The following is a 114,435-nucleotide window of genomic DNA, read 5'->3' on the forward strand; positions in this document are numbered from 1 at the left end:
GACCTGATGGGCCGGCAACAGGCCGATGGTGTGCAGCAGCGCCGCCAGGACCCGCACCGCGTAGGAGCCGCGGGAGAAACCGAAGAGGAAGATCTGGTCGCCGTCCCTGTAGTTCTCCATCAGGAAGCGGTAGGCATTGAGCACGTTGCGCTTGATGCCCCAGCCGAACATCAGCCCGGCGATGCGCGACGGCACCTTCTGCCATTCGAACAGGGTTTCGCTGAGCCCGAAGGTGCCCACGCCCTGGTCGTAATAGGCCAGCAGCGTTTCGCTGTCCTTGGGTAGCGAGCGAAACAGCCGGACCACGTTGGTCGGTTCGTCACTGAAACGGTTGTTGGTGCCATCGATGCAGACAATCAGCTGGCGCGCCTTGATCCTTGTGTTGTCCACGACCTGGTTCCCTCGAGAGTCGTCAAGTGAGGTTCCCGCGCGGCCAGTCGGCCAGGCGAGGACCGGTGCCACCCTACGTCCGTGTCATGACAACTGCTGCGGTAAAGCGTGAAGGGCTCTCCAAGGCATAGCAGCATTAACGGTGCCCGGCCATAAAGCCCCGGGCAATAAATGTCCGGACCATGAAAACCCCTCCGCAAGGAGGGGCCGGGCGCCGACGAGCCGTGCCTGGGCGCTAGAACCTGCCGCCCAACGGATACTCGATCGCCAGCCGCAGCTGGTCGGCATCCAGTTCGGCCTGGGCCTTGTTGCCGCGGTGCACGGCGTGGCGCAGGGTGACGGCGAGGTTTTTCGCCGGGCCGGACTGCACCACGTACTTGGCCTGCAGGTCGCGTTCCCAGTGCTTGCCGCCTTCGCCGTAGCCCAGCCAGGCGTAGCCGCCGCGCGGGTCCATATGGCTGCCGTCGATGCCGCTGCCGCGCACGTACAGGGCGCTGAAGGTCAGGCCGGGCACGCTGTAGCCGGCCATGTTGAGGTCGTAGCGGGCTTGCCAGGAGGCTTCCTCAGGGGCGTTGAAGTCCGACAGGGCCACGGCGTTACTGAGCAGGATCGCGCCACGGGTGACGTAGTCGTAAGGCGTGTCGCCGTCGACCTTCTGGTAACCCAGGCCAAAACTGTGGGCGCCGCGCTTGTAGGTCGACATCAGGCTCCAGGTGGTGTTGTCGATGCGCCCCGACAAGGCCTTGCCGGTGTCCTGGGTGCGGTACAGGTTGAAGTCGAACGTCAGGTCCTGGCCCGGGCTCAACGGCAGGTTGTAGAGCGCGCCGAGGTACTGCTGGCGCCAGGTGTCTTCGTACAGGGCGCTGAACAGGCTGGCGTTGAGGCCCTTGATTGCAGTATTGCGCACACCGATCAGGTCGAAGCTGTCGCCCTGCTGGCCATTGGAGTAATTGACCACGAACCCCTGGTCGTGGCTGGTGGCGTTGCGGTCGGTGCTTTCGTTGAAGTGGCCGCCGTACAGGGTGGTGTCGCTCAGCTCGCGGCTGGTGAGGAACCAGCCGGTGGCGGTCTCGGGCAGCAGGCGGCTGTCGGAGGAACCGAACACCGGGGTCTTGACCCGCTGCTCGCCGTAGCGCAGTTCGGTGGAGGAAAAACGCAGCTTGGCCACCGCGCCGCCGCGACTGAACTCGTCCTTGGGGTGGCCGTCGTTGTCCACCCCCAGCAACCGCGCCTTGCCGGCCCGGCCACCGCCGCTGTCGAGTTTCCAGCCGGAATACACATGGGCGTCCAGGCCGAAGCCGAGCGTGCCCCGGGTAAAGCCGGAGCTGTAGTCGGCCATCAGGCCGTAGGCCCACTCCTCGGCCAGGTCGCTGCGTTCGGCGCGGGGTTTGTAGGCGTTGCGCGCGCCGTTGCTCAAGGAGCCGTGCCGATAGTCGCGACGGTCGTAGAGGCTGCGGTTGAACAGGCTCCACTGGCTGTCTTCGATAAAGCCCTTGGCATTGTCCTGCTCCGCGGCCAGCGCGAGCAGGCTCTGGCCTCCCCAATGCCAAAAAAATGCCAACAGCAGGGTGTGTCGGGTCAAGGTCTTCACTGTGGAACTCCCGAAAATCGATAAATGACAGGCGATAGGAAGCAGTGCGCCGCTATACGGGCGCACCACCGGGATCCCACTCAGAGGTATTTGAGGATCGCGATATCGCGGCGACGCTGCTTGAGGCCGGCGAACCAGCGCGTCGGGAAGAACAGCAGCACGCCGAGGATCAAGCTCCACAGCCAGACGCCGGACAGGTTGTCGAAGCCGTAGTAAGTGCCCTGGTTGGCGCCCCAGATGGCCACGGCCACCAGGTACATGGCCTTGAGCACGTACAGGTGCAGCAGGTAGAAGAACATCGGCGCGCCGCCGTAGATCGCCAGTTGCGCGGTCGACCAGCGTTCCTGGACCTTCTCGAAGTACGCCAGGAGGATCAGCCCCAGGCCCAGGGTGGGCATCAGGAACATCAGCGACGGTGGGTACTTCCTGGCGCTCATGAAGCTCATGAAGGTGCGCAGCGCATCGCCGGTCTGCACCCAGGGTTTCTCGCCGTAGACGTTCAGGTAGCGGATGAACACGAAGGCCACCAGCAGGCCGACACCGACCTTGAGCAGCCGCGAAATGCGCGCCGCCGGCTGCACGTCCTTGCCGAACCACGGGCCGATGGCCCAACCCAGCAGGATCACGCCGATCCATGGCAGCACCGGGTAGGTGGTGCGGGCCCGGGTGAACTCGGTGATGTCGATGAACACCCGCTGGTGCAGGATCGACCAGGGCACGAAGAACGGCGACTCGGGGCCCACCACCACGTCATCCAGCAGGTTGTGCCCGGCGACGATGGCCACCCCCAGCACGATCAGCCAGCTGCGTTTGAAGTGCAGCAGGCCGGCCAGCACGATCATGCAGATGCCGATGCACCAGATCACCTGCAGCCACAGGGTCTTGGGCGGGAACTCGGCGTTCCAGGCAAAACACACGAAGGTCAGTTCGAGGAACACCAGGAACAGGCCGCGCTTGAGCAGGAACACCGAGGTTTCCCCGAGGCTGTGTTTCTGGCTGTAGAGCCAGGCCGACAGGCCGGTGAGGAAAATGAACACCGGCGCGCAGATCTCGCTGAGCATGCGGGTGAAGTACAGGTCCGGGGTCACGCTCAGGGCGTCGATCGGGTCGGTGACCTGGCGATGCAGGAGGAAGGTCTCGCGCACGTGGTCCACCAGCATGCACAGCATGACGAAACCACGCAGGGCGTCGATCGCCAGCATCCGCGTATTGGCCTTGGCCACGCTGCCCGCCAGCGCAGGGGACGCAACGCCCGCCTGCCCTGCCAATCCAGTAGAAAGAGTCATATCAGTCACTCATGTTGAAGGTCGTTGAACCTGGGCAAAAACCCTGTCGCCGACTCGGCACAGGGGGTCGGGACACGGGGTCAGGATTGCTTTTTCAAGCGCGCGACTTCCGAGGCCGGCAACGTTGAAGGCGCCCGTGGCAACGGCGGCTTGCCCTGTGGCTGGTGGAACGACAGCGTGGAACTGAAGCTCTTGAGGTCGTAGGCCTCGGCCTGGTTGTCCGGGCCCTGGCGGGTACCCGGGGTGCGGTCCTTGTATTCGGTGGCCACCACGTAGGTGCCCCGCCACGGCAGCGCGAAGCTGACCTTGCCGTCCTTGTCGCTGGTCTGGGTGAAGACTTCGCCCGAGCCGGTTTCCAGGATCACGTCCTGGGCGGCCAGCGGCTTGAGTTCGTAGAACACCTGGAACTGCACCTGGCCCGCGGCGGCCACGCCGGTGGGGACGATGTCCAGCGCCAGTTCCGGCTGGCGCGCGCGCAGGTCGCCGACCCAGCGGGTGGCGGGCGTCCAGTAGGTCTTGAGGGTCTTGCCGCCTTCGTGCAGGTCGAAGATCGGATACTGCGTGTCCTGCGCCAGCAGGCTTTCGTCGGCCTTGGGCTGGTGACCGACGCTGAACGACTGGCGTTGCAGGCTCAGCCCCAGGGCAGGATTCGCCGCCGACCAGCCCTTGAGCTGGCGGAAGCGGTCGAGGCCGCCGGGGGTCACTTCCAGCATGTTCTTGTCGTACTCGCCGTAATACAGCGTCAGGGGCTGCCCCGGCGTGTGCTCGTACCAGATCTGGTGGGCCTGGGTACCGCCGGCCAGCATCAGCGCGCCCAGCCCTATCAATGTGTTTGCCGTGCTCTTGTGCATCGTGTTGCGCTCCTTTGTGCTCTCATTCAACGAATCGCCGCCCCCGCTCTGATGGCGTTGAACTTCCCGGGGAGACGATGCGCACCTACCACTGGCTGGCATTACAGCGCAGGCCGTTCTGTGCTTTGTTCCGATTTGCCGCGGCACACGCCCGTCGCCTGCTGTTTTCTCAAGGCAAACAGCGATTTATGCGGTGTGCGCCAGGCTGAAGCATCCAGGGGTCAGCGGTGCGTGGATTGTCCGATCGGGGTGCACGCGGGGCTTTTCATGCCCGGTGTTGCTTCCTTGCGCGCCACCCGCTGTCACTCACGGGCCCGGCAAAAGGCCGGCCCAGACGCAAGCGCGCCCGGTCAGGGGCGCGCGTGAGGGTGATTGATCAGGCGACAAAATGTTATCAGATAACATTTCATTTTGAGAGAAGAACGCGTCAGTGGCGCAACAATTTACGCAGGGGCACGCCGTCCTTGAGGACCGGCGACTTGATGACGATGTAGCTGAAGTACTTGGAGATGCCGATGTTCTTGTCCAGCAGGCTTTCCACCACCTCCTGGTAATGCTGGATGCTGCGGGTCATGAACCGCACCAGATAGTCGTAGCCGCCGCTGATCAGGTGACACTCGAGCACCTCGTCCACCAGGCGGATATTCGACTCGAACTTGGCGAAGTCTTCGCGCTTGTGGTCGCTCAGGGTGATCTCGGTGAACACCATGACCGAGTCGGTGATCTTGGCCAGGTTCAGGTGCGCCTTGTAGCTGGAAATGTAGCCGGCCGACTCCAGGCGCTTGACCCGCTGCAGACACGGACTGGCCGACAACCCCACGGCGTCGGCGAGGCTGACATTGGTCATGCGTCCGTCTTTTTGCAGCTCAACCAAGATGTTGATATCAATACGGTCCAGTTTGACTAAACCTTCCATCGTTTACCTCTTGATTGCTGTGGGATGCAATCGACAAGCAAAATCAGCGCCGTAACGACGCCTGATGCTGGGCCACCAGGTCGGCCATGCTGTTGATGCAGTAGTCGGCGGCGCAGGGTTGCGGATTGCGGCTGCCGGCGCGGCAAATCAGGCACAGGCCCGCCGTCGCTTGCGTCGCGGTGGCCGGCGGCCGGGTCACCTGGAGAATGTCCTCGGCGCGCAGGTCGTTGTCCGCCAGCCACTGGCGATCCTGCAGCGGCTGGCTGGCCAGGGAGATGAAATCGTCCTGGGCGATCCCCAGCCGCTCGCACAACAACGCGCGGTCCTCGGCATCGCGATCGCCCTGCACCAGCAGCCGATAGAACTTGCGCAGGTACAACATCGCCCCCGGCGCGTCCTCGAACAGCGACCAGCCCGCCACCGAACGGGCGAAGCTCATGCCCTCCTCCCAGGACGCCTTCAGGCCCCAGCGCTCGGCCAGCTGGCGATGGGCGAAACACAGCAGGCCGCTGAACCCCAGCTCGGCGAAACGCGGGTACAGGCCCCGCACCGTTTCGGCGAATTCGCCCAGCACCTGTTCCTTGTCCGCCTGCCCGCGGCGACTGTCGAGCAAGGGCTGCAAGGCGGCCCAGACCCCCGAGTCGCGGTCCACCAGGACCGCGTCGCAGTCGATCAGCAACGCACGATAATCAGTCAGCCCCATGGCGTGTACAGCCTCCTATGATGCGTTCCATCGATCCATGCTCCAAAAATGCCCACCGGTGGCGCCCGGCAGCCCGGCGCCGACCGGGGCATCAGCTCAGTTCAAGACTCGTGCCAGCGCGGCGTCGAGAATCGCCAGGGCTTCGTCGATCTGCTCGGGGGTTGTTACCAGCGGTGCCAGGAAGCGCAGGACGTTACGGTGGACCCCGCACTTGATCACCAGCAACCCGCCCAGGCGCGCCTGGTCGATCAGCCGCTGCGTCAGCTCGGCATCCGGGCTGCGCGCCGCGTCGTCCTTGACCAGTTCCAGCGCCAGCATGAAGCCGCTGCCACGCACATCGCCGATGCATGGGTACAGCCGCTGCAGGCGCAGCAACCCTTCGCGCAGACGCAAGCCCAGCGCCACGCCGCGGGCCAGCAACTGTTCCTCTTCGTAGGCATCCAGCACCGCCAGCGCCGCGGCGCAGGCCAGGGCGTTGCCGCCGTAGGTGCCGCCAAGGCCGCCGGGCAGCGGCGCGTCCATGATCTGCGCCTTGCCCACCACGCCGGACAGCGGCAAGCCGCCGGCCAGGCTCTTGGCCACGGTGACCAGGTCCGGCTGGATGCCGGCGTGCTGGAAGCCGAACCAGCTGCCGGTGCGACCGAAGCCCGTCTGGATTTCATCAAGGATCAACACGATGCCGTGTTGCGTGGCCAGGGCGCGCAAGGCCTGGAGGAACTCCGCCGGAGCGGCGAGGAAACCGCCGTCGCCCTGCACCGGCTCGATGATGATCGCCGCCACGCGCTCGGGCGCGACCTGGGTGGCGAACAACTCCTGCAATGCCTGCAGGGCCATCTCGCTGCTGACCCCGCGATAGGCGTTCGGGTACGGCGTATGGAACACCTCGGGGGCAGTGCCGAAGTTCTGTTTATACGGCTGGCTCATGCCGGTCAGCGTGCTGCCGAGCAAGGTGCGGCCATGGAAACCGCCACGAAAGGCGATCACCGCCGGACGCTGGGTATGGGCGCGGGCGATCTTCACCGCGTTCTCCACGGCCTCGGCGCCAGAGGTGAAGAACGCCGCCTTGTAGGGCTCGGCGCCGCCGATCATCTGGCTCAGGCGCCGGGCCAGGTCCAGGTAGGGTCTGTAGGCCACCACCTGGAAGCAGGCATGGGAGACTTTCTGCAACTGCGCCTGCACCGCCGCCACCACCCTGGGGTGGTTATGGCCGATGTTCAACACGCCGATGCCGCCAACGAAATCCAGATAGCGCTCGCCGTCCACGTCCCACACCTGGGAGCCCTCGGCGCGGTCGATGACCAGCGGATGGGCAGTGACCACGCCCCGCGGCACGAACCGATCGCGCTGCTGGAGCCAATGAGGTGTTTCGTCGACCTTGCTATTCATGGCGTTCCTCATACTGAGCCAGGCAACCGGGAAGCGGTTGCGATGGCTTCAGATTAAGGCTTCGACGGAACCGACTTAGCCGAACTTGGCCCCTGAGAAATCCGGATCCACTGTTTTCACCCCGGCAAACGGCAGATTCCTTCAGCCCCGCCGAATCTGCCGGCCAGGGCCGCGAAGCGTGCTGCGCAAGGCTTTCGGGCGCGGCCTTTCGACAGATCCTGCTTTGCCGTTACGGCATCATGAAAGCATCCCCCGTCGATCAGGAGCCGCCCATGGCCCTTCTCTATAAAGCTGACCCCGTGCGTGGCGAACACTGGCGGGCGCTGTTCGCCGAACAGGCCCCGGACATTCAATGGCGCGCCTGGCCGGACCTTGGCAACCCCGAGGAGATCCGCTACCTGGCGGCCTGGCAGGCACCGGACGATCTGAGCCTGTTGCCTAACCTGGAAGTGCTGTTCGCCCTCTCGGCCGGGGTCGATCAACTGGACCTCGCGCGCCTGCCGCCGGACTTGCCGGTGGTGCGCCTGCTGGACCCGGGCATCACCCGGGGCATGTGCGAATACGCCAGCTTCGCCGTGCTCAGCCTGCACCGCGACATGCTGCGCTACCGGCAGCAACAGCTCGCCCGCTGCTGGCAGGCGCACCTGCTGCAACCGGCGGCGCAACGCCGGGTCGGGGTCATGGGCCTGGGGCAACAGGCGCAGCAGATCCTCGCCACCCTGCGGCCGCTGGGGTTCGCCCTGTCCGGTTGGGCCCGCAGCGCCCACCGCATCGACGGCGTGCAGTGCTTCGCCGGCGACCAGCAGTTGCCGGCCTTTCTCAGCCAGTGCGACATCCTGCTATGCGTACTGCCCCTGACCGAACAGACCCAGGGCATCCTCGACCGCGAGCTGTTCCGTCAGCTACCCCGTGGCGCGGCGCTGATCAATATGGGCCGTGGCGGCCACCTGGTGGAACAGGACCTGCTCGACGCCCTGGCCAGCGGCCAGCTCAGCGGCGCGGTGCTCGACGTCCTGCAACAGGAACCGGCCCCGGCCGAACACCCGTTCTGGGATCACCCGCAGATCCTCCTGACCCCGCACATCGCCGCCATGACCCAGCCGCAAAGCGCCTTCGCCGTGCTGCTGGACAATATCCGTCGCCACCAGCGCGGCGAACCGATGCTCGGGCAGATCGACCGAACCCAGGGCTACTGACCCCCACGATCGCTGTAGCCGCTGGCGCAGCCTGCGATCGGCGGCGCAGCCGTCGTAAAACCGCTGATCGCGGTGCATCAGGCCGACCCGGGATACAGCCTGGCGGGCTAGCGCCCGATCGCAGCCTTCGGCAGCGGCTACAGCGCTTCGGCAATCGCCGCGCCGACGTCTTGGGTCGAGGCCTGGCCGCCCAGGTCCGGGGTGATCGGGCCCTGGGCGATCACCTGTTCGATGGCCTTGAGAATGCCGTCGTGGGCGTCGCGGTAGCGCTGCTCGCCATTGCCGAGGAAATCCAGCATCAGCGCGCCGGACCAGATCATCGCGATCGGGTTGGCGATATTGCGTCCGTAGATGTCCGGCGCCGAGCCGTGCACCGGCTCGAACAGCGACGGGAAGCGCCGCTGCGGGTCGAGGTTGGCCGAAGGCGCGATGCCGATGGTGCCGGCACAGGCCGGGCCGAGGTCGGAGAGAATGTCGCCGAACAGGTTGGAGGCCACCACCACGTCGAAACGCTCCGGCTGCAAGACAAAACGCGCGCAGAGAATGTCGATGTGCTGCTTGTCCCAGCTGACCTGCGGGTACTGCTCTGCCATCAGCGCCGTGCGCTCGTCCCAGTACGGCATGCTGATGGAAATCCCGTTGGACTTGGTCGCCGCGGTCAGGCGCTTGCGCGGCCGGGCCTGGGCCAGGTCGAAGGCGTACTGGAGAATGCGGTCCACGCCACGCCGGGTGAACACCGACTCCTGCAGCACCAACTCATGCTCGGTGCCCTCGAACATCTTGCCGCCCACCGAGGAATACTCGCCCTCGGTGTTCTCGCGGATCACCACGAAATCGATGTCCCCCGGCTCGCGCCCGGCCAACGGGCACGGCACCCCGGGGAACAGCCGCACCGGGCGGATATTCACGTACTGGTCGAAGTCGCGGCGGAACTTGAGCAGCGAACCCCACAGGGAAATATGGTCCGGCACCTTGTCCGGCCAGCCCACGGCGCCGAAGTAGATGGCGTCGAAATCCTTGAGCCGCTCGAACCAGTCCCCGGGCATCATCTGCCCGTGCTCCAGGTAGTAATCGCAGTGCGCCCAGTCCAGCACCTCGATCTCCAGGTCCAGCCGCCACTTGTGCGCTGCCTGCCGCAGCACCCGCAATCCTTCCGGCAGCACTTCCTTGCCGATCCCGTCGCCGGCGATGGCGGCGATCCTGAATGCCTTGCTCATGTCGCATGTCTCCTCGAAGTCGGTGCGGGCGGGTCACAGGCCGCCGATGTGGAACGCCTTGATCTCCAGGTATTCGTCCAGGCCGTACTTGCTGCCTTCGCGGCCCAGGCCCGATTGCTTGATGCCGCCGAACGGCGCCACTTCCATGGAGATGATCCCGGTGTTGAGGCCGACCATGCCGAACTCCAGCGCTTCGCCGAAACGCCAGGAGCGGCGCAGGTCCTGGGTGAAGTAGTAGGCGCCCAGCCCGTAAGGCGTGGCATTGGCGATGGCCAGCGCCTCGGCCTCGTCGTGAAAGCGCATCAGCGGCGCCACCGGGCCGAAGGTTTCCTCATGGGCCAGGAGCATCTCGGTGCTGGCCTCGCCCAGCACCGTGGGCAGCACGAACTGGCTTTCGCCCTGGGGAATCGCGCCGCACAGCAGGGTCGCGCCCTTGCCCAGGGCGTCGTCGATATGCCGGGCGACCTTGCTCACCGCCGCGGCATTGATCAGCGGGCCGATGCTCACGCCCGGCTCCAGGCCGTTGCCGACCTTGAGCTTGGCCACCTCCTCCACCAGGCGCTGGGCAAAACGTGCGTAGATGCCGTCCTGGACCAGAATGCGGTTGGCGCAGACGCAGGTCTGCCCGGCGTTGCGGAATTTGCTCTGCATGATCCCGGCGATCGCCTGTTCCAGGTCGGCGTCGTCGAACACCACGAACGGCGCGTTGCCGCCCAGCTCCAGGCTCAGGCGTTTGATGTGCTCGGCGCTCTGGCGCATCAGCAGGCGGCCGACCGCGGTGGAACCGGTAAAGGAAATCTTGCGCACCGCCGGGTTGCCGGTCAGCTCTTCGCCAATCCCGGCCGGCATGCCGGTGAGCACACTGAACACCCCCGCCGGAATCCCCACCCGCTCGGCCAGCACCGCCAGGGCCAGGGCCGACAGCGGCGTCAGGTCGGAAGGCTTGACGATGATCGGGCAACCGGCGGCCAGGGCCGGCGCGCATTTGCGGGTGATCATCGCGTTGGGGAAATTCCACGGGGTGATCGCCGCACAGACTCCCACCGGCTGCTTGAGGGTCAGCAAGCGCCGGTCGCCAGCGGGTGCCGGCAGGGTGTCGCCGCAAATGCGCCGCGCCTCCTCGGCGAACCATTTGACGAACCCGGCGCCGTAGCGGATTTCGCCCTGGGCTTCGGCGAAGGGCTTGCCCTGTTCGGCGGTCATGATCAGGGCCAGGTCGTCGAGGTTGTCGAGCATGGCCTGGTACCAGCGCTCCAGCAGCTGTGCCCGCTCCGCCGCCGGGCGCGCGCGCCAGGCCGGCCAGGCGCATTCGGCGGCGGCGATGGCCAGGCGGGTCTGCGCGCCCTGCAGGGCCGGGACCCGGGCCAGGCATTCGCCGCTGGCCGGGTCGAGCACCGCCAGGGTCGCGCCATCGTCGGCGGCCACCCACTGCCCGTCGATGTAGGCCAGTTCCACCAAGAGGCTGGGGTCTTTCAAACGATTCTTGAGCATGGTCGAGTCCTGTTCCGAGACAGCCCCCAGTCTAAGCAGGCACCGCAGCCCAGGATGCTGAAAGCGCCGGGCCGACAGCGTCGGATGCTGAAAAACGCGGCGTCACAGCAGGCTCTACCGAGAACCTGAACACCGCCCTGTAGCCGCTGGCGCAGCCGTCGCAAAACCACCGACCGCGGTGCGTCAGGCCGACCCGGGATACAGGCTTGGCGGGCTGGTGCCCGATCGCAGCCTGCGGCAGCGGCTACAGGGGCCGGCGTTCGGCTGGAAAACCGGGATCGATGTAGCCGCTGGCGCAGCCTGCGATCGGCGGCGCAGCCGTCGCAAAACCGCTGACCGCGGTGCATCAGGCCGACCCGGGATACAGGCTTGGCGGGCTGGTGCCCGATCGCAGCCTTAGGCAGCGGCTACAGGTGACGGCTCAGCGTTTCAGGGAACCCAGCAAGCCTTCGAGAAAACGCTGGCCGGCGTCCATCTGGCTGACCTCGATGAACTCGTCGGGCTTGTGCGCCTGCTCGATGGAGCCCGGGCCGCAGACCACCACCGGGATGTCCAGGCGCTGGTTGAACAGGCCGCCTTCGGTGCCGAAGCCAACCTTGGCGTAGCCGGTGCCGGGCGCGGCGAAGTCGTGGAGGAAACGCACCGCCTCGACACTCGGATGGGTCTCCAGCCCCGGGTAGACATTCAGGGTTTCGATCTCGATGGCCGCCACCTCGGAAAGCTGGCGCGCCTCGCGCACGATCAGCTCGGCGCGTTCGCGCATCTGGTCGAGGAACTGCTCAAGATCGTCCGCCGGCAGGTTGCGCACTTCGAAATCCAGGGTGCACAGGTTCGGCACTATGTTCAGCGCCTTGCCGCCGCCGATCTGCCCGACGTGCACGGTGCTGTAGGGAATGTCGTAGTCGGCGTCCCGCGCGCCCTGCTCGCGCAGGCGCTGCTGGCTGTCGCGCAAACCGGCGATGAAATCGCAGGCCAGGTGAATCGCATTGGCCGCCAGCGGCGCCAGGGAGGAATGCGCTTCCTGGCCACGGCAATGGGCGCGGTACGAGCCCTTGCCCTTGTGCCCGAGCACGAACTGCATGTGGGTGGGTTCGCCGATCAGGCACAGGAACGGCCGCACCGGCGCCAGGTGCAGCACGTCCAGCAGCCGTCGCACGCCGACGCAGCCGATTTCCTCGTCATGGGACAGCGCCAGTTGCAGCGGCCGGCTCAAGGTGCAGTCCGCGGCATCGAGCATGGCGTCTATGGCCAGGGCGATAAACCCCTTCATGTCGCAGCTGCCGCGCCCGTAGAGGCGCCCGCCCTGCTCCGTGACCTGGAACGCCGGCAGGCTCCAGGCCTGGCCTGCGGCGGGCACCACGTCGGTGTGCCCGGACAGCAGGATCCCCGGCAGTTCCCGGGGCCCGGTGCTGGCGAACAGGTTGGCCTTGCGCCCGCTTTCGTCCTTGACGATCAGCGATTCGATGCCCTTGCTCTGCAGCAGCTCGCGCACGTATTCGATCAGCGCCAGGTTCGACTCCGAGGACACGGTGTCGAAGGCGATCAGGCGCTTGAAGATCTCCAGTACCCGGGGTTTCATGAGGCCTTGCTCCGTTGTGCGGTGGTGCCGGCGAAGCGGCGAATCGAAAAGGGCTCGATCGAAGTGCCGGTGCTGCCGGTGGCGATCAGCTCGGCCATCACGTCGCCGACGCCCGGGCCGAGCTGGAAGCCATGGCCACAGAAACCGAAGGCGTAGTACAGGCCGTCGACCTGGCCGCTGGGGCCCATGATCGGCAGCGAATCGGGCAAATACCCTTCGATGCCGCTCCACACGCGGATGATGTTGAGGTTGCCGACGCCCGGCAGCAGCCGGCGCATCTGCTGGATCTGGTTGAGGATGCTGCGCGGTTCGACCTGGGCGCGCCTGGTGAGCATGTCCGGTTTGCTGCGGTAGCCACCGCCGATGATGATGTTGCCGCGGGGAATCTGGCGGAAGTAGATCACCTCCTCGGGGATCTTGGTGTAGACCCCGATCACCGTCGGCAAGGCGTAAGGCACCGGCTCGGTGACCGCCATCTGCGGACCGTTGGTGTCCAGCGGCACCGGTTCGCCGAACTGCTCGGAGAGCTTCTGGCCCCAGGCGCCGGCGGTGATCAGCAGGCGTTCGGCGCTGAACTGGCGGCCATCGGTGGTGCTGACCAGGAACCCGCCGCCGACCTTCTGCACCTCGCTCACCTCGGTGCGTTCTTCGATCCGCGCCCCGGCGCGCACCGCCGCCCGGGCAAAGGCCGGGGCCGCCAGGCGCGGGTTGGCGTGGCCGTCATGGGGCGCGTAGGAGCCGCCCTTGACGTCCGGCCCGAGAAACGGGAAACGCTCGTGCAGCTCGCGGCCGCGGTAGATCTGCAGGTCCAGCTCACGCGCCTCGGGCGCCGCGGCATAGGCTTCCAGTTCGGCGATCTCGTCCTCGCGGTAGCACACCCGCATATGCCCGCTGGCGATGAACTCCAGGTCGTCGTCGATCAGTTCCGGCAGGCGCTTCCACAGGGCCCAGGAACGGTTGGCCAGCTCCAGCTGGCCGAGATAACGGCCCTGGCGCCGTACGTTGCCGAAGTTCACCCCGCTGGCGTACTGGCCGATCTGGTCACGCTCCAGCAGGGTCACCGACTGGCCGCGCCGGCGCAGGAAAAACGCCGCCGCCGAGCCCATCAGGCCGCCGCCGACAATCAGCACATCGGACTGTTGCACGGTCATGGCGTCACCTCCCCGGTGAGCATCGAAAGGGGTTTGACCGGGGCCTGGCCGCGCTGCCGGCCCACCTCCTGCACCGCGACCCCGGCCGCGGCAGCGATCACCTCGGCCCCGGCCTGGGAACAGTAGCGGCCCTGGCAGCGACCCATGCCGACCCGGCTGAAGGCCTTGGCGCGGTTGACCTCGCAGGCGCCCTTCTCACGCACGGTGCGGCGCAGTTCGCCGGCGCTGATCATCTCGCACCGGCAGACGATGGCCGTGTCCGGCAGTGCCTTGGCCTGGGCGCTCGGCCAGGGAAAGGCCTGGGCCAGGCCGAGGCGGAACTGGTCCATCACCGCCAGGGCCTGGCGCTGTTCGTCCACTTCCGCGGCGTTGACCGGCAGTTGCAGATCCTCGAGCAGTGCCAGCGCCGAGAGGCGCCCAGCGTGTTCGGCGGCGTCGGCGCCACGGATCTTCGCCCCGTCGCCGGCGGCGTAGACCCCGTTGACGCTGGTGCGCCCGGCCTCGTCGAGTTCCAGCAGCCACTGGCTGGACGCCGGGTCGAAGGCCAGGCGGCAACCGGCGAGGTCGGCCAACTGGGTTTCCGGACGCAGGTGATAGCCCAGGGCCAGGGCATCGCACTCGACATCCAGGCTGTCGCCCTTGGCGGTCTTGACCTGCACCAGGCTGATCCCGCCCTGGGCATCGCCCAGTACCCGGATCGGCTGGATGCCCAGGTGCACCGGGACCCGGGCCAGGCACAGCCGCGCCAGCAGCTTCATGCCGGTCCAGAGCAATCCCGGGCGCGCCAGCAGCTTCGGCAAGGCGCCGATGCGCTTGCCCGGCGGCGAGGTGTCGAGCACCGCCGCGACCCGCGCCCCGGCCTTGAGGTACTGGCTGGCCACCAGGTACAGCAGCGGCCCGCTGCCCATGAACACCACGCGGTGGCCGATGGACACCGACTGCGCCTTGAGGGCGATCTGCGCGCCGCCCAGGCTGTAGGTGCCCGCCAGTTGCCAGCCTTCGAGCGGCATTAGGCGGTCGGTGGCGCCGGTGCAGAGGATCAGCGCGTCGTAGTCCAGGGTGAAGTGCCGGCCCTGGCTGACGCAGCACAGCTGCCCCGGGGTGAGGTTCCACGCCAGGGTGTCCGGGCGATAGTCGATGCGCGGGCGCAGGCGCTCGAAGCTGTCGTGCAGGGCCCGGGCCTTGTGCGCTTCGCTGCCGTACAGGGTGGCGTAGTCGCGGCGGAAACCTTCGGGCTGGCGACGGTAGATCTGCCCGCCGTCGCGGCGGTTTTCGTCGACCAGGGTCGGCACGATGCCGGCCGCCAGCAGGGTTTCGGCGCAGCGGGTGCCGGCCGGCCCGGCGCCGACTATCACCACCCGCGGCGCGCTGCCGGACGGGATGTTCAGCCGTGCAGTGGCCATATCGCCTCCGGTTGTGTGGTGAGAATGTCCAGGCCCTCGCGGACCTCGCTGGAACAGGCGCGCAGGCGCTCGCCGGCGCGGGTCCAGACCCAGCAGTCCTGGCAGGCGCCCATCAGGCAGAAGCCGGCGCGCCGGCCGGAATCGAACTCCGACTGGCGCAGGGCCGTCCCCTGGGTCAGCAACGCCACCATCAGCGTGTCGCCCTGCAATGCCTCGATGGGCTCCCCGTCCACCCGCAGCCGTACCGGCGCCCGTTCGCGCTCGCCCAGCCGTACAAAACGCCCCTTCATGCGTAGGCTCCCTCGGTCATGCCATTGAAGTTCTGTTGGCTCTGCAGCAACTCGCCGCTGTCGCGGTGGCAGAGGATCTCGCTGCCACCGTCGATGGCGCGGCGGTTCGGCGCGGTGCGGTTGCACAGGCCGTCGATGCGCACCGGGCAGCGATTGAGGAAGGTGCACAGCTCCGGCACATTGGCCTTGGCGCCGATCGGCGGCAGGCTGGCGCAGGTGCTGCCGCAGCTTTCCAGCCAGCCCTGGCACAGCTCCGGCACCGAGTGGATCAGCAGGTCGGTGTAAGGATGGAACGGCGCCTGGCCGAAGGCCGCGCGGCCGCCGGCCTCGACCTTGTGCCCGCTGTACATCACCACGATGTCGTCGCACAGCGCGCGCACCGTGGAAATGTCGTGGCTGATGAACAGGTAGGACACCCCCAGCTCCTGGCGCAGGTCGCGCAGCAGTTCGAGAATCGCCGCGCCGACCACGGTATCCAGGGCCGACGTCACCTCGTCGCAAAGGATCAGGTCGGGCTTGGCCGCCAGCGCGCGGGCCAGGTTGACCCGTTGCTTCTGCCCGCCGGACAGCTCGTTGGGCCGCCGCTGCGCGAGCGTGCGCGGCAGCCGCACCAGGTCCAGCAACTCGTCGATGCGCTGGCGCAGCGCCGCACCCTTGAGGCCGAAATACATCTTCAGCGGCCGGCTGAGAATGGCGCTGACGCTGTGCATGGGGTTGAGCGCGGTGTCGGCGTTCTGGAACACCATCTGGATCCGCCGGAACTGCTCGTCAGTGCGGCTCGACAGGCTGCCGCCCAGGGGCTGGCCGTCGAAGGTCAGGTTACCCAGGGCCGGGGCCAGCAGGCCAGCCACCACCCGCGCCAGGGTCGATTTGCCCGAGCCGGACTCGCCGATCACGCCGATGGCCTGGCCACGGCGCACGGTCAGGTCGATGTCCTCCAGCACGCGGATCATCGGCATGCCTTGCAGGTTCTTGTTGCCGTAGCCGGCGGTCAGGCCCTTGATGGTCAGCAGCGGCTGGTCCTCGGCGATATCGCTGGGCGGGCGAATGGTCGAGTCCGGGCGCGCGGCCGCCAGCAGGCTGCGGGTGTAATCGTGGGCCGGGCCCTCGAGCAGCGGCGCGGTGGCGCTCTGTTCGAGGATCTGGCCGCCGTTGAGCACCACGATCTGATCGGCCATCTGCGCCACCACCGCCAGGTCGTGGGACACATACACCGCCGTGGCCCCGCGTTCGCGCACCACCCGTTTGAAGGCGCGCAGCACGTCGATCTGGGTGGTGACGTCGAGCGCGGTGGTCGGTTCGTCGAGGATCACCAGCAGCGGGTCGCTGATCAGCGCCATCGCCGCCATCACCCGTTGCAACTGGCCGCCCGAGACCTGGTGCGGGTAACGCTGGCCGATGTGTTCCGGGTCCGGCAGGGCCAGGTCGCGGAACAGCTCGATGGCCTTCGCCTCCAGGTTGGCGCGGCTGTCCAGGCCATGGATCAGGGCACCCTCCAGCACCTGGTCGAGCAGGCGTTTCGCCGGATTGAAGGCCGCCGCCGCGCTCTGCGCGATGTAGGACACGCGATTGCCGCGCAGGCCCTGCAACTGCTCCTCGCCCAGGGCCAGCATGTCGTGCTCGCCGACCCGCACTACCCCGGACGCCAGGCGACAACCGCGGCGGGCATACCCCAGCAGGGCCAGGGCGATGGTGGTCTTGCCCGAGCCGGACTCGCCGATCAGCGCCAGCACCTCACCCTGCTCCAGGGCGAAGCTCACGCCCTTGACGATCTCCACTTCGCCGCCCTCGCCGTCGGCGACCACCCGCAGGTCTTGCACTCGAATCAACTGGCTCATTTCAATGACCTCCCGGACGGCGGCTGCGGCGCGACGAGATCCTGTCGATGAACAGGTTCACGCCAATGGTCAGGGTACCGATGGCCAGCGCCGGGATGACGATGGCCGGCGCGCCCTGGTTGAGGCCGCCGATGTTCTCGCGCACCAGCGAACCGAGGTCGGCGTCCGGCGGCTGCACGCCCAGGCCAAGGAAGCTCATGCCGCTGAGCAGCAGGACGATGAAGCCGAAGCGCAGGCCAAGGTCGGTGAGCACCGGGTTGAGCATGTTCGGCAGGATCTCCACGCAGGCGATGTACAGCCGGCGCTCGCCGCGGGTGCGGGCCACCTGCACGTACTCCAGGGCTTCGATATTCACCGCCAGGCTGCGGGCGATACGGAACGCCCCGGGGGTGAAGCTCAGCACCGCGGTGCACACCAGCAGCACCACCGAGGAGCCGAAGGCCGAGACCATGATCAGCGCCAGCATCTTGCTGGGGATGGAGATAAAGGCGTCCATCAGGCGGCTGATGACTTCATCCAGCCATTTCGGCGCGACCACCGAGAGCAAGGCGCAGGCGGTGCCCAGGCCGCTGGCCAGGACCGCGGAAATCAGCGCCAGGCCGACGGTGAACCGCGCGCCCACCAGCACCCGGCTGAGCATGTCGCGGCCCAGGTAATCGGTGCCGAACGGATAGGCCGCGCCCATGGCGTCGAACACATTGGCGGACACCACTTCGCCCACCGGGTGCGGCGCCAGCCAGGGGCCGAACAGCGCCACCAGCAGCCACAGCACACACATCGCGGCCCCGGTCAGGCCGAGCCAGGAAGGCCCGTGGGACACCTTGCCCAGCGCCAGGTCAGGCGTGGCCGGCGTCGACTTCACCATGAGATTGGTCATTGGTTTCTCAGCCTCGGATTGGAAAGAATCGCGCACAGGTCGGCAATCAGCACCAAGCCCAGGTAGGCCGTGCAGAACAGCATGGTGCAGGCCTGCACCAGCGCCATGTCGCGGTTGGTCACGGCGTCGACCATCAGGCTGGCGATCCCGGGATAATTGAAGATGGTCTCGACGATCACCACCCCGCCCAGCAGGTACGACAGGCTCAGCGCCACCGCGTTGGCGATCGGCCCGATGGCGTTGGGCAAGGCGTGGCGCAGCACGATGCGCACCGGGCTGACGCCCTTGAGCCGGGCCATTTCCACGTAGGGGCTATCGAGCTGGTCGATCACCGCGGCGCGGGTCATGCGCGCCATCTGCGCGACGATGACGAAGCACAGGGTCATCACCGGCAAGGCGTAGGTGCGCAGGAACTGCAGCGGCGAGTGGGTTTCGCTGGCGTAGGACAAGGCCGACAGCCAGCCCAGGTTCACCGCGAACACCAGCACCGCCAGGGTCGCCACCAGGAACTCCGGCACCGCCACCAGGGCCAGGGTGATGAAGCTCAGGAGGCTGTCCAGGCGCCCGCCGCGGCCCATGGCCGAGCCGATGCCCAGGGTCAGCGCCAGCGGCACCGAGACCACCGCGGTCACCGCCGCCAGCATCAGGGTGTTGGGCACCCGCCCGGCCATCAGCTCGCTGACCGGCATGGCGTTGGACACCGAGGTGCCCATGTCGCCGGCCAGCAGGCTGAGCAGCCAGTGCAGGTAACGCACCACACCGGGCTGGTCCAGGCCCAGTTTCAGGCGCAGCGCCGCCACCTGTTCCGGCGTGGCGAACTGCCCCAGGGCCTGTTGCGCCGCGTCCCCCGGCAGCACCGCGGTGATGGCGAACACCACCATGGACACGATCAACAAGGTCACGACCGCGGCGCCCATGCGCCGCGCGATCAACCACAGTGTGTTGCTATTCATCGCCCTTCCCTCCTGCCTTGCAGCCCCGACGGAATCTGCTTTCGCCCCTCACGCGTCCAGCCACACCTGCTCGGCGAACATGTAGCCCATGAAGCCGCCCAGGGGATTGCTGCCATAGCCCTTGATGCGCTGGTCGACCCCGTCGATGTTGCTGATGAACACCGGGATGCCGATGCCGCAGTGGTCGTGCACCAGGGTCTGCATGTCGGCGTACATCGTGCTGCGCTTGGCGTCGTCGGTCTCGCCGCGGGCCAGCATCAGCAACTGGTCGAACTGCTCGTTCTTCCAGCCCGATTCGTTCCATGGCGCGCTGGACTGGAAGAACTGCGAGAAGATCACGTCGGCGTTCGGCCGCGGGTTGATGTTGCCGAAGCTCAGCGGGTGCTTCATCCAGTGGTTGGACCAGTAGCCGTCGCTGGGCAGGCGGTTGACGTTGAGGGTCAGCCCGGCCTGCTTGGCCGACTGCTGCAAGAGCACGGCGATGTCCACCGAACCGGTGGCGGCCGGCGAGGCCACCAGCGGCATGCTGACCTTCTCCATGCCGGCCTTTTTCAGCAGGAAACGGGCCTTTTCCGGGTCGTACGGGGTCTGCGGCAGGTCGGCGTTGTAGTAACGCGAACCCGGGGCGATCGGGTGGTCGTTGCCGACCACGGCGTAGCCACGGAACACCGCGGACTTGACCTGTTCGCGGTCCAGCAGGTGCTTCAGCGCCTGGGTGAACTCCGGGCTCTGGCCGGGCAACTGGTCCTGGCGAATGATCAGGTCGGTGTAGTTGCCCGACGGCGCGTCCACCACCCGGTGCCCGACGCTGGCGGCGATGCGCGCGGTGGAACGCGGGTTGACTTCGTTGATCAGGTTCACGTCCCCGGAGAGCAAGGCGTTGACCCGCGACGGCTCGTCGGCGATGGCGATGAACTCGATCTCGTCCAGGTACGGCAGGCCCGGCTTCCAGTAGTTCGGGTTGCGCGCGGAGACCGAGCGCACGCCCGGCTTGAACTCCTTGACCTTGAACGGCCCGGTGCCGATGCCCTGGCTGAAGTCGGTGGTGCCTTCGGGCACGATCAGCAGGTGCGAGACCGCGAGGATCGACGGCAGCTCGGCGTTCGGCGCCTTGAGGCGGATCTGCACCTCATGGGTGCCGGTGGCCTTGATCTCGGCGAACTGCTCCATCAGCGGCATGACCTTGGAACCAGTGGCCGGGTCCTTGTGCCGCGACAGCGAGAACACCACGTCGGCGGCGGTCAGGCCCTTGCCGTTATGGAAGGTCACGTCCTTGCGCAGGGTGATGATCCACAACGTGGCGTCGGTATTGTCGATGCGCTCGGCCAACTCCAGCTGCGGCACCAGGTGGCTGTCGAAGCGGGTCAGGCCGTTGTAGAACATGAAGTGCCGCACATAGTCGGTGGACAGCGCGCCCCGGGCCGGGTCGAGGGTGTCGGCGGTGGAACTGGACATCCCGGCGACGCGGATGCGCCCGCCCGGCTTGCCCTTGGCTGGCGCCGCGCTGTCGCTGGCGAGCAAGGTGCCGGCACTGCCGAACAGGCTGCCGGCGCCCGCGGCGGCGACACCGGCCACGCCGAGCATGCGCAAGGCGCTGCGGCGGGACATGCCACGGTTCAGGCCTTCGAAAACCCGCAGGCTTTCTTCGCCGGAAATCAGTTGCGGATCGACTTTGTTGTCAGTCATAGCAGTTCTACCTGTCGAATAATGAGAAGGCTCGAGTGCTCGCGGTTGACCGGAGCGTCCTGGAAACGCAAAACGACGGTGAAGCAAACTCAGTGCAGATAGTCCTGGAGGCGGTAGTAAGCCCCTACCAGCGGCAGGAACCAGGGCTTGCCGAAGTGCCCGGGAATCGCCGGCCATCCCAGGTCTTGCCAGGGGTTGAGGGATGGATTGGCGCCGTCCATGACCTCGGCCATGACCTGGCCCATGTGTACCGACATCTGCACGCCATGGCCGCTGTAGCCCATGGCGTGGTAGATGCCGTTGCGTTCGCCGGCCCGGGGCAGCCGGTCGCTGGTCATGTCCACCAGCCCGCCCCAGCAGTAGTCGATAGCGACCCCGGCCAGTTGCGGGAACATCTGCACCATGGCCGCCTGCAGCACCTTGCCGCTCTTGGCATCGGAGCTCGGGCTGGACATGGCGAAGCGCGCCCGGCCGCCGAACAGCAGGCGATTATCCGGGGTCAGGCGGAAGTAGTTGCCGATGGTGCGACTGGTGACATAGGAGCGCTGCTGCGGCAGCAGCCGCTCGACCAGGGCCTGCGGCAGCACCTCGGTGGTCACCACGAAGCTGCCCACCGGCACGATGCGCCGCCGGTACCAGCCGAGGTCGCCATGCTGGCAGGCGCCGGTGGCCAGCAGAATCTGCCGCGCCTGCAACGAACCGCGCGCGGTGTCGAGCCGGTAGCCGCCACTGTTGCCCTGCCAGCCTTGGACCGCACAGTCCTGATAGATCAGCGCGCCATGGCGCGCCGCGGCGTGCGCCAGGCCGATGCCGAAGCGCCCGACGTGCATCTGCACGCCGTTGCGCTGCAACAGGCCGCCGTGAAAACCGGCGGAATCGACTTCGCCGCGCACTTGCTCGGCGGACAGCAGCTCGACATCGGCATCGACCTCGCGGCGGATCAGCTCGCAGGTGCGCGCCAGCCCTTCGTAATGCAGGGGCTTGGCCGCCAGCTTGAGCTTGCCATTGCGCTTGAGGTCGCAACCGATGCCCTCCTGCGCCACCAGCGCCACCACGCTCTGCACCGCCCGCTCATAGGCCTGGTAATAGGCCCGCGCGCGTTCGGCGCCGAGGCTGGCGCTGAGGGCGGCGTAATCCTGGGCCACCCCGGTGTTGCATTGGCCGCCGTTGCGCCCGGAGGCTTCGCCGATCACCCGGCCGGCTTCCAGCACCACCACCCGGGCGCCCTTCATGGCCAGCGCGCGGGCCGCGGACAGCCCGGTGAAACCGCCACCGACGATCGCCACGTCGACGCTGTCCGGCAGCGCGCCGCTCTGTGCCCCGGTGAAGGCCGGCGCACTGTCGAGCCAATAGGATTCACTGCCCATGCCTGACTCCCTGACCCAGCCTTGAAGAGCGCCCATGACCGATCAGAGCCCGACCAGCCCAGCCAGGCCGCCGATGTCCGGGATCTGCTGGTAGCCGTAGATGGCGTTGGCCGGCTGTTCGTGGCCACGGGCGACGAAAGCCTTGTGCTTGATCTTCATGTCATGGGCCGGCATCAGGTCGTAACGGAAGCTGGAGGACACATGCAGGATGTCTTCCGGGCCGCAGCCGAGGTTGTCGAGCATGAACTCGAAGGCCGCCAGGCGTGGTTTGTAGGCTTGCGCCTGTTCGGCGGTGAAGACCTTGTGGAACGGCGCGCCGAGCTTGTCGACGTTGGACATGATCTGGCTGTCGCTGGCGTTGGAGAAGATCACCAGGGGGATCTTGTCGGCGATCTTCGACAGGCCGGCCGGCACGTCTGGATGGGGGCCCCAGGTCGGCACGGCGTCGTAGTACAGCTGGCCTTCGCCGCGGTACTCGACGCCCCAGCGCTTGCAGGTCCGCGCCAGCGCGGTCTTGAGGATCTCGTCGTAGGGCCTCCAGTCGCCCATGACCTGGTCCAGGCGGTAGGCCGAGAAGTCCTTGACGAACTGGTCCATCTGTTCAGGGCCGACGCGGTCGGCGAACAGCTCGCGGGTCATGGTGCCCATGTGGAAGTTGGTCAGCGTACCGTAGCAGTCGAACGTAATGAATTTGGGACGAAGAAAGCTCATTGAGTGCGGTCCTGAAGTTCGTTGAGGTCATGGCGTGACACGCAAGAGCGCGGCTGCCGGAGCCCTGATGCAGCGTTGCAATCACAGCTTCATTACAACACCGTGAAATCAGCAGATGGCGTTAAAAGCGCGGGCTGCTCGATACAAACCACCGTTTTTCGGGGCGCCCTCAGCAGACTTTGCGGGGCGCGCCAGCCTTGGGCAAAGCCCGTATTCATGCGCTTTTATGGACCTTTGCCGGCCGCCGGGGCTCAAGTCCGGGCCCGGTCGCCGCAGAACCTGCGCCGGCCCCAACGAAAACGGGCGCCCCCGTCTGGAAGCGCCCGTTTCGCCGAATCGCAGAGTGTCTGCCGGTCGATCCCCAACCGGTGGCGGCCGGCCTGCGGCCGCGCCGGCAGGTTCAATGCATACTTCGTACCGCGCCGCTCACCCGCCCCTGTCGATCACGGTTTTCAGCCGGCGATATCGATCAGCACGCTCTTGAAGCGCAGGTTGGCCTCGAAGGCTTCGCGCCCCAGGTCCTTGCCGATGCCGGAGCGCTTGTAGCCGCCGGTGGGCAGGATGTAGTCGTTGCTGCGCCCATAGCGGTTGACCCACACCGTGCCGGCTTCCAGGCGCCGGACCAGGCGCAGGGCGCGGTTGATGTCGGCGGTGTGCACCCCGGCGGCCAGGCCGTAGGTGGCATGCTCGGCCAGGGCCAGGGCCTCGGCTTCGTCGTCGAAGGCCTGCACCGTCAGCACCGGGCCGAAGATCTCCTCGCAGACCGCCGGGTTGCGGTTGTCCAGGCCGGTCAGCAGGGTCGGCTGGTAATAGGCGCCGCCCAGGCCGTCGAACAGCCCGCCGCCGCAGAGCACCTCGGCGCCGGCCTGGCGCGAACGCTGGACGATGCCGTCGATGCGCTGGGCCTGCTGCCGGGAAATGATCGGCGACAGCGTGCTGGCCGACGACCAGGTCGGCCCCGGGCGCAATTGTTCGAAGTACGCCCGCAGGTGCTCGACGAAGGGCTGCATGACCGAGCGCTCGATCAGCAGCCGCGAGCCGGAGACGCACACCTGCCCGGCGTTGCCGGTGATGGCCATGGCCACGGTGCGCGCGGTCCTGGCGAGGTCCGGCACGTCGGCGAACACCAGTTGCGGGCTCTTGCCGCCCAGCTCCAGGGTCACCGGCTTGGGGCCGACCAGGGCGCAGGTGGACATGATGCTCGAGCCGGTGGCGGTGGAACCGGTGAAGGTCACCTTGGCCACCCGCGGATGGCGACACAGGGCATCGCCGGTGACCCGGCCGTCGCCCTGCACCACGTTGAAGATGCCCGCCGGAACCCCCGCCTGCAGCGCCAGTTCGGCGAACCGCAGGCTGGAAAACGGCGTCAGCTCCGAGGGCTTGAGCACCACCGCGTTACCGGCGGCCAGGGCCGGGGCGACTTTCCACGAGGCCATGCTCAGCGGGAAATTCCACGGCGCGATGGCGGCGATCACCCCGTAGGGTTCGGCGATCTGCATGCCCAGGCGGTCGGTCTGGGTGGCGGCCAGCGAACCGCCGTGCTTGTCCGCCAGCTCGGCGAAAAAGCGGATGCCTTCGGCGACATAGGGAATGTCCCAGCCGATCACATCCTGGTGCGGCCGAGTCGAACCCACCGCCTCCAGCGGCGCCAGGATCGCCGCGTCGGCTTCCACCAGGTCGGCCCAGCGCCGCATCACCCGCGCCCGCTCCCGGGGCGGACGGCTGGCCCAGTCGGAGCGGGCGAAGGCCTGCCAGGCGTTGTTCACCGCCTCGTCCACCAGCCCGGCGTCGGCGATTGGCAACTGCCCGTAGGCCTGGCCGTCCGACGGTCGCGAGACCTCCAGCCCGGGCGCGGCGTCGCGGTACTGGCCGGCAATGAAATGAGCGCTGCGCACAGCGACAAGACGAGGATCGAAGCTATCCATGGAGCACTCCACTTGAAGGCGGCAATAAGGTCGGCGAAGGCCGGCCCGGCCGGTAAAAACCAGGCCTCCATCCTAGGAAAAAAGCCCAAGCATTTGCTGCCGACCTTGGGCCCCTTTTAAGTAGTTACTGTGGTCTGCCGGCCGGTCTTTTAGGGATTCTGCCGAATCGCCGCGGGGCTCTTGCCAGGCGTGATCGCAGATGGGATACAGGCGCATCGCCGACGATCGCACTTATCTTTTTCACGGAGTCTTGCCATGTCCGCCACCCCTCGCCCTGCTTATGTGTACCGCCCGATGACTGTCGCCGACTTGCCGGCGGCCCACGCCCTGTCCGTGCAATTGAAGTGGCCCCATCGCCTGGAAGACTGGGCGATGTTGCAGCGGGTCGGCCAGGGCTTCGTGGTGGAAGACGGCGAGCGCCTGATCGGCAGCGCCTTCGCTTGCCTGCAAGGGGACTACGCCACCATCGGCCTGGTGATCGTCAGCGGCGACTACCAGGGCCAGGGCATCGGCCGGGCCCTGATGGAAAAGGCCCTGCACGCCTGCGAGTCGCGCACGCCGATCCTCAACGCCACCCTGGCCGGCGCGCCGCTGTATGCCAGCCAGGGCTTCGTCGAGTTCGGCGTGATCCAGCAGCATCAGGGCCAGGTGCGGGTGCCGGAGGTGGGCGCCCTGCCCGCCGGTGAAAGCTGCCGGCCGCTGCGCAAGGCCGACCGCCTGCGCCAGCTGAGCCTGGCCAACGCCGGCAGCGGCCTGGACCGCCACCAGGTGCTGGAAGACCTGTTCACGGTGGTCGAGCACGGCGTCGGCATCGAACGCGACGGCCAGTTGCGCGCCTTCGCCCTGCTGCGGCCGTTCGGCCGTGGCCGCTGCATCGGCCCGGTGGTCGCGGAAACCGCCGAGCAGGCCCGGCAGATGATCGCCAGCCTGCTGAGCAAGGTTGCCGATGCCTTCGTGCGCATCGATATTCCGGCCGACTGCGGCCTGGCCGAATGGCTGGAAAGCGCCGGCCTGAAACAGGTCGATCAGGTCGCGCAGATGGCCCGCGGCACCCCGCCCCGGGCGCTCGGCAACGTACGCCAGTTCGCCCTGGTGACCCAGGCCATCGGTTGACCCGCAACGCCGCGAGCCCCTGGGTCGCGGCGCCTTTTTCCAACACTCCAGAGAGTCCTTTACATGTCCACACCCGCCGCTTTGCTGCTGGCAGGCGCCGACGGCCGCTACGACGCCAGCCTGTTCACCCCTGCTGCCCTGGGCAGTGACGACCCCTTCGGCGCCGATCGGCTGGTTGCCTATAACGGCAGCGACGGCATTGCCGCCGGTGTCGTGCGCACCAGCGGACGTTTTGCCAGCGAGGATTTCCCCCACATCGAAATGCTCGTGGTGCACGCCGGCAAGGTGTTGCTCTACAGCGCCGAGCCGTCTGGGGAACAGGCCCTGGAACTGGCCCCCGGCGCCAGCGTGGTGATCGGCCGCGGCAGCGCCTTCAAGCTCGAGGCCGAGCCCGGCACGCTCTGGGCCTTCTGCGCGGTGAACCGTGCCGCGGCGGGCGCCGAACCGGGCCTGACGCTGCTCGACCCGCGGGCCATGCTCTCGCCCTCGGCGGCTCCCGAGCCGCAGATTCTGATCGGCGCGGAACCGCAATGCCGCTCGCGCAACGCCTTCGAGGACGACGCCTGCGACCTGCGGATCGGGGTCTGGGATTCCACGCCGTACCGCCGCCATGGCCGGCCGCACAAGCTCAATGAACTGATGCACCTGGTGGAAGGCAGCGTGACCCTCGAGGGCGCGGACGGTAGCCGCCTGAGCGCCGGCCCCGGCGCTACGCTGTTCGTTGCCCAGGGCACGCCCTGCGCGTGGCACAGCACGGCCTATGTGCGCAAGTTCTATGCGGTGAAGTAACGCCCGGCACACACGACAACGGCGCCCTCGGGCGCCGTTGTCATATCGGGCGAAAAGCGCCCGGCGACTCAATCATCATCGTCGTCATCGTCACGGTCGCGACGATAACGCCCGTCCTTGTCCCGCCGGTCGTAGCGGCGGTCGTAACGGTCGTCGTCACGATCGCGGTCGCGGTCGCGGTCGCGGTAGTAATCGCGGTCATAACGGCTGTGGTCGCGCCAACCGTCATGGTCGCGATCGTAGCGTCGGCCGTCCTCCCAATGGGGGTAGCAGCCACCCAGCAGCAGCGTGGAGCAAAGGGTCAGGGTGAGTGTCGCGAGTCGCTTCATGGAAGTGTCCTAGAACCTGGGTCAGAACGATGGGTTGGCAAAGCTGCCCGGCAACGCAGCGGGCCCTGTGCGAACCGGCGGCGCCGGCGCCTGCAACCACCCATGTGACTGTAAAATCAGCGTTTTATTCGATCCTGGCGAGGCACTGGCGGACCGACGGTCATGTCTTGTCCAATGCGAACGGTCACGCCTGCTCAATGGGAATTCCTGTCCCACAGCCAGTTCCACAGCCCCGGCAAGCGCACCGGCTGCTCGCTGCGGGCGACAGTACGGGCCATGACCGCCCGTTGCAGCGCCGCGGTATCGTCGTAGAACGGCTTGGACGCGGTCGCAAGGCCGGTGGCCTGGGCGCTGTCGAGCAGGATCTGCAGGTATTCCCGGGTGTGGCGGGCGGTGTAGCGATTGAGGTCGTGGAAGGTCACCACCACCGGGATCGCTCCGTCCACCGTCGGCAGTTGGCCCAGGGCAATGCGTTCGCGTACCTGCGACAGCTGGCGCAGCATATTGGCCCGGCGCCGTGGGCTGGCGTTGAAGCCCCAGACCTTGCCATCGTTGGCGCTGAGGTCGGTGAGCAACACATGCAGGCCATGCCGTTGGTAGGCGGCGAAGGTGCGTTTGTCGTAGTTCCAGAATGGCGGGCGCACCAGGCTCGGCGGCACGCCGGTGATCAGCGCGATATCGGCGCTGCCGTTGTTCAGGGACGCCTCCAGTTCCGGCGGGTCGAGCGAGCGATGGTTGGTGTGCCTCGGCGTGGCGGTATGAAAGCCCAGCACATGGCCCTCGGCATGCTCGCGGGCCATCAGCCGCCGGCCGATGTCGCTGCCGCCGGCCCGCGAAGCGCGGGTCTGGACGAAGAACACCGCTTTGATCGCCGGTTGCAGTGGATTGTCGAGCAGGTCGTCGAGCACCCGTTCGGTCGGGTTGTAAAAGTTGGAAGCGCTGGGACCGTCGTCGAAGGTCAACAGAAAGCGGATCGGCGCCTGGGCGCGCAGGCGTTGCTCGGTCTGCGCGGTCATTTCGATGGGGGCAGCAATGCAACCGCCCAGGCCAGCGGCGAACAACACTGCACAGAGAAGCTTGAAGCCTTGTTTCATGTTTTGCCCTGTGCCAGACCGTTGCGGTCGTCACCTCAATGGCAAAAATCCGTCGCCCATGGATCCCTCGCCCGGCCTGCACGCAGCGCCGGGCACAGCTTGGAGGGGCAACGGCGGTTTTGGTTCCGGAGCGCCCGCTTTCAGGCAGCCCGGGCCTTCATGCCGAACCGCCTTCGCAGGGCCGCTGCCAGGCGCGCTGCAACAGGTCGATCACCTCCTCGTCCGAGGTCTGGGCAAAGTCCGCGTAACCATTGCCGATCGACACGAACCACAGGGGCGTGATCGGGCAGATCAGCTCGTCGACCTCGAAACTCAGGGTGTCGACGGTTTCCTGCGGCGCCAGGGGCACGGCCACCACGATCCGCGCCGGGTGCTGCAGGCGCGCCGCCTGTACCGCGGCGTGCATCGAGGCGCCGGTGGCCAGCCCGTCGTCCACCAGGATCACCACCTGGTCACGCAGGTCGGGCGCGGCCCGGTCGCCACGGTAGACCCGTTCGCGGCGCTGCAACTCCTGGGTTTCCCGTATGGTCACCGCTTGCAGCGCGGCATCACCGAGGTGATGGCTGCTCAGGACATCCTGATTGAGGATACGGATACCACCGCTGGCGATGGCGCCCATCGCCAGTTCTTCATGGCCGGGCACGCCAAGCTTGCGCACCAGCATCAGGTCCAGCCGCACCTCCAGGGCCCGGGCGATTTCCCAGGCCACCGGCACCCCGCCCCGGGGCAACGCCAGCACGATCACCTCGGGCCGGCGGCTGTATTTCTGCAACGGCGCGACCAGCCCTTGCCCGGCCGCCTGACGGTTGCGCAGGGTCATCTGCAATGACGGATATTCGCTCATGTCTCACCTCCCAAGGCGCCCGGCTACAGCGCCAGCAGGCTGCAGGGCACCTGATACAGCGCGTGCTCGGTGGTGCTGCCCACCAGTTTCTCCAGGCCCTGGCGATGCACTCGGCCCATGACCAGCACGTCGGCCTGGTTCTCGGTGACGAAGTTGGCCAGCACGGTGACCGGCTGTCCGAGGATGAAATGCCGCCGTTCCTCGGGCACGCCATAACGCTCGGCCAGTTCCAGGAAGGCTTTTTCCAGGGTCACCCGCAGTTCCCGGGTCAGGTCCGACAGCACCAGGCCACCGCCCCCGGCATCGCCCAGGTAGACCGACGACACGTCATAGGCATGCAGCAGGTGCAGCTCGGCATCGCATTGCAGGGCCAGGCTGTTGGCTTCGTGGATGATCCGGTCGTTGAGCCCGTTGTGCTGGTACTCCGGCCGCGACGGGTCGACCGCCGCGACCACCATTTGCGGCAACGTATGGCCGTGGCGACCCATCAGGTACAGCGGTACCGGGCACTGGCGCAGCAGGTGCCAGTCCATCGGCGTGAGAAAGGCGCGTTTGAGCGCCGGTTCGTGCTGCACGTCCTTGATCAGCAGGTCGGGCTGGATTTCCGCGACGTGCTGCAGGATTTCCTCCAGCAGGTCGTCGGCCCAGGCCACCTCGCCGTTGACCTTGACACCATGGCCGCGCAGGCGATGCACCTCCTCCTGCAACCATTCCTGGTGTCCCAGGCGGTAACGTTCGCGCGCTTCATTGCGCACGTTGTGCTCGAACAGGGAAAGAATCGACGCCGGTTTCAGCAAGGCCGCGATATGCAGGCTCGCCCCGCTGGCCTTGGCCAGGGCAGCGGCACGCGGGATCGCGGGGGACTGGCGCATTGCCGGGTCGATGACCAGCAACAAGCGTTGATACTGGCTCATGGCGCACCTCCAGATAGGCTGGACGCCCACGCCGGCCACCGGCGCCCGCTTCTCTATACGCCAGTGCGTCAACGCCGGATCGAACGCCAGCATGACTTCAGACTTCCCACTGACAATGCGCCCGTCGCGGCGTTACGGCAAGTGCGTCCAGCGCCGGTGCAGACCACGGGCCAGGCTGTCCAGGGCAAAGCCCAGGGCGCCGATCAGCAGGACCATGGCCATCAGTTCCGAATAGGCCAGGCGGTCGCGGGTATCGAGGATGAAATAGCCCAGGCCGGCGCTGACCCCGAGCATTTCGCAAGGCACCAGGACGATCCACAGTATGCCGATGGCCAGGCGCACGCCGGTCAGCACATGGCCCAGCACCCCAGGCAGGATCACCTTGCGCAGGGTTTCCCAGCGGGTGGCACTGAGGCTGCGGCTCAGTTGCAGCCAGCGCGGGTCGAGCTGGCGCACCCCGGCCGCGGTATTGAGCAGGATCGGCCAGACCGCGGCGAAGGCCAGCAGGAAGTAGATCGGCTGGTCCCCTACCCCCATCAGCATCACCACCACCGGCATCCACGACAGCGGCGAGATCATCCGCAGGAACTGGAACGCCGGGGTGGTGGCCGCCTCCAGGTGGCGGTAGCTGCCGATCAGCAGGCCCAGGGGCACGCCGACCAGCAAGGCCAGGGCCAGGCCGATCAGGATGCGCTGGAGGCTGACCAGCACATGCTCGTACAGCTCGGCGCGGCCCAGCAGTTCCAGCAGGCTGGCCAGGGTCGCTGCTGGCGAAAAGCGCGCCGCGAGCCCGTCGGCGTCGCCGAACAGGCGCACCCCCAGCCACCACAACAGCAGCAGGCACAGCAGCCCCGCCACGCCCAGCAGCCCATGCAGGCTCGATGCGGATCGCTTGGCCATCAGAGGCTGAACTCCTCGCTGCGTTCGAAGCTGTCGGGCAAGCCGAATGCCTTGAGCCCGCCGACCGACGCGATGGCGTTGCGCACGAAGCGCTCGTCCACCAGATCGCGGGCGGTGTGCTGCGGGTCGAGGCTGGCCAAAAAGCCCTTGTCGCCTTCGATCAGGGTGTCCTTGAGGCGCTTGACCAGCTCCTCGGTGTAGCTGGGGAACGGGTACGGCTGGAAATCGATGCGCTGCTCGTCCCACTGCGCGTGCTGGATCGCGCCGTCGGCCAGGTACTGCTGGCGTGCGCTGGCACTCGGTGCCAGGACCCGGCTCAGCACCTGGGGCGCATGCGGGGTGTAGCGGTTGGCGCCGTCGCGGGACAGCAGAGTGGCGGCCTCGGCGCGGTGGTCGCGGGTCCACAGCTGGGCCTTGACGATGGCGTTGACCACCTTCTGCGACCATTCGGGGCGATTGTTCAGGTCTTGCTCGTGCATGAACACCACGCAGCAGGCGTGGTTGCGCCAGATATCCCCGGTAAAGCGCTGCACCCGGCCGACCTTGAGTTCCTCGGCCAGGGCGTTGAAGGGTTCGGCGACTATGTAGCCGGCGATGCGCTTGCTGGCCAGGGCCGGCGGCATGTCCGACGGCGGCAGCACCAGCAGATTGACCTCGTTGGCTGCCAGCGGACTGCTGGCCGGCCGGCTAACCGGGGTCAGGCCGTTGTCACGCAACAGTTGCTGCACCACCACGTTGTGAATCGAGTACCAGAACGGAATCGCCAGCGCCTGCCCGCCCAGCTGCCGCACCTCGGTGATGCCCGACGCCACCGTCAGGCCGGAGCCGCCAACGTGGTTCCAGGCCACCACCTTGGCCGGCACCTTACTGCCATAGCGGGCCCAGATGGTCATCGGCGACAGCAGGTGGATCACATTGACCTGCCCGGAAATGAACGCCTCGATCACCTGCGCCCAACTGCGCAGCAGCACCGGGCGCTCGGAGCGGATGCCCTCGGCCTCGAACAGGCCGTTGTTATGGGCCACCAGCAAGGGCGTGGCGTCGGTGATCGGCAGGTAGCCGATGCGCACCGGCGCGTCCGGCTCCGCGGCGGCGCGGGCCTGCAGGCTATTGAGCAACGGCAAGGCGCCGCCGACGGTGAGCAAGGCGCTGAGCTTGAGGAAGTCGCGACGGCTGTGGGTAAAGTCATCCAGGCACATGGTGTATCTCCGATCATTCGGGCAAGGGGTTGAACCCGGCCATTTACCGCCTCTTGCGGCTCATCCGGCTCGTCCGGCTCTTATGTAGGAGCGAAGCTTGCTCGCGAATGACCTCAACGCTGACAGGGTGTCTGGGACCCTGCGCCGCACTGACGTTTTTATCGCGAGCAAGCTTCGCTCCTACAGAGACAGAGGTTCAGGCTGAGGCAGGGTTTGGGGTTGTGCAGCGCGGCTCGCCCGCCGAAGGGTTTTGAGAATCTCGATACGCAGGGCGCCCAGTTCTTCCACCAGCTCGGCGCGCGGCTGAGGCAGGTCGATGCGCCACTCGCCGAGGGTCCGCGCCGGGCTGTTACCCAGTAGCAGAATTCGGTCGGAAAGCAGCAGGGCTTCGTCGATGTCGTGGGTGATCAGCAGCGCCGCGGTGCGGTGCTCGGCGATCACCTTGAGCAGCAGTTGCTGCATGTCGGCGCGGGTGACTTCGTCCAGCGCGCCAAAGGGTTCATCGAGCAACAGCACCTGCGGCTGGCGCGCCAGGCAACGGGCCAGCGCGGTGCGCTGGGCCATGCCGCCGGACAGCTGCGCCGGGTAATGCCCGCGGGCATGCTGCAAGCCGACCTCGGTAATCGCCTGGTCGATCCGCGCCTGGCGCTGCCGGGCGTCCAGCGCCGGCTGGCGGGCGAAATCGAGGCCGAAGGCGACGTTGTGTTCCAGGTTCAGCCAGGGCAGCAGGCTGGGGTCCTGGAACGCCACGGCCACCCGTGGATGCGGCCCGTCCAGCGTCTGGCCCAGCAGGCTGACGCTGCCACTGTGGGGCGCCTGCAAGCCGGCCAGGACCCGCAACAGGCTGGACTTGCCGACACCGCTGGGGCCGAGGATCGACACCACCTCCCCCGGCTGCAAGCTCAGGTCAAAGCCTTCCAGCACCGCTTGCCAGCCTGCTTCACCGGGGTAGCCGAGGCTGATCTGCCGGGCTTCGAGCAAGGCCGCGCTCATGCCGCCGCGTCCCGGGCCTGGCGCTGCAACTCGGCGCGCAACTGCACCAGGCTCGGCGTGACGATCGGCACGAAGGCCGACTCGCGCCAGCGCCGGGCAAAACCGCCGCCATGCTCGCTCAGGTAGGCCTTGCCGCCGCTGGCCTGCAACTCCAGTTGCACGGCGTTGGCGGCGGCTTCGGCCAGGGCGATGCGCAGCCGGAACAGCGCTGCTGGCTGGGTCAGGAAACGCCCCTCCAGCAAGCCGCGCTTGAGCTGGTCGACGCTCTCTTCCAATTGCTGGCGTTGCTCCTGCAACGGCTCGCGCAGGATCGAACGACCGCTGTGCAGATGAGTTTGCACTTCATCCAGCGCGCGCCGCGCCAGGCCGATGGCCATGCCGCATTGCAAGCCGAGAAACGCCGGGCGCACCGCCGGCAGAAAGGCCTTGGCATCCTCGTGCAGCAACCAGTCGTGGCCGACCTCCACCTGCTGCAGCTCCAGCGCCGCGGTGTTGCTCGACTGCAAGCCCATCAGTTGCAAATCCTCGGAACGTTGCAAGCCGGCCAGGCCCGCGGGGATCGCCAGGATAAAGGGCGCGCCGCCCTGCTCGTGCTCGATGGCCGCGGCCACCACAAAACCGCTTTTGCGCAGATTGGTCACCCAGTGCAGGCGCCCGTTCAGATTCCAACCACCCTCCCGTGGCTGCGCGCGGACTTGCAGGGCTTCGATGCCGGAGAGGAACTTCATGGCGTTCGACAGCCCGGTGGCCCCCGCCAGTTCGCCGCTGAGCAGGTCCGGCAACAGACGCTCGCGCAAGGCCGCGTTGGGGCTGTGCAGCAGGTATTCGATAAAGGCCCGCTGGCCCCAGAACACAAAGGCCGCCGCCAGGGAACGGCTGGCCACCGCGGCCAGCGCCTCCACGGCGTCGCCCAGGTCGCCGTCGCTACCGCCCTGCCCGGGCGGAATGCCGATGCGCAGCACCTGCGCCTCGGCCAGCCGCGCCAGCACCTGCTGCGGGTCGCAGTGGCCCAGGTCCAAGGCCTGGGCCTCGGCGTCCAGCCATTGACTGAATGCGGGGTTGAGCATGTGGTTTTCTCCTTTTTTTACGCGGCACCGGCCCAACGGCCGTGCCTTGAATCAAGCCGCTGCATCATTGCTGCGGCGCTTGCCAGCGGTACTTGGCCAGTTCCGGGTTCAGCGGCGTGCGGGCGAACACGTTGGCGAAATTGCACAGGGTCGCCAGGCTCACCCCGAGTATCACTTCCAGGGCATTACCCTCGCTGTAGCCGGCGGCCTTGAACGCCGCGAACGTCGGCTCGCTGACGTTGCCACGGGTGGCGATCACCTCGGCGGCGAAGGCAGCCAATGCCTGCAGTTTTTCCTCCGGCAAGGGGCTGCGCTCACGCAACGCGCTGATCACTTCGTCCGGCAGTTTGGCCTTGTTCTGCGCCACCGCAGTGTGCCCGGCCACACAGAAATCGCAACCGTGGGTGGTGGCGGCCACCAGTTGCACCACCTCCCGTTCGGCCAGGCTCAGCTCGGCCTTGCCATTGAGCGCCGATACCGTAACGTAGGTCTCCAGCGCCGCCGGGGCATTGGCCAGGATGCCCAGCAGGTTGGGGATGAACCCCGAGTTGTTCTGGGCGTTCTGCAAAAACGGCCGGGCCGCTTCGGGAGCGCTTTGCAGGCTGTGTAGAGTGATGCGCGACATGCGGTGGACTCCTGCTGTGTAGGTGTCCGGCCAGTCTGTTGGTTATAAGAATTTCGATCCATATTCTAAAGTAGCGATTACTTGCTCCTGAGTGTTTCCATTAGATGATTTCGTCCAGCCCACTGGTTGATTGGTTATTAGAAAGCCTCGAACTCGACGCCAGCCTGTTCCATGTCGGCCGCTACTGCGGCGGCTGGCACGCCAGCACCCACGGCCTGGCCCGGGCCAGCTTCCACCTGATCGTGCAGGGCCATTGCTGGCTGCATATCGAGGGCCATGAGCCGGCCCAGCGCCTGAATGCCGGGGATGCGCTGTTCCTGCTGCGCGACCTGGACTATCGCCTGTCCAGCGCCGAAGCGCATGGCGTCGCCCTTGAACTGCCACGCAGGGCCATGCAGGCGCTCGACGCTCACGCACAAGATCAGGCCGAGGATGGCGTGGGCCTGGTCTGCGGTTTCTTTCACTTCAGGTCCGGGTTGTCGTCGCTGATCATCGACGGCCTGCCGGACTGGATCGTGCTGCGCGCCGGCGACCCGTCCCTGAGCGCGGCCCGGGCCCTGTTCGAGCTGATCCTGCAAGAGTGCCAGCGCACGCCCGCGCCCTCCTCGGCGCTGCTGGAGCGCCTGAGCCACCTGCTGTTCCTCTATGTGCTGCGCCAGCAGGTGGCCGATAACCAGGGCCTTGGCGGGCTGGTGGCGCTGGCCCGGCACCCGGCCTTCGCCGCGCTGCTGGAACAGCTGATCGAACACCCCGAACAACCCTGGCCCCTGGAAAGCATGGCGGCCTGCACCGGGCTGTCGCGCTCGGCCTTCTTCAAGCGCTTCAACGAACTGGCCGGGCAATCCCCGGGCCAGGTCCTGCTGGCGCTGCGCATGCGCCATGCCTGCCAGTTGCTCAAGGCCAACCACACCGTGGAACAGGTCGGCGCGGCAGTGGGTTATCAATCGGTCGCGGCCTTTACCCGCGCCTTCGCCAAGGCCGTGGGCGTGCAACCGGGGGCTTATCGGCGCCAGCACGAAGGGCGTTGAATGCGCCGGGGCCTGTGACCTGGCCCCGGCAAGGCGTCACTGGCTCAGGGCCTGGGTAAAGGAAGTGTCGACAACAGTCGCGGTGGCCAAGGGCGCCGGCAGCGCCTTGACCTTGAACAGGAAGTCCGCGGTGCTTTGCAGGTCGGCGGCGGCCTGCCGGTCCACCGGGCCGACGCTCATGTGCGCCTGGCGCAGCCAATGGCGCGAGACGTTCGGATCGAGGTTGGCCTTTTTCGCCCACAGGTCGGCGTACTGGTCGGTGTGGCTGTCGACCCAGGCGCGGGCCAGTTTCAGGCGGCCGAGGAAGTCGGCGATGGCTTCACGCTTGCTGTCGATGGCCGGGGTCGAGGCGGCGATGGCGCTGAGGCCGGGCATCAGGTTCTTCGCGGTGAGGATCGGCCGCGCGCCGGAGAACAGGATCTGCTGCGAAATATAGGGTTCCCACACCGGGAAGGCGTCGATGCTGCCCTGGGGCAAGGCCGCGGCGGCGTCGATCGGCATCAGCTTGATGAACTCGACATGGTCCTCCGGCAGGCCGGCCTGCTCCAGGGCGCGCAGGGTCAGTTGCTGGCTCCAGGCGCCGGGCCAGTAGGCGACTTTCTTGCCCTTGAGGTCGGCGATGGTCTTCACCGGCGAATCCTTGGGCACCAGCAAGGCGATGGTGTCCGGGTTCTGCCGCGAGACGCCGATCAGCTTCACCGGCGCCTGCTTCGCGGCGAGGAACAGAAAGCCCGAATCGCCGAGAAAGCCCAGGTCCAGGGCCCCGGTATTCAGCGCTTCGGCCAGCGGTGCGGCGGCCTGGAAGTGTTTCCATTCGACCTTGTAGGGCGCGCCTTCGAGCACACCCGAGGCCTCCACCGAGGCGCGCACGTTGTAGTAGTTCTGGTCGCCGACCTGCAGCACCAGCGGCTCGGCGGACTGGGCCAGGGGCGCCGCGAACAGGGTGCTGAAGAGCAGACGGCGCAGGCGTCGGGAGAGCGTCATGGGAAATTCCTGGATGATTGGAAAAGCGGATTTTCTAGAACATAACGCTCTTAGAATCCACTTTTGAAATTCTGTTAACGCATAAGCTCATAGCCGCTTTTGCACCCGCGCCAGAAGGCTGTTGGTGGAGAAACAGCGCGGCAACAGACTGTTGGCCAGGCAACATCGCCAGAGGCTTTTTTCCTGTTGGAACACCTTGAAACCGCCCTTCCCCGGCTATGGCACAGAGCCTGCAATATTCCTTTCCGGCAGGATTTATTCCAGTCGTCCGCGACTTTTGAAATAAGGAGCGGAAATAACAACATTGCCCTCTCGCCGCCTTGTCCGGAGCCCTCCATGAAACCCGTCTTGCGTTTCCCCCTGGCTCGCGCCAGATACCTGCTCAGCGCCTGCGTCCTGGCGCTAGGCCTGCAACCCCTGGCCCAGGCCACGGAAAACCCGCCGGCCGAAGTGCACCTGGACTACGCCTATTACTCGCCGGTCAGCCTGGTGCTCAAGCACTTCGGCTTTCTCGAAAAGGCCCTGCCCCAGACCAAGGTCGGCTGGGTTCTCAGCCAGGGCAGCAACCGCTCCCTGGAATACCTCAACAGCGGCGGCGTCGACTTTGCCTCGTCCGCCAGCCTGGCGGCGGTGCTGAGCCGGGCCAACGGCAGCCCGATCAAGTCGGTGTATGTCTATAGCCGCGCCGAATGGACCGCCCTGGTGGTGCGCAAGGATTCGCCGTACCAGACAGTCGCCGACCTCAAGGGCAAGAAGATCGCCGCCACCAAAGGCACCGATCCCTACCTGTTCACCCTGCGCAGCCTGCAACAGGCCGGGCTGAAAAAAGACGATGTGGAACTGGTACACCTGCAGCATCCGGACGGTCGCACCGCCCTGGAAAAAGGCGACGTCGACGCCTGGGCCGGCCTCGACCCGCACATGGCCGCCAGCGAAGTGCAGGCCGGCTCGCGCCTGCTGTACCGCAACACTGCCTTCAACAGCTACGGCGTGCTCAGCGTCACCGAGCAGTACGCCAAGGAGCATCCGCAGACCATCGCCAGCGTGATCGCCGCCTACGAGCAGGCCCGCGAATGGTCGGTCAAGCACCCGGACGAGCTGGCCAAACTATTGGCCGACGAATCCGGCCTGCCGTTGGAAGTGGCCCGGCTGCAACTGTCGCGCACCGACCTCGGCAACCCGCGGTTGAGCGCCGAGGATGTGCTGGCCTCCAAGGCCGCCGCGCCGATCCTGGTGTCCGAGGAACTGGTGCGCCGCGGGGTGAACGTGGACCAGGTGATCGACCAACTGCTCGACACCGGCGTCAAGCAGGCCGTGGCCCGTCAATAACCTACCGCCCAGGCGACGACCGAGCCCGCGCCTGGCGCGGATTCGGCGTTGCCGGAGAATCGCCATGAGCAGCGACAGCAACAACCTCTCGACCCGCCTGGCCCTGTCCGCGCCGGGCAAGCTCCCACGCTTCAACCCCGCCCGCTGGCGCCTGCGCCTCAAGGGCCTGGCCCTGCCGGTAGTGATCATCCTGCTACTGGAGTTCGTGGTGCGCATCGGCTGGCTGCCGTCGTACCAGATGCCGGCCCCCAGCGAGATCGCCCTGACCCTCGGCGACCTGGCCGAAGGCGCGCTGTGGAAACACATCGGCGCCAGCCTGCTGCGGGTGCTGCTGGGCTTTGCCATCGGCGCCGGCCTGGCGCTGGTCTTCGCCGCCTGGGTCGGCCTGAGCCGGGAAGCCGAGGCCTACCTGGAGCCGACCTTCGCCGGCCTGCGCTCGATCCCCAGCCTGGCCTGGGTGCCGTTGCTCCTGCTGTGGCTGGGCATCGACGAAACTTCGAAGGTGGTGCTGATCGCCATCGGCGCCTTCTTCCCGGTGTACCTCAATGGCGTGGCGGCAATTCGCGATATCGACCGCAAGCTGGTGGAGGTCGGCCACATGTACGGTTTCGGCCGGCGTCGGCTGGTGCGGCGGATTCTCCTGCCGGCCGCCCTGCCCGGGCTGTTCACTGGCTTGCGCAGCGGCATGAGCCTGGCCTGGATGTTCCTGGTGGCCGCCGAACTGATCGCCGCCACCAAGGGCCTGGGTTATCTGCTCAGCGACGGCCGGGAAACCTCGCGGCCGGACATCGTGCTGGCGGCGATCATCGTCCTCGCGGTGCTGGGCAAGCTCAGCGACGGCCTCCTCGCCGGCCTGGAAAAACGCTTCCTGGCCTGGCGCGACACCTTCAATGGCCAAGGCCGCAACGACTAACGCACAGAGGATCGGGCCATGACCCAAGCCCTGCTGGACATCCACGTGGAGCGCAAGACCTTCGCCGCCACCACCGTCCTCCACGATATCCACCTGCAATTGCAACCGCGGGAAACCGTGAGCCTGCTGGGCCCCAGCGGCTGCGGCAAAAGCACCCTGCTGCGCATCGTCGCCGGCCTGGAGAAGGACTTTCAGGGGCAACTGCGCAGCCACACCGAGCGCCTGGCCTTTGTCTTCCAGGAACCGCGGCTGATGCCCTGGCTGACGGTGGAACAGAACATCGGCTTTGGCGACGACGCGCATTACGACCGCGCCTGGGTCGCGCAACTGATCGAGGAAGTCGGCCTTGCGGATTTTGCCCAGGCCCTGCCCAAGGCGCTGTCCGGCGGCATGGCGCAGCGGGTGGCGATCGCCCGCGGCCTGTACGCGCGGCCACAGGTGCTGTTGCTGGACGAACCCTTCAGCGCGGTGGACGCCTTTACCCGGATGAAACTGCAGGACCTGCTGCTGCAACTGGCCGAGCGTCACGCCATCGCCCTGCTGCTGGTGACCCACGATGTCGACGAGGCGCTGTACCTGAGCGACCGAGTGCTGGTGATGGACAACCGCCCCAGCCGTATTCGCCAGGAACTGGCGGTGCAACTGAGCCACCCGCGGGACCGCCGCGACCCGCTGCTGGCCCGGCTCAAGGCGTTGTCCCTGACCGAATTGCACAAGGCCCATGTGATTTGAGCGGGCTTTGCCACGGCCCGGCACCTAAGAACACAAAGGAATTAATAAATAAATAATCAGTATTTATGGTTATAAATATAACCACGTACTCTCAGCTCATCCCGCCCATTGGTCACGACAGTGAAGTGCCTTATGAAACCGACTGACAGCGTTATCGACTTCGCCCAGTTCCGCAAACGCAAGCAGGCCCAGCAACTGGCCCGGGCCATGTGGGAGATGTACGCGCGCAATGCCGGTTACCAGGCGTTCCAGTGGGTTCAGGCGGCCCGGCCGACCAGGACCTACCACGCGTGAGCGCCCAGGAACCCTCGCGCTTTCTGGCGAGCGCCGACGAACCCGGCCTTGATTTGACCCACCTGGAGACTCAGGAAGAGGACCCCATCAGCGAACGGGTCGCGCAGAACCTGCAACGCCTGCGCAGCAAGCGTCATCTGTCCCTGGATGCCCTGGCCCGCCAGTGCGGGGTCAGCCGGGCGATGCTGGCGCAGATCGAATCCGGGCGCAGCGTGCCGTCGATCAAGGTGCTGTGCAAGATCGCCAAGGGCCTGAAAGTGTCGGTCGCGGCCTTTCTCGAACACCGCGCCTTCGAAGGCGTGGCGGTGCTGCCGTCGAGCCGGAGCAAACGCCTGGTCAGCGCCAACGGCGCCTTTGTCAGCCGTGCCCTGTTCCCCTTCGACGTGGCGCGCCAGTCGGAATTCTACGAACTGCGCCTGAGCCCGCTCGGCGAAGACCAGTCCGAAGGACACGGACCGGGGGTCCAGGAAAACCTGGTGGTGTCCCAGGGCGTACTGGAAATCAGCGTCAACGAGGAGCGCTACCTGCTCTCCACCGGCGACTCGATCCTGTTCTACGCCGACCAGCCGCACCGCTACCGCAACCCCGCCGACAGCGAGGCGGTGGCCTACCTGGTGGTGACCTACCCGGAACGCCTGGACTGAAGGTGGAGTTGCGCCACGCAAATCTCTACCGCGAAAAACACACCACGGCTCATGAGAAGGCATCCACCCGGGTCAGTTCGGCCGACAGGCGCCAAAGACGTTCGGCCTGTTCCGGATCGACTGCATGGGGCCTTACACCAACGAACGACGCCGGCTCGCTCTCGTCGAGCCTGGCCACCTCGCAGTCTTCGCAATACAACCCACCCAGGCCATCCAGCTTCGGCGATGTCGCAGCCCAGACCTGGGTGGCGGCGCCTTGCCGAGTGTTCTTGAAGGCCGGGTTCGCCGGATTGCCCTCGGCGTCTATCCAGCCCAGGGCGAGCATTTCTTCCTTGGGCAGGTAACGCTGCAGAGGTGTGGCGATCATGCCGGGGTGCAGAGAGAACGCCCGCACGCCCTGCTCGCGCCCCAACCGGTCCAGGTGCACGGCGAACAGCGCGTTGGCGGTTTTCGACTGGCCGTAGGCAAGCCACTTGTCGTAGCCCCGATCGAACTGCGGGTCGTCCCAGCGAATGGCGGATGAGTGATGGCCCGCGGAGGACACCATCACCACCCTGGCGCCGCCTTGCAACGCCGGCCAGAGCCGGTTGACCAGCGCATGGTGGCCCAGGTGATTGGTCGCGAACTGCGCCTCCCAACCGGGTCCCACTCGGGTTTCAGGGCAAGCCATGATGCCGGCGTTGCCCATCAATATGTCCAGGTGCGTGCCGCTCGCCAGAAACGCCTCCGAGAAACGCTTGATGCTCGCCAGGTCGGCCAGGTCCAGCCCATGCACCTCGACATTGGCGAGACCGGCAACCCGGGCCTGGGCCGCCTGGCGATCGCGGGCCGCCACTATCACCCGCGCCCCGGCGCCGGCCAGCGCCCGAGTGGTTTCCAGGCCCAGGCCGGAATGCCCTCCCGTTACCAGAGCCGTGATTCGGGAAAGATCGAGGCCTTCGAGTACCTCGGATGCCGTCGAAGCTGCGCTGAAACCGGAATGAACAGGCGTCTGTCTATGGGTCATTGCAATGTCCTTTACGAATGGAAACCAAGCTGCCAATTTGAAGCGCTTTCATTCTGCGAGCCCGAACCTGGAGCGTGAATGCAATGGCGTCCTACTTTCTATCGAGAGCGTCCGGTTTGATACATGGATCCCCTATCAGAAGTCCTCACCCAGCTCAGTAGCCAGCATTCCTTTTTCGGTGGTTTGAAAGCCGGCGGCGACTGGGCCGTGCGCTTCCCGGCGCCGGAAGGCGTCAAGTTCAACGTGCTTGTGCGGGGGGCTTGCTGGCTGGCCGTGGAAGGAGAAGCAGAGCCGATATGGCTGCAAGCAGGCGACTGTTTCCTGCTATCCCGTGGGCGCCCCCTGTTGATTGGCAGCGATCTTTCGCTGCCAGCGATCGCTGCCGAGGAGATCTACCCTCACGCCGTTAACGGCGTGGCGCACTGCGGCAGTGATGAAGATTGCTTTCTGGTCGGCGGGCGTTTCGCCTTTGGCGACGAAGCCGAGCTTTTGTTCGACAGCCTGCCACCGGTCGCGGTGATCAAGAGCGAGTCGGACCAGGCATCCGTATTGCGCTGGGCCTTGCAGCGGCTGGCGCACGAACTCTCCACCCCATCCCCGGGCGGCGCCCTGATGGTCCAGCACCTGGGCCACATCATGCTGGTGCAGGTACTGCGCATTTACCTGGAGCAGGAAGGAGGCAATACACCGGGTTGGCTCTCGGCGCTGTCCGAACCGCGTATCGGTGCCGCCGTTCAGGCTATTCACACCCGCCCTGCCCAACGCTGGACGGTCGAGGCCCTGGCCAGAGTGGCGGGTGTCTCGCGCTCGACGCTGGCGCTGCGTTTCAAACAGGCCGCCGGCTTTTCGCCCCTGGAATACGTGTTGCGTTGGCGCATGCAACTGGCGACCCGGTCCCTGCGCAACACCCACCTGACGATTTCCTCGATCGCCCAGGCCCTGGGCTACGAGTCCGACAGCGCGTTCAGCAATGCCTTCAAGCGCATCATCAAATGCTCGCCACGGCAGTACCGGGAACGAGCAAGGGCCGTCGCCCAACCCCAGGGGGAATCCGAAGTTCGAGTGGGTGCCTGAAATAAAAAAACCCGGCGGGATCGTCCCGGCCGGGCTTTTTCTGTGCCGCTGCGAGAAATCAGCAGGTGCAGCACATCATTGGCATGCCGTTGCAGCTCATCATCATCGGCATGCCGCAGTCGTTCATCATCTTCATCATCAGGGCGCAGCAGCTTTTCATCATGTCCATGTTCATGCCGGCCATTGGCATGATCTTGCACATCATGCAGTCGGCCTCGACGGTGCACTCCATCACGCACTTCATCGATGGCATCGGCATGCCCATCATCGGCATTGGCATCATGGCGCCCATCATCGGCATGGCCATGCTCGCCTGGGACATGCACATCATGCTCATGTTGGCGCAGTGCATCATCATCGGCATGCCGCAGTTCATCATCATCTGCATCATTTGCGCGCTGTTCTTGAACATGGCCATGTCCATGCCCGCGGCCGGCATCATCTTGCACAGCATGCCGTCGTCCATCATTTCGCAGCTCATGGTCGCCATCATCATCGGCATGCCCATCATTGGCATCATCGGCATGTTGGCGTTCATCGGCATTTGCATCTGCATGGCATTCATCATGGTGAAACTCCCTAAGCGATTCGATAGTTGGACGAAGCTGATGGGGCGGATTCTAGGGAGTGGCGAACGCCGCACAAGATGCCGATCGAACAGCAATCGCGGCTGCCGGGACAGCTTCAGCGCAGCCGCTCGCGCGGGATTTTCCGCTTCAGCAGCCGGATGGATTTCATGGCGGACGGGAGCAGGACAACAGCGTGTTTTCCGCTGCGATGGATATGCGCGAATCAGCGCATCCCATAACCCAAAGAAATAATCATTCTAAAGAGGCCCGACTTTTCTCGGGAACAGGCGGCTTGCCAGCCTCGCCGGTGCCCTGTGGCAGGGTTCGGCGAGGGTCGCAAGCGCGGTGCGGGGCATGACGCGGGGGGCGGGATCGCGAATCTCAGAGCTTGGCGATCGACACTTCGGTGGATTTGACGAAGGCGATGACCTCGCTGCCGACCTTCAATTCCAGGTCGCGCACCGAGCGCGTGGTGATCACCGAGGTGACGATGCCCGAGGCGGTCTGCACATCGATCTCCGAGACCACCTGGCCTTCATGGATCTCCTTGATGATGCCCTTGAACTGGTTGCGAACATTGATTGCCTTGATGGTCATGATGGGCCTTCCTGTCTGGGGTGGGCACTGGCACAGCGCCGTGCAGGCCTCTAAGGTGCCCTGTGTCTTTTCATATTAAAAGGAATAAATAGTAGTTATTTTATTCCTTAAATGAATATGAGAGTTTCTCCCGCCTCTTCGTTACCTTGACCGGCCCCCGCGCCTTTGCTTCTCTGGATCCCTAACCCTTTCAGGAGATTGTCATGCGAACACTCGAGCTGGCGGGCGTACCCGTCCCGGTGATTGGCCAGGGTACCTGGCGCATGGGCGAGGAGCGCCACCAGCGCAACGCCGAGATTGCCGCGCTGCAGGCTGGTATCGAACGGGGCATGAGCCTGATCGACACCGCCGAGATGTACGCCGAGGGCGGCGCGGAGGAAGTGGTTGGCGCCGCCATCACCGGCCAGCGCGACCGGGTGTTCCTGGTCAGCAAGGTGTACCCGCACAACGCCAGCCGCAAAGGCATTCTCCAGGCCTGCGAGCGCAGCCTGCGGCGCCTGGGTACCGACTACATCGACCTGTACCTGCTGCACTGGCGTGGGCAGTACCCGCTCGAGGAAACCGTGGAAGCCTTCGAGCGCCTGCGCGAAGACGGCAAGATCGGCCGCTGGGGCGTTTCCAATTTCGACCTCGATGACCTTGAGGAACTGGCGAGCCCGGCCTGCGCCACCAACCAGGTGCTGTACAACATCGAGGAACGCGGCATCGAATTCGACCTGCTACCCGCCGCGCGACAACAGCGCTTGCCGCTCATGGCTTACTGCCCTATCGCCCAGGCCGGCAAGCTGCTGCGCCACCCCACCCTGCAGCAGGTCGCCGACCGCCATGGCGTGACCACGGCCCAGGTCTCGCTGGCCTGGGTCCTGCGCCAGGACGGCGTGATCGCCATTCCCAAGGCGGTACACCCCGAGCATGTCCGGCTGAATGCCGAGGCGGCCGGGTTGCGCTTGCACGACGAAGACCTGGCGGCCATCGACCAGGCCTTCCCCATACCACTGCGCAAGCAGCGACTGGCAATGGTCTGAGCCGCTGTCGCGAGGCATGCCCCACTGAAAAAACCTGGCGCCCGTGCCAGGTTTTTTTCGTCGTGTATCAGGCTGGAAGCGGCGAAATACCGCGACTTTAAGGATCGTCCTATCCCGGATTAATGAGGGTTTATTTAGAGTGGGTCAATGAGATTAAAGACCTACCTTCATCAGATCAGTCCCCTATTTTCCAGTCCTGAAGCCGCCAGCAGGTTGCTGCGTCTTTTCGCGCTCATTCTTTTGGTCGGCATCCTTGGCGCCGTCTACAACTTCCTCAATTCCACCCTCAGCAACGACATTTCCCGGCGCCGCGGCTACATGAGCAGCGCCATCGCCGAAGCCCAGACCTTCTTCACCAGCCGCGAGGCCTTGCTGGAAAGCCTCAGCCTGTCCGCGGTGCGCCGATCCAAGCAGGTCCAGGGGTATCCGCCTTCCAGCGAAGAACTGCACCTGCAACTGGGCGACATCGATGATCCGTGGAGCATCTGGCTGAGCCAGCGCATGCGCGAATACTTCAAGGCCAAGCAGGTCAACCTGCTCTATGTAAGCCCTGGCCCCGAGGCCCGGGTCATGCGCCTCTACAGCAGCAACCCGACCTCCCCCAACCTGCCCAGGACCATCCTCTCCAAGCTTGAGGTCCTGAACCATGGGGAGCATCCGGACACCGACGAGCTGTGGCTGACCGACCCGTCCACGCAGACTTCGCAGCTGTACATTTTCACCCGGCTCGACGAGCGCACCGATGACTCCGGCTGGCTGGGCCTGGAAATGGATGGGCGGGAAGTGCTCAAGGCCCTCAGCGACCAGAGCGCCGGCGAGTTCATGATGTTCAACTCCGAAGGCGCGCTGCTGTTCACCAACACCCCGGCCGGGCGCCTGGGGCAGGCCCTGCAGCAACTGCAAGGCAGCAACTTCTTCGGTTTTGTCGGCAGTGGCTGGTGGCCCGATCACCTGGTGATCCGCAAGCAACTGATGACCTCCGACTGGCAACTGGTCTACTCCTTCAGCCTGCAGTCCCTGCTGATTGCGCTCTGGCCACAGCTGGCCGGCGCCCTGGCGTTCTGCCTGTTCAGCATCAGCCTGATCTGCCTGCTGACCCGCCGCATCGAGCACCGTTTCATCACCCCTGCGCTGAGCCGTATCCAGGCGCTGGTCGAGAGCGAGCTGTTCAGCCGCGACGTGATCCAGACCGCGCCCGTGGCCTTGTGCGTGCTGCGGCGTACCGATGGCCAGGTGGTCCTGGAGAACACCCTGGCGCAGCAGTGGCTGGGCGACGGTATCGAACGGGAAATACTCTGCGCCGGCTGGATCCAGCAAGCTTTCAAGAGCCACGAACCGAACCGCTTCGACTACTTCGAGACCACCGACGGGCGTCATCTTTACCTGAGTTCCGCGCCCACCCGCTACAAGGGCGAGGACGTGTTGTTCTGCGCCTTCAGCGACATCAGCGCGCGCAAGCAGGTGGAAGCCGCGCTGGAAGAAGCGCGGCAGATGGCCGACGCCGCCAACGAAGCCAAGACCCTGTTCCTCGCCACCATGAGCCATGAAATTCGCACCCCGCTCTATGGCGTGCTGGGGACCCTGGAGCTGCTCGCGCGCACTCAACTGGATACCCAGCAGCGCGATTACCTGCGCGCCATCGAGTGTTCTTCCTCGACCCTGTTGCAGCTGATCTGCGATGTGCTGGACGTGTCCAAGATCGAGGCCGGGCAACTGGCCCTGGAGCTCAATGAGTTCTCGCCACTGGACCTGGTCCACGAACTGATTCAGGGCTACTCCGCGGCGGCGTCGAACAAGGGCCTGCTGCTGTATTCCTGCGTGGACCCGCAAATCCCCGAGCGACTGATCGGCGACGTCACCCGGATCCGGCAGATCCTCAGCAACCTGCTCAACAACGCGGTGAAGTTCACCGACCTGGGGCGCATCGTGCTGCGGGTCAGCCTGCTGAGCCGCGATGGCGAGCGCTCCAGCATCCTGTGGCAGGTCTCCGACACCGGCAAAGGCATTGCCCAGGATCATCAGCCGTTGATCTTCGAACCCTTCTATCAAACCGGCGGCAACGCCAACGTGGTGGCGGGTACCGGCCTGGGCCTGCCTATCTGTCAGCGTCTCACGCAATTGATGAACGGCAGCCTGCGCATGGTCAGCGAACTGGGGCTGGGCAGCAGCTTCTCCCTCACCCTGCCCCTGGAAGCGGCGATCGATGGGCCGGTCACCCTGCCCGCCACGCAGCTGCTGCCGGAAACCATCTATGTGATGTCCAGCGTCCGCGAGCTGGCGGAATCCATCGGCGGCTGGCTGCGCCAATGGGGTGCTCGGGTGCAACTCTGCCATCCCTCGAAGATCGCGCCGACCAGCGATTGCCTGCTGGTCGAGGTTCACCCCGGCGAACTGGAACAACGCCTGCAGCCCGACTGGCCCGGTCCGCTGATCCTCGCCACCGGGGCAGGCAACAACGAACCGCAGGTTCGTGCCGGGTGCTGGCATGTGAACCTGAACCACCTGCGTTCCATTCATCAGGCGGTCAGCCAGGCCCAGGGGCTGTGGGTGGCCAAGGCCGAGAATCACAACGAACACTGGACGTTGAAGCAACTGAACCTGAACGTGCTGGTGGCCGAAGACAACGTCATCAACCAACTGATCCTCAGGGATCAGCTGGAAGAGCTGGGCTGCAGCGTGGAGCTTGCGTCAAACGGCGAGGAAGCCCTGTCGATGTGGGACCCCGAGCGGTTCGATCTGGTCCTCACCGACGTCAACATGCCCATGATGAATGGCTATGAACTGGCCAAGGAGTTGCGACGCCGTGGCTGTACGGTCCCGATCATCGGTGCCACGGCCAACGCGATGCGTGGAGAAGAAGAGCAATGTCTGGCGGCCGGAATGAACCATTGCCTGGTCAAACCTTTTGCATTACGCGCCCTGTTCAATTACCTAGCGCCCTATGAAAGAGCGAAGAATGAAGCCCTGTAGCATATTGATCGTTGAAGACCATCCCTTCCAGCACATGTACCTGCAACATCTGTTCGGTGAGCTGGGCCCCTACTACCTGGAAGGCGCCCGGGATGGCGAAGAGGCGCTGGAACGCTTGAAATGGCGCAAGTTCGACCTGGTGCTCACCGACCTGTTGATGCCGGGAATGGATGGCGTGCAGTTCATCCAGGGACTGGCCGCCCTGCACTCCAAGCCGGCGCTGGCGATCATGAGCTCGGCTTCGCGGCGCATGCTGATGAGTGCCAGCCTGGTTGCCAAGAACCTCGGGGTGAAAGTCATCGGCCTGATCTCGAAACCGGTGAACCTTGCCGCCTTGCAGACCCTGACCACTCAATTGAGCATTTCGCAGCCGAGCTCGCCGCGCCCCTTGCCCACCTCCATGCTCAGTCGGGCGGCGCTGGCCCAGGCCATCGAGCAAGAGCAGTTCGAAGCCTGGTTCCAGCCCAAGAAATCACTGTTCAACGGTCGCATCGTCGCCGCTGAAGCCCTGGTCCGCTGGATGCATCCGTCACAGGGCATGCTGCTCCCCGACACCTTCCTGCCCGCCCTCAAGTCCTTCGACCTCGAGGAGGACCTGCTGTGGCTGGTCCTGCGCCAGGCGATCCAGGCCCAGGCACGCTGGCGCCAGCAGGACTACGACATTCCGGTGTCGATCAATCTGCCGACCCATCTGCTCAACAGCCACGACCTGGCGGACCGCCTGTTCGACTTTGTCATGGAACACCAGGGAGTACCGGGGCAGATCTGTTTCGAACTCATGGAGTGTTCGGTGCCCCAGGACATCAGTAACTTCTATGCCGGTGCCTGCCGCTTGCGCATCAAGGGCTTCGGCCTGTCCCAGGACGACTTCGGCAAGGGCTACAGCTCGTACATGAACCTGGTTTCCACCCCGTTCACCGAACTGAAGATCGATCGCGCCCTGGTCCAGGGATGCCACGCCAGCGAAGAACTGACCAAGGCCCTGACCAGCATCATTGCCCTGGGTCGCCAGCTGGGCCTGACCGTGGTGGCCGAAGGCGTGGAAAGCGCCGAGGAGCTGGCGCTGCTGCGCAAGATCGACTGTAGCCAGGTGCAGGGTTTCCTGATCTCTCGCGCAGTCCCCTCCGAACAGTTTCAACAGTTGCTGGTGAACGACGGTCCAGCCGCCAGTTATTGACCCGAGGACATCCGCCCCTTCAGGATTACATGCCCCACATCACTGACAAGTCGTTGTTTAAAGGTAAAATCCTCAAGGCTTCGACTTTTTCATGCTTTTTTGGATACCAGTGATGAACCACCAGGACACGCTCATCGAGAATCTGAAACGATACTCGACTCGCCTGAACAAGGGATTGTTGATTTTCCTCGGCTTGACCCTGTTGTTGATCGCCATCAGTTACTGGTCGTCGCACAAGCTGCTCGAAGAACAACACGGCAGGTTCAAAGCGCATTTTGCGCGGATGATGGAAGACATCCGCGAACATGAAGACTTCCTCCGGGGCGTGGCCGTACAAAGTAGCAAGATCCCCCTTCACGCCAACGACTCGGTTTCATACCTGAAAAGCGCCTTGCCCGAAGAGGGGCCGCACAACTACCTGGGCCAGGAGTTTGCCTTTTCCACGCCCTTCAGCCTCTCTGTCAATCACCAGAGCGTCGAGCCTGACACCTTGGCCCGGCTGGCCGACCTGGGAGAGCACCTGACCGACTATTACAGCGCCTTCTGGTCCACTTCCCACTACCAGTCACCGCCGTTTTTCCTGTTCGATGCCGTGGGCAACTTCAATATCGGCATTCCGGCCGCCGGGCATTCACGCGACCCGCTCTGGAAAAACGACACCCCCAACAAGACCCTCGTCCTGCAAACGCTCAAACATCTGCTGGCGAAAGATTCGGCACGGGCCGATGGCGTGGTCGATTGGCAACCCCTCGTCCCCCATCAGGCCAACGAGGCGCCCGTCCGGCTGCTGGCTTATGTCAGCACCCATCTCGGGCCGCAATGGTCACGAGTCCAGGACAGCGGCAAGCAGATCGGCGTCGCGTCGCTGTTCAGCATGGATCTGGTCAATGACATCAAACGACTCATGCCGTGGTCGACCTATGACCATGTCGCCCTGGTCGCCCCCTCCGGAAAGGTGCTGAGCGGTTCGCTGCAACCGGGCGTCGTGCTGCATGACGGGCTGAACATCACCAGCGACGGCATGGTCTTCAAAGTCTCGAGCCATTCCGCCGAACCCTGGAGCGCCCTCTACACCATCGGTTTCAAGAGCTACTTCAACTACACCCTGTGGCCCTTGCCGGTCTTGCTGGCCCTGCTGATCGGCGGCATTGGCTGTGGCTGGCTGGTCAGTCGCCGGTATCAGTCGCGTATCGTCAAACCGGTCTACGAGGCTTACCAACGCACCGCCGAGAGCGAGGCCTTCAGCCGGGCCGTGATCGATAGCGCGCCCACCGGCCTGTGCGTGGTGCGTCGCTCGGACTTCAAGGTCCTGCTGGAAAACCGCAAGGCCCAGCAATGGCAAGGCAGCACAAAACTGCGGATGGCCCTGGAGAGCCGGCAGGACCTGTGCGTCGCCGGTGAAACCCGGCTGGACATCGACGGTACTCACCTGCAGGTAGGGTTCGTGCCCACCCGTTACCAGGGCGAGGATGCCTTGCTCTGTGCCTTCCACGACGTGACCAGCCATATCGAGGGCGCGGCCATGCTGGAGCAGGCGCGACGCTCCGCCGATGCGGCGAGCGAAGCCAAGACCCTGTTCCTCGCCACCATGAGCCACGAGATACGCACCCCGCTCTACGGCGTGCTGGGCACCCTGGAACTGCTCGGGCTGACGCGCCTGGATGCCCGCCAGCGCGAGCACCTGCAAACCATCCAGCGCTCGTCCAGCACCCTGTTCCAATTGATCAGCGATGTCCTGGACATTTCCAAGATCGAATCCGAACAGATGGCGATCGAGTCCCAGGCGTTCTGCCCACTGCAGATGATCGAGGACACGCTGCACGCCTACAGCGTCTTCGCCGAAAACAAAGGCCTGCTGCTGTATGCCTGTGTCGATGCGGCGTTGCCCGACCAGTTGCTGGGCGACCCGGTACGGATCCGGCAGATCCTCAGCAACCTGCTCAGCAACGCCATCAAGTTCACCGACACCGGGCGCGTGGTATTGCGCGTCAAGCTCCTGCACTGCGTGGATGGCCAGGCCAGCCTGGAGTGGCAGGTCACCGACTCCGGTATCGGCATTTCACCGGCGCAACAGGAACGCCTGTTCGACACCTTCTACCAGGTACGCGACGCCTCCAGCGAGGCCGGAGCCGGACTTGGCCTGGCGATATGCCGCTGCTTGACGGAAATGATGGACGGCCAGATACGCGTGGTCAGCGAGCCGGGCCTGGGCAGCAGCTTCTCGCTCCGGTTGGGGCTGAAGGTCATGCCGGGCGCGCTGGAAGGTTGCGCGGACATCCTGCCGAGCACCCAGGCGGTGTATGTGCGGGCTCCCGCCGTGGAGCTGGCGCAGAGCACCAGTGACTGGCTGAATCGCCTCGGCGTGGTCGCCAAGCCGTTGCCGGCCTTTGTCGAAGAGTCGCGCCAGGCCAACCTGCTGGTCGATGTCCAGCCCTCCGACAGCCTGCCGGCCTGGGCCGGGCCACGGGTCCTGTGCGTCGCCGGCGAACACCCGCCACCGCCACCGCGAGGTTGCACCGTGGATGCCCATGATGTGCGGGCCATCGCCAGGGCCGTGTCCCTGACCCTGCACGGGAAAACCATCGCGCCCGCCGCTCCCGAATGCGACCTGAGCAGCAGGCTCGGCCTGCATATCCTGGTGGCCGAGGACAACGCGATCAATCAGGCGATCATCAAGGAGCAACTCGAAGCCCTGGGCTGCACGGTGACCGCCGCCTCCAATGGCGAAGAAGCCTTGCAGCTCTGGCAGCCGCAGGTGTTCGACCTGGTGCTGACCGATGTGAACATGCCGCTGCTCAACGGCTATGAACTGACCCGCGCCCTGCGTGAGCGTGACCGGGAGACTCCGATCGTCGGGGTCACGGCCAATGCCATGCGCGAAGAAGGCGCCCGCTGCATGGCTGTCGGCATGAATGCCTGGCTGGTCAAACCCTTGAGCCTGCAGACGCTGCACCAGTACCTGTCGAATCTCTGCGCGAATGCGCCTGCCCAGGAACCGCAACCGATGATCGATGCAACGCCTTCCCCCGCGACCGGCGACACAATGATCGAGCTGTCCCCGAAAATGCGTGAGCTGTTCATTACCACCATGCGCCAGGATGTCCAGAGCGTGACCGACGCCCTCGACGCCCAGGATCCCAAGCGGCTCGCCGAACGGCTGCACAGCGCCGCCGGGGCGCTGGGTGCCGTGCAGTTGAGCGGGCTGGCGAAAAACTGCGCCGAACTGGAATCCCGGATACTGCAAAGCGCGATCACCTCTTCCGTGACCCTTGAGGTGAAAAGCCTGATACAAAGCTTGACGGATATTCTTAATGCACTTGAATGAGACGCGACAAGATTTGATGAGCGCAATCCTTTACTCTTTCTCCTTACCAACCGGCGTATTACGAGTGGCTAGTCATGGAAAAATTTAAAGTAGTCATCGCCGACGATCATCCGATTGTTCTGCTCGGCGTTCGCGAGCTGATGGAACGGGAAAGCAACTTTGAAATAGTCGGTGAGGCCATCAGCTCACAGGGCTTGATCGAGATTCTCGAACAACAGCCGGTCGATATCGTCATTACCGACTACAACATGCCCGGGGACTCTCCCTACGGCGACGGCCTCAAGCTGGTCGAGTACCTCAAGCGCCACTTCCCGCGCCTGCAGATCCTGATCCTGACCATGATCTCCAACCAGTTGATCCTCACGCGCCTGCATGAGCTGGGGGTGGTCGGAGTGATCCAGAAAAGCCAGCTGCACAATGAAATCCAGGTGGCGCTCAAGACCATTGTCGAAAGAGGTTCCTATCAGAGTATCGAACCTGCGCCGAGCTCGGTCATCGAGTCCAATGCAAGCATCGACGACCGGATTTCCATGCTCTCGCCCAAGGAGTTTGAAATCCTGCGGCTGTTCGTTTCCGGCAAGAGCGTCAGTGACATTGCCCGCAGCCAGAACCGCAGTTCGAAGACCATCAGCGCGCAGAAAATCTCCGCCATGCGCAAGCTGGAAGTCGAGAGCGACCAGGACCTGCTGACGTACTGCATCGGGCGCAACATTTTCAACTGACCCCCCTCTTATCCAGCGAAGACAGAAGGCTCGAACGACGATGACCCGCGACGACCAGTTCGACCTGCAACAGCTTCAAGGTGCCTGGGAACAGGTGGAGTACGAGGACAACGGGGTCAGCAACCCGCCTGACGAACATGGCGCCCCAGGAGCTCTTACCCTGATCCAGGGGCAAGGGTTCCGCGTCGTGACGCTCGAAGGCGAGTTGTTGCTCGCGGGCAGTTTCACCCTCGATACCCGGACCACGCCGAAATCCATTACCTGGGTCGACTCCATGGGCGCCGACACCGGCAAGCACTTGCCGGCCAGCTATCGGCTGGACGGCGATGACTTCGTCTTCATCGCCGCGGACGAGGGCCACCCCCGGCCCACCGAGTTCCGAACCGGGCCGGGTGAAACCCTGCGCCGGTTCATCCGCGTCTCACAGGATGGAACAGGCCTCGGCAGCCGCTGAGGTTCACTCATTGGCCAGCCTGCCGTCAGGCCCTGGCCCGCTGTATTTCCCGCCCCGCCAACTCGCCGATTGCCAGCAACGCTGCGCAATCCGCACCATCCTGGGCCTGTACCGACATGCCTTGAATGATCGCCCCGATATACCGGGCCAGCGCCGCTGCCTGGGTATCGGCGCGCAGTTGCCCGCTGGCGATGCCCTGCTCGATATGTGCTTCAAAGGCCTTGAGGGTGTTGGCCCTCAGGGCACTGACGAACTCACGCAGCGCATCGTTTTCCACCGCGCAGGTCAGGGTCGCGGTGGAAATCATGCAGCCCCGCGGCCGCCCGGGCAGGCTGTATTCATGGGCCGCCTCGCGCAGCAGACGGAGGAAACCGTCCACCACATCCGCCTCCTCGCACAGTGCCCGCTCGGCAAAGGCGCCAGTGCTGCGCTGGTAATGCGCCAGCGCCTGCTGGTAAAGCTCGGCCTTGGACCTGAACGCGGCATACAGGCTTTGCACCGTGATGCCCATGGCCGCCGACAACTCCGGCATCGAGGCGCCTTCATAGCCCAGGCGCCAGAACACCTGCGCGGCAAGGCCCAGGACCTGGTCGCGATCAAAGGCAATCGGCCGTCCACGACGGCGCACCACGGCAGCAGGGTTATTTATCATAGTGATCACTATTGAAATTAGAACGAATGCCGGTTAATCATAGCGGACATTGTGATTATAGAGGCTCCCCCCATGGATCGACCCCATAAAGGCCTGCTCGCCCTGGCAGCCACTCTCGGCGCTTCGCTGGCCAGCGCCGCCACGCCGGACGAGGAACTCGGCAGGCGCATGGACACGGCCATCGAACGCGCCATCGGCGAACAGCGGATCGTCGGCACCGTGGTGGTGGTGATGCGCGATGGCCAGGTGGTGTACCAGCGCGCCGCCGGTTTCGCCGATCGGGAGGCGGCCCGGCCCATGACCGGCGACACCATCCTGCGCCTGGCCTCTATCACCAAGCCCATGGTGTCCGTGGTCGCCATGCGCCTGGTGGAACAGGGCACGCTGTCCCTGGACGATACGGTCAGCCAATGGCTGCCGGATTTCCGCCCAAGGCTGGCCGATGGCACCCGCCCGCCGATCACCCTCAAGCAATTGCTGACCCACACCGCCGGCCTGAGCTATGGCTTTCTCGAGGCCGAGCACGGGGCGTATCGCACGGCCGGGGTGTCGGATGGCCTGGCCGAGCCGGGCATAAGCCTGGAAGACAACCTGAAGCGCATTGCCAGCGTGCCCTTGAGTTATCCGCCGGGCACGCAGTGGCGCTATTCCATGGCCATCGACGTGCTCGGCGCCGTGCTGGAAAAGGCCAGCGGCAAAAGCCTGCCAGCCCTGACCGAGGAGCTGGTCACCCAGCCTTTGCACATGAACGACACCGCATTCTCGGTCAAGGACCCTGCCCGCCTCGGCGCGGTTTACCGCGATGACCGTCCGCGGCCGAGCCGGATGCAGGACGAGGCGGCGATCAGGGTCGGCGAAAGCACCACGCTGTTCTCCCTCAAGCGGATCTTCGACCCGCGCGCCTACCCTTCCGGTGGCGCCGGCATGGCCGGTACCGCCATGGACGTGGCGCGTTTTCTCGACACCTTGCGCCAGGGTGGCGGCCCGCTGCTTTCCGCCCGCAGCGTGCAGGCGATGATGACCGACCAGGTCGGCGCCCAGGCGCAGACCCAGGGGCCGGGCTGGGGCTTCGGCTACGGCTGGGCGGTGCTGGACGATCCGGCCCTGGCCGGCACCCCGCAATCCAAGGGCACCCTGCAATGGGGTGGCGCCTACGGCCACAGCTGGTTTGTCGACCCGCAGGCCAGGCTGACCGTGGTGGCGCTGACCAACACCGCCTTCGAGGGCATGTCGGGGGCCTTTACCCGGGAGATCCGCGACGCCGCCTACCCGGCGCCCTGAAGCACCTCGTCGCCCGGGGCGTCGAGCGACCACCAGCCCGGCAGCAATTGCCGGACCCGGGGCTCGGCGAACCGGTCGTCGATCAGCATCACTACGCCGCGGTCCTGCTGGCTGCGAATCACCCGGCCCGCGGCCTGCACCACCTTCTGCAGGCCGGGGTACAGGTAGGTGTAGTCGTAACCGGCGCCAAAAATCGCCGCCATGCGCCGTTTCAGCTGCTCGTTCACCGGGTTCAGCTGGGCCAGGCCGAGGGTGGCGATAAAGGCGCCGATCAGCCGCGAACCCGGCAGGTCGATACCCTCGCCGAACGCCCCACCCAGCACGGCGAAACCCACTCCCTGGCCATCGGCGTCGAAGCGCTCGAGAAACCCCTGGCGTTGCCCTTCATCCATCCCGCGCGACTGTTGCCACAAAGGAATATCCGGATGCTGTTCGGCCAGCAGGCTGGCCACCTGCTGCAGGTAATCGAAGCTGCTGAAGAACGCCAGGTAGTTGCCGGGGCGCTGGCGGAACTGGCTAGCGATCAGCTCGACGATGGGTGCCAGCGACGCCTGGCGATGGGCGAAACGGGTGGAGATCCGGCTGACGATGTGCACGTCCAGTTGCGCGGCACTGAACGGCGACTCCACGTCCACCCATACAGTGGTCTCCGGCAGCCCCAGCAGGTCGCGGTAGTAATGCCAGGGGTTGAGGGTCGCCGAGAACAGCACCGTACTGCGCGCCGCGCTCAGCCGCGGCGCCAGGAAGCCCGCCGGCACCACGTTGCGCAGGCACAGCTCGGAAAGGCTGCGCCGGGCGTTGAGTTCGCGCTTGCTGATATCGAACAGGAACTGCTCGTCGAACAGTTCGGCCACCCGGGCGAATTGCAGCGCGTCGAAATAGAACCCCTGCAACCGGCTGTCCAGCCCTTGCGGGTGGTCGTTGAGGTAATCGCCGATCGCCGAAATACACAGCGACAGCGCCTTGAGCAACGGCGCCGGCGCCTGGTCATAGGCCTGGTACGGCCGCAGCTGTTCCTTGTGCAGGGCATTCCATTCCCGGTTGAGCCGTTGCAGCGGCTTCTTCAGCGGCTCCGGGGCGGCCTGGCGCACCGTGTTCAGCTGGTACTGGTCGAGGCTGGCGCTGTACATCGAGCGCCCGCGCTCCACCAGGTTGTGCGCTTCGTCCACCAGCGCGGCGACCTTCCATTGGTTGGCCTGCGCCAGGCCGAACAACAAGGCGCTGAAATCGAAATAGTAGTTGTAGTCCGCTACCAGCAGATCGCTCCAGCGGGCCATTTCCTGGCTCAGGTAATACGGGCACAGCCCATGCGCCAGGGCGATCTCGCGCAGCGCCTGCTGGTCCAGCAAGGACCGCTGGCTCGCCGCCTGCCGCGCCGCCGGCAGACGGTCGTAGAAACCTTTGGCCAGCGGGCAGGACTCGCCATGACAGGCCAGCTCCGGGTGCTCGCAGGCCTTGTCCCGCGCCACCAGTTCCAGCACCCGCAACGGCAGCCCGGGGCTGCGCTCGAACAGCACCCCGGCGGCATCCAGCGCCAGTTTGCGTCCCGGGGTCTTGGCGGTGAGGAAGAACAGCTTGTCCAGTTGCTGCCCCGGCATGGCCTTGAGCATGGGAAACACCGTGCCCAGGGTCTTGCCGATCCCGGTCGGCGCCTGGGCCATCAGGCAGCGCCCGGTGCTCACCGCCTTGTACACCGACTCGGCCAGCGCGCGCTGCCCGGAGCGGAAGTCGGGATGGGGAAAACCCAGCGCCGCCATGGCCTGGTCGCGGGCGTGCCTGTGGGCCAGTTCCTGTTCGGCCCATTGCAGGAACAGGCTGCATTGCCGGTTGAAGAACTGCTCCAGGGCCTGGGCATCGTGCTCTTCCACCAGCGACGTCTCGCGCTCGCTGAGGATGTCGAAGTACACCAAGGCCAGACGGATGCTGCTCAATTGCAACTGCTGGCACAGCAGCCAGCCATAGATCTTCGCCTGGGCCCAATGCAACTGGCGATGGTTGGCCGGCATGCGCTCCAGGTCGCCGCGGTAGGTCTTGACCTCTTCCAGCAGGTTGGCGTCCGGGTCGTAGCCATCCGCCCTGCCCTTGACCGTCAACGCTCCGAAGCTGCCTTCGAGGGGCACCTCGCTCCGATAGTGCGCGCTGCGCCGCGCCGCCACCGTGCGATGGCCCTGGATGCCCTCCAGCGCTGTGGGCGACGGGGTGAAGCGCAGGTCGAGGTCGCCGACCTTGGCGGTGAATTCGCACAGCGCCCGTACCGCGATGCGGTAGTTCACCCGTCCTGCTCCGCCCATTGCACGTAGCAGACCGCCACCGGCATCTGGTGCTGCCGACAGAACTCCAGCCAGAGCAGCTGGTTGTCCTGCAGGCGGTCGCCAGGGCCCTTGACCTCGATCATCCGGTAGGTTTTCTGCTGCGGCCAGAACTGGATCAGGTCCGGCATGCCGGCGCGGTTGGCCTTGATGTCCTGCAGCAGGCGCTCGAACCAGTGCTTGAGGTGCTCGGCCGGCAGGCAGGCCAGTGCCTGCTCCAGCAATTCTTCGTCGAGGGCGCCCCAGAACACGAAAGGCGACTGCACGCCCCACTTGTCGAGGTAGCGCTGGCGGATGGTCTGCGCATAACGCCCGTCATCCAGTTCCGCCAGGCAGGCCTGGAACAGTTCGGTGCGACGGCTGTGGAAGTCCTCGCTCAACAGGTCGGCCGGGCCGCGCTGGAACGGGTGGAAGAACGCCCCGGGCAGCGGCGCGAAGATCGCCGGCCAGCAGAGCAGCCCGAACAGCGAATTGATCAGGCTGTTCTCCACGTAATGCACCGGTGCCTGCGCCTCGTGGAGATGGGCCTGCACATGGAATTCCACCGACAGCGCCGGATCGACCCGCGGCAGGCTGAGGTCCAGGCGCAGCGTCGGCTGGGTGCCGCCACGCGGCGTGGCCGGGCCGCCCAACTTGCGCCGCAACCTGGGCAGCAGCCGCAGCAGTTGTTGCTGCTCGGCCGCATTGTGCGGAGCCAGCACCGCCGCCTCGGCCAGGGCCAGCGCCTGCGGATAATCGCCGCTGCGCTCGAAGACGCGGATCAGCCGCGCTCTCGCCCCGGGATCGGCGCAGGCCTGGTAGATGGCGGCGGCCAGCGGCCATTCGGCTAGCCGCTCGCAGTGTTGCCCCAGCAGGAACAGCAGCTTGGCCCGGCGCCGCTGCAACCAGGGATTGTCGCTGGCGAACGCCTGGATGCTCGCCAGCACCTCCTCCAGCGCCGCGCCGCTTTCAAAATGCTGCCGACAGTCCTCCAGGTACAGGAAACCCTCGACGTCGGCGCGGCTGCGCAGCGCCCGGGCGTCGTCGCGAAACTCGACCTTTTCGTAGGTGAAGATGCCCAGGTCGGCCAGCACGAACTCCGACCAGTCCTGATGCAGGTTGCCGAAGAACATCAGGCGCAGGCGCTCGCACAGCGCCATGACCGTCAGGCTGCATACCCCGTCCTCCAGATCCGGGCACCACTGGCCCAGGCTCCGCGGCTCGTCGAACAACGGCGCCAAGGCGGCCAGCCAGTCGGACTTGCGGGCCTTCGGCTGTTCGATTTGCGCGCGAAAAACCTGGAGGATTTCCGCCTTCTGCAACAGGTTGAACAGTTCTTCCAGGGTCAGCGGCGCCTGCTCGTCGACCCAGCCCAGGCGCACCAGCGGCGCGACGGCCGCGCGAGTATCGCCGATTTCTTCATAGACCAGCCGGGACGTGCGAAAATGGCAGCCTTTGCGCATGATCATGCGCACCAGCAGGGCCTGGGATGGCTGGGCCAGCGCCGAGAAGTCGTCGATGAAGCTACGCTCTTCGGGTGACAGCACATCGGCGTAGCGCAGCTTGAGCCACGCCAGCACCTGCTGAAAGTTGTGCAGGTAATAAAGAGGGTTTTCCAGAGGGTTGGAAGTCACAGGACAAGCGCGCCGCAAAGAGGTGGATACTGGTTATGCATACAGATAACAGCTGCCGACCTGCCCTGGCAAACACTATTGGATAAGTGGCGTTACAGGTTTTTTTACGGAGCCGCAGAACTTTCTTGCGGTTAATCACACCAAGGGCGGATAGCCATATAGTCGCGAGCCGCCAATCATGGTGGACTCACGGGATTCATGAAGAGAGGTTTGTCTATGAACGTCAAATACCTGGGCCTGCCGTTGGCCGTTGCAGCCTTCCTGGCACTGGGCGGCTGTGCCTCGCCAACCGTGGTGACGCTGCAGAACGGCACGCAATACCTGACCAAGGACATGCCTAACGCCAAGACCGCCGACGGGTTCTACGAATTCGAAGACATCGCCGGCAAGAAAATCCGCATCAAGGCGGCCGATGTCGCCACCGTCCGCCAAGAGGACTGACCGATCGAACCCGGTCGCCCTCAGGGCGACCAGGGTGCCGAATTCTGCCCCGGCACGCTGTTATCGCAGGAAATGTAGTGCTGCTCCCCGCGCTTCTGCAGTTCGCCACGCACCCGCTGACACCGCTCGAACTCCCGGGCCGCCGCATTATCGATGCTGATATTGCCGGTGGTTTCAGGCTTTTTACCCTCCCCCAAGGTCACGCTCGCCCAAGGCCGCTCTGCGTCGATATGAAAGCGGCTGCCCGGTTCGGGCTGCACTGCTTTTTCGGTGGCCTGCGCGGCGGCCGGTAGCTGGTCCGGGGTCACGCCGTAGCGCTTGAGGATCGACTGCTGAGGCAAGTCCTCGGCCATTGCGCTGCCCGCCATCAGGACTAGCGCCAAACCGATGCCATACCTCTGGTTATCACTCACCTTGTGTTTCTCCTGCTGTTCACTGTTGCATTGAATGAGCCTCGGCAGCGACTGCCTGCCTTGATAACGCGCAAGCCCCCGCGGACTTTAATGGCCCGGAGCGCGCACGCGGCATCCACCCGCCTGGCGACAGGCCGATGTTTTATCGAGCGCTGTGTCACAGGGGGCAGGTATTGGAGTCACTTCCAGGCTGGCGGGTCACCCTTTGGGCAAATACCCTTGGTTCTGGCGAAAGAAGTGCGGTCGAGGGACACACAAAGGCAAACCCGTGACCGCGCGAGGCAAAAATCGCCACCCCGCGCGGTCAGGCTTCAGGCGATGGTAATGCTCGCGCCGTTGAGGCTGTCCAGGCTCACACCAACCAGGGTCACCGAGTCGCCGCCGAAGGTCAGCAGGGTATCGTTGCCCACGGTGCTGGCGTGGGCGCGGAAGTCGTCGTTGGCAACCACGCCTGCGACGCCGAGGAACACCAGTTTGTCGCTGCTCTGGTAACCCAGCACCCGGTCCTGGCCGAAGTTGCCGCTGAACAGCAAGGTATTGCTGCCCCCGCCCGCCTGCAGCAGGTCGTTGCCCGCGCCACCGACCAGCACATCGTTACCCTGGCCGCCGATCAGGTGGTCATCGCCGTCCAGGCCGAACAGCCAGTCGCCGCCGGCGTGGGCGGTCAGGGTATTGGCCGCGGCGTCGCCTTTCACCGAAGCGGCGTACTGGGTCAGGTTGCTCCCCGCCAGCAGGCCCTTGTCGGTGACGCTGTGGGTCACATCGTCCTTGAACAGGCCCCAGAGGAACCCCGGTTCCTTGCTGGTGATCGCGCCGATATCGCGGGTGATGCTGATGCCGCCATTGGCATCGCGCACATACAGGGTGCCGGCGCCGTCGTTGGCGAAGCTGAAGTTCTTCACCGACTGCTGCAGGTCCAGGGTGTTGTGGCCCTGCCCGCCCAGCAGGATGTTGTAGCCGCCGGCGTCGCGGAAGGTGTCGTTGCCGGCGCGGCCTTCCAGGTAGTCGTTGCCCTGGCCGCCCTGGATCAGGTCGTTGCTGTCGGTGCCGATGATAAAGGTGCTGCCCTTGTGGGTCTCGGCATTGCGGTTGAGGTCCTGGACCCAGGTGGTGGCTCGCGCCGGGTCCGACAGGTTGGCGACGATGATGGTCGAGTCCTTGCTCGTCAGGTCGTAGAACTTCGACTCGAGGATCCGTGTCATGCCGTCGCCGTAGCCGGTGGGCAGGTGCGACAGCCAGGTCGGGACATTCAGGATGGAGAACGGCAGCAGGTTCCAGGCCGCCGAGGCGTAATGGTCGTTGAAACTGACGATGTTGTTGGTCGCCGACTCCTGCGCCGTGTCATGCACGCCGAGGGACGCCAGGTTGAACGAAGAGCCATCGAGGGCGCGGAACACCGGGTCGTTTTCGTAGCCGATATTCAGCACCTTGTCCCCCGCGCTCTGGGTCGGCGAGGCGTAGGCGACGTAGCTGGCATCCTGGTAGAACCCCGACCAGTGATCGCCGCTCAGGTCCGCCAGGCTGTTGACCGCCAGGCCGCCGAGGCTGTGGCCGCTGACCAGGATGTCCTTGCCCGTCAGGCCGTTGGCCTGGGCGAAGGCCGCGACATCGGCGAGCAGCTTGCCGAAGGCTTCGCCGGCGTAGTTTTTCGCATAGTCCCTGGGCCCGAACGCCGCCAGTAGGTCGTTGATCACATCGCCGATGGAGTCGCCGATCACCGATTCACGGGGCCCGCTGGTGCCGCGAAAGGCAATGCCGATGGAAGTCAGGTGGCCCTGGTCGTCGTACTTGCCGAGGACTTCGGCCTGGGCCGTGGTGTAGCCGGCCTTTTCCCCGTAGTAGGTGCCCCTGAAGTCGGTCTTGCCGTCGTAGCCCAGCTGGGCAGCGCCGATCGGCGTCCAGCCGGCCTTTTGCACCGCTTCCAGCGCCGCTTTCTCCGAGTCGGGGTTCCAGGGCAGCCCGGGAATCACCCCTTGCGAGTCGCTGCTGCCGATCAGCCCCGTGACCAGGGTCGCCGGCAGGCCGAGGCCGAAACCGTACTGCTGATAGCCGGCGGAAAAACCGTTGTCGAGGTTGTGGTAGGAATACAGCGTGATCGCCAGCGCATCGGAAAACAGCGCCTTTGAGTCTTCTGTGCCGAGGTTTTTGTAGTCATACACACCCATGGTATTGCCTCTCTTTGTTGTTGAACTTGTTCGAGATAGCTCACGCGGATGGGACGCCCTCAACAGGCGCCCCGCCCTTAGTGCAATGCCTCCTTGCGTTTTTTATCTAGGCGAAGACGATCCCCCTGCGGAAAGGCTGTCCGGCGCGACCCCGACCAGCGTGACGGCGTAGTCGCCGACGCTGAGCAAGGTGTCCTGGCCGCTCTGTGACAGGTGCTGCGTGTAGTCGTAGCCCTGCCCCGCGCCCGCCACGCCCATGAACACCAGCTTGTCGCTGCCCTGGTAGCCATGGATCGCGTCGAAGCCGAAGGCGCCGCTGAACAGGAAGGTGTTGGCCCCGCCGCCGCTGGAGTACATGACGTCGTTGCCGGCGCCGCCGACAAAGGTCACGTCGCTCTTGTCGCTGCGCAGCACATCGTCGCCGCCGTGACCGAACAGCCAGTCGCCGTCGACGCTGGCCACCAGCGCATTGCCGTAGGCGTCGCCATTGAGCGAGTGGTTGTAGGGGGTCAGCTGGTTGCCGGCCAGCAGGCCCTGGTCGGTCACGCTGTGGGTCACCTCCTTGCTGAACAGACCCCAGGCGAAACCCGGCTCCTTGCTCACCAGCGCACCGATATCGCGGGTCATGCTGATGCCGCCATAGGCATCGCGCACGTACAGGGTGCCGTCGCCATCGTTGACCACGCTGAACTTACCCAGCGACTGCTGCAGGTCGAAGACGTTATGCCCCTTGCCGCCCAGCAGGATGTTGTAGCCACCGTCGTCGCGGAAGGTGTCGTTGCCGTCGCGGCCCTCGATGAAGTCGTTGCCGCGCCCGCCCTTGAGCAGGTCGCTGCCGTCGGTGCCGAAGATAAAGGTGCTGCCCTTGTGCGGTTCGGCGTTGCGGTTGAGGTCCTCGACCCAGGTCTTGCCCCGACTGGCCTCGGACAAAGTGGAAACGATCAGGGTCGAGTCCTTGCTGGTCAGGTCGTAGAACGCCGAATCCACCACCCGGTTCAAGCCATCGGCGTAACCCGCGGAACCGTGGGCCTTCCACGACAGCGGGTTGAGGATGCTCTGCGGCAGCAGGTTCTCCAGGGTCGACGCGTAGTGCTCGTTGAAGTTGACGATGTTGTTGGTCGCCGACGCCTGGACCTTGTCATGGCTGCCCAGGGACGAAGCGTTGAAGGTGGTGCCGTCGAGCACCCTGAACACCGGATCGTTTTCGTAGCCGATGTTCAGCACCTTGTCCCCCGGGCCCTGGGTCGGCGAGGCGAACGCCACATAGCGGGCGTCGGCATAGAAACCGCCCCAGTGCTCGCCGCTCAGCTCGGCCAGGCTGTTGACCCCCAGGCCGCCCAGGCTGTGGCCGCTGACCAGTACATCCTGGCCACTCAGGCCCTGGGCCTTGGCGAACTCGGCGACACTGGCGAACAGCTTGTCGAAGGCATTCTTGCTGTAGTTCGCCGCGTAACCCACCGGCCCGAGCGCCGCCAGCAGGTTGTTCTTGATGTCGCCCAGGGTATCGCTGAAACCCAGGCCGCCAGTGCCGCGAAAGGCAATGCCGATCGACAGCAGCTTGCCGGCCTCGTCATAACGCCCCAGCACTTCCACTTCGGCGCTGGTGAAGCCTGGCTGCTCGCCGAAGAAGGTGCCCTGGGGCCCGACCTTGCCCTGATAGCCCAATTGCCCGGCACCAATCGCCGTCCAGCCCGACGCCAGCGGCTGCCCGGTGGGCGTGTAGGCGTAGAGCGTCAAGGCCAGGGCATCGGTGTACAACGCCTTGCCCGCCTCGCCCTTGAAACTCCGGTAATCGAATACACCCATGTTGTGTCTCACTCTTATGGTCATTGGCCCGCAGGCCTCAGAACTGCCAGTCCAGGGTCAGGCCGACCCCGTGACTCTTGTCCCGAGAACCCAGCAGGCCGTTGTAGTCCAGGTTTACCCGGGTATCGCGCCCCAGCAACAGGCCGGCGCGAGCCCCGACCACAGCGGCGTTACGGTCCAGCGCAACGCTCTGTATGTTGAACGAACCACCATTGGCAAAAGCCAGGTGCTGGTCCGAATTGGTGTCGCTCAGGTTGTGCTGCCAGCCGAGGGTGCCGGCCAGTTCCAACTGTCGGGCATCGGACAGGGCGAAGCGTTTGCTGGCCCGCAGGCCGAGGGTCGAGAGCACCGCGTCGCGGTTGTCATCGCCACTGCGCAGTGCGGTAGCCCCGCCTTTTTCGCGGAAGCTGTCGCTGCCCACATGCACGTAGGCCAGGTTGACGAAGGGCTCCAGCGCCACACCCGGCAGCGCCACCTGCCACGCCGCTTCGGTGAACAGCTGGGCGGTCTGGGCGTCGCGCTTGACCTTTTGCCGGTCGGAGAACTCACCGTATTGCAGGTCACGCTTCACATCGATGCGATGCCAGCTGTAGGAACCACCGACGCTCAGGCGCACGGCATCCAGCTGATGGCCCAGGTAGGCGCCCAGGTGATAGCTGTCCACCGAAGCCGAGGAATGGGTGCCGTCGCCCATGCTCAGGGAACTGTCGCTGTAGCCGGTGAACAGGCCGAGACGAGTGTCTTCGGCGATCAAGCCATCGACCCCGGCGAGCAGGCCGCCGATCGAAGTGGTGTAGTTGGCATGGTCATAACCGCCATCGGCCTTGCCCCAGGCCCCCAGCACCTTGAACCACACATTGTTGTCGCTGGCCGCGGGCGCCGACGAATCGAGCAGGCCGTCCTGACGCAGACGGTCGCCCACCGCATCGCGCAGCTGGCGGCTGTCGTTGATCAGCAGCGTGCCGATGGCCGGATGGATCTCCCCGGTCAATTGCTGGAAGGCCTGTTGCGCGCTGGCGGCGTTCTCCGACAGCAGCAGGCTTTCGTACACCGGATTGCCCGCCCCCAGTCGCTCGGCGGCGGCCGCCACGGAACGCTGGTTCGGGGTCAGGCCGACGTCGCTGAAGGACGTGGCGTTACGTGCGACCTGTAACTGCACGCCGGTGGCCGAGTAATCGAGGTTGCCACCTATGAACAGGTAGTTCGGCGCCACCGAACCGAAACGGCCTTCGATGCCGCCGGCCGCCTGCAGGATGTTGTATTGCCGGCCGAGCAGGCTTTGCGCCTCGCGGGCACTGAGCAGAGTCGGGCTGTTCTCCAGGGCCAGGGTCACGTTGGCCCCTTCGACGGTGGCCTTGCCGCCAGCGACTATCTGGTCGCTGCTGGTCGGCGACAGCTCCACCGCGTAGGTCGAGCCCGGTTGCAGGGTCACATCGCCCGCCACCTGCAAGGTGCCGATGGAGTTGCCCGGCGCCACGGTACCGCCACGGTTGGCGGTCAGCGCGGCGATGCGCCCGTTGCCGCCGAGGATGCCGCTGTCATTGACCGTCACCGCCGAGGCCAGCGAACCATTGATGGCCAGGCGTCCCTGATTGACCAGGGTCGGGCCGCTGTAGCTGTTGTTGCCGGTCAGCACCAGGGTGCCGATGCCCTGCTTGGTCAGGCCACCGTGTCCGGAAATGTCGTTGCGCCAGACATCCAGCCCGCAAGACAGGCCAGTGCACAGGCGCTCGGTGGGTTTGCCGGCGTCCACCACGGCGCCGATGCCGGGCAGGTCGACCACGAACTGGCCGGAGCCGTAGGCGCCCTCGACACGGAATTCCTGGGGAATGTCCGCCTCGGTGACGAACATACCCGGACCGTCGATGCCCTTTTGCAGGTTGATCATGCCCCAGCCGTACAGCGCGTCGATGCCCGGATCGCCCATGTCGGTGGCGGTGGTCCTGAGCACCGTGGCGATCTGCGAAGCGCTCATGTACGGAAAGCGCTCCATCAGCACCGCCGCCGCGCCCGCCACATGGGGCGCGGCCATCGAGGTGCCGCTCTTGTTGGCGTAGCCGATGGTCATGTCGTCGAGGTTGGTGCCGCCGATCACCGCACTGTAGACCCGTGTACCCGGCGCCGAGACGCAGAAGCTCGCGGTGTAGCCGCAGCGCGAGGAAAAGGTACTGAGGGTGTAGGGATTGGGGCTGGCGGTATCCGGGTTCACCTGCAAGGCCGCTACCGTCATCCAGTTCGGCGCGATTTCCGGCACGAAATAGGCCAGGCCGGCGATGGCGTCCGGGTTGTTCAGGTTGTAGTCGTTACCGGCGGCGAAGATGGTCAGCACGCCACCGCGAGCGGCGTCGATCGCCCCGCTGTAGGCGCCACCCTGGCGGGTGCCCAGCAGCGGCTGGATCTGGTCGAACTGCAACTGCGCGTCCTGCACGGTGAAATGCGGGAAGGCCGGGTCGCGACCGCCCTGGTCGAAGCGGTCGGTGATGCCGATGCCCCAGCTGTTGTTGATGATCCGCGCGCCGCTGTTCACCAGGGCATCCCAGCCGGCCCGGTAGACCGCGCCGTCGTTGCCGAGAATGATCCCGTCCTCGGGGCCCGGGTCGCCGTTTTCGGCGCTGATGATCTGCGCATCGAAGGCCACGCCATGCATCGGCCCGCCGTCGCGGCTGCCGGCGGCGATCCCGCCGACGTGGGTGCCGTGGGAGCCGAGCTTGCCGTCGGAGCCCACCGAGGGCGTGCCGTCATAACGGAAGGCATCGCCGGCTTTGACCGGAATGTAGGGGTCGGTGTATTCGCGGATGCCGCTGGTGACCAGGGTGATCACCTTGTTGCCGCCGCTGAATTCCGGGTGCTGGGCATACACCGGCTGGTCGAAGATCCCCAGCTTGACGCCCTTGCCGGTATAGCCGGCGGCATACGCCTGCTCGGCATGGATCGCCCCCAGGCCCCATTCGGCGTTGAACTCGGCACTGCGCCAACTGCCGGGATCGCCTGGCTGGCCGCTTTCGACATAAGGCGCGGCCTGGGCGCTACCCGCCACGGCCAGGCCACAGATCAAAGCGCCGCAGGAGGCGCGCACCAGGCTGTTGGCCGCCGGAGCAGCCCCCGTAAATCTGTATTTCATCGGTACCTTCCTTAGTTGCCTTGCTAGAAATAGTTGCCTTGCTAGAAACACCGCGCCAGACCCGGCGCGGTTGGTTTTACCGAACAGCCGGCCCGCCAACGGCGAGCCGTGCTGTGCCGATAGCGGCTGTCGTGCCGACGCGACCTCGCGTCAGCACGGCGGTCTCGGGAGCCAGTCAGAACTGCCAGTTCAGGCTCAGCCCCGCCCCGTGGTTCTTCTCGCGGCTGGCCAGTTGGCCGTTGTAATCCAGGCTCAGGCGCAGGTCGCGGCTCAGCGCCAGGCTGGCATGGGCGCCGACCAGCGCGGCATTGCGCGGCAGCGAGGTGCTTTCGACGCTGAACGGCGTGCCGCCGGACGCAAAGGCCAGGTGTTCCTCGGCCCGGGTGTTGCTCAGGTTGTGCTGCCAGCCCAGGGAGCCGGAAAGGTCCAGGCGGGTTTGCCCGGACAGCTCGAGGCTTTTCAGGGCGCGCAGGCCGAGGGTGCTGAGTGCGGCTTCACGGCTGTCGCTGCCGCCTTTCAACGCCGCGGCGTCGCCCTTCTCGCTGAAGCTGTCGCGGTGCAGGTGCACGTAGGCCAGGTTGACGAACGGTTCCAGGGCCAGCGCCGGCAGGTCGAGGCGATAAGCCGCCTCGCCGAAGACCTGGCTGGTGCGGGCATCGACCTTGGCTTTCTGCTTGCCGCTGACTTCGCCGAACTGCAGGTCGCGCTTGACGTCGGCGCGATGCCAGCTGTGGGCCGCACCCGCGCTCAGGCGCCAGGCGCCCAGCTCGTGGCCGAGGTAGGTGCCCAGGTGATAGCTGTCCACCGAGGCCTTGGAGTGGGTGCCGCCGCCCATGCTCAGGGAGCTGTCGCTGTAGCCGGCGAAGGCACCCAGGCGCGTGCTGTCGCTGAGCGCGCCATCGGCCCCCAGCAGCAACCCGCCGATGGACGTGTTGTAGGCCTCGGTGTCGTGGCTGCCGTCGTTCTTGCCCCAGGCGCCCAGCACCTTGAGCCAGAGGTTGCCCTCGCTCTGCACCACCGCACCCGGGACCTGCAGATGCTCGCCGACCGCATCGCGCAGCTGACGGCTGTCGTTGAGCAGCATCGAGCCCAGCGCCGGGTAGATTTCCCCGGACAGCTGCTGGAACGCCTGTTGCGCCACGCCGGCGCTCGGCGAGCGCAGCAGGCTTTCATACACCGGGTTACCGGCCCCCAGTTGCTCGGCGGCGGCCGCCACCGAGCGCTGGTTCGGGGTCAGACCGACACTGGCGAACGAGGTGGCGTTACGCCCGATGCTCAGCTGTACGCCGCTGGCCGAATAATCGAGGCTGCCGCCGAGGAACAGGTAGTTCGGCTCCACCGAACCAAAGCGGCCGTCGATCCCGTTCGCCGCCTGGAGGATCTGGTACTGGCTGCCGATCAGGCTTTGCGTCTGTTCCAGGCTGAGCAGCTGCGGGCTGTTTTCCAGGGCCAGGGTGACCCCGGCGCCGTTGAGGGTGGCCTTGCCGCCAGCGACGATGCGGTCGCTGCTGGTGGGCGACAGCTCCACCGCATAGGTCGAGCCCGGCTGGAAGGTCACGTCCCCCGCCACCTGCAAGGTGCCGATGGAGTTGCCCGGCGCCACCGTGGCGCCGCTATTGGCCAGCAGCGCGCCGATGCGTCCGGAGCCGCCGAGGGTGCCGCCGTCATTGACCGTGACACTGGAGGCCAGCGTACCGTTGACCGTCAACAGGCCGCCATTGACCGTGGTCGCCCCGCGATAGCTGTTGTTGCCGCTGAGCACCAGCCAGCCGGCGCCGGACTTGATCAGGCTGCCCTCATACACCCGCTGCGCGGCGGCCGCGTCGCGGGCCATGCCGACGGCGTAGTCGGTCTTGTCCTGCTGGCTGGCGCCGGCGCCCAGGCCATTTTCCCAGCCCTTGTCCTTCAGGGTCTGTTGCCAGGCCGCGTGTTCGGCGGCGTCCTCGCCCTGGCGCTGCAACAGCGCCTTGTCCGAGATGTCATTGCTCCAGACATCGCCCTGCCCGGCACCCAGGTTGGCGTCGAACGATCCCAGCAACTGCCCGGGACCGTGCATGGCCCGCTCCAGGTTGGGCACGCCCCAGCCGACCAGGCTGGTGGGCGCCTCGGTGATCGAACCGTCCAGCTGGGTGGCGGTGGTCAGCAGCACCTCCAGGGCCTGCTGGTTATTCAGGTAGGGATAACGCTCCATCACCAGGGCCAGCGCGCCCGTGGCATGGGGCGCTGACATCGAGGTGCCGGACTTGGTGGCGTAGCCGCCGCCGGGCACGGTGCTGGAGATCAGCCGCCCGGGCGCCGCCACGCACCAGTACTTGGCGATGCCGCACTGGTTGTAGCGCTGCTGGTTGTTCGCATCCAGGCCGGACACCGCCAGCCAGTGGCCTTCCAGCTCCGGCTGGAAGTACGGCAGCGCCGCGCGCACGCTGGCGTTGGCGTAACCGCTGTTGCCGGCGCTGAACACGTTGATCACACCCTGGCGCGAGATATCGGCCGCCGCGTCCAGCCAGGTGCCCTGGCCATAGTGCTGGGCATAGGCGGCGTGCAGGTCGCCCAGGGTCTGGTAGCTGACACCCGGCGGCTGGCTGCCCCAACTGTTGTTGATGGCGCGCACCCCGGCATCCGCCAGGGCGCCGTACACCGCCTTGAAATACTGCGGGTCCGGGGTCGGGCCGAACAGGAAGCTGTCGTTCTTGTTGGTGTTGCCCACGTAGACCTGGGCATTGAAGGCCACGCCATGCATGCCAACGCCGTCGCGGGCCGCGCCCATGGTGCCGGTGACATGGGTGCCATGGCTGTCGTTGTTGCCATTGAGCACCCCGGAGACGCTGAACGGCGTGCCGTCGACGTAGCTGCCGGTAGCGGTGACCCCGTGGAAGCGCTCGGGCGAGGCTTCGCCATGGCTGGCATCGAAGCCCGAGTCGAGGGCGCCGATCTTCACCCCGCTGCCGGTGATCCCGGCGGCATAGGCGGAACTGGCGCGCATGCGTTCCAGGCCCCAGTCCTGGGTGTACTCGGCCGATTGCCAGCTGGCCGGCACCCCCAACTGGCCGGTTTCCTGGTACTGCGCCTGGGCCACACCGGGCAGTGCCACCGCCGACAGCGTGGAGCAGGCCAGCAACGAGCGGCGACTCAGCGCCTTGAGCTGATAAAAACGTCTATCCATGTGATGACTTCTCGTTTTTTGTTTTTGTCGAAAATGTCAGGTCGGGCCGCCCGCGGCCGCCTTGTTTGTCAGTTCATGAGCCGGGCCTGAAGGCTTCGTCGACCCGGGCCAGATCGTCTTCACGCAGGGTGCCTGCGTAGTAGTGCAACTTGGTCCAGGCCATCAAATAGTCGTAACGGGCCTGCGCCAGGTCGCGGCGCGTGGTGTACAGCTGCTGTTCGGCGTTCAACGCGTCGAGGTTGACCCGTTCGCCGCCGAGGATGCTCTGTTTGGTCGAGACCACCAGGGCCTCGGCCGAGGTCAACGCCTTCTGATAGGCCCGCAGCTTGCTGACCCCGGACAGGCAGGCGCTGAACTGGCGCCGCAGCTCGATCAGGGTGGTGCGGGTCTGCGAATCCAGTTCGTACTCGGCCTGCTCCATGGTGCGGCTGGCCTGGCGGGTGGCCGCCGAGACACCGCCACCGGCGTACAGCGGCATGCTGATTTCGATGCCGATGGTGTTGGTGTCGTAGCGCTGGTTGTAGGTGTTGCCGCTTTCCGACTCGACCCGGCGCGAGGTGGCATAGGCGCTGAGCCGCGGCAGATGGCCGGCGCGGTTGCGCTCGATCTCGTAACGCGCCACTTCCACGGCCTGGCGCTGGGAGGCCAGGTTCGGGTTGTTGCTGATCGCCAGTTCATGCCAGGCGTCGTAGTTGGCCGGCGACAGGGTGAAGGACTCGAAACGCTCGCGCAGCGGGTCGAGCTCACGAATATCTACGGTCGGCACGCCGATCAGCGCACCCAGTTCGCGCAGCGCCGCGTCCTGCTCGTCGCGGGCCTCGATCTCCTCGGCGGTGGCCAGCTCGTAGCGCGACTCCGCTTCGAGGATGTCGGTGCGGGTGCCCTCGCCCTGGCGAAACATGTGCTCGTTCTGCTGGAACTGCTGCTCGAAGGCCTTCTTCTTGGCCTGGGCGATCTCGATCTGGTCCTGGGCAAACAGCGCCTGGGTGTAGTAGGTCAGCACCCGCACCAGCAGCTCCTGGCTCTTGCCGCGAAAGTTCTCGTCGGCGAACAGCGCCTGGGCCACGCCCTTGCGGTAGGAGGCATAGGCCTCGTAGTCGATCAGTGGCTGCTGCAGGGTGAAGGTGGAGCCGTAGCTGTCGTAGTTGCGGTCATCGTGGCTGGTGCCGCCGCGACCGTCGGGCACTGTGGCCTGGGAGTTGTTGCGGCCCTTGTTGTAGCTGTAGTTGAGTTTCGGCAACAGCCCGGCGCGGCCGATGATGCGGTTCTCCAGGCCAGCATCGCGCTCCTTGATCGCACCAAGGAATACCGGGTCGTTGCGCAGGGCCTGTTCGTAGACCTGGAACGGCCCCATGGCCTGAGCGTGGGTGCATACCAGTAAAGCGACTGTGGCTCCGAAGATGGAAAACTGACTCATGCGACGGAACATCCTTATTCCTCGGTCAATGCGGAACCCGCCCGGTCGAGCAGGGGTTTGAACAGGTAGTTGAGCAGCGAGCGCTCGCCGGTGCGGACGAACATCTCCGCCGGCATGCCCGGCTTGATCACCAGGCCATTGAGTTTTTCCATGGCCTGGTCGCTGACGCTGCTGCGCAGCACGTAGTACGGCACGCCGGTCTTTTCATCGACCATCTGGTCGGCGGAGATCAGGCTGACCTCGCCGGACACCCGCGGCGTGCGGCTCTGATTAAAGGCGGTGAACAGGATGTCCACCGGCAGGTGGCTGCCGACCTTGTCGATCAGGTTCACCGGCAGGTGCCCTTCCACTTCCAGGCGAGTGCCCTGGGGCACGATCTCCAGCAGGTTTTCCCCGGGGCGCACCACGGCGCCTTCGGTGTGTACCCCGAGGTTGACCGCGATGCCGTCGGCCGGCGCGAGGATTTCGCTGTGCTGCAGATCGAAACCGGCCGAGGTCAGTTGCTGTTCCAGGGTCAGGCTTTTCAGCTGGGCTTCGGCCAACTGGCTGCGCACTTCCTTCTGATATTCCTCGCCGTGCTGCTGCAACTTGAGCCGCGACTCGAGAATGCCCTGCTCCACCCGCCCGCTTTCGCCGGTGTTCTGCGCCAGTTCCTGCTGCACCTGGGACAGTTGGCGCTGGTACTCCATCAGGCGGTTGCGCGGAATGTAGCCGTTGTCCGCCAGGGGCTGCAGGTTGGCCAGCTGCTGGCGCAGGGACTCGGCCTGGTTGTTAAGGTCAGTGCGCGCGCGGCGCATCCCGGCCAGTTGCGCGGTGGCACCTTCGATATTGGCGCGGATCCCGGCCTGCTCACGGGCGAAGGCTTCGCGCCGGCTGCTGAACAGTTGCCGCTGGCCTTCCAGCACCAGGGCCAGGCGTGGATCGGGATCGGCGCTCAGGGCCTCGGGGAAATTCACCTGCTTGAGGTTGTCGCGCTCGCTCTGCCAGCGCGCCAGGCTGGCCCAGGCCATGCGGTACTGCGCCTGCAGCGACTGCACGTCGGCTTCGACCTGGGTCTGGTCCAGGCGGAACAGCGACTGGCCCTGCTTCACCGCCTCGCCTTCACGCACCAGGATCCGGCTGACCACCCCACCGCTCATGGATTGCACGGCCTTGCGCTTGCCCGAGACCACTACCGTGCCCTGCACCGGGATGCCCTGGTCCAGCGGCGCCAGGGCCGCCCAGAGAAAAAAGCTGCCGGCGCCGGCCAGCGCCAAGACCCAGCCCATGCGCGCGAAAAACCGCGCATCGCGCTCGGGACGCTCCGGCGCGTAACCTTGTTCGATCATCATTTCGCTGTCCTTGCTCATGCGCCTGGGTTCCGTGTCGGGGCCTGATACTGGCGGCTCATGCTCAAGCCGCCCGGGGCCGTCGGGGCCGAGGTTTTTTCCCGCTGCTGCTGTTCCTGGTTTTGGGCCTGGTTTTGATTTTGCGCCTGGGCCTGGGCACCACTGGACAGCGCCTTGAGCACTTCCTGGCTCGGGCCGAAGGCCTGCAGGCGCCCTTCGTTGAGCACCAGCAGCTTGTCGGCCTGGGCCAGCGCCGAGGAACGATGGGTCACCAAAATCACGCTGGTGCCCTGGACCTTCATCTGCGCGATGGCCGACGCCAGGGCGCTTTCGCCCACGGTGTCGAGGTTGGAGTTCGGCTCGTCGAGCACCACCAGCCGCGGCTGGCCATACAGTGCCCGGGCCAGGGCCACGCGCTGCTTCTGGCCGCCGGACAGGCCGCTGCCGTCATCGCCCAGCAGGGTGTCGTAGCCCTGGGGCAGGCGCAGGATTAGTTCATGCACGCCGGCCTGTTGCGCGGCCTGCACCACCTGCTGCGGATCGGCCTCCTGAAAGCGCGCGATGTTCTCGGCGATGCTCCCGGAAAACAGCTCGATGTCCTGGGGCAGGTAACCGATGTAGGGCCCCAGTTCGTTGCGGTTCCAGCGATGGATATCGGCGCCGTCCAGGCGCACGGTGCCGGCCAGGGTCGGCCATACGCCCACCAGCACCCGGGCCAGGGTGGATTTGCCGGAACCGGAAGCGCCGAGCACCCCCAGCACCTCCCCCGCCCCGAGGTTGAAACTGACCTGCTGCAAGGTCGCCAGGCGCTTGCCCGGCGGGCCGGCGCTGACCTGCTCGAAGCTCACCTGGCCCTTGGGCGCCGGCAGCGACATCGCCGTGTCGCTCGGCGGGAAGGCTTGCAGCAGCGAGTCCAGGCGCTGGTAGGCCAGCTTGGCGGAACTCCACTGCTTCCAGACGGCGATCAACTGGTCGATCGGGCTCAGCACCCGGCCCATCAGGATCGAGCCGGCGATCATCATCCCGGCGGTCATGTCGCCCTTGATCACCAGCAAGGCGCCCAGGCCCAGCACCAGCGATTGCAGGCACAGGCGCAGGGTCTTGCTCAGCGAGCTGATGACCGCGCCGGTGTCGCTGGCCTGGTTCTGCAGGCCGAGAAAGCGCGAATGCACCTCGAACCAGCGCTTGCGCAGCGCGCCGAGCATGCCCATGGCCTGGATGGTCTCGGCGTTGTGCAGATGGCTGGTGGCCAGTTGCGTGGACTTCTGCGAATAACCGCTGGCCTCGCCCAGAGGCTTCTTGGTCATGGCCTCATTGAGGTACGCCAGGGCGATCAGCAAGACCGCGCCCGCGGTGGCGAACACCCCCAGCCAGGTATTGAACAGGAAGATCACGAACAGGTAGATGGGGAACCAGGGCGCGTCGAAGAAGGCGAACAGCGCAGGACCGGTGACGAACTGGCGGATATGGGTCAGGTCGCCCAGGGACTGCCCGGCGTGGCCTTCGCCGCGAAACAGGTTGCGCTCGAACGCCGCCTGGTAGACCCGCAGGTTGAAACGCCGCTCCAGCTGGCTGCCGATGCGGATGACGATGAAGCTGCGCACCACCTCCAGCAGGCCGATGAACGCGAAGAACCCGACCACCATCAGCGACAGCATCGCCAGGGTGGTTTCGTTCTGCGAGGAAAGTACCCGGTCGTAGACCTGGAGCATGTAGATCGAGGGGACCAGCATCAGCACGTTGATCAGGGCGGTGAAACACCCGACGCTGATCAGAATGCCTTTGTAATCGCCCAGTGCCTTGAACAGCGGTGCAGTGGTCTTCGCCATCTTCATTGGTCTTTCCTGAGCTGTAATATCCCGTGCCAGGGGCGCAGGACAAATAAACCGCCCGTACTTGAGTCGGGACATTATTGGATTTATTGCGGCGGACAGGCGAAAGAACTCTACCGTCAGACGAAACGGAGTTCTAGTTATTTAGTTGTCTTTAATCGAACGAAGGACATCGCGTATATGGCACTGCCTTATACGCTTATCCATACAGATACATTTAAAGATGCATACAGCCGCGATAACTCAGGGTGCGCGCTGCAATATAATCGTGATGCCTGATTTCAAAGTGCCTTGATATAAGCCTTCTTTCTGGCGACTTAGAAAGATGATCTTCGAACCCTCTTTGCCCGTCACGGCAATACCGTCCGGCTCGGGAAACCAGCCAATGGCCGCATCGCCCAGCCAGGCGGAAAAACACTCGGCGCCGGCGCCCAGGGTGCCGTTCAGCTCGAGGTCCAGGGCACAGTGGTTGGCAGGTTGCGCCGGCTGCGACAGTTGCCAGTGCCCGGCCAGTTCCGCGGGGTCCGCCAATCTCAGGCTGCTTGCCATGCTTGTCTCTCCATAAAACATCATCAGCGTCGCGATCAGGTACGCGCCGGCCTTAGCGATCAAGGCAGTTCGAATCATAGGGGGTTGCTCCGGGCCACAGCCTCAGGCAGTTCGCCTGTCAATGCAAGGTCAGAGGGCGACGCGTGGGCGCCACCCTCCTTCTTTTACCTTACCGCAATGACTCAGGCGACGATGTCGGTGTAGGCCGCCTGGCCGACGGTGCTGACCAGGAAGTCCGCCACGCCGTGCCCGGAGAAGTCCACCGACAAGGTGCTGTTGCCAGCCGAGGTGCTGAGGATCGCGTCGCCGGCGTTACCGGTGAATGCGTTCACGAAGTGCAGCCCAGCGCCCTGGGTGATGCCGGTCAGATCGATCTTGTCCAGGCCGCTGACAAAATCCAGGATCTGGTCGGCCGCGCCCGGAGCGGAGTCCGAGCTCGCGCCGAAGACGAAGGTATCGGCACCCGCGCCACCCCAGAGCTTGTCCGCACCGCCGGCACCGTAGAGGATGTCGTTGCCGGCACCGCCCTTGAGCTCGTTGGCCACCTTGTTGCCGATCAGCAGGTCGCTGCCCGAACCGCCGATGGCGTTCTCGATGATCGCGCCCTTGGCGATGGACACGTTGCCCACCATGCCGCCAACGTCGGAGAACGAGGCATCATTGAGGTTGATCTTCTGGTTTTGGGTAAAACCGGAGAAGTCCAGGGTGTCCTTGCCGCCCGCGTCCCATACCGAGAACACCAGCTTGTCCGCCGACGAGGTCGCGCTGAGGAAATCGCGACCGGTATTGGAGTTGAAGCCGTAGGTGGTGTCGCCGGTACGGGTGGAGGTGTTGGCCCCGTAGAGCTTCTGGATCGCCGCGATATCGTCCATCAGCGGGCCGGACGAATAGGCTTCGACGCCAGCCTTGCTGAAGTTCTGGTCGGTGTTGCTTTCGCTCCAGTAGCTCATGATGCTGTAGCCGCGCGTATCCTCTCCATAGGTCGCGTCGTTGTAGGTCGGGTTGCCGTTCCCGGCGTTGTAGTCGCCAGGGTGGGCCAGGCCCAGGGTGTGGCCGATCTCGTGGGTCAGCGTCTGTCGGCCGTAGTTGTTCAGATCGGGGGTCTTGTTCTGGGTGTAGCTGCTGTTGATCAGGTACCAGGACGTACCGTCGTAGCCAGCACCGGTGCCCGGCAGGTAGGCGAAGGCCGCCGCGCCGTCCTGGCCGCCGCTGTAGTTGCCGAAGGTCATGTGACCGTCACCACCGGAAGCCTTTTCGGTGAAGGTGACATTGGCCACGTCGGCCCAGGATTGCATGGACAGCGCGGCCTGGGCTTTCTGCTGGGCGCTGAACTGGCTGAACCCGGAGATGCCATGCTTGTACAGGGTGCTCGAGGAGGCCGAGGTGAGGAAGGTATAGGTCAGTTCGATCTTGCCGCTGCCGTTGAGATCCTGGTACGCGGCACCGTCGCGTAGCAGCTGGGTGGCTGCCTGATCGACCGAGTAGGAGGGTTTGCCATTGACCGTCAGATTGCCACCCCGGTCATACTGATGGCTGAAGCTATTGATCTGGTTGTAAGCCGAACTTGCCGCGGCCAAGGGCACGAGTTCTTGTTCGGCGGTCACAATAGCTTTCGCTTTAACTTTCGACATAAACACACTTCCTTGTAATCAATGGAACAGTTTTTGTCCGATAGCGACAATCCCTGGCGAGATCGTCCTATCACTCGCCCTATCCGGGCGTAAGCAACCTGACACAATTTGAAATCAGGCGTCCACTACTTTTTGACGCCTGATTTTCGCTGTTCCAGCAAACTCCCGAAAACAATGACTGGTGAGTCGAAATATTCTTTAAGCTTCAATACCCGTTGATAATTGTCCGACAATCTCGAATTTAAATATTAAATAACAGTACAGATAGTTTTGCCGACTACGTCGCAGTTTTTAGTTCATTAAAGTTTGTTCCATCCAGTTAGTTTCATCGCTTGCAGCAAGGTTTCCCCGGTCAGCGCCGGAACGCTCGCGCCGCTGTCCGCGGTCATCGGCTCGCCCGCCAGCAAGGCGTTGACGATGGCCTCCTCCACCGCTTCGGCGGCGGCGCTGAACAGGGCCGAGATGTAATCGTTGTTGAGCATCGCCAGGGGTGTACTGAAGGGCACGCCCTGGCGCCCGTAGGCGCAAGGCGGCAAGTCGCGGTTGCCGGTAGCGAAGGCCAGGAAGATATCGCCGCTGGAGTCCTCGGTGCCGCCGCCGGTACGGGCGATGCCGATGGACGCGCGCTGCGCCAGGCGCTGGCACTGGTGCGGCAACAAAGGCGCGTCGGTGGCCAGGATCACCACGATCGAGCCCATGCCCGGCGTACCGCGCCGGGCGAAGGGCGACGGGATGCCGCTCAGTTGCCGCCCCACCGGGTAGCCATCGACCCGCAGCTCCTCGCGCTTGCCATGGTTGGCCTGCACCAGCGCGCCGACCGTGTAGCCGCCCTGCTCCCCCGGCACCTGGCGCGAAGCCGTGCCGATCCCGCCCTTGAACTCATGGCAGATCATGCCGGTGCCGCCGCCCACCGCGCCCTCGCGCACCGGCCCGGACTCGGCATTGGCCAACGCCTCGCGGACCTGCTGCGGGCCGACATGCTGGCCCCAGATATCGTTGAGCAGGCCGTCATAGGTCTCCATCACCACCGGCATGCACCAGTATTCCGAAGGGTCCGCCAGGCTTGCGTGCTCCTCGGCGATCAGTGCGTCGCGCACCACGCCGACGCTGTGGGTGTTGGTGATGGCCAGCGGCGTGGTCAGCAGGCCCGCTTCGCGGATCCACTCCAGGCCGGTGGCATCGCCGTTGCCGTTGAGCACATGGCAGCCGGCGAAACAGGGTTGCAGCCGGGCAAAGCCCTCGCGGGGCTGGATCAGGGTCACCCCGGTACGCACCTGCTTGCCGTCGACCGTGGTCCTGAGGGTGCTGTGGCCCACCCTTACCCCCGGAACGTCGGTGATGGCATTGAAGGGGCCGGGAGTACCCAGGCCCAGGCTGATCCCCAATTGACGTGCGCGCATGACTTCTCCTCAGAGTTTCTGGAACGCCGGGCTGAACCGGCCGTTGGTGCCATACAGGATCACCGACAGCGCCAGCAGGCCGACGATCACCATGATGTCCCTGAGCGAAGCGTCCAGGAACAGATTGAACAACAGATACCCGGCGCCGATCACCGCCAGCAGCGCTGGCAACGGCCACAGCGGCATGCGGTACGGGTGGGCGCGGTCGCGCAGCAGCACCCGGCTCATCAGCGCGCTGAGAGCGACGATCAGGTACACCAGCATGATCAGCAGCACGCTGAACGAGGTCAGGTCGGCCAGGTTCGAGCTGAAACTGAGCACCGCCGAGGGAATGGCCAGGAACAGCGTGGCCAGCCACGGCGAGTCCCAGCGCGGATGAATCCGCGTGAACAGGCGGTTGATGCCCGGCGTCCACAAGGCATCGCGGCCACTGGAGAACACCACCCGGCCGATCTGGATCACGATGGCGACGATGGCGTTGAACACCGAGAGGAAGATCCCGGCGCTGACCACCCGCGACAGGGTTTCGTTGCCGTGGCTGGTGAGCAGGTAGCCGATGGGGTCGGGACTTTCGAGCATGGCGCTGAGGGACGGCGCGCCAATCAATAGCGCGGTCAACGGCACCAGTTCGATGATCACCACCAGCACCAGCGACCAGAGCACCGCCTTGTGCACGCCCTGCCCCTTGCATTTCATGTCTTCGGCCAGCAGCACCGCCGGGCCATAACCGTTGTAGGAAAACAGGCCGATGCCCACCGCACCGATCACCAGGGCCCAGGGCGCCATGTGCAATACGCCGTTTTCGACGATCTGCGGTTGCAGCAGGATGCTCGCCGGCTGCGAGGCATTGCCAAAGCCCAGGAACACGATCACCAGCAACGCGGCAATTTCCAGCAGCAGGCAGGTGCCGGTGATCCAGGCATTCAGCTTGATGTTGAGGATGCCCAGCGCATAGCTGCAGATAACGATCACCAGGGCCACGGTCTGCGAATCGAAGCGCGTGCCCAGGGCATTGTTCAGGTAAGTCGCCGCGCCGGTGGCCAGCACCGGCGGGATGAACAGCAACATCACCAGCACCGTGAGAAAGGTCGCGTACCCGGCCATGCCACCGAACACCCGCTTGGCGTACACATACTCGCCACCGGCACTGTTGTGGGCGCGGCCCAGTTCGGCGTAGCAGAAGGCGAACATCAGCGCCAGCAGCCCCGCCATGACAAAGGCCAGGAACACCCCGCTGCCGGCCTGGTGAATGGCGAACGGGGCGATGACGAAGACCGAACTGGCCGGGGTCACGCCCGACACGGTAATGGCCACCACATCGAACACACTCAGCGTGGGTTTCAGGGCGCCTTGCGGCGCGCAGGGAGAGCTCATGTCGTTATCCTCGTGGTTATTTTTGGTTTGAGGCAGAAACGAAGAACGTCAGGTGGATGCGCTCTGGGGCGCACTTGATGGAGGCCACTTTAGGCAGCCGGGGGTACAGGGCCAATTCCCCTATTGGAGTACTCCCCCTTGACGTCGCCGGGCAAATCGCCGAAACCTTGCTGCCACCTGGCGAGAAAGCAACCCGTCAGACCACAGCGGCATCGACGCGGAGCCACCTATTTGATCACTCTGTTCAGGGAAATCGGCATGCATGCCGGACTCGGGCGCACCCTCTCGCAGATCGGCGGCGAGCGTTTCTGGAAACAGCTGGTGCTGTTGCTGCACCAGGCCTTGCCGTTCGATAACGCCCTGGCGATCTTCTACCCGCGCAACGGCCTGCCCATCGCCCTCGAGGAATACGACGCCGAGCCCTCGGACAAGCCGGCGTCGATGCTCACCTACCTCAATGGCCTGTACCTGCTCGACCCGTTTTTCCAGGCCTGCCGCGAGGGCTACCCCAACGGCCTGTACCGCCTGGAGGAAGTGGCGCCGGACCATTTCCGCCAGACCGAGTATTTCTCCAGCTACTTTCACGACAACGTGCTGGAGGACGAACTGCAGTTCATCCTGCAGATTCCGGAGGCCGGCACCCTGTCCCTGTCGCTGGGCATGCAGCGGCCGTTCAGCGCCGAGGAGATCGGCCAGCTCACCACCTTCTCGGCCTGGGTCCTGCCGTTGATGCAGCAGCATTGGCAGCAAAGCCACCAACGCCCGCAGCCACCCGCCGGGGAGGAAATGGCCAGCCAGATCCGCGATGCCCTGAGCCATTTCGGCTGCGGCGTGCTGTCGGATCGGGAAGTGGAAATCGCCCGGCTGATCCTCCGCGGCTTTTCCTCCAAGGCCATGGCCGAGCGGCTGAAGATCTCGCCGGACACCATCAAGGTGCACCGGCGCCATCTCTACGCCAAGCTGGATATTTCCTCACAGCCGGAGCTGTTCTCGCTGTTTATCCAGTCCCTGGGGCACGACCTGGAAAACCCTTGAGGGCTGCTCAGGCGTTCAGCGAACGGGCGCGGTAATCCCGCGGCGACTGCTCGAAATGCTTCTTGAAGGTGCGGCTGAAGTGCGCCGAGTCGGTGAACCCCCACTTGAAGGCAATGTCGGTGATCGACGCGTGGCGCAGGCGCGGGTTGCCCAGGTCCGCCGCGCTGCGCTCGAGGCGCGCGCGCTGGATGAAACGGCAGACGCTGTCGCCCTGCTCTTCGAACAGCCGGTACAGCTGGCGCACCGAGATATTCATCTGGCTGGCCAGTGACACCGGGGTCAGGTTGGGCTCGGTGAGGGACTGGTTGATCAACTGCCGGGCCTGGCTGCGCAGGCAGCCGCCGTGCTGGCTGTCGTAGCCGTCGAGATGGGCGCTGGGCGTCTGGCGCAGGGTCGGGCCGAGCAAGGCGATCAGCGCTTCCTGCAACGCCTGGCCTTCCTGCGGGTCGGCGCAACCTGGCAACGGCTCGCCGCAGATCTGCTCCACCAGCAGGCGCATCAAGCGGCCACTGGCGCACTGCTGCGAGAGCTTGCCGAACTTGCGCTGCTGCGCCGGCAGATGGCGATACACCTCGTCCCGGGACAAATGCAGCGAGGCATGTTCGATCAGCCCGTGAGGAACGATTTCGCAGGCCCCGGCGGAGTCCAGCAAGGCCATTTCCCCCGGCGCCAGTTCGATGCGCTCGCCGCCCTGGCTGATCTGGGCATGGCCGCTGCGCTGCATGATCAGGAAGCAGTGCCGATCGTCTTCATGATCGACGCTGGTGCTTTTGCGCGAGATCAGTCCGGCATTGGTGCGGATCTGCGCCACCTCGAGGCCGGCGTAGTCGCGCAAGCCGACTTCACCGATGAACAACGCCGGGTTCAACGCCTGGCGGGCGTCGAAGCGACCGCAAACCCCCTGTAATGCGCCGATCCAGGCATCGAAACTTTGCGAAGCAAGCACTGTGCACCTCCAGAAGCCGGCTGAGACCGCCTTTGTTGTTATGGCGATATCATTAACATGTTATCTATTTGCCGGGCAAGGAAGCGCGGCACAATGGATAGTCCGTTATAGCCTAAGCACGGGTTGTGCCAGCGCCGTGGGAAGAGTTCAGTGATCGCGCAACAGTGAATGCAGGCGCTTGAACGTCGCCAGCAAGGCGCCGCGTTGCTCGGCGCTCAGGCGGATATAACGGCGGAAGCCGGGCAGCCGGTTGACCACCTCGCTGGCACCGAAATGCTCAAGGCGCACCCGCCAGCCCTGCTCGTCGCGCTGCAGTTGCAGGCGTTTGAAGTCCAGCGGCAGCAACGCCGCCAGCAGTTGCGGGTCGCTGTGCAACTGCTGCAACAGCCCAGCCCACTCATCCTGCGCGCCCTGCTTCAGGCCGGCGGCGACGCCCTGGCGGCGGATCGCGCCGGTATGGCGAATATCGATCCGCGCCTGCCGCCCCGGCGAACCGGAAACGCGCAGGCGAAACTCGCAGACCACCAGGTGCATCAGGAACTGCGCCTGTGGCAGCTCCTGGACCTCGAAGTCCAAGCCCTCCTCGGCCCAGGTGAACCGCGCCAGCCCGGGCGCCTGCGGCGCCCAGTCGAGCCCCGGCAGGTCGCGGCGCAACTGGTTCAGGGTCACCCCCGGGCGATAGCCCGAGGGTGGTCGCCGCCAGAATTCAGAGAGGTTTTGCCGCCAGCTTGTACTGCTCATCGGGCTTGGCTCCAGGCAGGGTCTGCGCTTGGGTTTCAGTGGGGGATTGCAGGTTGAAGGCGTTTTCCAGCACCTCCTCCACCGGCACCGGGCGGAACGGGTTGACCTTCTGCACGAAGACCGTCCAGACCAGCGCATAAATCGCCGTCAGGCCGAGCATGCTGCCAAAGGGCACGTAGATGTCCCGCGGGTTCATGCCCGGCGGCGTGATGAACCACATGCCCAGGAGGATGCCGATGGACGAGACGATCTGCGGCAGCGGGAACCAGGGCGACTTGTAGGCCCGCGGCAGGTCCGGGCGGCGGATGCGCAGCACCACCACTGCCAGGGTCACCAGCAGGTAGGCGGTGCTCCAGGCACACACCGCGGCCAGCACCAGGTGCATGATGTTGTCGGTGCTGCCGCCCAGCCACCAGGCGTGCAGGCACGGGATCAATACCGCCACGGCGATGCACAGCAGCGGCGTCTTGAAGCGTGGGTGCAGGTAGGTGAAGGCCTTGGGCAGCGCGCCGTCCAGCGCCATGCCGTAGAGAATGCGTGGCAATCCGGCCATCAGCGTGTTGATGGTCGCCGCCCCGGCGAACAGCAGGCCGACGCCCAGCCAGATCCGCCCATAGGGCCCCATCACCTGCTCGGCGAACTGCGGGATGGCCATGGGCGTGTCCAGCAGGTGCACGCTGCCGTCTTCGCTCAGCGCGATGTTCGCCACCTGGCGCTTCATCGCCGCGCCATAGATGAACATGCAGGTGGCTACCCCCACCAGGCCCAGGGCCATGGCCCGGGGAATGGTTTTCGCCGCCTTGCGCACCTCCGGCGTCAGCGGGGTGACGAACTCGCACCCGACGAACATGAACATGGCCATGCCCACCAGCGAGAGGATGGTGGTCAGGTCGGTGCCGACCATCGACTCGCCGAACCAGCCGCTCAGCTCCACCGCCGGCGCCTTGAACACCCCGACCACGCCGAAGATGATCAGGGTGGTCCACATGCCGAAGGTCAGGATCACCTCGGCGCGGCTGAACGCGGTGATGCCCACGGCGTTCAGCAGGCCGAAGAAAATCACCAGCCCGACACCCACCAGCCAGGCGCTGCCACTCTGTTCCAGCAGGGTGTTGAGGGATTCAAAGTTCACCAGGGCCATGACGCCGCTGAGGATGGTTTCCGCCGTGCCGGCGAACACATGCACGATCAGGTAGGCGGAAATGGTCCCGGTGATCGCGAAGAAGCGTCCCAGGCCGCAGGCCAGGTAGTCGTACACCGAGCCGGTGGTGGGGATCATGCAGGCCGCTTCGGCGAAGGTCGTCGATTGCGCGAGCATCATCAGCATGGCGATCAGCATGGCCGCGGCGAACGCCCCGCCGCCGATGCCGAAGCCGGTGGTGGCGGTGAGGATCACCGGGCTGGCCATGATCAGGCCGACGGCGCTGGCCAGGGCCGTGGGAAAGCCGACCACGCCCTGGTTCAGGTGGCGGGTGAGTCTGTCGTTGAAAGACATGGTGCTGGACCTCGAAAGCATGGGTGATGTTGTTGTTCTAGGCATTTCAAGGGCACGCCGGGCGTGCGTGTTACTGGCTGTCTGCGCAGCCTGGCCGGTTGTGTCCGACTGTAGCCGCTGCCGCAGGCTGCGATAAGGCCGGAACGGCCGTGGCGCACTTAAGGTTGCTGAAGGTCCTGCGGACCTTATCGCAGCCTGCGGCAGCGGCTACATGTCAGAACGCGATGCACACCGACTTGTTCTCGGTATACGCCTCTATCGCCGCATGGCCCATCTCGCGGCCGATGCCCGATTGCTTGTAGCCGCCAAACGGCATCGACGGGTCGAGCATATTGTGGGTATTAACCCAGACCGTGCCGGCCTTGATCCGCGGGATCAGGTCCATGACCTTCGCCAGGTCGTTGGACCAGATGCTCGCGCCCAGCCCGTACTGATTGTCGTTGGCCAGCGCCACCACCTCGTCGATCTCGTCGAAAGGCGTGGCCACCACCACCGGGCCGAAGATTTCCTCGCGCACCACCTGCATGCCCGCGTGCACGTCGGCCAATACCGTCGGGCGCACGTAGAAACCCTGCTCGCCATAGGCGACTCCGCCGCACAGCACCCGGGCGCCGTCGGCCACGCCCTGGCCGATCATGTCCAGCACGCGCTTCTGCTGCTTGGCGGAAATCAGCGGGTTGATCTGTGCCTGTTCGTCGAGCCCGGGGCCGATGCTCAGGGAGCCGGCGATGGCCGACAAACGCTCCAGCACCTGGTCGAAGATCGCCCGCTGGATATACAGGCGCGAACCGGCGGTACAGACCTGGCCCTGGTTGAAAAAGATCGCCCCGGCGGCACCGGCGGCCGCGGCCTGGGGGTCGCAGTCATCGAGCACGATCACCGGCGACTTGCCACCCAGCTCCAGGGAAAACCGGGTCATGTTGTCCACCGCCGCATGGCCGATGACCTTGCCGATCTGGGTCGAGCCGGTGAAGGCCAGCTTGTCGATGCCTTTGTGCGCGGCCAGCGCCGCGCCGGCCTGGGCGCCGCTGCCGGTGACCACGTTGACCACCCCCGGGGCGATCCCGGCGTCCAGGCACAACTGGCCCAGGCGCAAGGCGGTCAGCGGGGTTTCGTCGGCCGGCTTGAGCACCACGGTGCAGCCGCAGGCCAGGGCCGGGACGATTTTCCAGATGGCCATCAGTAAGGGGAAATTCCACGGCACGATGGCGCCGACCACGCCCACCGGCTCCGGCACCGTATAGGCGCGGTAGCGGGCGCCGGGAACGGCGGCGATGGACAGGTCCAGGCTCTTGCCTTCGATCTTGGTCGCCCAGCCCGCCATGTAGCGGGTGAACTCGGCGGCGGCGCCGACTTCCAGGGCCCGGGCCAGGTGGATCGACTGGCCGTTGTTGAGGGTTTCCAGCTGTGCCAGCTCTTCGCCATGGGCTTCCAGCAGATCGGCCAGCTTCAGCAGCAGGCGCTCGCGATCCGCCGGGCGCTGCGCCGCCCAGGGGCCCTCGAAGGCTCGCCGCGCGGCGGCCACGGCCAGGTCGATATCGGCGTCGGCACCGGCGGCGACGCGGGTCAGCTCTTCGCCGGTGGCCGGGTTGAACACCGGCATCTGCGCGCCGGACAAGGCCGGCTGGCTGCGCCCGTCGATCAACAGGCCGTGCTGGCTGTCGATAAAGGCGGCGACACGTGGGTCGATGGCAATACTCATGGGCAATCCTCGCTAGTTGGCCTCATGGATCGAACTCTGAGACCAATGCCGGCCACCGTCTTGATCCTGGCTGCCGCGAAACTTGCCACTGGCTGCCAGGGAACACCGCGACGCCACGCCTCTGTAGCCACTGGTGCAGCCTGCGCTCGGCGGCGTAGCAGGCGCAAAACTGGCCAACGCGCAATGCCTGAGAAACCGCGGTGCCTGGAGGACGACCACTTCGCGGCCGATCGCAGCCTGCGGCAGCGGCTACAAAAACACCGCGTGTCCGGTAGCCTGCGATCAGCGGCGCAGCCGTCGCCAAGTCTGCGAACGCATTTTTCCGGGCAGATCCGCAATGCGCGGGACGCCGGGTCGATGGCAGTGGCGGTCAAATGCCTGGCACACAGAGGCAAGCAGGCATCCGGCAAAGGGCGCACTACTATGTCCCACGCTGTCTGTGCGTTTTCAGGAGATTCAACGTGAGCGAACCAAGCCGTTTCTGGCATCCCATGCTGCACCCCAATGAAATGCAACAACGCGAGCCGATCCGCATTGTCCGTGGCGATGGCTGCTACGTGTACGACGACCAGGGCCACCAACTGGTGGATGGCGTCGCCGGGTTGTGGAACGTCAACGTCGGCCACAACCGCAAGGAAGTGAAGGCGGCGATCACCGCCCAGCTGGACGAACTGGAATACTTCCAGCTGTTCGACGGCGTCAGCCATCCGCGCGCCGAAGAGCTGTCGCGGGTGGTGATGAACCTGCTGGAGCCCGAGGGCATGCGCCGCGTGGCCTTCAGTTCCGGCGGCTCGGATGCCATCGAAACCGCGCTGAAACTGGCCCGCCAGTACTGGAAACTCGAAGGCCAGGCCGACCGCACCAAGTTCATCTCGCTGCGCCAGGGCTACCACGGCACCCACTTCGGCGGCGCTTCGGTCAACGGCAACACGGTATTCCGGCGCAACTACGAGCCCCTGCTGCCCGGCTGCTTCCACGTCGACACCCCGTGGCTGTACCGCAACCCCTACAGCCAGGACCCGGAAGAACTCGGCAAGATCTGCGCCGACCTGCTCGAGCGGGAAATCCAGTTCCAGAGCCCCGACACGGTGGCAGCCTTTATCGCCGAGCCGATCCAGGGCGCCGGCGGTGTGATAGTGCCGCCGGCCAACTACTGGCCGCTGATCCGTGAGGTCTGTGACAAGTACGGCGTGCTGCTGATCGCCGACGAAGTGGTGACCGGCTTCGGCCGCAGCGGCTCGATGTTCGGCAGCCGCCTGTGGGGCGTGAAGCCCGACATCATGTGCCTGGCCAAGGGCATCACCTCCGGCTACATCCCGCTGGGCGCCACGGTGGTCAACGAGCGGATCGAGTCGGCGTTCAGCAGGAACGGCAACTTCACCGGCGCGATCATGCACGGCTACACCTACTCCGGGCACCCGGTGGCCTGCGCGGCGGCCCTGGCCAGCCTCGACATCGTGGTCAAGGAAGACCTGCCAGCCAACGCCGCGAAGATGGGCGACTACATGCTGAACAAGCTGCTGCCGTTCGCCGAGCGCTTCGACAGCGTCGGTGAAGTGCGTGGCAAGGGACTGATGGTCGCCCTCGACCTGGTGGCCGACAAAACCACCCGCGAGCCGATCGACCCCATGGGCGGCTATGCCAACCAGGTGGCGCAGATCGCCCGCGACAACGGGGTGATGGTGCGTCCGGTGGGGACCAAGATCATCCTGTCGCCGCCGCTGGTGATCCAGCCGCCGCAGATCGACGCCATAGTCGCTGCCCTGGAGCTGGGCTTCACCCAGGCCCGTTGAGCCTGACGCCGCAGCCTTGAAGCCTGGACCGCGCTGGAGCCGATATCAGCGCGGCCTGCATGATCGCGGGAAGCCCCTGCGGGGCTTTTCGCAGCCTGCGGCAGCGGCTACAAGGAGCGCGGTGTCCGTGTAGCCGCTGCCGAGCCCGCGAGCCCGCGAGGCTGCGATCGGCAACGCAGTGGCCGCAAAACCTGGGTTCGCGATTTGTCTGAAATACCGTGGCATCAGGTTTGGCGCCCGCTACGCGGTCGTTCGCAGCCTGCGGCAGCGGCTACAAGGAACGCGGTGTTTGTGTAGCCGCTGCCGAGCCCGCGAGGCTGCGATCGGCAACGCAGTGGCCGCAAAACCTGGGTTCGCGATTTGTCTGAAATACCGTGGCATCAGGTTTGGCGCCCGCTACACGGTCGTTCGCAGCCTGCGGCAGCGGCTACAAGGAACGCGGTGTTTGTGTAGCCGCTGCCGAGCTTGCGAGGCTGCGATCGGCAACGCAGTGGCCGCAAAACCTGGGTTCGCGATCTGTCTGAAGTACCGTGGCATCAGAGGGTTACGGCCCTCTTTACCGGCCGTTCATGAAGAGGGAGTCGTCCCATGCATACGCCAACCGCCCTGCCGGATGCCCAACAGCTTGGCCAGCGCTGTATCAGCGCCTTTACCCGGGTGGTGCCGGCGACCCTGTGCGCCTTCTACCGCATCGACGCGCAACTGCAGGCCGAGCATTTCTCGCTGTACCACATGAGCCCGCAGATGCATGAGGCCTACCTGCAACGCTATCGGCACTACGACCCGCTGCGGCCGCGCAACTGCGTGGCGGCGGGCCGCCCGGTGCTGTCGCTGCACATGGGCATGGCCCAGCAGGGGCGGCACGAAACCGAGGTCTACCAGGCTTTCCTGCAACGCCATGGGGTGCTGGATGTGGTGGAAATCCTCGCGCGCAATGCCGGTGGCAGCCCGATCGCCGGCCTGTCCCTGCTGCGCGATGCCAGCCTGGGCCCGTTCCGGCCAGACGAACTGAGCACCCTGCAGGCGCTGCAAGGCCTGTTGGAAATCGCCGCCCAGGCGCCCTATTCGCGCCACGACGAACGCCTGCAGGCCCTTACGCCCCGGGAACGGCAGATCGCCTTACTGCTGCGCGACGGCGCCTGCAACAAGACCATCGCCCAACAGCTGGCGCTGGGCCTGCCGACGGTCAAGACCCACCTGATCAACCTGTTCCGCAAGGTCGGGGTGAACAACCGCACCGAGCTGGTGAGCGCGCTGTTCCTGTAAAAAACCGCCGCGCCTCAACCATTCGGTTGATGGGCAACAACGGTTTGCGCGATGAACATGAGGTTCTCCTTCATCGACAAGGTCCGCCCTCATGAACCTGCAACCCGAATGGATTACCGTTGGCGCCCTGGCCGAAGGCTTTGCCGCCGATAACCATATCCTGCCCAGCCTGGATGACCTCAACGGCCGCAGCCTGACCCTGCATTTCGCCAATGGCTGGCGCATCGAACACCTTTTCGGCTCACGCTCGCTGCATTGGCAGGACACTGAAAGCCAAGCCAGTGGCGAGACCACTTATCGAGCCACTTCAATACGTTCCGGCATTTACCTGGTGGACTTTCTCAAGTCAGAGAAGCACCAGGTCCACTCGGTAAGCCTGATCCTCGACCTGGGCCGGAACATCTTCACCGCAGTGATCGGGCAGATGCCGAGCCAGGCCGAGACCCGGGTCGACCTGTTCAGCCGCGCCCTGTCCGGCCGCGAGCTGACCAGCGTCCAGGCCCAGTTCATCCACGGCAGCATCGACACGCCACTGACCGCCAGCAGCCCGCAACACGCGCTGACCGAAGAGCTGGTCGGCCTGCGCAACCAGTACGTCTACAGCACCACCGAGGCCTACGAGCACGTCTACCTGAACCGCAACTTCTACAGCTGGCAGTGCCTCAAGGGCGTCGAGCAGGGCCTGGCGGACACCGACCGCTGCCATTACTACAAGCTCGCCGAACAGCTGTACCTGTTCGTCTGGCGCGAAAAGATCGTGCCGACCCTGGGCCTGGTACTGATCGACCTGCAAGCGGGCAGGACCGACGGCAAGATCTTCGGCTACCAGGGCAGCGACTTCGCCGCGCCCAGCAACTTCCCGGTGGGCGCCCTCGCCCATGTGCTGAACCGCACCGCTTACATCTGATGCTACCTGTCGCGATCCGCACAGCGCGCTCGGCCTGACACACCGCGCGCTCGGGTTTCGCGGCAACTGCGTTGCCGATCGCAGCCTCGCGTTGCTCGGCAGCGGCTACCCAGACACTGGCTCCTGTAGCCGCTGGCGCAGCCTGCGATCGGCTGCGTAGCAGACGCTGCCTTTACGGCCCTTCGGGCCGATCGCAGCCTTCGGCAGCGGCTACAAAAACCTGTCAGCGACAACCCTTTACCCCAGGACTTCGACCATGACCCTCGGCCTCAACCTCGATCGCGTCGCCAGCTGTTACCAATCCGAGCTGCAACTGTTCGCCGAACGCCATCCGCGTTCCGCCGGCTTCTACCGGGAAAACCTCAAGCACTGGCTGTACGGCGCGCCGCTGCACTGGATGCAGCAATGGCCGGGGCTATACCCGATCCTGGTGGCCGACGCCCAGGGCGCGACGCTGACCGACTGCGACGGCAACCGCTACGTCGACTTCGCCCTGGGCGACACCGGCGCCATGTTCGGCCATGGCCAGCCCGCCGTGGCCGAGGCCATCGCGCATCAGGCCCGGCACGGCTCGACCCTGATGCTGCCGACCGCCGACAGCCTGTGGGTCGGCCAGGAACTGGTGCGGCGCTTCGGCCTGCCGTTCTGGCAAGTCACCACCTCCGCCACCGACGCCAACCGCTTTGTGCTGCGCCTGTGCCGGATGATCACCGGGCGGGAGAAAGTGCTGGTGTTCAACTGCAACTACCACGGCAGCGTCGACGAGTCCCAGGTCGAGTTCGACGCCGGCGGCCAGATGATTCCCCGCGAAGGCGTGCACGCCAACGGCCTGCGCCACGACGCCACCACCCGGCTGGTGGAGTTCAACGACCTGCCGGCGCTGGAGGCGGCATTGGCCCATGGCGACGTGGCCGCGGTGCTGACCGAACCCTTCATGACCAACGTCGGCATGGTCCCGCCCGCCCCCGGCTTCCACGACGGCCTGCGCGAGCTGACCCGGCGTTTCGATGTGCCGCTGATCATCGACGAAACCCACACCATCTCCTGCGGCCCCGCCGGCTACAGCGGCGAACACGGCCTGCAACCGGACTTCTTCGTGCTCGGCAAGTGCATCGCCGGCGGCATCCCGACCGCGGTGTGGGGCGCCAGCCAGGCCATGGCCGAGCGTATCTGGCAGGTGCTGCCGCATTTCCAGCCCGGCCAGGCGATCAACCACTTCGGCTTCGGCGGCACCCTGGCCGGCAACGCCCTGCAGATGGCCGCCATGCGCGCCACCTTCAGCGAAGTCATGAGCGCGGCCAACTACGCGCACATGATCGCCCTGGCCGAACGCCTGCGGACCGGGGTCCAGGCGCTGATCACCAAGCATCGCCTGCCCTGGCACGTGACGCGGATCGGCGCCCGGGTCGAATACCTGTTCATGGACCACGCGCCGCGCAACGGCGGCGAAGCCCACCATGCCCGTCATGGCCTGATCGAGGCCTACCTGCATCTCTACCTGCTCAACCGCGGGGTGTTGCTGACCCCGTTCCACAACATGGCGCTGATCTGTCCGGCGGCTACCAGCGACGACGTCGACCTGCACAACTGCCTGCTGGACGAATGCCTGGGCACCGTCACTCAAGGAGAACATCCATGATCCTCGACCTCAGCGGCCGTATCGCCCTGGTCACCGGCTCCGGCCAGGGCATTGGCCGCGCCATCGCGCAAGTCTTCGCCGCCCAGGGCGCCAAGGTGCTGCTCGCCACTCGCAGCGAAGCCTCGGGCGCCGAAACCCTGCGCCTGATCCGTGAAGCCGGCGGCAGCGCCGAGCTGCTGGTCGTGGACCTGAGTACCCGGGCCGCGGCCAACCAGGCGGTGGCCACCACGCTCAGGGCCTTTGGCGGGCTGGACCTGCTGATCCACAACGCCGCGGTGTTCCCGATGGAAAACCTGCGCGACCTGAGGGATGAAATCCTCGAGTCGACCCTGGCGGTGAACCTCAAGAGCTGTTTCTGGCTGACCCAGGCGGCGCTGCCGGCGTTGTGCCGGGCCGAGCATCCGCGCATCGTCATCACCTCCTCGGTGACCGGGCCGCGCACGGCGATTCCCGGGCTGTCCCACTACGCCGCGTCCAAGGCCGGGGTCAACGGCTTCATTCGCGCGGCGGCCCTGGAACTGGCCGAACACCGGGTCACCGTCAACGGCGTCGAACCCGGGCTGATTGCCACCCAGGCCATGGCCAACCTCGGCGACTCCCCGGCCCTGGCCGCCAGCATCCCGCTCAAGCGCCTGGGCAGCCCGCAGGACATCGCCCACGCCATGCTGTTCCTGGCGTCCGAGCAGGCCGGCTATATCACCGGGCAGACCCTGATCGTCGATGGCGGCGCCCTGCTGCCGGAGAATACGCAGCTCATCTGACGGCAGGCGCCCGCCCTCACCCACGGCGCCCGACCGGGCGCCGCCACGCCGACCCCGGCAGCACCGTTCGCCTGACCCCTTCGCCCAGCGAGATCAACGGCTCAATGGTGCTATGGGTAGAACGCTGCATCCCGTTTTTACCGATTGACTTGAAGTTAGCTTTAACTTTTAGAGTCGGCTCCGACCCATTGGCGCGCCTCACCCCGGCGATCCTCGCCCGCCCGCCTGCTTTCGGAGAAGCCCATGACCTCAACCAAGCCCGACACCCTCAGCTACGCCGTCGCCGATACCGAATATTGGCCCGCCGTGTTCAACGTGCTGTTTGCCGGCATTGCCGCAGCGCTGCATATCGGCAAGGCCACCATCGCCCTGCCGCAGCTGCAGCAGGAGTTTGGCCGGTCCCTGGAATCCCTGAGCTGGATCATGTCGGCCTTCCCCTTTATCGGGGTGTTCGGCGGCATCGCCGCCGGCATCCTCGTGCAGCGCTGGGGCGATCGCTATCTGCTGGCCCTCGGCCTTTTGATCATGTGCGCCGCCAGCGCGCTGGGTTCCAGCCTGCACGACTTCCATGGGCTGCTGGCCACGCGTTTTGTCGAAGGCCTGGGCTTCGTCATTGTGGTGGTCGCGGCGCCGGCGGTGCTCAATCGCCTGGTCCCGGCGCACAAACGCCACCTGGTGTTCGGCATCTGGAGCACCTTCATGGCGTTCGGTATCGGCACCTCGATGCTTATCGGGCCACTGCTCGGTGGCTGGCAACAGAGCTGGATCGCCGGCGCGGCCCTGACCCTGCTGGCGGCGCTGCTGTTGCCGTTGACCACGCCCAGGGACCCGCTGGCGCTGCGCCGCCAGACGCAATCCGCTTTGCGCCACTCGCTGAGCAGCGTGCTGCGCGCCCGCCAGCCGCTGCTGATGGCACTAATTTTCACCGCCTACAACCTGCAGTTCTTCGCGGTGATGGCCTTCCTGCCGGTGTTCCTCATGCAGCGGGTCGGGCTGTCGATCGCCAGCGCCGGGGTGATCAGCGCCGCGGTGGTGGCGGTCAATATCGTCGGCAACATCAGCGCCGGCCTGCTGCTGTCACGGGGCGCCCGCCCACAAGCGCTGCTCGCCGGCACCAGTATCGTCATGGGGCTTTCCGGGATGGGCATCTTTCTTTCGGTCACGCCGACCGGCCTGGTAATCCCTTTGTGTTTCTTCTTTTGCGCGGTGGCCGGCATGCTGCCCGCCACCCTTCTCGCCAGCACCTCGCTGACCTCGCCGGAACCCGCGCTGATCCCGCTGTGCCTGGGCCTGGTGATGCAAGGCAACTACCTGGGCCAGGTGCTCGCGCCCATTGCCCTGAGCGCCGCCGTCGCCTATGCCGGCTGGTCCGCCCCGGCGGCGCTGGTGCTGGCTGCAGCACTGCTGGGGGTGCTGCTGGCGATGCGCCTGAAGATAAAGCAATAAAAACGCCGCTCCCCGACGGCGGTCGCCAAATCGGGGAGCGGTGGCAATGCTTCAGCTGCCGGTGCGGATCCGGTCGATATTCAGCGGCATGGCTTCCAGGGCGAACAGCTTGCCCATATGTCCGGGCTCGGGTAGACCCTGGTGTCGTTCTTGATCCAAAAGATCACACAAACCGGGCTATTCGAGCTTAAGTGCTCTTTCTGCTCCATTGCTCCCCAAACCCCGGTATTGGCCTGCATGGAAGACCAGCGGTTCTGCGCCGCTGTATCGGTATTGTTCGATCTCGCCAATGAAGATCAGGTGGTCACCGCCCTCGTACTGGGTGACGTTGCGGCACACCAGCACTGCCACCACATCGTCCAGCACCGGGGCTCCCGCCTTGCCATAGGAATGAGCTACACCGGCGAACTTGTCAGCTGCTGCCCGTGCGAACTGCTCCGACAAGTGGTGCTGGTGCGCGCCCAGCACGTTGATGGCGAAGTGGCTCGCCGAGCAAAAATCCTTCAGGCTCGGTGCCGTGCGTGCCAGGCTCCAGAGCACCAGCGCCGGCGACAGCGACAGTGAGGAGAACGAGTTGGCGGTCACACCGACGTTGCGGCCGCCAGCGGTGCGCGTGGTAATCACGGTCACACCGGTAGCGAACTGCCCCAGCAGGTTGCGCAGTTCGCGGACACCGCGGCCCTCGGCATCGAGCAAATCGTGAGCCTTGGTTTCGGTGGCGGCATTCATGCTGATCTCTCCCCTCAAGCTGGCTCAGGCAGCCTGTTGGCTCATTGCGCGCGATTGCACGCGCAGCGTGAATCGAACCAGCGGTGCGGTCAGCGCCGTCGTCACCAGCGCGAACACCACGAGGATCGTGTAGACCCTTGGCGGAAGGATCTGCATCTGCAGACCGATTGACAGGACGATCAGCTCCATCAAGCCGCGCGTATTCATCAACGAGCTCACCAGCATCGCATCGTGTGGCGCAAGCCCGGTGGCACGCGCGCCCAGATAGCTGCCGCCGAACTTGCCGATGAATCCGCCCGCGAGGAATACACCGAACCACATCCATGATGCCGCGTCGTCGATCGTGCCGACCGACGCATGCAGCCCCGCATACGCGAAAAACACCGGCATCAGCACAAGCTTGACGAAACCTTCGACGTTGTCGCGCCACTCCTTCGCGACGCCGGGTACGCGCCGCACGAACAGCGCCGCCGCAAGCGCGCCAAATGCGCTATGAAATCCGATCAGCGACGTCGCGAGTGCCGACGCTATTACGAAGCAGAACAACACGGCCAAGCGGTCGCGCGCCGCATGCGCAGTCGATGCGAGCCGCGCAAGCGTCGGTCGAACCACGAAGCGCACCAGGAGCGCGCACAGCACCAGATACGCGAGCAGGCTGAGGAGCATGCGCGCAAATGCCCAGCCAGGCCCGCTCGATAGCGAGGCAATCGTTGCAAGCAGCATCCATCCGAGCGCATCCGTCAGCATCGCGGCAGACATTGCGTTCCGTGCGCCCACCATGGCGCTGAGCTCCAGGTCGTCGATGATGCGCGCCATCACCGGCACCGCCGATACCGCAAGTGCGACACCGCAGAAGAGTACATAGGGCAGCGCCGGCGCGTCGCTGGCGAGCGTGTCTTTCGAGACGATGGCGACGATCATGCCGATCGCGGCCGGTGCGACGAGCCCGCCCGCTGCGATCGCGACGGGCATGCGCCAGCGCTTGCCGCGCAGCGTCTCGCCCAACTCCATATGCAGACCGACCTGAAACATCAGCAGTATCAGGCCGACTTCGCTGACTTGCGCCATCGCTGACAGCGCACGTGGGCCGAACAACAGGTCGTAGAAACTCGGTGCGATCGCGCCGAACAGCGAAGGCCCCAACAGCAGACCGGCCGCGATCTCGCCGACGACCGCGCACTGGCCGAGCCGTTCGGCAATGCGGCCGCAGACGTTGCAGAGCGCAATCACCACCACGAGTTGCAACAGCCAGATAGTCATGAATACCTCGGCAAGAGCGACACCGACACGCAGCGGGTGGCTGCGAGCCCAAGCGGGCCCGCCGCGCCGTACGCCGTGATGACCGTGACGCCGCTCGCCAGCTTCGCGAGCGCCTGGCGCAGCGACGCGGCCGAGACCGGTTCGGCTTCACGCATCACCGCTCACTCGCGACGCGGTCGACCCAGCCTCGATAGAACGCACGGTACTTGAGCACGAGCTTGTCGTACTTGCTGTACGCGCCGCCGCCGTCCGGCTTCATCCCGTTCCAGATTTTGACGTCGTACCCCGCTGCCTGCCTGGTCTGCAGCCCGAACAGCACGAAGTCGGTCGCGCGGCGCAGGATGCCGCCCACCTTCTTGATCGAGATGAGCATGTGCATGACGTTCTTGCCGTCGCTCACCGGCGTCACACACTGGAGCAACTTGTATTTGACGTTTCCGTCCAGGGCGACGGTCATGACGCACCCGCCGGGGTAGCCATCGAAGTGCAGGTTCATCTGCGACATGTTCAGGCCGAGCGCGCGCGACAGCATGCCGAGGGGGCCGAAGTACCGGTCCACGGTGAAGTCGATCCCGGCACCGAACCACGCGCCCGCCAGGGCCAGCGACTCAACCTCCGGCCACCGGCGCCAATCGTCGAAGAGCTTGAGCTCGAAGGCCGAGACCGGGAGCGCGTGCACGGGGGTCGCGTGCTGCGCGTCGTAGAAGTTCTCGACGATCCGCAAGACCGCCGTCGTCGTCTCGAACGCGAAGTGCAGGTGCATGAAGTCGCCGTTGTCGACGTCAGCCGCGGCGATTTCAGGCAGCGGGTGCAGCGGCTGCGGGGAGCCGTACCAGACCCACACGTAGCCGTATCGCTCGACGGTGACCAACGTCGGCTGGCGCGCCCCGCGCGGCACGGGCTCCAGCCGGGGCACCGCCTGGCTGTGGCCGGGGATGTGAACGCACTGCCCCTGCTCGTCGTACCGCCAGTGGTGAAACGGGCACTGGATGCACCCGTCCTTGACCCGCCCGTCAGCCAGGTTCGCGCCTAGGTGCGAACAGTGGCGGTCCATCACCACGGCCCGCCCCGTCGCTCCGCGCCACGCCACGCACGGACGGCCGAAGAGCGTCAACTCCGTCGGCTTGTCCTTGAGGTCGTCCGAGCGCATCGCGACGTACCAGCTCGCGGCCAGGCGCGTGGTCGCGTCGTACGCCCCCGAGGGACGCTTCTTGATGCTCGCTTGATCCAATTGAATGTCGTTCATCGTTTTTCTGTCGTCGTCGGCCGACTACTTCTTCAGCGCCAAGCCGATGCGGGTCGTGACGTACGCCTTGAGCAGCGCGAACATCGGGTTGTAGTCGAAGTACTTTTTCACCTCTGCCGGCGCGCGGGTTTGCGTCCAGTACATCAGCTTCATCGCCGGCAGCAGGCTGTACTTCGAGTTGTTGAGCTGCGGCCTGTCCCCGGTGATGCAGTACCCGAAGCCGAACATCGGCTTGGCGAAGTCTCGTTCGTCGATGAGGGCATGAATCCGCGCCGCGGCTTCCTCGGCCGGCTTGCGCCCGGCGCTCACGGCCTCGACCTCGGCTTTGGCGTCGTTGAACAACTGGTAGTACTCCTCCATGTCCGCGCACAGGTACCCGAGGTACGGGGGATCGTTGTCGAGGTGATCGAGGTCGCCCTCGTCGCGCGACGCGCGGAACCTCGCGTGGGCTTGCACGAGCCGGAACTGCCCGAGGATTGTGCCGACCGCCCACAGCCTGTGGAACGCGTCCCATAGGCGGAAGTCCGAGAACGCCGTGTAGCAGCAGCTGACGAAGTCGTCGTTGTGGTCCAGAAGCTTTTGCTGCAGGCGCTCGATGTACTCGAAGCGCTCGGGGGAGAAGTCGTCGTCGCGCAGCGCCTTGATGAGGCGTGCCGCGAGCGCGTGGATGGTCACCGCGGTGTTCTCCAGCCCCCGGGAGAAGAGCGGGTCGATGAACCCGTTCGCATGCAGCATCAGGCAGTAGCGGTCGCCGACGCAGGCGTTCGACGAGAACTGCAGGCGGTCGGTCTTGACCCAGTCGCGCACCGGCACGGCGTCCCGGAACTGCGCCGCGATGCTCGGGAACCGCGCGAGGAACTCGTCGAATTCCTGCTGCGCGGAAATGTCCGTTTTCGGGTAGACACGCGGATCGAGCTGCAGGCCGACGCTCACCAGATTGTTGGTCGACCGCGGGTGGTTGTTGAACGGAATCACCCAGAGCCAGCCGCCCGTGAACATGTGGTGCAAGGTCCCTTCGTGCCAGCGCCAGCGCTGCCCCTTGACCTTGAAAATGTCGTCGAACGGCTTGACCCCGAGCATGTGCGTGTAGAGGCTGCGCGAGTGCGTCTTGAAGCGACACGGCTCTTCGCGGAGCCCGAACTTGGTCGCGAGCGGCGCGCGGGGCCCTCCGCAGTCGATCATGTACCGGCCGGTGAATCGATCGCCCTGGACGGTGGTCACCGCGACGCCGTCCTTGTCCGCGTGATAGTCGGTCACGCTCGTCTTCTGGCGGACCGTGCAGCCGTATTTGATGGCCGCTTGCAACAGATAGGCGTCGACGTCCTGCCGGTAATAATGGCTCTCCGGTCCCCACGGCAGCTCGGGAATCACGCACTGCGTGAACTCCTTCGGGTCGTGCTCCTGGCCGGGCTTGTGGAACACGAAGCCGAAGTTGCGCTTGATGCCCGTGCTCGACGCGACGTAGCGTTGCGTCGAGTAGAACGACGTGATGTGGTCGAGCTCCGGAATGCCGTAGCGATCGGCGATGATGCGGTTCATGAGAGACGTCTCGGGGATCGACGACTCGCCGATCGTGAACCGCGGGTGCGACGACTCCTCGATGATCAGCACGCGAAACTGTTGTTTGGCCAGGATGGCCCCCATCTGGGTGCCGGACATGCCCGAGCCGAGGATGATTACGTCGAAGTGGTTGCTATCGTGTCCGTTCGCGGGGCTCTTCTGAGTCATGGGGGCAAACTCTCCTTGTGAGATAACACCTGGTCGCGCGCATCAGGATTCGTCGAGCGCGGCGCGGATGCGGGACCGCGCGGCATACGTGAGCGTGAGTAGTTCACCGAGCATGCTGGGCGCGTACCCCCCGCTGCCGATTGTGGGGCCGCTTTGCCCGACTTCGTACGCCCGCTCCGCCAATTTGAGGTGAGGCGCCCGGAAGCGCAGCAGGACCTTGAAGACCCGCTCGAGGGCTGTCAGCCCAGCCCGGACGTGCTCGTCCCGCGCACCGACCGCTCGCGCCTCGTCGAGCGCGCGGTCGATGAGCGCCGGCTCTCCGGAGAACCGAGCGTAGACCGCCCTGTACGCGGGAAGCACGTAGGGCAGATACGTCTCTTTGAATTCTCGATAAGCTTGGTCGTCCGATTGCGAGCCCCACAGCACGTGCTCCAGCACGAAGAGGGGCATTTCTACAGCACCGGGGCCGAGGTAGCTCTGGCCCCCGACTCGGATCGGTTCGTAGAAGGGACGGAGCTCATCGTAGAAGACCTGCGGCGAGATGAAGCGGTACGCGTAGACGATCGATTCGACCATTTTCTGCAGATAGGCTTCCAGCTCGTCGCACCCTTGCGCGAATGCGGGCGACCGCAGGGGCACGTCGGACAGCTCGACGGTCATTGCGATGGCCGCCTCGAGGGCCGCCATCGAGATGCGCACGCTCTCGAGCAGGTGCACTTCGTCGGGCAGCCCGGTGTAGCTGCGCTGCGCGTCGGCCGTTGCGGGGTTCCAGACCGTCACATGCAAGAGTGTCTCGCGCGGCGGCAGGTCGGTCGCGCGCGCCAGGTCGAGCAGTACCGGCTCGAGCCCGGGCACCACGTCCGCGGGCTCGTGTCCGTGCCGCTTGAGCGACCCCAGGAAGAACCCGATGTCCCGCATCGCGGCGGCGGCTTCGACGAAGCCCCAGTCGGAGGGCACGCCGCGCGCCGGGAGGAACTCGCGCAGCAGGCCGATGATGCCGGGCACATCCTTGTTACGGTTCAGGCCCGGCAACTGCAGAACGAGCGAGCGCGCCTGCAGCGGATCGCAGGCCGCCACGGCAGCGTGCGTGGCCGCGAATGCGCCTACCCGGTCCAAGGTGCGTTCCACTACAGGGTTTCCTGCGTCGCGAGCGTCGGTCCGCGCTGGCTGTGAGACAGCCCCGCGTCGCCGTCACGCAGCGACCGCAGGTAGTCGTAGTTTGTCGGCAGGCTCGTGCGCAGACGCTCGGTCTCGCGCCGGATGCTGGCGAACATCGCCTCGGCCTTCTCGATCGACTCCGGTCGGTGCTGCAAGAGCGGCAGCGACCGGTCGGGCAGCATGCCCAAGCCGGCAAAGATGCAGTAGTAGTTGCCGTTCAACCAGAAGTTCTTGAATTCGTAGTCGAAGGTCTCGTAGTACGTGGAATCGTCGAACGACGTGGTGGTCAGCGGCAGCCCCGCCTTGTAGCGCTGAACCTTCTCTTTGATGGCGTCCGAGAGCCGCAGGTCGTGCCGGTTCGCGAGCCAGAACGGCGTGTCTTCGCGCGACGCGGTGAAATAGTGCGCTTGGACGAAATCTCGGCAGTCGTCGAACATGTAGACGATTTCGGCGTTGAATGCGTCGCTCAACCGCGGGTCGAACGAGGTGTCGGGGAAGTGCTTCACGAGTTGGTAAAGCGCCGCGTAGATGAAGTAGATTCCCGTCGATTCCAGGGGCTCCAGAAAGCACGACGACAGCCCGATCGAGACGCAGTTGTTGACCCACGCCCGCTTGTTGCGCCCGACCCGGAACTTGATCTGGTTGAGCGGCTGATTGTCCGAGAGGCCCCAGAGGTTGAGGAAGTCGGCGGTGGCCTGGTCGCGCGAGGTGAACTTGCTCGAGAAGACGTAGCCGCTGCCGAACCGGCCCAGCATCGGAATCTTCCAGGTCCACCCCGAGTTCATGGCGATCGCGGAGGTGTACGGCTCGACCCCCTCGCGCGCGTCGTCGTTGGGCACGGCGCTGGCGACCGCGCTGTCGCACAACAGGTAGTCGGACATGTCGATGAAGGGCTCCTTCAGGGCCTGATTGATCAGGAGCCCCCGCATGCCGGAGCAGTCGATGAACAGGTCCGCCTCCAGCGTCCGTCCCTCCTTGGTGAACAGGCTGGAGATGTAGCCGCGCTCGTTCAGGTGAACGTCCACGACCTCGTCGACCACGCGCTTCACCCCGCGTTCGACGGCCCAGCGCTTCAAGAAGTCGGCCACCAGGTGCGCGTCGAAGTGCCACGCGTGGGACATCTGGCGGGTGCCGTCGGGCAGGCACGGTGCCAGCTTGCCGTCGAGCGCCCCGGCCTGCGGGTAGCACGCGTACTCCATTGGCTGCTGGAAGCCCTGTTCGCGCTTGCGCAGCCAGTAGTGGGTAAGCGGCACGCCGTCGCAGTTCGGCACGTTGCCGAACAAATGGTAGAAATGATCGTCGCGCGAGGAGCCGGGAGACTTCCTCCAGTTCACGAACTTGATCGCGGCCTTGAACGCGCCGTTCACTTGGGGCATCCACTCCCGCTCCGGTATCCCGAGGAAGTCGAAGAACACCTTCTGCAAACTTGGGATGGTCGCCTCGCCCACGCCGATCCGGGGGATCGCTTCAGACTCGATGAGCGTAATGTTCGCCTGCTGTTGGAGCGCCCGGACGAGGTACGAGGCGGCCATCCAGCCCGCAGTGCCGCCGCCCACGATGACGATATTCTTGATCGGCTTGTTCATAACACTCCTTGTTTCAAGGCGGACTGCCTGTAACGGCCGCCAGCCTCCGTGCATCCGTGCAAGAAGCACATCAATGTGCTTGTGAGATTTAGACTCTAGCCTGCCGGAAAAGCGACGCAAATTCTGTTTCCGAATTAACAAACTAAAACGCAAAGGCATTCGGTATAACGAAAAGTCAGTTTGTCGACCTGAGTGATGTTCGCAACATTGGCGGCGATCACGGCCACCGGAGTCGATTGCTCCAGGGTGACGTGGGCGGTGTTCTTGAATTGAGTGATGCTCATGGCGCTACCTGTCGATAGAAAAAACCGCTGTCAAAAACCTGATTAGTGCATTAGGCCTTCCATGAAGCCCGCCACCCGGCTGGCCAGCCGCCGGCGCCAGGGCGGCGTGGCCGGGTTGGCCAGGGCCTGGTCTTCATGGACGAAGCTGCGAATGATCGCGTTGTAGCCCAGCCAGCGGCACGGCTCCGGCTCCCAGGCACGCAAGGCGTCGAGGCCGCCCTCGGGGATCACCCAGGGCTGGCGGGTCAGCTCACTGTCGCGTTCGAGGATCAGCGCGGCCAGGGTCCGCCCGCCGAGGTTACTGGCGCCCACGCCTTCGCCGCCGTAGCCGCCGGACAAGGCGATGCCGCGCTGGCGGTCGCAGAGCATGTGCGGCCGGAAGTGCCGGGACATACCCAGGTTGCCGCCCCAGGAATGGGTGATCCGCACGTTTTTCAGCTGCGGGAAAAGCTCGCTGAACAGGTAGCGCCGCAACTCGACTTCACTGCGGGTCAGGTCGAAGTCGTGACGCAGCTTGCCGGCGAACTGGTAACCGCCGCGGGCGCCGAACACCAGGCGGTTATCCGCGGTGCGCTGGCCGTAGGTCACCTGGCGACTGCTTTCGCTGAACGCCTGGCCCTGGTTCAGGCCGATCTCGTCCCAGGTCGCGGCCGACAAGGGCTCAGTGGCCACCAGCAGGCTTTGCACCGGCAGCTGGTAACGGCCCAGGGGCGGCAAGGTCACCGAATAGCCCTCCACCGCCGGCACTATCCAGCGGCAACGCACGCTGGCCCTGGCGGTTTGCAGGCTGCCGGCCTGCCAGTGGCTGACCGGGCTGTTTTCGTAGATGCGCACGCCCAGGCGCTCCACGGCCCGGGCCAGGCCGCGCACCAGCTTGGCCGGCTGGATGGTCGCGCAATGGGGCGCGTAAATGCCGCCGTAGGCCTTGGCCACGCGGATCTGCCGGGCCAGTTGCTCGGGGCTCAGCCAGCGGTAGTCGCGCTCGTCGAGGCCCTGGCGATAGAGCTTGTCCAGGTAGCGGCGCTGGGTGATTTCCTGCTCGGGGTAACGCGCCGCGCAATACAGCACCCCGCCCTTGCGGTAATCGCAGTCGATGCCTTCGCGTTCAAGGACGATGGCCACTTCATCGGGAATGCCGTGCAGCAGGTCGAAGGAAGCGCGACGCTGTTCGGGGCTCAGCCCGGCCAACAACCGGTCCTCCCCCAAAAGGTTGCCCATCAGCCAGCCGCCGTTGCGCCCGGAGGCGCCGAAGCCGGCGGTCTGCGCCTCGACGATGGCGATGTTCAGGGTCGGCGCCAGGCGCTTGAGGTAATAGGCGGTCCACAGCCCGGTATAACCGGCGCCGATGATCGCCACGTCGACATCCAGGTCCTGCTCCAGCGACGGCCGGGCCAGCAGCGGCTCGTCGAGCTGATCCATCCACAAACTGATATTGCGCCACGCTGGCATACACGCACTCCGCCACCCGAACTTCGATGGCGCCGATCCTAGTGCCTGGGCTCAGGGGTTGTCTTGTGCGCGTGCACGCAAAGAAATTTGCCTGGCGTAGGCCTTGGGCGACAGGCCGGTATGCTGGCGGAAACAGCTGTAGAACGCCGACAGCGAGTTGAAGCCAGCGGCGAACGCCAGCTCGTCGATGCGCACCGGCGGCGTCGCCTGGTCCAGGGCCGCCAGCAGATGCTGCAGGCGCGCCTGGTTCACATAGCGGTAGAAACTCTGCCCCAGCACCTGGTTGAGCAGGTAGGAGATCTGGTTGCGGCTGTAGCCGCACTCCTTCGCCACCCGCTGCAGGTCCAGTTCCGGGTCGAGGTACGGCTGCTGGCGCTCGAAGTACTGCTGCAGGTCCTCGGCCATGAAGCTCAACTGGCGCGGCGACAGGCCCAGGCGGCTGACCGCCGGCCGCGCGCTGCCTTGGGCCTTGCCCGGCGCGGTCTCGCGCACCAGCGAAGCGTATTCGTTGACGCGCCAGATCAGGCCGTCACGCACGGTGATCGCCTCGCTCGCGCGAAACGACACCAGGCCCTGCCCGCCACGCAGGGTCACCTGGTATTGAATGAACGCGGTGTTGCCGTCCAGGCGGATGCGGTCGCTGTGCTCCAGGGCCTCGTCAGGCGCGCGCGGCATGCTGTTGCGCACGTATTCGCGCAGCTCGTCCAGGCCCAGGGTGCGGTTCTGGAAAAAGTCGTTGTACTGGATTTGCGGGTGATACAGCGCCATGACGCCATCGAGGTCGCGGTGCTTCCAGCACAGGTGATAGCGCAGCACCGTCTCGCCGGTGGCCTGGGTTTGCGCCGGGCCATCATCAAGGGAAGACATAGGGGCAGAGATAACGGCTCAGGGGATGGAAAGGCGCAGCTTGCCGAAGTTCGTCCAGCGCTTCAATGGCCAATGCATGGCCCCTGGATACTGGCGTTTTGCCTAAACCGCGGGCGGAAATGACCTGCATCAAAAAAGTGCAAGACAATCGCCAAACGGCCTGAAAAAAACCGTTGAATGTCATATCCCGGTGCTATTTTTAAAAGCTCCACAGGTTGGTCCAGTGACGGTCCTTCCATACCTACCGCGAGCACAAGGAAGCGCTCAATGATCAAGGTGGGCAATCCATGAATAGAGTCTCCGCCAGCAAAGTCACCTTTCCCAACGCCTGCCAGCTGATGCGCTGGCACTTTCACCCCATGGGCTTCGAGGCCAGCATGGATGCACCCGGCAGCATGATCGCCCGGCTCTTCGATCGTGCCAGCGGCGAGACCATGATCGCCATTGCCGGCATCCCCTGCGCCACCGTGATGAACGCCACCGATGTCGAGCGAATAATCGAGGCGGTGGAAGACGAGCTGGAGGCCTTCATGCCGCCACTCGCCTTGAAAGCCTAGGGTCGCTCTGCTCCTGGCCCCAGGCCGCTCCAGACTGTTTTCAAGCCCGCCGTTGTGCGGGCTTTTTCAGGCCCGCAGGTCGGCGAAGAACGGCTTGCCCTGGGGAATCCGGTCCGACGCCTTGGGTGCATTGGCCGCCTGGGTATCCGGGCGGTCCACATACCAGTAGCAATGTTTCACCGCCCGGGTGATGCCGACATAGGCCAGGCGCAAGGTCTCGTCCTTCTGCGCATTGTCGTAGGGCTCGCTGTCGCCATCCTTGCCCAGCCCGGCCATGCGATAGACCTGGTTCTTGTAGGGCGAACTGGTCAGGTGCTGGCAATCGCCCAGCAGGAACACCGCATCCGCCTGCAAGCCCTTGGAGCTGTGATAGGTCAGTTGCTTGAAGCGTCGATCCTCGGCTGGCAATCTAGAATCAACATTAACTATTGGTAAAATATGCTCTTCAATCAATGATTTATCGCTACTTTTTCGAAACAGCATCAAGATTGAATCGCCATTGCGATAGTGCTCCGCCAGCCGTGCCGCAAGCCCCTGGTCATCGCGGTCCAGCACATTCACCGGTGACACTTCCTTGGGTTCGCCGCTGGCCTTGGCCTTCTTCCCGGCAATCGCCGGCGCGGCGCGGACGATATGTTCCGCCGCGTCGATGATGTGCTGGTGGCTGCGATAGTTCTCGCTGAGCATCACCCGGGTGTTGGCCGGCGACGGGAATTCCTTGTTGAACTCCATGAAGAATTTCGGCGAACTGCCGCGCCAGCCGTAGATCGACTGCCAGTCGTCCCCCACGCAGAGCAACGACGAGCGCTGTGCCCCGCGGCCGACATGCATTGCCGGCCCGCGACTGCGGATCTCGCGCAGGCTGGCGCGAATCCACGAGACGATCTGCGGCGAGACGTCCTGGAATTCGTCGATCATCAGGTGCGACATCGGCCGCAAGCGCTCATCGCTGAGCAGCTTGAAGTTCTCCGGGGTGTTCTCGCCGAACAGCGCGAACATGCGGTTGTAGCTCATGATCGGCGGTGACTGGTCGAGCAGATGATCATCCAGCGCCCGCCAGAACAGGCTCAAGGCCTCGAAGAAAAAGCGGTCCGGGTCGTCCCGGGCAAACACCATCTGGCCCACGGCCACCGAGACGTCCAGCCCAAGGTTCTCGATAAACCCGGCCGCTGCGACAAAACAGTCCAGCAACGGCGCCGACGCCAGCTCACCCTTGACCTTGTAATCGAAGCCCGGCCCGGCACTGGCATCCCCGGCCAGGGACGACAGGACGCGCTTTGCCGAATCGTAACTATCCAGCCAAATCATCGGCTTACGGCAGAAAGCTTGAAACAGGGTGCGCTTTACCGCCCACTCCGCGCGCACCGAAAGCTTCGATCCGGGGCGACTCAGCTGCGGGTTTTCCCGAGGGTCGAACCCCAGCACCACCCAGGCATCCAGCTCGGCGACGTAGCCGTGGCAATGGAACTGCGAGCCGTTGATCTCGACCGTCTGCCGGTTCGGCTCGATGCCCTTGATCGGCCAGGCGCCGGCACGAAACCACAGGTCTTCCAGGGTGTCGCACAGCTCTTCGTCGCGCTTGGCCGCCAGTTCGGTCACGGCCATGCGTTTTTGCACGTCCGGGTGATCGCGCTCCAACTCCTTGAGCTGCAGGGCATGGCGCAGCAACGGCTTGATCGCCTCGCGAAAACGCCCGTCACGCCGGTGCAGGGCGTGGTAACAGGCATTCAGGTGCTTGCGCTGGGCGTCGTTGATCCGCAGGTCGAAGGGATTGCTGTCGACCTCCAGATCCCCCGCCACCGGGCGATCGCTGAGGTTTTCGAACGCCTGCAGGCGCTCGAAACCCGGCAGGCTGCGGACCATCGGCAGGATGCGCGAGTGAAAGGTGCGCACCAGTTCCCGCGCCTCCTTGAGGCCCAGGGGCCGGCCCCAGAGCGCGAACACTTCCAGCAGCTTGTTGATGAAGTCCTTGCGCGACTCGCGGGTGAAGGTCACCACGGTCATCGAGTCGAGCTCGAAGCCCAGGTAATGGTTGAGCAGCAGGATGCGCAGGACCAGGGAAGTCGACTTGCCCGCGCCAGCGCCGGCAATCACCGAGGTGGACGGGGTTTCGCTGAAGATCATCTTCCATTGCGCGCTGCTGGGTTGGGCATGGGCCGGCAGCAGGCGGCCAACATCGGCCTTGATGCGCTTCTTCAGTTCGGCGCTCAGCGGCAGGCGCCAGTCGTCGAACAGATAATCGTCTACCCCGGGCGCCGGATGCTCGGTGGAGCGGCTGTCGCGAATCAGCAGGACCTGACGGCCCTGCTCCAGTCCCTCGGCCTTGCCCTCCTGGTAACCGTATTCCACCCCGGCGGTATGCCCGCTGCGAAAGCCGTCCGCCTGGCCATGCAACCAGGACGCGCGATGCTGGGCGCGCAAGCGACTGAGGCCATGACCGAAGAACCTGGCCGCCAAGCGCTTGAGCAGCGGCATTTCGGCCAGGGGCAAGAGTTCGGGAGGAAGATCGGGGGTGTGTTGCGGCACGCTGACTCCAGGGTGTGAGGCTGTGTGGGACGGTATGGTCGCTTCATTCGTCGATGACTTCTAGTGAAATGCTTACAGGTCATTCACTTAAGCCCCGAACTGAATGTTTGGAGGCAGAAGAAAGACTCCAAAATATATCTATTTATTAGATCTGATAACGGCAGTTTTTGCGCTTTTTATCGATGCTTTGCTGATGGATGATGAGCGCCATCAATCACCGGTCTCGTTCTGCGGCTCCACCAAGGCGCCCCATGACGAACCCTGACAGGAGACGATCATGCTTGAACTCAGACCCTTCAAATCCCTGGGCGGCGCCCATCATGGCTGGTTGGATGCCCACCACCACTTTTCGTTCGCCGAGTACTACGACCCCAAACGCATGAACTGGGGCAACCTGCGCGTGTGGAACGACGACGTGATCGCCCCCGGCAGCGGTTTTCCGCAGCACCCGCACCGGGACATGGAAATCATCACCTACGTCCGTGAAGGTGCTATCACCCACCAGGACAACCTGGGCAACAAGGGCCGCACCGAGGCTGGCGACGTGCAGGTGATGAGCGCCGGTACCGGGATTGCCCACAGCGAATACAACCTGGAAGCCGGCGAAACCAGGATCTTCCAGATCTGGATCATCCCCAACGAGGCCGGCTCCGCGCCGTCCTGGGGTGCCAAGCCGTTCCCCAAAGGCCAGCGCGAAGGCTTCGTGACCCTGGCCAGCGGCAAGCAAGGCGATGACCAGAGCCTGCGGATTCGTGCCGACGCGCGCCTGGTAGCCGCCAACCTGAAGGCCGGCGAGTCCGCTGAGTACCCGCTGGACCAGGGCCGTCGGGCCTACCTGGTGCCGGCGACCGGGGTGATTGAAGTCAATGGCTTGCGCGCCGAAGCTCGAGACGGTGTCGCGGTGGAGGATGAACGCCTGCTGCGGGTCACCGCCCTCGAGGACAGCGAAATCGTCCTGGTGGACCTGGCTTGAGGCGTTAACGGCAAACAAAAAAAGGGGCGACTGTCTGGTCGCCCCTTTTTTTCTGCCGCGAAATACCGCTGGATCAGCCGCTGATCGCGCCGTCCACCAGAGTCTGCGCTTCCTGCACCAATTGCTTCAGGTGATCGTCGCCGATAAAGCTTTCGGCGTAGATCTTGTAGATGTCTTCGGTGCCCGATGGACGCGCGGCGAACCAGCCGTTCTCGGTCATGACCTTGAGGCCGCCGATCGCCTGGTCGTTGCCCGGCGCATGGCTGAGGATCTTCTGGATGCTTTCGCCGGCCAACTGGGTCGAGGTCACCTGCTCCGGCGACAGCTTGCCGAGCAGCGCCTTCTGCTGCGGGTTGGCCTTGGCATCGACGCGCACCGAGAACGGCTCGCCCAACTCGTCGCACAAGGCACGGTAGGCCTGGCTCGGGTCGCGGCCGGTGCGGGCGGTCATTTCCGCGGCCAGCAAGGCCGGGATCAGGCCGTCCTTGTCGGTGCTCCAGACGCCGCCGTCCTTGCGCAGGAACGATGCACCGGCGCTCTCTTCACCGCCAAAGCCGAGGGAGCCGTCGAACAGGCCGTCGGCGAACCACTTGAAGCCCACCGGCACTTCGTACAGGCGACGGCCCAGGCGAGCCGCCACGCGGTCGATCAGGCCACTGCTGACCACGGTCTTGCCCACGGCCGCGTCGGCGCGCCAGTGCGGGCGGTTCTGGAACAGGTAGTCGATGGCCACCGCCAGGTAATTGTTCGGCGCCAGCAGGCCGCCCGTCGGGGTCACGATACCGTGGCGGTCGTGGTCCGGGTCGCAGCCGAAGGCCACGTCGAAACGATTCTTCAGGCCGATCAGGCCTTGCATCGCATAGCTGGACGACGGGTCCATGCGGATCTGGCCATCCCAGTCGACGGACATGAAACGGAAAGTCGCATCGACTTCCTTGTTGACCACTTCCAGGTCCAGGCGATAGTGCTCGGCAATCGCCGACCAGTAGCGCACCCCTGCTCCGCCCAGCGGGTCGACGCCCAGGCGCAGCTTGGCGTTGCGGATGGCGTCCAGGTCGATGACATTGATCAGGTCGGCGACATAGCTGTTGACGTAGTCATGACGATGAGTGGTGTCGGCTTTCAGCGCCTGCTCGTAGCTGATGCGCTTCACACCGGCCAGCTTGTTGGCCAGCAGTTCGTTGGCCTTGGCTTCGATCCACTTGGTGATGTGGGTGTCGGCCGGGCCGCCGTTGGTAGGGTTGTACTTGTAGCCACCGCTTTGTGGCGGGTTGTGCGACGGAGTGATCACGATGCCGTCGGCCAGGCCGCTGGTGCGGCCGCGGTTGTAGCAGAGAATCGCGTGGGACACCGCCGGTGTCGGGGTGTACTCGTCACCCGCCGCGATCATCACGGTCACACCGTTGGCGGCCAGCACTTCCAGGGCGCTGGCACCGGCCGGGGTGGACAGGGCGTGGGTATCGATGCCGACGAACAGCGGGCCATCGATGCCCTGGGCTTGGCGATACAGGCAGATCGCCTGGCTGATGGCCAGGACATGCCATTCATTGAAACTCAGGTCAAACGAGCTGCCACGATGCCCCGAGGTGCCGAAGGCGACCCGCTGGGTAGAGATGGCGGCATCGGGCTGGCCGGTGTAGTAGGCCGTTACCAGTCGCGGAAGATCGACCAGCAATTCTGTCGGTGCCGGTTTGCCCGCAAAAGGACTGAGTGTCATGCAAAACCTCGGGAAATGGATGGTTCGGTGAGTGCTGCGCAGTTTACTGGCAGTTTGACCGCAACGCGACGGGATCTATCCGTGGAGACCTGCACAATAAGCAGGCGCAACATAGGCCATTGTCGGCTGCTGCACAGAAGACACTCAGGATCGAGACGGGAATAAAGAAGGGAGTGACCGCGAGGGCAGAAACGCCAGAGTGCGCGATGGCGAACCCTGGCGTCAGGATCAGGCCGGTTCGACCTGCAGTGCGACCCGTTCGCGGCAAGGACACTCGTCCATGTAGCGGTGGGCTTCGACGAACTCGTTGAACGGGAAGATCCGGGTCTTCAGCGGCAGCAGCACACGATCGGCCGTCAGCTGGTTGATGTCGCGCAAGGCGCGCTGCAAGGCCACCTGGTCCTGGATGATGCCCAGCTCGGGCTTGCCGGTGAAGTTGCCGATGCAGTGCACGAAGAACTGGATATTCTTCTGGAACGCCGCGCAGGCCGGGAACGGTGTCTGGTTGCCGCCTTGCAGGCCGTACAGCACCAGGCTGCCGCGCGGCGCCAGGACGTCGCCGAGCATCGACATCTGCGGACCGCCCAGGCCATCGAACACCACGTCGACACCACGGTTGTCGGTGTATTTGTTGATCTGCATGAGCAGATCCTGCTCTTCGGTGACGATGACTTTCTCGGCCCCCAGGGACAGCAGGTACTCACGCTCTTCAGCGGTCTTGGTCGCGGCAATCACCCGCACTCCGAGCGCCTTGCCCAGCTGGACAAAGGACGGACCGGCGCAGTGGCTGGCATCGGTGACCAGGGCGAACTGCCCGGGCTTGACCCGCGCCAGGTCGACATAGGCAAAGTAGGCCACCAGCAGTGGCGTGTAATGCACCGCGGCTTCCACCGGGCTGAGCACATCGGGATAGCGGGTCAACGCCGAGCGTGGCAGGACAATCAGCTCGCCATAGACCGGATAATCGTTCGGGCTTTCGGCCGGGAAGCTGGCAACCTTGTCGCCAATGGCCAGGTCGTCGACACCTTCGCCGACCGCAGTCACCACGCCGGCCATCTCATGGCCAAGGCCGGAAGGCAGGCGGGCATGGGAAGACGCCAGGTTCTGGCGCCAAAGGACGTCGTACCAACTGATGCCGATCGCTTCGACACGCACCTGCACTTCGCCTGGCGCAGGCAGAGCGGCCGCATGCTCTTCGCACTTGAGCACCTCGGCCGGACCAAACTTGTGAAAACGGATCGTGCGGGACATCGCAAACCTCGTCAAAGTAACCTCTAATGCCCCGAACTCTATCTGGGCTTTCTGGCCAAGACCATCAGTGGCTATTAATAGTCGACATGCCTGTCATTGATTCCGCAGCACCTGCAACAACGGGAAACAGCGTGCCAGAGCGAAGGGCTCCTTACAGGAAAAAACAATTAGCCGGTGCAGAGTAGCAGCCTTTCCCCGTAAGATTCATGCCGGCCATTGTTCTCATATGGCCGCTCTCGTCAAGTTTGCTGACTCTGCCAGGACTCAAGATGAATCGTAATGACCTGCGTCGTGTCGACCTGAACCTGTTGATCGTGTTCGAAACATTAATGCATGAACGCAGCGTGACCCGGGCGGCGGAGAAACTCTTCCTCGGCCAGCCGGCCATCAGTGCGGCGCTGTCGCGCCTGCGCAGCCTGTTCGACGACCCGCTGTTCGTGCGCACCGGGCGCAGCATGGAGCCGTCGGCCCGGGCGGTGGAGATTTTCGCCCTGCTCTCGCCCGCCCTCGACTCGATCTCCACCGCGGTCAGTCGCGCCGCCGAATTCGACCCGGCGACCAGCACCGCGGTGTTCCGCATCGGCCTGTCCGACGACGTCGAGTTCGCCCTGCTGCCGATGCTGCTCAAGCGCCTGCGCGCCGAGGCGCCGGGGATCGTGCTGGTGGTGCGCCGCGCCAACTACCTGCTGATGCCAGCCCTGCTGGCCTCCGGCGAGATTTCCATCGGCGTCAGCTACACCCAGGACCTGCCGGCCAACGCCAAGCGCAAGGTGCTACGCCGCAGCCTGCCCAAGCTGCTGCGGGCCGACAGCATGCCCGGCGCCCTGAGCCTCGACGACTTCTGCACCCGCCCCCACGCCCTGGTGTCGTTCGCCGGCGACCTCAGCGGTTTTATCGATGAAGAGCTGGAAAAACTCGGGCGCAAGCGTCACGTGGTGCTCGCGGTCCCGCAGTTCAACGGCCTGAGCACCCTGCTCACCGGCACCGACATCGTCGCCACCGTGCCGGACTACACCGCCGAAGCCCTGACCGCCGCCGGCGGCGTGCGCGCCGAAGACCCGCCCCTGCCGGTGCGCACCTTCGAACTGCACATGGCCTGGCGCGGCTCCCAGGACAACGACCCGGGCGAACGCTGGCTGCGCTCGCGGATTCAGATGTTCTTTGGCGACCCTGAGAGTCTTTGATACGGCATTGCGCGCGCCCAATGTTCCTGTCAGCAGTCTCAGGCATCGGCCCGTTCTAGCTTGTTTAAGGTGGGGAGCCAGGGACGGCTCGCCGCTCAGGACGATACAAACGAAAAGCCACGATTGGCCGCACTGCTTACTCGTACAGCCGATGCGAGCGGGGGCAAATACGGGGGCAAATTTCAATTTTTTTTGCCAGAAACCATTGTCCTGGAGCCACTGTTCCAGTCGGTTTGTCATGCAGCTGCGCGTGCATTGACATTGGAAGCAACTATCACCGCTGGCACCACGCTACGGCAAAGCCAGCCGCTGCACACGCCTCTCGGATGATCACCTTCAAATGGCTTTCGCTTCAGAAGCGATAAAGCCCGTCCATTTCACTCTCGTCGCAGAAGAGTATGGGGAGCAATGCCAAAGGCCTTGCGAAAGGCGTGGCTGAAATGAGAGAAGTCGGAGAAACCGAAATCCAGCGCCGCCTGGGAAATACTGCGGACTTGACCGCGCTCAATCGCGTCGCGGCTCGCGAGCAAGCGCGCCTTCCAAATTTCTGCGACCGGCGATTTCTGATGACGAGCGAAAGCGCGCGTCACAGTGCGCGTGGAGACATGGTGAGCTTGAGCAATGCGTTCGAGCGACAGGTCCACATCGGTCAAATATTGGTGGATGTAATTCATGATCCGGCCATACAGGTCCAGCTCGTCATGAGTCTGCTTTAAATCCTGGAGTTCCAGGCTGACCACCAGAAGGTCGAGCAAGGTGCTGGAGTAACGACTGGATATTCCCGTGTTATGGAAGCCTGAAGGCATACTCGCGGCTTGGCGCAACATCTCGCGTAATGGAATCACCCCTGGGCGACGATCATCCAGAACCATCGCGGTGCAACCTGCTATGCCGGGTAACCGCTGACTGAGCAGTTGTCGCGGAATGCGGACAAGGTGATTGTCGGTACCGCCGAAGCTGAATCTGAACGGCTGGGATGCGTCATAAAGAAACAGATCGTCCGCGGTGAGCTTCGTCCGTCGGTCAGCCTGTTCCAATTCGCCATAACCGCTCCTGGTAAAGCCCAACCACAAATCGTCATTAGGATCACTGCGCAGGTGCTGGGCGGACCGCTCCCAATAATGCAAGGGTGCGGACAACGTGCAGATGTCCAATGCGCCCATGCCATGCACCTCCAGCACCCCGTCGAAATCGCTCTGCGCCAGCAGTTTGCTGTCGGCGTCCAGGCAGTGATGACAAACCACATCTTTCCAGTAATCAAACCGGAGTGGTGCCGTAACGGCAAGGGTCGAATAGTGACATGTCTGGCTCATTGCATTCACCTACCGGCAGCGATTCAACAAAAAAGCGGGGTAACGTTTTTTCGAGCCAAGCAATTAGCAGGCCACCCTCACGGCCTGATTCCAGCAGTTGGACGCACTACCAGATGGTCAGCGGAACACTCGGCTGGCGCGTATGTCGGTAGATTCTCCAAAACACTCCCCTTGCAACTTCCCAGGGCGCCCCGCCCCTTATTTCACAAGCCCCGCACCATTGCCGCGCACTGATATGCCGGCCATTTATACCTGTCCTTTTTAACCAAACGGTTGTCCATTCGAGCCAAGCGAATTCCATCTCCCCTCGATAATTTTCACTCCATGCCGTGTCCCTACAAACACGAATGACGAGGTGGGTCATGCAACTACGAGAACAGCAGCGGCTGTCCGATTCATCCTGGTTTTTACAGCGATGGGACATGGCACCCGAAGAGTTTGCCACTTACCTGGTGCAACTCGGGACCCTGGCGCTGCAACGCCGATGGAGTGGTACCCACCGCAACACACCAACATCCACTGGGATGTAGAACAGCGAACCGTCCGTTTGAGACGGAAATAAAGGAGCCCCCATGGAATCTGCAATCGATAAACATCTCAAATGTCCCCGGACTTTGTCCCGTCGTGTTCACGACGATTACAAGCCGCCCTTCCCGATGTTTGTGGGGCGAGCTGACGAAAACGTGAAGCAAGTTGTGATGGCCTACCTCGGGGTGCAATTTCGCGACGAACAACGCGCCGCCGCCCTGCAAGCCATGCGCTACATAGACGCCAGCTTTGCCCTCGCCGATGGCCCAGGGAATCACGACCTGACCTACCACCTCGACAATCAGGGTTATGGAAATTTCATCGCCGTGGGCTACT

General features: G+C 65.1%; 95 protein-coding genes (2 of these 95 running past the window's edge). 29 read left to right on the forward strand and 66 right to left on the reverse strand.

Annotation, left to right across the window (positions count from 1 at the left end; translation table 11 throughout):
* The 7 genes from BMY68_RS07645 to gabT form a co-directional block, all read right to left on the reverse strand.
* Positions 1-390: the start of a T6SS phospholipase effector Tle1-like catalytic domain-containing protein gene (locus BMY68_RS07645; protein WP_085530777.1), read on the reverse strand. The gene continues 873 nt to the left of window position 1, outside the view; 390 of the gene's 1,263 nt are visible here — the first part of the coding sequence; it begins with the start codon at positions 388-390; its stop codon lies off the left edge, out of view.
* Positions 391-625: 235 nt separating this feature from the next.
* A complete protein-coding gene (locus BMY68_RS07650) occupies positions 626-1,981 on the reverse strand; it encodes an OprD family porin (RefSeq protein ID WP_085530776.1) in 1,356 nt (451 codons plus the stop codon).
* 80 nt (positions 1,982-2,061) lie between these two features.
* Entirely contained in the window at positions 2,062-3,267 is a 1,206-nt protein-coding gene (locus tag BMY68_RS07655; protein ID WP_085530775.1) for an acetyltransferase domain-containing protein, read from the reverse strand.
* Between the two features lie 80 nt (positions 3,268-3,347).
* On the reverse strand, positions 3,348-4,118 hold the full coding sequence (locus BMY68_RS07660) for a DUF4198 domain-containing protein (RefSeq protein ID WP_085530774.1): 771 nt from the start codon (positions 4,116-4,118) through the stop codon (positions 3,348-3,350).
* Positions 4,119-4,545: 427 nt separating this feature from the next.
* Positions 4,546-5,034, reverse strand: a complete 489-nt coding sequence (locus BMY68_RS07665; protein WP_009044015.1) for an Lrp/AsnC family transcriptional regulator — start codon at positions 5,032-5,034, stop codon at positions 4,546-4,548.
* 43 nt (positions 5,035-5,077) lie between these two features.
* Entirely contained in the window at positions 5,078-5,737 is a 660-nt protein-coding gene (locus BMY68_RS07670; protein WP_009044016.1) for an HAD family hydrolase, read from the reverse strand.
* Positions 5,738-5,833: 96 nt separating this feature from the next.
* Positions 5,834-7,123 carry a 4-aminobutyrate--2-oxoglutarate transaminase gene (gabT, locus tag BMY68_RS07675; RefSeq protein WP_009044017.1) on the reverse strand — a complete coding sequence of 430 codons (1,290 nt, stop codon included), beginning with the start codon at positions 7,121-7,123 and terminating at the stop codon, positions 5,834-5,836.
* Between the two features lie 272 nt (positions 7,124-7,395).
* Between gabT and BMY68_RS07680 the strand changes: the two genes are divergently transcribed.
* Positions 7,396-8,319: a 2-hydroxyacid dehydrogenase gene (locus BMY68_RS07680; protein WP_085530773.1), complete on the forward strand. Its 924-nt coding sequence runs from the start codon at positions 7,396-7,398 to the stop codon at positions 8,317-8,319.
* Between the two features lie 137 nt (positions 8,320-8,456).
* Here BMY68_RS07680 and BMY68_RS07685 read toward each other — a convergent pair whose 3' ends face one another.
* The 13 genes from BMY68_RS07685 to BMY68_RS07745 all read right to left on the reverse strand — a co-directional run bounded on the left by BMY68_RS07685 (position 8,457) and on the right by BMY68_RS07745 (position 24,807).
* Positions 8,457-9,536, reverse strand: coding sequence for a tartrate dehydrogenase (locus BMY68_RS07685; RefSeq protein WP_062825955.1), 1,080 nt, complete (start codon positions 9,534-9,536; stop codon positions 8,457-8,459).
* A gap of 33 nt (positions 9,537-9,569) precedes the next feature.
* Entirely contained in the window at positions 9,570-11,027 is a 1,458-nt protein-coding gene (locus tag BMY68_RS07690) for an NAD-dependent succinate-semialdehyde dehydrogenase (RefSeq protein ID WP_085530772.1), read from the reverse strand.
* Positions 11,028-11,448: 421 nt separating this feature from the next.
* Positions 11,449-12,606, reverse strand: a complete 1,158-nt coding sequence (argE, locus tag BMY68_RS07695; RefSeq protein ID WP_085530771.1) for an acetylornithine deacetylase — start codon at positions 12,604-12,606, stop codon at positions 11,449-11,451.
* Positions 12,603-13,757, reverse strand: a complete 1,155-nt coding sequence (locus BMY68_RS07700; protein WP_085530770.1) for an NAD(P)/FAD-dependent oxidoreductase — start codon at positions 13,755-13,757, stop codon at positions 12,603-12,605. Before BMY68_RS07700 ends, argE begins: the two co-directional genes overlap by 4 nt.
* Positions 13,754-15,160: an FAD/NAD(P)-dependent oxidoreductase gene (locus BMY68_RS07705; protein ID WP_085530769.1), complete on the reverse strand. Its 1,407-nt coding sequence runs from the start codon at positions 15,158-15,160 to the stop codon at positions 13,754-13,756. The genes BMY68_RS07700 and BMY68_RS07705 overlap by 4 nt, the downstream gene beginning before the upstream one ends.
* Positions 15,142-15,450, reverse strand: coding sequence for a (2Fe-2S)-binding protein (locus BMY68_RS07710; RefSeq protein ID WP_009044024.1), 309 nt, complete (start codon positions 15,448-15,450; stop codon positions 15,142-15,144). Before BMY68_RS07710 ends, BMY68_RS07705 begins: the two co-directional genes overlap by 19 nt.
* A complete protein-coding gene (locus tag BMY68_RS07715) occupies positions 15,447-17,288 on the reverse strand; it encodes an ABC transporter ATP-binding protein (RefSeq protein ID WP_062825960.1) in 1,842 nt (613 codons plus the stop codon). Before BMY68_RS07715 ends, BMY68_RS07710 begins: the two co-directional genes overlap by 4 nt.
* Position 17,289: 1 nt before the next feature.
* A complete protein-coding gene (locus BMY68_RS07720) occupies positions 17,290-18,165 on the reverse strand; it encodes an ABC transporter permease (protein ID WP_009044026.1) in 876 nt (291 codons plus the stop codon).
* Entirely contained in the window at positions 18,162-19,118 is a 957-nt protein-coding gene (locus tag BMY68_RS07725) for an ABC transporter permease (protein WP_085530768.1), read from the reverse strand. The genes BMY68_RS07720 and BMY68_RS07725 overlap by 4 nt, the downstream gene beginning before the upstream one ends.
* A 48-nt stretch (positions 19,119-19,166) precedes the next feature.
* Positions 19,167-20,804, reverse strand: a complete 1,638-nt coding sequence (locus tag BMY68_RS07730; RefSeq protein ID WP_085530767.1) for an ABC transporter substrate-binding protein — start codon at positions 20,802-20,804, stop codon at positions 19,167-19,169.
* An 89-nt stretch (positions 20,805-20,893) separates the two neighbouring features.
* A complete protein-coding gene (locus tag BMY68_RS07735) occupies positions 20,894-22,171 on the reverse strand; it encodes an NAD(P)/FAD-dependent oxidoreductase (RefSeq protein ID WP_085530766.1) in 1,278 nt (425 codons plus the stop codon).
* 42 nt (positions 22,172-22,213) lie between these two features.
* On the reverse strand, positions 22,214-22,882 hold the full coding sequence (locus BMY68_RS07740; protein WP_085530765.1) for a haloacid dehalogenase type II: 669 nt from the start codon (positions 22,880-22,882) through the stop codon (positions 22,214-22,216).
* Between the two features lie 452 nt (positions 22,883-23,334).
* Positions 23,335-24,807, reverse strand: coding sequence for an aldehyde dehydrogenase family protein (locus tag BMY68_RS07745; protein ID WP_085530764.1), 1,473 nt, complete (start codon positions 24,805-24,807; stop codon positions 23,335-23,337).
* Positions 24,808-25,062: 255 nt separating this feature from the next.
* On the opposite strand from BMY68_RS07745, the gene BMY68_RS07750 reads away from it, so the two are divergent.
* Both BMY68_RS07750 and BMY68_RS07755 read left to right on the forward strand, forming a co-directional pair.
* The gene (locus BMY68_RS07750; protein WP_085530763.1) at positions 25,063-25,920 is read left to right on the forward strand and encodes a GNAT family N-acetyltransferase; all 858 of its coding nucleotides are present in this window, start codon (positions 25,063-25,065) and stop codon (positions 25,918-25,920) included.
* Positions 25,921-25,983: 63 nt separating this feature from the next.
* Entirely contained in the window at positions 25,984-26,709 is a 726-nt protein-coding gene (locus BMY68_RS07755) for a cupin domain-containing protein (RefSeq protein WP_085530762.1), read from the forward strand.
* Positions 26,710-26,777: 68 nt separating this feature from the next.
* Here the strand turns inward: BMY68_RS07755 and BMY68_RS07760 are convergent, their stop codons facing one another.
* The 9 genes from BMY68_RS07760 to BMY68_RS07800 form a co-directional block, all read right to left on the reverse strand.
* The gene (locus BMY68_RS07760) at positions 26,778-27,038 is read right to left on the reverse strand and encodes a hypothetical protein (protein ID WP_085530761.1); all 261 of its coding nucleotides are present in this window, start codon (positions 27,036-27,038) and stop codon (positions 26,778-26,780) included.
* Between the two features lie 194 nt (positions 27,039-27,232).
* Entirely contained in the window at positions 27,233-28,132 is a 900-nt protein-coding gene (locus BMY68_RS07765; RefSeq protein WP_085530760.1) for a polysaccharide deacetylase family protein, read from the reverse strand.
* Positions 28,133-28,289: 157 nt separating this feature from the next.
* Positions 28,290-28,976, reverse strand: coding sequence for a phosphoribosyltransferase (locus BMY68_RS07770; RefSeq protein ID WP_085530759.1), 687 nt, complete (start codon positions 28,974-28,976; stop codon positions 28,290-28,292).
* Positions 28,977-28,999: 23 nt separating this feature from the next.
* On the reverse strand, positions 29,000-29,890 hold the full coding sequence (locus tag BMY68_RS07775) for a universal stress protein (protein ID WP_085530758.1): 891 nt from the start codon (positions 29,888-29,890) through the stop codon (positions 29,000-29,002).
* 132 nt (positions 29,891-30,022) lie between these two features.
* Entirely contained in the window at positions 30,023-30,790 is a 768-nt protein-coding gene (locus BMY68_RS07780; RefSeq protein WP_085530757.1) for an ABC transporter permease, read from the reverse strand.
* Positions 30,790-31,989, reverse strand: coding sequence for an ABC transporter substrate-binding protein (locus tag BMY68_RS07785; RefSeq protein ID WP_085530756.1), 1,200 nt, complete (start codon positions 31,987-31,989; stop codon positions 30,790-30,792). The genes BMY68_RS07780 and BMY68_RS07785 overlap by 1 nt, the downstream gene beginning before the upstream one ends.
* A 180-nt stretch (positions 31,990-32,169) precedes the next feature.
* Positions 32,170-32,982, reverse strand: a complete 813-nt coding sequence (locus BMY68_RS07790; RefSeq protein WP_085530755.1) for an ABC transporter ATP-binding protein — start codon at positions 32,980-32,982, stop codon at positions 32,170-32,172.
* Positions 32,979-34,049 (reverse strand): acyl-CoA dehydrogenase family protein, encoded by a 1,071-nt coding sequence (locus BMY68_RS07795; RefSeq protein ID WP_085530754.1) that lies wholly within the window; start codon positions 34,047-34,049, stop codon positions 32,979-32,981. The genes BMY68_RS07790 and BMY68_RS07795 overlap by 4 nt, the downstream gene beginning before the upstream one ends.
* Before the next feature lie 64 nt (positions 34,050-34,113).
* Entirely contained in the window at positions 34,114-34,674 is a 561-nt protein-coding gene (locus tag BMY68_RS07800; protein ID WP_009044043.1) for a carboxymuconolactone decarboxylase family protein, read from the reverse strand.
* Between the two features lie 104 nt (positions 34,675-34,778).
* On the opposite strand from BMY68_RS07800, the gene BMY68_RS07805 reads away from it, so the two are divergent.
* The gene (locus BMY68_RS07805; RefSeq protein WP_085530753.1) at positions 34,779-35,702 is read left to right on the forward strand and encodes an AraC family transcriptional regulator; all 924 of its coding nucleotides are present in this window, start codon (positions 34,779-34,781) and stop codon (positions 35,700-35,702) included.
* Between the two features lie 36 nt (positions 35,703-35,738).
* On the opposite strand, the gene BMY68_RS07810 is transcribed toward BMY68_RS07805, so the two are convergent.
* Positions 35,739-36,686 carry an ABC transporter substrate-binding protein gene (locus BMY68_RS07810; RefSeq protein WP_085530752.1) on the reverse strand — a complete coding sequence of 316 codons (948 nt, stop codon included), beginning with the start codon at positions 36,684-36,686 and terminating at the stop codon, positions 35,739-35,741.
* A 336-nt stretch (positions 36,687-37,022) separates the two neighbouring features.
* On the opposite strand from BMY68_RS07810, the gene BMY68_RS07815 reads away from it, so the two are divergent.
* From BMY68_RS07815 to BMY68_RS07830, 5 genes are all read left to right on the forward strand, one after another.
* Positions 37,023-38,015 carry an aliphatic sulfonate ABC transporter substrate-binding protein gene (locus tag BMY68_RS07815; RefSeq protein ID WP_085530751.1) on the forward strand — a complete coding sequence of 331 codons (993 nt, stop codon included), beginning with the start codon at positions 37,023-37,025 and terminating at the stop codon, positions 38,013-38,015.
* 64 nt (positions 38,016-38,079) lie between these two features.
* Positions 38,080-38,928, forward strand: coding sequence for an ABC transporter permease (locus BMY68_RS07820; protein ID WP_085530750.1), 849 nt, complete (start codon positions 38,080-38,082; stop codon positions 38,926-38,928).
* A gap of 18 nt (positions 38,929-38,946) precedes the next feature.
* Positions 38,947-39,660, forward strand: coding sequence for an ABC transporter ATP-binding protein (locus BMY68_RS07825; protein ID WP_085530749.1), 714 nt, complete (start codon positions 38,947-38,949; stop codon positions 39,658-39,660).
* A gap of 132 nt (positions 39,661-39,792) precedes the next feature.
* A complete protein-coding gene (locus tag BMY68_RS29840) occupies positions 39,793-39,954 on the forward strand; it encodes a hypothetical protein (RefSeq protein WP_175534815.1) in 162 nt (53 codons plus the stop codon).
* Positions 39,955-40,016: 62 nt separating this feature from the next.
* A complete protein-coding gene (locus BMY68_RS07830; RefSeq protein WP_172962996.1) occupies positions 40,017-40,598 on the forward strand; it encodes a helix-turn-helix domain-containing protein in 582 nt (193 codons plus the stop codon).
* A 49-nt stretch (positions 40,599-40,647) separates the two neighbouring features.
* Here BMY68_RS07830 and BMY68_RS07835 read toward each other — a convergent pair whose 3' ends face one another.
* Positions 40,648-41,604 (reverse strand): SDR family NAD(P)-dependent oxidoreductase, encoded by a 957-nt coding sequence (locus BMY68_RS07835; RefSeq protein WP_085530747.1) that lies wholly within the window; start codon positions 41,602-41,604, stop codon positions 40,648-40,650.
* A 123-nt stretch (positions 41,605-41,727) separates the two neighbouring features.
* Here BMY68_RS07835 and BMY68_RS07840 point away from each other — a divergent pair, with 123 nt between their 5' ends.
* Positions 41,728-42,678: an AraC family transcriptional regulator gene (locus BMY68_RS07840; RefSeq protein WP_085530746.1), complete on the forward strand. Its 951-nt coding sequence runs from the start codon at positions 41,728-41,730 to the stop codon at positions 42,676-42,678.
* A 58-nt stretch (positions 42,679-42,736) separates the two neighbouring features.
* On the opposite strand, the gene BMY68_RS07845 is transcribed toward BMY68_RS07840, so the two are convergent.
* Entirely contained in the window at positions 42,737-43,246 is a 510-nt protein-coding gene (locus tag BMY68_RS07845; RefSeq protein WP_062825983.1) for a hypothetical protein, read from the reverse strand.
* A 382-nt stretch (positions 43,247-43,628) separates the two neighbouring features.
* On the reverse strand, positions 43,629-43,844 hold the full coding sequence (locus tag BMY68_RS07850; protein ID WP_009044054.1) for a TOBE domain-containing protein: 216 nt from the start codon (positions 43,842-43,844) through the stop codon (positions 43,629-43,631).
* Positions 43,845-44,047: 203 nt separating this feature from the next.
* Here BMY68_RS07850 and BMY68_RS07855 point away from each other — a divergent pair, with 203 nt between their 5' ends.
* The 6 genes from BMY68_RS07855 (at position 44,048) to BMY68_RS07880 (ending at position 53,517) form a co-directional block, all read left to right on the forward strand.
* Entirely contained in the window at positions 44,048-44,869 is an 822-nt protein-coding gene (locus tag BMY68_RS07855) for an aldo/keto reductase (protein ID WP_085530745.1), read from the forward strand.
* Between the two features lie 147 nt (positions 44,870-45,016).
* On the forward strand, positions 45,017-47,839 hold the full coding sequence (locus BMY68_RS07860; protein WP_085530744.1) for a response regulator: 2,823 nt from the start codon (positions 45,017-45,019) through the stop codon (positions 47,837-47,839).
* Entirely contained in the window at positions 47,826-49,016 is a 1,191-nt protein-coding gene (locus BMY68_RS07865; RefSeq protein WP_085530743.1) for a response regulator cyclic di-GMP phosphodiesterase PvrR, read from the forward strand. The genes BMY68_RS07860 and BMY68_RS07865 overlap by 14 nt, the downstream gene beginning before the upstream one ends.
* Before the next feature lie 112 nt (positions 49,017-49,128).
* Positions 49,129-52,341 carry a hybrid sensor histidine kinase/response regulator gene (locus BMY68_RS07870; protein ID WP_085530742.1) on the forward strand — a complete coding sequence of 1,071 codons (3,213 nt, stop codon included), beginning with the start codon at positions 49,129-49,131 and terminating at the stop codon, positions 52,339-52,341.
* Between the two features lie 74 nt (positions 52,342-52,415).
* Positions 52,416-53,063, forward strand: a complete 648-nt coding sequence (locus BMY68_RS07875) for a response regulator (RefSeq protein ID WP_009044059.1) — start codon at positions 52,416-52,418, stop codon at positions 53,061-53,063.
* Positions 53,064-53,103: 40 nt separating this feature from the next.
* Positions 53,104-53,517 carry a TIGR03067 domain-containing protein gene (locus BMY68_RS07880; RefSeq protein WP_009044060.1) on the forward strand — a complete coding sequence of 138 codons (414 nt, stop codon included), beginning with the start codon at positions 53,104-53,106 and terminating at the stop codon, positions 53,515-53,517.
* Positions 53,518-53,542: 25 nt separating this feature from the next.
* On the opposite strand, the gene BMY68_RS07885 is transcribed toward BMY68_RS07880, so the two are convergent.
* Positions 53,543-54,169, reverse strand: coding sequence for a TetR/AcrR family transcriptional regulator (locus tag BMY68_RS07885; protein ID WP_085530741.1), 627 nt, complete (start codon positions 54,167-54,169; stop codon positions 53,543-53,545).
* Between the two features lie 72 nt (positions 54,170-54,241).
* Between BMY68_RS07885 and BMY68_RS07890 the strand changes: the two genes are divergently transcribed.
* A complete protein-coding gene (locus BMY68_RS07890) occupies positions 54,242-55,450 on the forward strand; it encodes a serine hydrolase domain-containing protein (protein ID WP_085530740.1) in 1,209 nt (402 codons plus the stop codon).
* Here the strand turns inward: BMY68_RS07890 and BMY68_RS07895 are convergent.
* Both BMY68_RS07895 and BMY68_RS07900 read right to left on the reverse strand, forming a co-directional pair.
* Positions 55,435-57,723: an ATP-dependent DNA helicase gene (locus BMY68_RS07895; protein ID WP_085530739.1), complete on the reverse strand. Its 2,289-nt coding sequence runs from the start codon at positions 57,721-57,723 to the stop codon at positions 55,435-55,437. The genes BMY68_RS07890 and BMY68_RS07895 overlap by 16 nt on opposite strands.
* A complete protein-coding gene (locus BMY68_RS07900) occupies positions 57,720-59,372 on the reverse strand; it encodes a VRR-NUC domain-containing protein (protein ID WP_085530738.1) in 1,653 nt (550 codons plus the stop codon). Before BMY68_RS07900 ends, BMY68_RS07895 begins: the two co-directional genes overlap by 4 nt.
* 216 nt (positions 59,373-59,588) lie before the next feature.
* Here BMY68_RS07900 and BMY68_RS07905 point away from each other — a divergent pair, with 216 nt between their 5' ends.
* Positions 59,589-59,813 carry a YgdI/YgdR family lipoprotein gene (locus BMY68_RS07905; protein ID WP_007922767.1) on the forward strand — a complete coding sequence of 75 codons (225 nt, stop codon included), beginning with the start codon at positions 59,589-59,591 and terminating at the stop codon, positions 59,811-59,813.
* Positions 59,814-59,833: 20 nt separating this feature from the next.
* Here the strand turns inward: BMY68_RS07905 and BMY68_RS07910 are convergent, their stop codons facing one another.
* The 12 genes from BMY68_RS07910 to BMY68_RS07965 form a co-directional block, all read right to left on the reverse strand.
* Positions 59,834-60,226 carry a hypothetical protein gene (locus BMY68_RS07910; RefSeq protein WP_085530737.1) on the reverse strand — a complete coding sequence of 131 codons (393 nt, stop codon included), beginning with the start codon at positions 60,224-60,226 and terminating at the stop codon, positions 59,834-59,836.
* 311 nt (positions 60,227-60,537) lie between these two features.
* Positions 60,538-62,391: a polyurethane esterase gene (locus tag BMY68_RS07915; protein ID WP_085530736.1), complete on the reverse strand. Its 1,854-nt coding sequence runs from the start codon at positions 62,389-62,391 to the stop codon at positions 60,538-60,540.
* 102 nt (positions 62,392-62,493) lie between these two features.
* Positions 62,494-64,197, reverse strand: a complete 1,704-nt coding sequence (locus tag BMY68_RS07920; RefSeq protein ID WP_085530735.1) for a polyurethane esterase — start codon at positions 64,195-64,197, stop codon at positions 62,494-62,496.
* 37 nt (positions 64,198-64,234) lie between these two features.
* Positions 64,235-67,318, reverse strand: a complete 3,084-nt coding sequence (locus tag BMY68_RS07925) for an autotransporter serine protease (RefSeq protein ID WP_085530734.1) — start codon at positions 67,316-67,318, stop codon at positions 64,235-64,237.
* 175 nt (positions 67,319-67,493) lie between these two features.
* Positions 67,494-70,481: an autotransporter serine peptidase EprS gene (locus BMY68_RS07930; protein ID WP_085530733.1), complete on the reverse strand. Its 2,988-nt coding sequence runs from the start codon at positions 70,479-70,481 to the stop codon at positions 67,494-67,496.
* A 73-nt stretch (positions 70,482-70,554) separates the two neighbouring features.
* On the reverse strand, positions 70,555-71,910 hold the full coding sequence (locus BMY68_RS07935; protein WP_085530732.1) for a TolC family outer membrane protein: 1,356 nt from the start codon (positions 71,908-71,910) through the stop codon (positions 70,555-70,557).
* Positions 71,911-71,912: 2 nt separating this feature from the next.
* Positions 71,913-73,247 (reverse strand): HlyD family type I secretion periplasmic adaptor subunit, encoded by a 1,335-nt coding sequence (locus BMY68_RS07940; protein ID WP_085530731.1) that lies wholly within the window; start codon positions 73,245-73,247, stop codon positions 71,913-71,915.
* The gene (locus tag BMY68_RS07945; protein WP_085530730.1) at positions 73,244-75,061 is read right to left on the reverse strand and encodes a type I secretion system permease/ATPase; all 1,818 of its coding nucleotides are present in this window, start codon (positions 75,059-75,061) and stop codon (positions 73,244-73,246) included. Before BMY68_RS07945 ends, BMY68_RS07940 begins: the two co-directional genes overlap by 4 nt.
* A 240-nt stretch (positions 75,062-75,301) precedes the next feature.
* Entirely contained in the window at positions 75,302-75,685 is a 384-nt protein-coding gene (locus BMY68_RS07950; RefSeq protein WP_085530729.1) for an AprI/Inh family metalloprotease inhibitor, read from the reverse strand.
* 104 nt (positions 75,686-75,789) lie between these two features.
* A complete protein-coding gene (locus tag BMY68_RS07955) occupies positions 75,790-77,238 on the reverse strand; it encodes a serralysin family metalloprotease (RefSeq protein ID WP_085530728.1) in 1,449 nt (482 codons plus the stop codon).
* A 299-nt stretch (positions 77,239-77,537) separates the two neighbouring features.
* Complete coding sequence (locus BMY68_RS07960; RefSeq protein ID WP_085530727.1) at positions 77,538-78,638, reverse strand: DmpA family aminopeptidase; 1,101 nt, start codon at positions 78,636-78,638, stop codon at positions 77,538-77,540.
* 9 nt (positions 78,639-78,647) lie between these two features.
* Entirely contained in the window at positions 78,648-80,012 is a 1,365-nt protein-coding gene (locus BMY68_RS07965; protein WP_009044076.1) for an APC family permease, read from the reverse strand.
* 231 nt (positions 80,013-80,243) lie between these two features.
* On the opposite strand from BMY68_RS07965, the gene BMY68_RS07970 reads away from it, so the two are divergent.
* A complete protein-coding gene (locus tag BMY68_RS07970) occupies positions 80,244-81,047 on the forward strand; it encodes a helix-turn-helix transcriptional regulator (protein ID WP_009044077.1) in 804 nt (267 codons plus the stop codon).
* Positions 81,048-81,054: 7 nt separating this feature from the next.
* Here BMY68_RS07970 and feaR read toward each other — a convergent pair whose 3' ends face one another.
* The 4 genes from feaR to BMY68_RS07990 form a co-directional block, all read right to left on the reverse strand.
* A complete protein-coding gene (gene feaR / locus BMY68_RS07975) occupies positions 81,055-81,993 on the reverse strand; it encodes a transcriptional regulator FeaR (protein WP_085530726.1) in 939 nt (312 codons plus the stop codon).
* Between the two features lie 147 nt (positions 81,994-82,140).
* Positions 82,141-82,734 (reverse strand): DUF3156 family protein, encoded by a 594-nt coding sequence (locus tag BMY68_RS07980; protein ID WP_239694074.1) that lies wholly within the window; start codon positions 82,732-82,734, stop codon positions 82,141-82,143.
* On the reverse strand, positions 82,700-84,229 hold the full coding sequence (locus BMY68_RS07985) for an APC family permease (protein WP_085530724.1): 1,530 nt from the start codon (positions 84,227-84,229) through the stop codon (positions 82,700-82,702). The genes BMY68_RS07980 and BMY68_RS07985 overlap by 35 nt, the downstream gene beginning before the upstream one ends.
* Before the next feature lie 214 nt (positions 84,230-84,443).
* Positions 84,444-85,931 (reverse strand): aldehyde dehydrogenase family protein, encoded by a 1,488-nt coding sequence (locus BMY68_RS07990; RefSeq protein ID WP_007923743.1) that lies wholly within the window; start codon positions 85,929-85,931, stop codon positions 84,444-84,446.
* A 461-nt stretch (positions 85,932-86,392) separates the two neighbouring features.
* Here BMY68_RS07990 and BMY68_RS07995 point away from each other — a divergent pair, with 461 nt between their 5' ends.
* The 6 genes from BMY68_RS07995 (at position 86,393) to BMY68_RS08020 (ending at position 93,743) form a co-directional block, all read left to right on the forward strand.
* On the forward strand, positions 86,393-87,724 hold the full coding sequence (locus tag BMY68_RS07995; protein WP_085530723.1) for an aspartate aminotransferase family protein: 1,332 nt from the start codon (positions 86,393-86,395) through the stop codon (positions 87,722-87,724).
* Positions 87,725-88,312: 588 nt separating this feature from the next.
* The gene (locus tag BMY68_RS08000) at positions 88,313-88,990 is read left to right on the forward strand and encodes a helix-turn-helix transcriptional regulator (RefSeq protein ID WP_085530722.1); all 678 of its coding nucleotides are present in this window, start codon (positions 88,313-88,315) and stop codon (positions 88,988-88,990) included.
* Between the two features lie 91 nt (positions 88,991-89,081).
* A complete protein-coding gene (locus tag BMY68_RS08005) occupies positions 89,082-89,897 on the forward strand; it encodes a molybdenum cofactor biosynthesis F family protein (RefSeq protein ID WP_085530721.1) in 816 nt (271 codons plus the stop codon).
* 256 nt (positions 89,898-90,153) lie between these two features.
* Entirely contained in the window at positions 90,154-91,536 is a 1,383-nt protein-coding gene (locus BMY68_RS08010; protein ID WP_085530720.1) for an aspartate aminotransferase family protein, read from the forward strand.
* A complete protein-coding gene (locus tag BMY68_RS08015) occupies positions 91,533-92,297 on the forward strand; it encodes an SDR family oxidoreductase (RefSeq protein WP_085530719.1) in 765 nt (254 codons plus the stop codon). The genes BMY68_RS08010 and BMY68_RS08015 overlap by 4 nt, the downstream gene beginning before the upstream one ends.
* Positions 92,298-92,540: 243 nt before the next feature.
* On the forward strand, positions 92,541-93,743 hold the full coding sequence (locus tag BMY68_RS08020; RefSeq protein WP_085530718.1) for an MFS transporter: 1,203 nt from the start codon (positions 92,541-92,543) through the stop codon (positions 93,741-93,743).
* 177 nt (positions 93,744-93,920) lie between these two features.
* On the opposite strand, the gene BMY68_RS08025 is transcribed toward BMY68_RS08020, so the two are convergent.
* The 10 genes from BMY68_RS08025 to BMY68_RS08065 all read right to left on the reverse strand — a co-directional run bounded on the left by BMY68_RS08025 (position 93,921) and on the right by BMY68_RS08065 (position 104,050).
* A complete protein-coding gene (locus tag BMY68_RS08025; protein WP_085530717.1) occupies positions 93,921-94,472 on the reverse strand; it encodes a flavin reductase family protein in 552 nt (183 codons plus the stop codon).
* A gap of 24 nt (positions 94,473-94,496) precedes the next feature.
* Positions 94,497-95,732, reverse strand: a complete 1,236-nt coding sequence (locus BMY68_RS08030; RefSeq protein ID WP_085530716.1) for a cation:proton antiporter — start codon at positions 95,730-95,732, stop codon at positions 94,497-94,499.
* Complete coding sequence (locus BMY68_RS08035) at positions 95,729-95,887, reverse strand: flavin reductase family protein (protein WP_085530715.1); 159 nt, start codon at positions 95,885-95,887, stop codon at positions 95,729-95,731. Before BMY68_RS08035 ends, BMY68_RS08030 begins: the two co-directional genes overlap by 4 nt.
* On the reverse strand, positions 95,887-96,978 hold the full coding sequence (locus BMY68_RS08040; RefSeq protein ID WP_085530714.1) for a Rieske 2Fe-2S domain-containing protein: 1,092 nt from the start codon (positions 96,976-96,978) through the stop codon (positions 95,887-95,889). Before BMY68_RS08040 ends, BMY68_RS08035 begins: the two co-directional genes overlap by 1 nt.
* Before the next feature lie 24 nt (positions 96,979-97,002).
* Entirely contained in the window at positions 97,003-98,706 is a 1,704-nt protein-coding gene (locus BMY68_RS08045; protein WP_085530713.1) for an NAD(P)/FAD-dependent oxidoreductase, read from the reverse strand.
* 42 nt (positions 98,707-98,748) lie between these two features.
* Positions 98,749-99,834 (reverse strand): monodechloroaminopyrrolnitrin synthase PrnB family protein, encoded by a 1,086-nt coding sequence (locus BMY68_RS08050; RefSeq protein ID WP_085530712.1) that lies wholly within the window; start codon positions 99,832-99,834, stop codon positions 98,749-98,751.
* The gene (locus tag BMY68_RS08055; protein WP_085530711.1) at positions 99,834-101,450 is read right to left on the reverse strand and encodes a tryptophan halogenase family protein; all 1,617 of its coding nucleotides are present in this window, start codon (positions 101,448-101,450) and stop codon (positions 99,834-99,836) included. The genes BMY68_RS08050 and BMY68_RS08055 overlap by 1 nt, the downstream gene beginning before the upstream one ends.
* Positions 101,451-101,584: 134 nt before the next feature.
* Positions 101,585-101,734, reverse strand: a complete 150-nt coding sequence (locus BMY68_RS29845) for a hypothetical protein (protein ID WP_175510702.1) — start codon at positions 101,732-101,734, stop codon at positions 101,585-101,587.
* Positions 101,735-101,776: 42 nt separating this feature from the next.
* The gene (locus BMY68_RS08060) at positions 101,777-103,183 is read right to left on the reverse strand and encodes an NAD(P)/FAD-dependent oxidoreductase (RefSeq protein ID WP_085530710.1); all 1,407 of its coding nucleotides are present in this window, start codon (positions 103,181-103,183) and stop codon (positions 101,777-101,779) included.
* A gap of 51 nt (positions 103,184-103,234) precedes the next feature.
* Positions 103,235-104,050 carry a helix-turn-helix domain-containing protein gene (locus tag BMY68_RS08065; RefSeq protein ID WP_085530709.1) on the reverse strand — a complete coding sequence of 272 codons (816 nt, stop codon included), beginning with the start codon at positions 104,048-104,050 and terminating at the stop codon, positions 103,235-103,237.
* 287 nt (positions 104,051-104,337) lie between these two features.
* Between BMY68_RS08065 and BMY68_RS08070 the strand changes: the two genes are divergently transcribed.
* Positions 104,338-104,607 carry a DUF1652 domain-containing protein gene (locus BMY68_RS08070; protein ID WP_007924808.1) on the forward strand — a complete coding sequence of 90 codons (270 nt, stop codon included), beginning with the start codon at positions 104,338-104,340 and terminating at the stop codon, positions 104,605-104,607.
* Positions 104,608-104,673: 66 nt separating this feature from the next.
* Here BMY68_RS08070 and BMY68_RS08075 read toward each other — a convergent pair whose 3' ends face one another.
* Complete coding sequence (locus BMY68_RS08075; RefSeq protein ID WP_085530708.1) at positions 104,674-107,133, reverse strand: UvrD-helicase domain-containing protein; 2,460 nt, start codon at positions 107,131-107,133, stop codon at positions 104,674-104,676.
* Between the two features lie 277 nt (positions 107,134-107,410).
* Between BMY68_RS08075 and BMY68_RS08080 the strand changes: the two genes are divergently transcribed.
* Positions 107,411-108,106: a pirin family protein gene (locus BMY68_RS08080; RefSeq protein ID WP_085530707.1), complete on the forward strand. Its 696-nt coding sequence runs from the start codon at positions 107,411-107,413 to the stop codon at positions 108,104-108,106.
* A gap of 73 nt (positions 108,107-108,179) precedes the next feature.
* Here the strand turns inward: BMY68_RS08080 and pgm are convergent, their stop codons facing one another.
* On the reverse strand, positions 108,180-109,823 hold the full coding sequence (gene pgm / locus BMY68_RS08085; RefSeq protein WP_009044098.1) for a phosphoglucomutase (alpha-D-glucose-1,6-bisphosphate-dependent): 1,644 nt from the start codon (positions 109,821-109,823) through the stop codon (positions 108,180-108,182).
* 228 nt (positions 109,824-110,051) lie between these two features.
* On the reverse strand, positions 110,052-111,074 hold the full coding sequence (locus BMY68_RS08090; RefSeq protein ID WP_009044099.1) for a zinc-dependent alcohol dehydrogenase family protein: 1,023 nt from the start codon (positions 111,072-111,074) through the stop codon (positions 110,052-110,054).
* A 269-nt stretch (positions 111,075-111,343) separates the two neighbouring features.
* Here BMY68_RS08090 and BMY68_RS08095 point away from each other — a divergent pair, with 269 nt between their 5' ends.
* Entirely contained in the window at positions 111,344-112,258 is a 915-nt protein-coding gene (locus BMY68_RS08095; RefSeq protein WP_085530706.1) for a LysR family transcriptional regulator, read from the forward strand.
* A 377-nt stretch (positions 112,259-112,635) separates the two neighbouring features.
* On the opposite strand, the gene BMY68_RS08100 is transcribed toward BMY68_RS08095, so the two are convergent.
* Positions 112,636-113,571, reverse strand: coding sequence for an AraC-like ligand-binding domain-containing protein (locus BMY68_RS08100; protein ID WP_085530705.1), 936 nt, complete (start codon positions 113,569-113,571; stop codon positions 112,636-112,638).
* Between the two features lie 572 nt (positions 113,572-114,143).
* On the opposite strand from BMY68_RS08100, the gene BMY68_RS08105 reads away from it, so the two are divergent.
* Positions 114,144-114,435 carry the beginning of an aliphatic aldoxime dehydratase gene (locus BMY68_RS08105; protein ID WP_085530704.1) on the forward strand. The gene runs 764 nt beyond the window's last position, so only the first 292 of its 1,056 coding nucleotides appear in the window; the start codon lies at positions 114,144-114,146; the stop codon falls past the right edge of the window.

The organism is Pseudomonas sp. NFACC41-3 (genome assembly GCF_900109505.1).
Taxonomy (GTDB): domain Bacteria; phylum Pseudomonadota; class Gammaproteobacteria; order Pseudomonadales; family Pseudomonadaceae; genus Aquipseudomonas; species Aquipseudomonas chlororaphis.

What these genes read in the sequence shown, in the direction of transcription:
- BMY68_RS07655 (WP_085530775.1), bottom strand. Translation starts at nt 3,267, where the DNA reads ATGACTCTTTCTACTGGATTGGCAGGGCAGGCGGGCGTTGCGTCCCCT.
- BMY68_RS07660 (WP_085530774.1), bottom strand. Translation starts at nt 4,118, where the DNA reads ATGCACAAGAGCACGGCAAACACATTGATAGGGCTGGGCGCGCTGATG.
- BMY68_RS07665 (WP_009044015.1), bottom strand. Translation starts at nt 5,034, where the DNA reads ATGGAAGGTTTAGTCAAACTGGACCGTATTGATATCAACATCTTGGTT.
- BMY68_RS07670 (WP_009044016.1), bottom strand. Translation starts at nt 5,737, where the DNA reads ATGGGGCTGACTGATTATCGTGCGTTGCTGATCGACTGCGACGCGGTC.
- gabT (WP_009044017.1), bottom strand. Translation starts at nt 7,123, where the DNA reads ATGAATAGCAAGGTCGACGAAACACCTCATTGGCTCCAGCAGCGCGAT.
- BMY68_RS07680 (WP_085530773.1), top strand. Translation starts at nt 7,396, where the DNA reads ATGGCCCTTCTCTATAAAGCTGACCCCGTGCGTGGCGAACACTGGCGG.
- BMY68_RS07685 (WP_062825955.1), bottom strand. Translation starts at nt 9,536, where the DNA reads ATGAGCAAGGCATTCAGGATCGCCGCCATCGCCGGCGACGGGATCGGC.
- BMY68_RS07690 (WP_085530772.1), bottom strand. Translation starts at nt 11,027, where the DNA reads ATGCTCAAGAATCGTTTGAAAGACCCCAGCCTCTTGGTGGAACTGGCC.
- argE (WP_085530771.1), bottom strand. Translation starts at nt 12,606, where the DNA reads ATGAAACCCCGGGTACTGGAGATCTTCAAGCGCCTGATCGCCTTCGAC.
- BMY68_RS07700 (WP_085530770.1), bottom strand. Translation starts at nt 13,757, where the DNA reads ATGACCGTGCAACAGTCCGATGTGCTGATTGTCGGCGGCGGCCTGATG.
- BMY68_RS07705 (WP_085530769.1), bottom strand. Translation starts at nt 15,160, where the DNA reads ATGGCCACTGCACGGCTGAACATCCCGTCCGGCAGCGCGCCGCGGGTG.
- BMY68_RS07710 (WP_009044024.1), bottom strand. Translation starts at nt 15,450, where the DNA reads ATGAAGGGGCGTTTTGTACGGCTGGGCGAGCGCGAACGGGCGCCGGTA.
- BMY68_RS07715 (WP_062825960.1), bottom strand. Translation starts at nt 17,288, where the DNA reads ATGAGCCAGTTGATTCGAGTGCAAGACCTGCGGGTGGTCGCCGACGGC.
- BMY68_RS07720 (WP_009044026.1), bottom strand. Translation starts at nt 18,165, where the DNA reads ATGACCAATCTCATGGTGAAGTCGACGCCGGCCACGCCTGACCTGGCG.
- BMY68_RS07725 (WP_085530768.1), bottom strand. Translation starts at nt 19,118, where the DNA reads ATGAATAGCAACACACTGTGGTTGATCGCGCGGCGCATGGGCGCCGCG.
- BMY68_RS07730 (WP_085530767.1), bottom strand. Translation starts at nt 20,804, where the DNA reads ATGACTGACAACAAAGTCGATCCGCAACTGATTTCCGGCGAAGAAAGC.
- BMY68_RS07735 (WP_085530766.1), bottom strand. Translation starts at nt 22,171, where the DNA reads ATGGGCAGTGAATCCTATTGGCTCGACAGTGCGCCGGCCTTCACCGGG.
- BMY68_RS07740 (WP_085530765.1), bottom strand. Translation starts at nt 22,882, where the DNA reads ATGAGCTTTCTTCGTCCCAAATTCATTACGTTCGACTGCTACGGTACG.
- BMY68_RS07745 (WP_085530764.1), bottom strand. Translation starts at nt 24,807, where the DNA reads ATGGATAGCTTCGATCCTCGTCTTGTCGCTGTGCGCAGCGCTCATTTC.
- BMY68_RS07750 (WP_085530763.1), top strand. Translation starts at nt 25,063, where the DNA reads ATGTCCGCCACCCCTCGCCCTGCTTATGTGTACCGCCCGATGACTGTC.
- BMY68_RS07755 (WP_085530762.1), top strand. Translation starts at nt 25,984, where the DNA reads ATGTCCACACCCGCCGCTTTGCTGCTGGCAGGCGCCGACGGCCGCTAC.
- BMY68_RS07760 (WP_085530761.1), bottom strand. Translation starts at nt 27,038, where the DNA reads ATGAAGCGACTCGCGACACTCACCCTGACCCTTTGCTCCACGCTGCTG.
- BMY68_RS07765 (WP_085530760.1), bottom strand. Translation starts at nt 28,132, where the DNA reads ATGAAACAAGGCTTCAAGCTTCTCTGTGCAGTGTTGTTCGCCGCTGGC.
- BMY68_RS07770 (WP_085530759.1), bottom strand. Translation starts at nt 28,976, where the DNA reads ATGAGCGAATATCCGTCATTGCAGATGACCCTGCGCAACCGTCAGGCG.
- BMY68_RS07775 (WP_085530758.1), bottom strand. Translation starts at nt 29,890, where the DNA reads ATGAGCCAGTATCAACGCTTGTTGCTGGTCATCGACCCGGCAATGCGC.
- BMY68_RS07780 (WP_085530757.1), bottom strand. Translation starts at nt 30,790, where the DNA reads ATGGCCAAGCGATCCGCATCGAGCCTGCATGGGCTGCTGGGCGTGGCG.
- BMY68_RS07785 (WP_085530756.1), bottom strand. Translation starts at nt 31,989, where the DNA reads ATGTGCCTGGATGACTTTACCCACAGCCGTCGCGACTTCCTCAAGCTC.
- BMY68_RS07790 (WP_085530755.1), bottom strand. Translation starts at nt 32,982, where the DNA reads ATGAGCGCGGCCTTGCTCGAAGCCCGGCAGATCAGCCTCGGCTACCCC.
- BMY68_RS07795 (WP_085530754.1), bottom strand. Translation starts at nt 34,049, where the DNA reads ATGCTCAACCCCGCATTCAGTCAATGGCTGGACGCCGAGGCCCAGGCC.
- BMY68_RS07800 (WP_009044043.1), bottom strand. Translation starts at nt 34,674, where the DNA reads ATGTCGCGCATCACTCTACACAGCCTGCAAAGCGCTCCCGAAGCGGCC.
- BMY68_RS07805 (WP_085530753.1), top strand. Translation starts at nt 34,779, where the DNA reads ATGATTTCGTCCAGCCCACTGGTTGATTGGTTATTAGAAAGCCTCGAA.
- BMY68_RS07810 (WP_085530752.1), bottom strand. Translation starts at nt 36,686, where the DNA reads ATGACGCTCTCCCGACGCCTGCGCCGTCTGCTCTTCAGCACCCTGTTC.
- BMY68_RS07815 (WP_085530751.1), top strand. Translation starts at nt 37,023, where the DNA reads ATGAAACCCGTCTTGCGTTTCCCCCTGGCTCGCGCCAGATACCTGCTC.
- BMY68_RS07820 (WP_085530750.1), top strand. Translation starts at nt 38,080, where the DNA reads ATGAGCAGCGACAGCAACAACCTCTCGACCCGCCTGGCCCTGTCCGCG.
- BMY68_RS07825 (WP_085530749.1), top strand. Translation starts at nt 38,947, where the DNA reads ATGACCCAAGCCCTGCTGGACATCCACGTGGAGCGCAAGACCTTCGCC.
- BMY68_RS29840 (WP_175534815.1), top strand. Translation starts at nt 39,793, where the DNA reads ATGAAACCGACTGACAGCGTTATCGACTTCGCCCAGTTCCGCAAACGC.
- BMY68_RS07835 (WP_085530747.1), bottom strand. Translation starts at nt 41,604, where the DNA reads ATGACCCATAGACAGACGCCTGTTCATTCCGGTTTCAGCGCAGCTTCG.
- BMY68_RS07840 (WP_085530746.1), top strand. Translation starts at nt 41,728, where the DNA reads ATGGATCCCCTATCAGAAGTCCTCACCCAGCTCAGTAGCCAGCATTCC.
- BMY68_RS07845 (WP_062825983.1), bottom strand. Translation starts at nt 43,246, where the DNA reads ATGATGAATGCCATGCAGATGCAAATGCCGATGAACGCCAACATGCCG.
- BMY68_RS07850 (WP_009044054.1), bottom strand. Translation starts at nt 43,844, where the DNA reads ATGACCATCAAGGCAATCAATGTTCGCAACCAGTTCAAGGGCATCATC.
- BMY68_RS07855 (WP_085530745.1), top strand. Translation starts at nt 44,048, where the DNA reads ATGCGAACACTCGAGCTGGCGGGCGTACCCGTCCCGGTGATTGGCCAG.
- BMY68_RS07860 (WP_085530744.1), top strand. Translation starts at nt 45,017, where the DNA reads ATGAGATTAAAGACCTACCTTCATCAGATCAGTCCCCTATTTTCCAGT.
- BMY68_RS07865 (WP_085530743.1), top strand. Translation starts at nt 47,826, where the DNA reads ATGAAGCCCTGTAGCATATTGATCGTTGAAGACCATCCCTTCCAGCAC.
- BMY68_RS07870 (WP_085530742.1), top strand. Translation starts at nt 49,129, where the DNA reads ATGAACCACCAGGACACGCTCATCGAGAATCTGAAACGATACTCGACT.
- BMY68_RS07875 (WP_009044059.1), top strand. Translation starts at nt 52,416, where the DNA reads ATGGAAAAATTTAAAGTAGTCATCGCCGACGATCATCCGATTGTTCTG.
- BMY68_RS07880 (WP_009044060.1), top strand. Translation starts at nt 53,104, where the DNA reads ATGACCCGCGACGACCAGTTCGACCTGCAACAGCTTCAAGGTGCCTGG.
- BMY68_RS07885 (WP_085530741.1), bottom strand. Translation starts at nt 54,169, where the DNA reads ATGATAAATAACCCTGCTGCCGTGGTGCGCCGTCGTGGACGGCCGATT.
- BMY68_RS07890 (WP_085530740.1), top strand. Translation starts at nt 54,242, where the DNA reads ATGGATCGACCCCATAAAGGCCTGCTCGCCCTGGCAGCCACTCTCGGC.
- BMY68_RS07905 (WP_007922767.1), top strand. Translation starts at nt 59,589, where the DNA reads ATGAACGTCAAATACCTGGGCCTGCCGTTGGCCGTTGCAGCCTTCCTG.
- BMY68_RS07915 (WP_085530736.1), bottom strand. Translation starts at nt 62,391, where the DNA reads ATGGGTGTGTATGACTACAAAAACCTCGGCACAGAAGACTCAAAGGCG.
- BMY68_RS07920 (WP_085530735.1), bottom strand. Translation starts at nt 64,197, where the DNA reads ATGGGTGTATTCGATTACCGGAGTTTCAAGGGCGAGGCGGGCAAGGCG.
- BMY68_RS07925 (WP_085530734.1), bottom strand. Translation starts at nt 67,318, where the DNA reads ATGAAATACAGATTTACGGGGGCTGCTCCGGCGGCCAACAGCCTGGTG.
- BMY68_RS07930 (WP_085530733.1), bottom strand. Translation starts at nt 70,481, where the DNA reads ATGGATAGACGTTTTTATCAGCTCAAGGCGCTGAGTCGCCGCTCGTTG.
- BMY68_RS07935 (WP_085530732.1), bottom strand. Translation starts at nt 71,910, where the DNA reads ATGTTCCGTCGCATGAGTCAGTTTTCCATCTTCGGAGCCACAGTCGCT.
- BMY68_RS07940 (WP_085530731.1), bottom strand. Translation starts at nt 73,247, where the DNA reads ATGAGCAAGGACAGCGAAATGATGATCGAACAAGGTTACGCGCCGGAG.
- BMY68_RS07945 (WP_085530730.1), bottom strand. Translation starts at nt 75,061, where the DNA reads ATGAAGATGGCGAAGACCACTGCACCGCTGTTCAAGGCACTGGGCGAT.
- BMY68_RS07950 (WP_085530729.1), bottom strand. Translation starts at nt 75,685, where the DNA reads ATGATTCGAACTGCCTTGATCGCTAAGGCCGGCGCGTACCTGATCGCG.
- BMY68_RS07955 (WP_085530728.1), bottom strand. Translation starts at nt 77,238, where the DNA reads ATGTCGAAAGTTAAAGCGAAAGCTATTGTGACCGCCGAACAAGAACTC.
- BMY68_RS07960 (WP_085530727.1), bottom strand. Translation starts at nt 78,638, where the DNA reads ATGCGCGCACGTCAATTGGGGATCAGCCTGGGCCTGGGTACTCCCGGC.
- BMY68_RS07965 (WP_009044076.1), bottom strand. Translation starts at nt 80,012, where the DNA reads ATGAGCTCTCCCTGCGCGCCGCAAGGCGCCCTGAAACCCACGCTGAGT.
- BMY68_RS07980 (WP_239694074.1), bottom strand. Translation starts at nt 82,734, where the DNA reads ATGAGCAGTACAAGCTGGCGGCAAAACCTCTCTGAATTCTGGCGGCGA.
- BMY68_RS07985 (WP_085530724.1), bottom strand. Translation starts at nt 84,229, where the DNA reads ATGTCTTTCAACGACAGACTCACCCGCCACCTGAACCAGGGCGTGGTC.
- BMY68_RS07990 (WP_007923743.1), bottom strand. Translation starts at nt 85,931, where the DNA reads ATGAGTATTGCCATCGACCCACGTGTCGCCGCCTTTATCGACAGCCAG.
- BMY68_RS08000 (WP_085530722.1), top strand. Translation starts at nt 88,313, where the DNA reads ATGCATACGCCAACCGCCCTGCCGGATGCCCAACAGCTTGGCCAGCGC.
- BMY68_RS08005 (WP_085530721.1), top strand. Translation starts at nt 89,082, where the DNA reads ATGAACCTGCAACCCGAATGGATTACCGTTGGCGCCCTGGCCGAAGGC.
- BMY68_RS08010 (WP_085530720.1), top strand. Translation starts at nt 90,154, where the DNA reads ATGACCCTCGGCCTCAACCTCGATCGCGTCGCCAGCTGTTACCAATCC.
- BMY68_RS08015 (WP_085530719.1), top strand. Translation starts at nt 91,533, where the DNA reads ATGATCCTCGACCTCAGCGGCCGTATCGCCCTGGTCACCGGCTCCGGC.
- BMY68_RS08020 (WP_085530718.1), top strand. Translation starts at nt 92,541, where the DNA reads ATGACCTCAACCAAGCCCGACACCCTCAGCTACGCCGTCGCCGATACC.
- BMY68_RS08025 (WP_085530717.1), bottom strand. Translation starts at nt 94,472, where the DNA reads ATGAATGCCGCCACCGAAACCAAGGCTCACGATTTGCTCGATGCCGAG.
- BMY68_RS08030 (WP_085530716.1), bottom strand. Translation starts at nt 95,732, where the DNA reads ATGACTATCTGGCTGTTGCAACTCGTGGTGGTGATTGCGCTCTGCAAC.
- BMY68_RS08035 (WP_085530715.1), bottom strand. Translation starts at nt 95,887, where the DNA reads ATGCGTGAAGCCGAACCGGTCTCGGCCGCGTCGCTGCGCCAGGCGCTC.
- BMY68_RS08040 (WP_085530714.1), bottom strand. Translation starts at nt 96,978, where the DNA reads ATGAACGACATTCAATTGGATCAAGCGAGCATCAAGAAGCGTCCCTCG.
- BMY68_RS08045 (WP_085530713.1), bottom strand. Translation starts at nt 98,706, where the DNA reads ATGACTCAGAAGAGCCCCGCGAACGGACACGATAGCAACCACTTCGAC.
- BMY68_RS08055 (WP_085530711.1), bottom strand. Translation starts at nt 101,450, where the DNA reads ATGAACAAGCCGATCAAGAATATCGTCATCGTGGGCGGCGGCACTGCG.
- BMY68_RS29845 (WP_175510702.1), bottom strand. Translation starts at nt 101,734, where the DNA reads ATGAGCATCACTCAATTCAAGAACACCGCCCACGTCACCCTGGAGCAA.
- BMY68_RS08060 (WP_085530710.1), bottom strand. Translation starts at nt 103,183, where the DNA reads ATGCCAGCGTGGCGCAATATCAGTTTGTGGATGGATCAGCTCGACGAG.
- BMY68_RS08065 (WP_085530709.1), bottom strand. Translation starts at nt 104,050, where the DNA reads ATGTCTTCCCTTGATGATGGCCCGGCGCAAACCCAGGCCACCGGCGAG.
- BMY68_RS08070 (WP_007924808.1), top strand. Translation starts at nt 104,338, where the DNA reads ATGAATAGAGTCTCCGCCAGCAAAGTCACCTTTCCCAACGCCTGCCAG.
- BMY68_RS08080 (WP_085530707.1), top strand. Translation starts at nt 107,411, where the DNA reads ATGCTTGAACTCAGACCCTTCAAATCCCTGGGCGGCGCCCATCATGGC.
- pgm (WP_009044098.1), bottom strand. Translation starts at nt 109,823, where the DNA reads ATGACACTCAGTCCTTTTGCGGGCAAACCGGCACCGACAGAATTGCTG.
- BMY68_RS08090 (WP_009044099.1), bottom strand. Translation starts at nt 111,074, where the DNA reads ATGTCCCGCACGATCCGTTTTCACAAGTTTGGTCCGGCCGAGGTGCTC.
- BMY68_RS08095 (WP_085530706.1), top strand. Translation starts at nt 111,344, where the DNA reads ATGAATCGTAATGACCTGCGTCGTGTCGACCTGAACCTGTTGATCGTG.
- BMY68_RS08100 (WP_085530705.1), bottom strand. Translation starts at nt 113,571, where the DNA reads ATGAGCCAGACATGTCACTATTCGACCCTTGCCGTTACGGCACCACTC.